This window comes from Mesorhizobium sp. M0954, from assembly GCF_040319155.1.
GTDB lineage: Bacteria > Pseudomonadota > Alphaproteobacteria > Rhizobiales > Rhizobiaceae > Mesorhizobium.
In genome coordinates, this window is record NZ_JAMYNR010000007.1 from 112,132 (window position 1) to 222,250 (window position 110,119).

A 110,119-nucleotide genomic window follows, 5' to 3' on the forward strand; every position below is an offset into this window, starting at 1 on the left:
TTACACCGAAGATGTCGGCGGTTCGAGCCCGTCATCGCCCACCATTTTCCTCGATGTGTTCAGTTTGGGCTACACCGCTCAAGCTGATCGCCAGGTGAGACGCATCCGATCACTGTGCTACTCGGACTTTGGTCTGATTCAAACTGTCTTTCCGCAGGGACTTAAGTCTGATCTGCTTGCCTCTCATGAGGGAAACGATTGCCGAAAGCTACAACTTGCAGTATCTCAATTGCGTATGGGCATGGGCGGGAGCGAAAATATTCCTGGATGGCTTGCGAGTCATCTTCCGGAGGATCCCGTGATCGCAGGAGATCTCGCGGATAAGATATCGAAGGAAGCTGAAAAAAACCGGCTTCCAGGCGATCGGGTTGTGAAGACAACCCGTAACGAAGAAGACACCTTCAAGAAAGAACAAGTCGAAGCTTATCCCGACGCCGCGGTTGCAGGAGTCTTTGCCAGCGGTTCATTCCTCGCCCTGTTGGTATTAGCCATTTATCTGCTTTATGTGCTCTCGATTGTGGCCGGGGGAACGGTCGCGGATGTTCCCCTGCCGCCCATACTGCACTAGTAGACGCTCCGCCAACACTCTGATTAGCCCGCACCGTGTTGGCCTGGCGCCTTCCAGAAGGTTCGGTTGGTGCGGCAAAGGTGTTCACGCGGAGGCACATGGTTGCTGCAGCACCGCAGCATTGTACTTCCATAATCCTCCCGGTCAGTGTCCATGCAGGTTGTGCGATTGCTTGCCGCGGCTCAGCGTGCAGCTTCTGCCCGATGAGCAAGCCGTTTTCCGATGTAAACGCAATGCATCGGCAGGTCCGGGTGCTGCAGCACCCGAAATCCGATCGTCCTATAAAACCTTAGCGCACCATCGTTCTCCGGCATGACTTCGAGGTGGATGCCGGTCGAGCCGCTCGCGGCAAGGCGCTGCTCGAGGAAGGCCATCGCGCGCCTGCCGATGCCTTTCCCGCGCGCTTGCGGCAACAGGTCGATATGGCCATGCGACGGGTAGGCCGCCAGCGCAGGCGGAACAGCGAAATCGGGGTGGTGGATCCGGTACCGCGCCCAGTCGCTGCCGCGCCAGCGCGAGTTGTCGGGTCCCGGGTCTACCACGCGCCGCTGCAGGTCCGGATACCAGTCTGATGCCAGGCTGGCATTGAAAGCGCCCGTATCGGCTGCGCCAAGCAGATAGCCGGCCGCACCTGTGGGGCTATCGATAATAAAGGCCAGATCGGGTTCGAGCACCTGGTAGGGAATAGTGTAGAGGAGGCCGAGCAGGTCCGGGTCGTCCTCGCGGCCGCTGGCATCCTTGCCGGCATCGCCGGTCTTGAGACAGATCATCGCAAGCGCTGCATGATCGGCGGTGGTCGCCCGGCGCAGGAAGAAACCGCCGCCGAAATCGAGGATCATGGCGGCAGCAGCCGGAAATCCTTGCCCTCGGGCAAAAGCTGCCCGCCGTCGACGATGATGGTCGTGCCCGTGATGTAGCTGGCGTCGTCCGAGGCCAGGAACAGGAAGGCGTTGGCCACGTCGCGCGGGCTGCCGAGCCGGCCGAGCGGAATGGCGTCTTCCATGTTCTTGATGAAGGCCGCACCGCGATGCTGCTCTATGCCTTCGGTGAGGATGTTGCCGGGCTCGACGCCGTTGACCGTAACGCCGTAGCCCGAGAATTCGAGCGCAGCCGAACGGATCAGCCCATTGATGCCGGCCTTGGTCGCTGAATAATGGCCGTGGCCGGGGCTGGTGACATGCGGGCCGGTGATCGAGGAGGTGAACAGCATGCGGCCAAAATGCTGTGCCTTCATTGGCACCAGTGCGGCGCGAGCAGCGATGAAGCTGCCGCGCAAGTTCACCGCCATGACCCGGTCCCAGTCGTCGGGACTGGTGTTTTCCAGCAATTGCCAGGGATAGATGCCGGCATTCTGCACCATGATGTCGAGTCGGCCGTGACGGTCGAGGGCCAGCGCCACGGCGGCTTGCGCATCGGCCATCTGCGAGATGTCGGTGCGGATGAAGGCGGCGCCGAGTTCGTTCGCGGTCGCTTGCCCCGCCTCGGCCTCGGTGTCGGCCAGGACCAGCTTCGCGCCCTCTTCGGCAAAACGCTGTGCGATGCCCTTGCCGATGCCACGTGCGCTGCCGACGATCAGCGCGACTTTGTCTTCCAGACGGCCGGTCATGCCAGCCTCTGGCGGATTGTCTGCCTGAATGCGTCGAGCAGCACGGCGGCAAGCACCAGCAGGCCGTGTATCACCAGGGTGAAATTGGCTGGCAGGCCCATCAAATTGATCGCCGTGTTGATCGCCGAGAGTAGCAGCACGCCGGCATAGACGCCGGGCAGGGTGCCGACACCGCCTTTCAGGCTGACGCCGCCGATGACGACGGCGGCAAAGGCGTTGAACAAGAATCCCGCACCGAGATTGGCGCTGGCTCCGGAGGTGCGGATCGCCAGCAGCCAGCCGGCAAGGCCGGCGATGGCGCCGGCGAGAACGAAGGCTATGACGAGGTTGCGGTTGACGCGGATGCCGGCGCGGAAGGTCGCCGTCTCGTTGCCACCGATCATGACCAGATGGCGGCCGAAGGGCGTCTTGGCCATGACCAGCGAAGAGATGACGAAACAGGCAATCGCGATCCAGGCGGTGAGCGGCAGGCCGAGCAGGCGCTGGATGGCGAACCAGCGGATCGCCGGCGCAAGGTCCTGCGCCGAGCGGCCGCCGGAAATGACCAGCACCAGGCCGCGCACCCAGATGTAAGAAGCCAGCGTGATTATGAAGGCGCTCATCTTGACCCTGACCACCAGATAGCCGTTGAAGGCGCCAATGAGGCCGCCGATGGCAAGCGCGATGAGCAGCGAAACCGGAACCATGAGCCATTGCGGCTGCAACTGGATGCCAAGGCCGATGCCGGACGAGCAGAACAGGATGCCGACCGCCATGGCGCTGAGCGCCGCGACCGATTCGACCGACAGGTCCATGTGACCGGCGATGATGACCAGCGCCAGGCCGATCGACATCACGCCGAGCACGCTCGACGCCTCGATGATGTTGGCGAAGATACCGAGTTGGAAGTAGTTCGGGATAAGGATGGAAAAGACCACCAGCACGAAGACCAGCATGAACCAGACAAGATTGTCGAGGATGAGCTCGAGGGTTTGGCGCGTGCGGGGGTTCATCTCAGGATCCGGTTGGCGCCGACCCCGAAAAACCACTCGGTTTTCGGACTATCAGGCGTGGTTGAAAATTGCTGCAGCATTCCCGCGCGCGTCCGTTCGAACGCACCCGGGCTGCAGGGCTGGGCTCCGGGCCGGCATGGCCCGGAGCTTCTGGCGAGTTCGCTATTCGACCGGCTTTATGGTTTCGGTCGGCGGCTTCATGTTGCCCCAGAAGGCCGGGTTATCGACATTTTCCTTGGTGATCGCAGCGCCGGGGATCTTGATGTTCGGTCCCCACGCTTCCTTGGTCAGGGTTGATTTCAGGCCAAGCACATCATATTCGCCGGGCTTGATCTCCTGCTTGTTGACCACCTTGTCCATGAACATCGCGACCGCCGCGGCCTGCGCGTAGAGCGGCTGCTCGACTTCGACGTTGAGCCAGCCCTTGCGGATCAGGTCGAGGCCGACCGGAGCGCCGTTCGAGCTCATCAGCATGACGTCGCCCGGCTTCTTGCCGGCGGCCTCGAGCGAGGCGACGGCAGCGACCGAAAGATGCGCGGCATGGCTGAAGATCAGGTCGATGTCGGGGTTGGCGAGCATCTGGTCGGCAACGATGGTGCCGGCGTTGCTGGCCTCCCATTGCATGGCCGGCAGCGAGATGATCTTGACGTCCGGGAACGCCTTCATTTTCTCCTCGAAACCCTTCTGGATGTCGAGCGTGTAGGGATCGCCCGGATCGCCGAGCACCTGCAGGATCTTGCCCTTCACCGAGCCGTTCTTCGCGGTCAGGAGCTTTTGTGCCTGGTCGGCGGCGACGTAGCCGATCTCGACGGTTCCGGCCACCGAGGTGAAGTCGGACGGGGTCGAGGTGATCTGGCGGTCGAACTCGACGACCGGGATGCCGGCGGCACGGGCCGCCTCGATCGACGGTTTCAGCGCATTGAAATCGACGGCGGCAAGGATGATCGCCGCCGGCTTCAGCGCGATGACGTCGTTCATCTGCGATTGCTGAGCGTCGGTCTTGTTGTCGGCGTTCAACGTCTTCATCTCGTAGCCGACCTGCTTCAGGAACAGTTCCAGCGCGCTCACCGAGCCGGTCTGGAACTCATCGAGCAATGTCGGCACCATGTAGTAGACGGTGCCCTTGGACTGGGCGAATGCCGGCGTGAGCGTGGCAAAGGCCAGTGCCAGGATACCGAAGACGGAAAGAAGTATTTTCTTCATGTCGTTCGCTCCTCTTGCGCCGGACCCCTCATTTGTCCCTCAGCTCGCCGGTCCGGCACCGGCGAGCGTCTCTCCGGTGATCATGTTGATCACCGCGTCGGGACTTGTTTTGTTGCGTGCGACGTCGCCCGCCACGACGCCTTGCCGGATCACCACGATCCGGTCGGCGACCTGGAAGGCCTGTTGCATGATATGGGTGATGATGACGACGCCGATGCCCTGGCTCGCCACCTGGCGGATCATGTCGAGGCCGCGCCGCGTCTGCTCGACGCCGAGCGCTGCGAACGGCTCGTCGAGAAGCACCAGCTTGCCGCCAAAATGCACGAACCGGTTGAGCTCGATGGCCTGCCGCTGGCCGCCGGAAAGATGCTCGACATTGGTGCGAAGCGAGGGAATGCGGGTGCCGGCGCTGGCCAGCGCCTTTTGCACCACCTGCTCCATGGCGCGCTCGTCGAGCACCGGAATGCCGAGAACCTTCCTGGTGATCTCGCGGCCCATGAAGAAATTGGCGACCACGTCGACATTGGTGCAAAGCGACAGGTCCTGGTAGACCGTCTCGATCCCCGCGGCCTTGGCCTCGGCGGGAGATTTGGCCAGGAATTCCTTGCCTTCGAACAGCATGCGGCCGGAGGTCGGCTCGAGGCCGCCGGCAATGATCTTGACCAGCGTCGATTTGCCGGCGCCGTTGTCGCCCAGAAGCGCCACCACTTCGCCCTTGTCGATCGAAAAGCTGATGCCTTTCAGCGCTTCGATGGCGCCGTAATTCTTGGCTACGTTGTCGAGCACCAGCAGCGGTTCGCTCATGCTGCGATCCCCTTGTTATGCAAGAGATCTCGTCCGCGTTCGCGCTCGGCGGTGAAGATCTGGCCGAAGCGTGGCGAAAGCACTCCTGAGACGGCAAGCGCGGCGGCGCCGCGCAACACCGCATGCTGGCCGCCGCGCGCGACGCTGACGCGGGGCGTCGTGCGATCGCTTCGCGCCGACACCGAATTGGGCAGGTGCACGGCCGCGCCGGCAAGCCTTTCGAGCAGCTCGGTGGACGCCAGCCCGCCGAGGATGATGGTTTCGGGATCGAACAGGTTTTCGATGATGGTGACGGCGTTGCGGAAGATCGGCGCAATCTCGCTCACCCACTCGGCGTCGGCGATGTTGCGGCGCCGCAGCGCCTCGAGCGAGAGATACCGTTCGAGGCAGCCGCGATTGCCGCACGGGCAGGGCTCCCCGCCCGGCACTGCGGGAATGTGGCCGATTTCACCGGCGTTTCCCCAGGCGCCGCGCAATGCCGCCCCGTCATGCACCATGACGCCGCCGAGACCGACGCCGAAATAAAGATAGTAATACTCGGAATACGCCGTTCCGAGGCCGTAGAGGCGCTCGCCGATAGCAGCCGCCGCCATATCGGTTTCGAAAAAGGCCGGCAGTCCGGTCGAGGCGGCCAGCCGCTCGCGCAGCGCCACATCCTTCCAGCCGGTCATGGTGGTCGGCCCGACAAAGCTCATGGACTCCACGCCGAACGGTCCGGGCAGCGCCATGCCAATGCCGAGAACGCGGCCCCCGGGCCGCAATGCCGTCAATTCGAGCACCATGGCGCCGATCAGCTCGAAAGCGTGGTCGGGCGTTGCATTTGGGGCTTCGCGGTAGGTGCTCTCGATAACATCGCCGCTTAGGTTGATCAGGGCGGCATTGATGCCCAGCGGGGTGACGTGGATGCCGACGGCATAGCCGCCTTCGGGATTGATGCGCAGCGTTGCCGGTGGCAGGCCGCGCCCCTTGGGCTCTTCGCGCAGCGACAACACGTAACCGTGCTCTTCCAGCTCGCGAACGATGGTAGACACCGTCTGCACGGTGAGTCCGACCCGCCTGGCAATGTCGCCGCGGGCGATCGGTCCGTGAAGGCGGATGGATTCGAGCACGATACGCCGGTTATACGGCCGCCCGAACTCCTGATTGGTCCCGCGCAATGCCATGTCTGGCGCCCTCTCGAGAGAGCAGAGGTTCGCACCGAATATTTATTCAGTCAAATGGAATTCAAAAATAATTCGCCTGCGGCCAAGGCCTTCTAACGCCGGCGGATTCGCGCCCGCCGACGAATGGGCCAACTCTGGCAATTTTCCAGTATGAAGCGCCACCGGCTGGACGGGACGCCAGGCATGACCTTTGACCGGCATTCCGATCAGTGCCCTGAAGCCCATTTCGGAACCCGGCTGTGAGCCGGCCAGGGATCGGAGTTCGTTGCGCCTTTCCGTTGCAGGGAGCATACTTGCTCTCGTCGGTCTGCGGGAGGAGATGCGATGCCGAAGCTGACCCTCGACGGGATTGATCTCGGCTATGAGGTGCGGGGCGACGGGCCGCCGGTTCTGTTCGTCCACGGCAGCGTCACGAACGGCATGATGACATGGTCCGCCCAGCTACCGCTTGCGGAGCGCTGGAAGCTGGTTGTGGTCGACCGGCCCGGATACGGATCAAGTTCCCCTGCCGAACGCGAGGATTTCGCCGTCGACGCCGGACTGGTTGCCGGATTCCTCGATCGGACGCATGACCTCTGGGACGAAAACCGCGTCCATCTGGTCGGGCATTCCTATGGCGGCGTCATCTCTCTTCTTGCAGCAGCGATGCGCCCGCGAGCAATCCGTTCGCTCACGGTGATCGAGCCGCCGGCCTTTGACCTTGCGCGCGGGGATGTTGCCGTCAATGAACTCGTGACGCGCCTGAAGGCCCACTGGCAAAGCGGACCCCGCGACGATCCCGCGCTTTTCTTGCGCCAGTTCCTCCATCTGGTCGGCTCGGCGACACAATTGCCAGACCCGCTGCCGCCCCCGCTCGCGCAAGGCGCGGCCATGCTCGTCGTCGAACGCGGGCCATGGGAGGCCGAAATTCCGCTTCGGCAACTTGCCGATGCGCCGTTCCCGAAACTGGTGGTATCCGGCGGGCACAGCGCAGCATTCGACGCCGTCTGCGACGTGCTCGAAAACGTGCTTGGTGCCGATCGTGCCGTGATCGCCGGCGCGGGGCACAGCGTTCAGCAGACCGGTGAGCCGTTCAACCGGCGGCTCGGCGCGTTCATGGCCGCTGCTGAGGGCTGAATGCGATCTATCTCTGATATTGCCTGGCGGGCGGTTGGCCGCGCGCCGGCTTCACGCCGAATGAATCGCCGGCTCTACAGATACCGCTCGACCTTCTTGCCGACGGTCAAAAACCGCAGCGGATCGATCGCCTCGCCATTGTGGCGGACCTCGTAGTGCAGGTGCGGGCCGGTCGAGCGGCCGCTGTTGCCGGTCTTGCCGATGACGTCTCCGGCATCGAGCTTCTGGCCGACGGCGACGTCGATTTCGCTGAGATGCCCGTAACGCGTTACAAAACCGTTGCCGTGGTCGACCTCGATCATGCGGCCGTAGCCGCCGTTCCAGCCGGCCTTGACGACGACACCGCCTGCCGTGACCTTGGCCGGCATACCGACCGGCGCCCTGAAATCCATGCCGGAATGCAAGGCGGCCGTGCCGAGGATGGGGTCGGTGCGCACGCCGAACGGGCTGGTAACGCTGCGGCCGGGGGCGGGGTTGGCGAGCGGCAGCCGGCGCGCTTCCTTTTTAAGATGATCCAGCGCGTCAAGAGCCTCGTCCAACTCCTTGACCTTGCTGTCGAAGACCAACGAGCTGTCGAGTGGTATCAGCGGGCCACCAACGTCGCTCTTTTCGAATTCGCTATCAACGGGCAGGCCGGCGGCCTCGAGCGCCTGCGAGATCGCGTCGGCGCTTTTGTAGGCATTGTCGGCAAGTGTGGCGATGCGGGTGAGCTGCTGGCTCTCGATGGCCTTCAGCGAGTTGTTGATCGAAACGAAGAGCTTGTCTGCCCGGTCGGCCGCGCTTTCGCTCGGCAGCGGATCGGCGCGGGTCGACCACAGCGAGAACGGCCTGGTGTCGTCAACGCCCACAGCAGCGGCAAGGGGGGCGGCAAGGCTGGCGACGGAATAGGCCGTCGGCTGGATGCTGCCGGTCGCGTCGGCATGTTCGTCCGGCTTTGCCGCCGGCGCCGGCGGCGTTGCGACCTCGTTTTCGGCTCGTTCGAGGATCGGGCCGAGACGGCCGTGACGCAGGCTGAGCTGGCTCTGCCGTTCCAGCAGCTCGCTGACCTTGGTTTCCATCAGCTGCTGATCGAGTAGCTGGCGGCTGGTGATGCGGTCGACCTGGCTGCGCAGTGCCGAGATACGGTCTTCGTAGGCCTGCTGCATGCGCGCCTGCCGCGCCGTCGTGGCGCCGATCAGATCGTCGCGCAGCACCAGATAGGAGGTCGCCAGCAGGTAGCCGATGACGACCGCCGCCAGCGCCGAGCCGCAAAATGCAGCCAGCCACGGGCGTATGGTGAAATGCCTTATCTGGTCGCCCCGGGCGATGATGACCGTGTGGGGCTCTCTGCGTCTGCCGAAGACCGCTGACTGACTGGCTACGTTCACGGGACCAAGCTTTCGTTACGACACCAACGACGAGCCTGATTACACATTATTAGGGTTAACAAAGTTTTGCCGGATCGAAGGACAGGCAAAGGTCTTCGCGCAAAACGGGTATCGAATTGCAGCGGCGTGGCGCAGCTCTCAAAGGGCGCGAACCGCCTCCAGCACTTCTTCGGCGTGCCCCTTGACGCGGACGTTGCGCCAGATCCTGGCGATGCGTCCGTCCCGGCCAATCAGGAACGTCCCCCGCTCGACGCCCATATAGGTGCGACCGTAGAGCTTCTTTTCCACCCACAAACGGTAAGCTTCGATCACTTTGCGCTCTTCGTCGGCGACAAGGTCGACGCTCAGATTGTATTTCGCCTTGAATTTGTCGTGTTTCTTGACGCTGTCCGGCGAGAGCCCGATGACGACGGCGCCGGCCTTTTCGAACTCGGGCTTCAACTGCGAAAAGCCGATCGCCTCGTTGGTGCAGCTTGTGGTGTCGTCCTGTGGGTAGAAATAGAGTATGATGGGCTTTCCCAGCAATGCGGCGAGGCTGAGTGAACCGCCGCCGTCGCGCGGAAGATCGAACTGCGGCGCAACATCGCCCACGTCGAGGTCAGCCATACCGATGCCCTTGTTTGAAGTTACGCGCCAGGCTGCATCGATATAATGTCGAGCGGGGATTCGTCCACGATCGAATTCGTTTCAACGGAAGATTGCGTGGATCAGGAGCTACCGCAGCACGAGAAGATCAGGTTCAGGCGTGACGAGATCACCGACCTGGGAACCTTTCCGTCCGCGTGCCGCGTCCCGCCGCTCGGCCAGGCGTCGATCGGTCGCGGCGTCCGTTTGATGGCGCGGCTGTTTGCCGGCCTTGTCGCCCTTGTGCTGCTGGCTGGCGCCGGCGTCTACGCGATCGGCGTGTCCGGCTTCGGCTCGGAGCGGCTTCGCGCGGAAGCCGAAACGGCAATCGAGAGATTGGCCGGCTTCGATGTCGACGTTGCCGTCGGGCCGGCCCGGCTGACGCTTGACGGGTCGAGCTTCATTGCGCTGCAGGTCAGCGACGTCAGCCTCAAGACCGCCGACGGAAAACCGATGGCCGATGCCGGCCGGGTCCGCTTCGGCATCCGGCTGATCCCGTTGCTTTCGGGCGAGGTACGGCTGACCAGCGCCCGGATTTCCGACGCGCACATCGTCATGGCGGCAATGCCGTCCGGCGGCGACTGGACGGCCGAGCTGCGCAACCAGGACGGCCTCATCGATCCGGAAAAACTTTCCGCCGCCGTCTTCGCCAACCTCAACCGCGCGCTCGATGCGGTGCGCGAGGATTCGATGCGCCAGATCGATCTGCGCAACGTCGAGCTGGCACTGCCCGAGACCGGATCGGTCAAGTCGGTCACCATCGCCGACGCCTCCGTCTCGCAGTCGGGACCGGGAAGCATGGAGTTTTCATCCGACGCGGATGTCGACGGCAGGGCGCTTACCATCGCCGCTTCCGCCACCCGCGATCCGGCGACGCGACGCATCACCACGCTGGACGCCAGCATCCAGGCAGCGGACGCCGACACTGCGGCAGGCGGCAAATTGGGTGCGATCGCCTTGAAGCTGGCGGGGTCGGAAGGGACCGGCGACAACGGTTCGCGGCTGACCGCTGCCCTGTCGCTGACCGGATCGGTGCTCGATCTCGGTTCGCGCGGCCTGCTTCCGTCCGACATCGATCTCGATGCAACACTCGTCGCCGGGTCGAACAAAATCCAGGTCGACAGTTTGCTGGTGAAAACCGGCCGCTCGACCTTCGATTTCGCCGGTTCGATCGGGCCGAAGCCGGCTACCGGCGCAGCGGGCGAGGAGCCATCCTATCGTTACGACCTGACCAGCGACGGTTCGACCCTGGCGCCGTCGGATTCGCCGGAGCCGGCACTCAGCTTCATTGCCCGTATCGCCGGCGTCTACCAGCCGACGAGCCAAAAGCTGGTCGCCGAGCAGATCGGCGTCCGGTCCGGACCGGGCAGCGAAGTGCTGGGCACGGCTTCGGTTTCATTCGTCGCCAACCAGGCGCCGGGCATATCGGTGGCGCTCAATGTCCACGACATGCCGGTCTCGCACGTCAAGCAATTATGGCCATGGTTTTCGGCGCGCAATGCCAGGCTGTGGGTGCTTAAGAACCTGTTCGGCGGCCGCGTCGTCGATGGCAGCCTGCAGTTCCAGGTCGTGCCCGGACGGCTCGGCAACGGCGTGCCGCTTTCCGCCGATGAAGTGTTCGGCCGATTCCAGGTCGAAGGATCGCGCTTCGACACGGCCGGCCGGATTCCGCCGATCCGCGATGCCGTTGGCGTCGTCGGCTTCCACGGCAATGACGTCGACGTCGCGCTGTCGTCGGGCAGCGTCTATATGCCGAGCGGCCGCACGGTGGCGGCGAGCAACGGCACGCTCACCGTCAAGGCGGCGAACCATCCGCCGGTGATCGGCGCGCTCGACATCGATGTCGCCGGCGAGGCGCCGGCAATCGCCGAGCTGGCATCCTTTGACCCGATCAATGCCATGCGCCATGTCGGCCTGCTGCCGGACGACCTGTCCGGCACGGTGACCGGCCACGTCAAGGCCGATATTCCGCTGCAGTCCGGTGTCGACTCTTCCAAACTCGATTGGCTGGTGGCGCTCGACTACAAGGACCTGTCGCTGGGCAAGCCGTTCGAGGGCCAGACGGTCAGCCATGCCGACGGCTCGATCACGGTCGCGCCCGACCGGGCGGTGATCTCGGCGAAGGCGCTGCTCAACGGCATTCCGGCCGAGCTCGACCTGATCGAGCCGCTCAGGGATGGCGGCCCGCCGCGCAGTCGTAAAGTGGCGCTGGTGCTCGACGACAAGACGCGCGCCACCGCCATGCCTGGCCTGTCGACGCTGCTTTCCGGAACCATCAAGGTGGCGATCGACAAGAGTGGCACCGGCAACCAGAACGTGTCGGCCGACCTGACCAATGCCAGGCTGGACATCCCCTGGGCCGGCTGGAGCAAGGGGCCTGGCATTCCCGCCAAGGTCGTCTTCGGCATGGCGAAGACCGGCGACACCACGACGCTCTCCAATTTCGAACTCGATGGCAAGACCTTTTCCATCGACGGCAGCGCGGTGCTGGTCAAGGGCGCCTTGTCCTCGGCCCAGTTCAGCAAGGTCACCTTGAACAGGGGCGACGACGTCGCCGTCTCGGTGAAGCGGTCGGGCAAGGCCTATGCTGTCGAGGTCAGCGGCAGCGCGCTGGACGCACGCTCGCTGATCAAGCAATTCACGTCCGATGTCGACACCGCCACCAAGACCACCGGCGTCGATGCGATCTCGGTCAGCGCCGACGTCAGCTCCCTGACCGGCTTCCACGACGAGGTGCTGTCGAATCTGAAGCTCGACTACAGCGCCGCAGGCTCCCGGGTGAACGGGCTCAAGGTGAGCGCCACGGCAAGTTCGGGAGCCGCCATCACCATCAGCAACACGGCCGGCGGCGGCCTGCGCACGCTCAACATGAAGTCGGCCGACGCCGGCGCCATACTGCGCTTCCTCAACATCTACGAGCATATGGAAGGCGGCTCCATCACGCTGGCGCTCACCGGGGCCGGCGACGGTCCGATGAAAGGCCAGGTCGACGCCAAGGACTTCTTTGTCGTCAACGAGCCGAAGCTCGCCTCGATCGTGTCGACGACGCCGGCCGGCGACAACCGCAGCCTCAACGAGGCGGTCAAAGGCAATCTCGACACGTCGAGGGTGAAGTTCGAGCGCGGTTTCAGCGAGATCGATAAGGGCAGCGGCTATCTCAAGCTGCGCAACGGCGTGCTGCGCGGCTCGCGCATCGGCACCACCTTCCAGGGCACGCTCTACGACCAGAACAACAATATGGACATGACCGGCACGTTCATGCCGGCCTACGGCGTAAACCGCATCTTCGGCGAACTGCCGCTGATCGGCGCGCTGCTCGGCAACGGCCGCGACCGCGGCCTGATCGGCGTCACCTACAGGCTCAAGGGCAACGCCAACAAGCCGAACCTGGAGGTCAATCCGCTATCGGTGATAGCGCCCGGGATTTTCAGGTCGATCTTCGAGTATCGGTGAGGTCAAAACCCAATTACCTCGAGCGACCGAGTTTTGATCTTAAGCGGCCGCTCGTCCGCCCCGCGAATTCACGCCCATGATCCAAAGGCGACTGACGTCCGCCCGGGCCTAAATGGCCGCTTTGCGCCTAATGTCGGCCGTTAAAGTTAGTTGTGCCACCGCCTTACAGCGGACATCACCGGCGATCGCGCTTGAGGACGTAGTTGCGCCAGGAGCGGTCATTCGATGTTCTGCCGTTGAACGGCTTCATTCGCCAGTTTAGCGGAAATTGGGCGACAGCATGGTCGCCTCAACAGGGAAGTTCGAAACCCTCTTGGTCCGCGGATCCCGCTGATTGCACGCTGCCGTGCGATATTCTGCAAGATAGCCACCCAACCAACGCCGATAGCCGCATTGCTCTCGACAAGAGCACTCCTGCCGCAGACCACCTAGCTGGCAGACACTTGGCTGATCCCGGCATCGACCCAGGCGCGCGTCTGCTCAAGCACTTCATCCGACAGCGCGGGATCGTCGATCGCCCGGGCGAGGATTACTGCCCCCACCATCGCTGCCCAGCTTCCGATCGCCGTGCGGCGTCTGTCTGCCGGATCCAACTCCGGGAGCGCCTTGCCGATACGGTCGATCTGCGATCGTAGGCCTTCCGTCATGGCCGAGCGTGCAGCCGGGGTCTGATGGCGGATGGCTGCGGCAAGGCCCGCCGTCGGGCAACCGCCGGCGCAGTTGTCGCGATGCCGGGGCGAAAGATAGGAACCTACATAAGCGCGAAGATCGCCCCCTCCGCCTGAGTCCGCGGCGAGGACGTGGGCAAGGGTCTGCGCGATCAGGTCGTCCTTCGAACTGAAATGGCCATAGAAGCCGCCATGGGTGAGCCCGGCGCCCTTCATCACTTCCGCCACGCTGACCGCGTCGAACCCCTTCTCGCGAAACAGCCGGCTGGCCGCATCCAATATCCGGTGACGGTTCTCCGCCATCTGCTCTCGACTGACCTTCATTTCAAAATTCTCCGTCGGCCCCGTTGACATTTACATGATGCCCATCATATTTAGCCGCAATCATGATGATTGTCATGAATATAGGTTCCATCAGGGAAAAGAGCAATGCCATGACCACCATTCCATCAGTCCTCATCACCGGCGCCTCCACGGGCATCGGAGCTTCCTATGCCGAACGGTTCGCCCGCCGCGGACACGACCTCGTGCTGGTTGCCCGTGACGTGGCACGAATGGAGGCACTGGGAGCCCGGCTCCGTCAGGAAACTGGCGTTGCGATCGATATCATCCAGGCTGATCTTACGCAGCCTGCCGAGCTTGCAACGGTAGAGACGAGGCTGCGCGATGACGCCCGCATCGGGATTCTCGTCAACAATGCCGGAACAGCCATCGGCGGAAGCTTCATCGAGCAGAGTACCAATGACGTCGCCCGGCTCGTTGCGCTCAACACGACCGCGCTTCTGCGACTTGCCAGCGCCATCGCCCCGCGTCTTGCGAAAGCTGGCGAAGGGTCGATCGTCAACATCGGCTCCGTGGTCGGGCTGGCGCCGGAGTTCGGGATGACGGTTTACGGCGCAACCAAAGCCTTCGTGCTGTTTCTGTCGCAGGGGCTCAGCCTCGAGCTCGCGCCGAAGGGTGTCTACGTCCAGGCCGTGCTGCCCGCCACGACGCGTACGGAGATCTGGGGCCACGTCGGCGCCGACATCAACACGCTTTCCAACGTGATGGAGGTGGACGATCTGGTTGATGCGGCGCTGGTCGGCTTCGACCGCCGCGAACCGGTGACCATCCCGCCGCTTCCCGATGCCGGGCAGTGGGATGCGCTTCAGGCCGCGCGCCAGGCCATGCTTCCGAACTATCGGAACGAACATCCCGCCGAGCGGTACCGCAAGGTCGCCTGAACACCAACGAAACCATTTGATAACGACCTCGTCGCGGCGGGACAAACAAGGTGACCTATGACCAACAAAGCACTTTTTGAGCCTTATTCTCTCGGCTCGCTGACGCTCTCCAATCGTATCGTCATGGCGCCCCTCACGCGCAATCGCGCTGGCCCGGGCTTCGTTCCGGGCGATCTTGCCGCCGAGTATTACGGCCAGCGGGCCTCCGCCGGCCTGCTGATCTCCGAGGCCACGCAGATCTCGCGGCAGGGACAAGGTTACCAGGACACGCCCGGCATCTATTCTCAGGCTCAGATCGACGGCTGGCGAAAGGTCACGACCGCGGTGCACGCCAAGGACGCGCGGATTTTCCTGCAGCTCTGGCACGTCGGCCGCGTCTCGCACGTCGATCTGCAGGAGAACGGCGCCGCGCCCGTCGCGCCCTCGGCAATCCGGGCCGCGACCAAGACGTTCGTGAACAACGGCTTTGTCGAGGTTTCGGAGCCCCGCGCGCTGGCGCTCGACGAGCTCGCGGGGATCGTCAACGATTTCCGGCAAGCAGCCGCGAACGCCATTGAGGCCGGCTTCGATGGCGTCGAGATTCATGGCGCCAACGGCTATCTGCTGGACCAGTTCGCCAAGGACGGTGCCAATGTCCGCACGGATGCTTATGGCGGATCGGTCGAGAACCGCGCCCGGCTGATGCTGGAGGTTGCGACTGCGGTGGTCGAGGAGATCGGCGCAGAGCGCACCGGCATCCGGATTTCGCCCGTCTCGCCCGCCAACGGCGTCTCGAGCAGCGCCCCCCAGGCGCAGTTCGACTATATCGTCGATCAACTCGATGCTTTGGGCATCGTCTATATCCATGTCGTCGAGGGCGCCACGGGCGGATCGCGCGATGTCGCGCCGTTCGACTTCGGATCGCTCCGCCGCCGCTTCAACAATACCTATATCGCCAATAACGGCTATGACCTCAACCTCGCGGCGTCGCGGCTCGCCGAGGGCAAGGCGGATCTGTTCGCCTTCGGGCGCCCGTTCATCGCCAATCCCGACCTTGTGGAACGGCTGAAGACGCGCACGCCGCTGACGGAGTTCAACTCGGCGACGCTCTATGGCGGCGGCTCCGCTGGCTATACCGACTATCCCGCGATCGCCGCCTCAAGCCGCCCATGAGCTATCGGAGGGCGGCGCCTGCGAGGCAGCCATCCCACGTGACAGCAGCGCCTCAGGGCATCTCTCTGGCGTTCCGCTCGAACTGGTGTCCCAAACCCAGGGATTCAGGAGGGCCATGGAGGGCTATAGCATAGACGTTAGCTCCTCTGGTCCGCCCAGGACCAGCCAGGCGAGATTCGTAGCACGTCGTACGTTCGCTTTACCGGCGCAAGCGGACCCGTTCACCGTGATTTCGACTGTCGTGAATGGGTCAGATCGCGTCGATGCATGGGGGCGCCTGAACGTCCGCTTCTCACATTCCAAGCCTCCAAGCCTCCAAGCCTCCAAGCCGCAAGTCCGCTTCCGTGCCTCGAACAAGACGTTCATCGAAGCGCCGCAGAACGTCCGCTATTTGCGCTACCTGCTCGATCCGATCGATGAGACGAATGGCACCTCGGCCATTCTCGGGAGCTAGCTGATTAACCTCGGCGGTGATTCCGAACCGAAGGTAAGCGCCGCAAGATGAAACCGGTTTCGGAAAAGATCTAACAGGAAGTACCGGGCCCTGGTCAGACCGGCCGCACCAGAATGTGTTTCTTCTTGCCGAGCGACAGCTTCGCGACGTTTTCCGGGCCAAGGTCCTGCAGCGTCACCATCCTGCGATCGTCGGCCACGAGCTGGTCGTTGAGGCGCACGGCGCCGCCCTGGATATGCCGCCGTGCCTCGCCGTTGGACCCGGCCAGCCCGGCGGTGACGAACAGCGACAATATGCCGACGCCGGCTTCAAGATCGGTCCTGCCCACCTCGACGGTTGGCAGTGTTTCGGCGAGCGCCCCTTCTTCGAACGTCTTACGCGCCGTTTCGCTGGCCTCCTCCGCCGCCTCGCGGCCATGCAGCATGGCGGTGATTTCGGTGGCGAGGATCTTCTTGGCTTCGTTGATCTCCGAGCCGCCGAGCCGTTCGAGGCGTGCGACCTCGGCGAGTGGCAGGGTCGTGTAGAGCTTCAGGAAACGGCCGACATCGGCATCCTCGGTGTTGCGCCAGTATTGCCAGAACTCGTACGGGCTCAGCATCTCCGCATCGAGCCAGACCGCGCCCGAGGCCGACTTGCCCATCTTGGCGCCGGACGAGGTGGTGAGCAGCGGCGTCGTCAGCGCATAGAGCTGCGCGCCTTCCATACGATGGCCGAGATCGATGCCGTTGACGATGTTGCCCCACTGGTCGGAGCCGCCCATCTGCAGCCGGCAGCCGAGGCGCTTGTAGAGCTCGACGAAGTCGTAGGCCTGCAGGATCATGTAGTTGAATTCGAGGAACGACAGCGACTGCTCGCGCTCCAGCCGGAGCTTGACCGAATCAAAGGCCAGCATGCGGTTGACCGAAAAATGCCGGCCGACATCGCGCAGGAAATTGACGTAGTTGATGTCCATCAGCCAGTCGGCATTGTTGATCATGACGGCGTCGTTGGGGCCGCCGCCAAATTTGAGGTAGGGCGTGAAGTTGCGGCGGATGCCGGCGAGATTGTCCTCGATGTCCTGCGGCGTCAAAAGCTTGCGCGCCTCGTCCTTGAACGACGGATCGCCGATCATCGAGGTGCCGCCGCCCATCAGCGCGATCGGCCGGTGGCCGGTCTGCTGCAGCCAGTAAAGCATCATGATCTGGATCAGCGACCCGGCATGCAGGCTCCTGGCGGTGGCGTCGAAGCCGATATAGGCGCTCACCGTTTCCGTGGCGAAAAGCTGGTCGAGGCCGGCATCGTCCGAGGTCTGGTGGATGAAACCGCGCTCGCTCATCGTGCGCAGGAAATCGGATTTGAAGGCGGACATTTTCTTTCCCGAAAAGCTTCCGGCCGAACGCGGCTCGGCTATGCATGAAGGCGGGCGTTTAGCACTCAAGCGCGATCAGCAAAAGTGGAATCCGGTTTTGCGACACCCTCTTGCCTTCTCCCCTTGTGGGAGAAGGTGGATTGGCGCGCAGCGCCAAGACGGTTGAGGGGTGTTGGACGGAGTGCCGTCGTTGCCAAGCTGGAACACCCCTCATCCGACCGCGCTTCGCGCGGCCACCTTCTCCCACAAGGGGAGAAGGGAGAACCCCAAGCGTGCGGCCTGCTTGCGTCATTGTTTCGGCTGGCGTAATGAGGCGCCGCGCCAGCGGGGCTCTTCCACTGGACCGCGCGGCATCGATCGAATGCCATATCCTGTGACAGAGTCGAGATGCCGGAGATATCCATCGTCATTCCTTGCCGGAACGAGGCGGCGAACCTGCCGCTTCTGCTCGACGAGATCGGCACTGCCATGGCCGGGCGGGACTTCGAGGTCATTGTCGTCGACGACGGCTCGACAGACGATACACCTTCGGTGCTTGCCGCAGAGGCAGCGCTTCGCCGGTTTCCGCTGCGCCATCTCAGGCATGAAAAATCCGCCGGCCAGTCGCTCTCGGTGCGCTCAGGCGCCTGGGCGGCGCGCGGCGATATCGTCGCCACCATCGATGGCGACGGCCAGAACGACCCCGGCTACATCCCGGTGTTGATCGACGCGCTGCGGCAGGCTGGTCCCGAAGTCGGGGCCGCGCAGGGACAGCGTCTGAAGCGCCGCGACAGCAAGATCAAGCAACTGGCGTCGCGTTTCGCCAACGGGCTGAGAAAAGCCATCCTGCACGACGAGACGCGGGATACCGGCTGCGGCCTCAAGGCGATCTACACCGACATTTTGCGGAAATTGCCGTTCTTCGACGGCACCCACCGCTTTGTTCCGGCGCTGGTCATCCAGGAGGGCTACCGCGTCGTCCATTGCGATGTCGTCGACCGCCCCCGCCGTCACGGCAAATCGAATTACGGCATCTTTGATCGCGGCCTGCAGGGCGTGCTCGATCTTGCCGGCGTCTGGTGGCTGCGCCGCAGGCGCCGCAGAATGCCCAAAGTAGAGGAAATCAGGCATGGGTAACGTGCTTCAGGAATTGGCGACCTGGCTTCACGATGTTTTCGTCAAGCAATTCGATGCCTGGGTTCTGCTCGGCTTCGTCGCCCAGTTCTTCTTCACCATGCGCTTTCTGGTGCAGTGGGTGGCGTCGGAAAAGGCCAAGCGCAGCGTCGTGCCGATCGCCTTCTGGTTCTTTTCGCTGTTCGGCGGCGGCCTGCTGCTGATCTACGCCATCCAGCGTCAGGATCCGGTGTTCATCGCCGGCCAGGCCATGGGCCTGTTGATCTACATCCGCAATCTCTGGCTGATCGCCAACGAGCGCAAGGCGGCGATGACCAAGGTCGATTGAGCCCGCCACCGCGGCCTGAACCGGTCGAGCAAGCAATCCGGATTACTTGCCGTCCAGCCCGCCGTAAGACCTTACCAGCCGGACCATGTCGGCCGAATCGGCAGTCTCGCTCTCGAGCCCCTCGGCGACACCGACGCGGTCGGCGGCCGGGCGGTTCTGGCTGACTTTCCATTTGCCGCTGATTTCGGTGATTTCGATCTCCAGGCCGACGATGCCCTTGATCTGCGACTGGATGAAGGGCGCCGGCGCGTCGGTCACCGCCCACGGCGCCGAGCGGCTGCCCTCCTGCGACATCGTCAGATCGGAAATCTGCTCGGCCAGCCAATCCTGGTCTTCGATCACCGTGACGCTGCCGCGCACCTGGACGATGGCGTAGTTCCAGGTCGGTACCACCTTGCCGGTTTCACGCTTGGTCTCGTACCAGGACGGCGTCACATAGGCATCGGCGCCCTGGAAGACGACCAGCACCGGCGCCGGGGGATTGTCGGCCAAAAGCCGCCATTGCGGATTGGCTTTGGCCAAATGGGCGCGCAGCCTGCCGTTCGGTGGCACATCCGCGTCAAGAAGAAAGGGAATCGCGTTGGCGACCGGCCCCTCGACGCCGTTCGACACCAGCAGGCCAAGCGGATGCGCCCGGATCAGCCCGTGCAGGACGTCCGGCCGTGTTTCCTGGAAGTGAGGCGGTTGGTACATCGCCGATTATCTCAGCCGCTTCGGCCGTGGGTCGGACAGTTCCCCGGCCAGCCGGCGATCGAGGTAGTCCGCGCATTCCTCGATCAGAAGCTCAGCATGGTTGGCAAAGAAATGGTTGGCGCCGGGCAGGGTCTTCTGGGTGATGGTAATGCCCTTTTGCGTGTGCAGCTTGTCGACCAGGCCCTGCACGTCCTTGGGCGGCGCGACCTTGTCGGCGTCGCCGTGGATGATCAGGCCGGACGACGGGCATGGCGCCAGGAACGAGAAATCATAGGTATTGGGCTGCGGCGCGACCGAGATGAAGCCCTCGATCTCCGGCCGGCGCATCAGAAGCTGCATGCCGATCCACGAGCCGAACGAATAGCCGGCAACCCAGCAGCTCTTGGAATCCGGATGCAGCGACTGCACCCAGTCGAGCGCCGCGGCGGCGTCGGACAATTCGCCGGTGCCGTGGTCGAACTCGCCCTGGCTGCGGCCGATGCCGCGGAAATTGAAGCGCAGCGTGGTGAAATTGCGCTTCTGGAACATGTAGAAGAGGTCATAGACGATCTTGTTGTTCATCGTCCCGCCGAACTGGGGGTGCGGGTGCAGGACGATGGCAATCGGCGCGCTCTTTTCCTTCGAGGGCTGATAGCGACCCTCCAGACGGCCGGCCGGACCGGTGAAAATGACCTCAGGCATGAAATACTCCACTTGGCATAAATTGCGCGGCGCCCGGAACAACTTTTCCTCTGGCCCCAGTCTTCCCTAGGCCTTGACGCAGGGCGAGCGTCTTTCTAGAAGCTAGTTTAGAATTGTTCAAAACTGGGCGGCCAAAAATTGTGGCTCGGCCACCCGCGCCGCAAGCCGCGTAAATAGGACGTCTTGCCTTGCAATTTCAAGGAAATAACGCGCTATCTTCGCGGAACGGCTTTTGAAGGGACCAGTTGGACGGAAATGGCCGGAGCACGCGCCTATCTCGACTACAACGCCAGCGCGCCGCTGCTTGCCTCGGCGCGCGCGGCGGTGGTGGCTGCGCTCGACGTTGCCGCCAACCCGTCCTCGGTTCATGCCGAGGGCCGCGCTGCACGGCGGCTGATCGAGGACGCCAGGCGCGACGTGGCGCGACTGGTCAACGCCAAAGCCGAGCATGTCGTATTCACCTCCGGCGCGACGGAAGCGGCCTCGACGCTGCTGACGCCGGACTGGCAGATGGGGCGCGGCGCTGTCCGTATGAGCCGGCTCTATGTGTCCGAGGCCGATCATCCTTGCCTGCTGAACGGTGGGCGTTTCCCAGCGGCGCAGGTGACACGGATCGGCGTCGACACCGACGGCGTCGCCAGGCTCGACGTTTTGGCCGAGGCTCTCGCCCAGCATGACAAGGCCGAAGGCTTGCCGCTGGTGGCGATACACGCCGCCAACAACGAGACCGGCGTCATCCAGCCGGTTGGCCGCATTGCCGAAATCGTCAAGGCGGCGGGTGGCATCCTGGTTGTCGATGCCGTGCAGGCGGCGGGCCGCATTCCGCTCGATATGTCAGCGGGTTACGCAGACTATCTGATTCTCTCCTCGCACAAGATCGGCGGCTCAAAGGGCGTCGGCGCCATTGTCGCGGCGTCGGACCTGATGATGCCAAAGCCGCTGGTCAGCGGCGGTGGCCAGGAAAAAGGCCATCGCGGCGGCACCGAAAACCTGGCGGCGATTGCCGGGTTTGGCGCGGCGGCGCGAGAGGCGTCTGCCGGCTTGCAAACGATCGAAACGGTGCGGCAGCGTCGCGACGAAATCGAGGCGATCGTGAAAACGCTTGTTTCGGACGCCGAAATCTTCGGGACCGGCGCGCCAAGGCTTGCCAATACGACATTCTTCGCTATTGCCGGCATCAAGGCCGAGACGGCGCAGATTGCCTTCGACCTGGCCGGTGTGGCGCTGTCGGCCGGATCGGCCTGTTCGTCGGGCAAAGTCGGGCCGAGTCACGTGCTGAAAGCCATGGGTTACGGTGACGGCCTCGGCGCGTTGCGCGTGTCCATCGGCCACGCGACCAGCGCTGAAGACATTGAGCTGTTTCGTTCGGCGCTGGCGACGATCGTCGCGCGCCAAGCCGGTAAGGAAAAGGCAAGCAGGGAACGAGCCGCCTGAGCGCGGCAGACGAAATGTAGGGCTTGCGGCCTGGTAGAAGCCGTGCGTTCGAATTTGGCCGGGTGAATTTCCGGCATGAACGCACTATATGAAACGTACGCCGCCTCGGGTGCCTGATGGGTGCTCGTTTGCGGTGCCATAGTTTGAAAACTGCCGGGCCTTGACCCCGGCGTGGATGGAGAACGCTTATGCCTGCTGTGCAGGAGACGATCGATCGAGTTCGAAAGATCGATGTCGACCAGTATAAATACGGATTCCAGACCGAAATCGCGATGGACAAGGCCCCCAAGGGCCTGAGCGAAGACATTATCCGTTTCATTTCGGCGAAGAAGGACGAGCCGTCCTGGATGCTGGAATGGCGCCTGGAAGCCTATCGCCGCTGGCTGACGCTGGACGAGCCGAAATGGGCGCGCGTCCACTATCCCAAAATCGATTTCCAGGACCTCCATTATTACGCGGCGCCCAAGAGCACGCCGGGGCCGACTTCGCTCAGCGAGGTCGATCCCGAACTGCTGAAGGTCTATGAGAAGCTCGGCATTCCGCTCAGGGAACAGGAAATCCTCGCCGGCGTGCAGAAGACCGATGCGTCGGAGCTCGAGGAAGCCAGCGACAACGTCTACAAGTCGGGCCGCGTCGCCGTCGATGCGGTGTTCGATTCCGTCTCCGTCGTCACCACGTTCAAGAAGGAGCTGGCGCAGGCCGGCGTCATCTTCTGCTCGATCTCGGAAGCGATCCGCGAGCATCCGGAGCTGGTGAAGAAGTATCTTGGCTCGGTCGTGCCGACCTCCGACAATTTCTACGCGACGCTGAATTCGGCCGTGTTTACCGACGGCTCCTTCGTCTTCGTGCCCAAGGGCGTGCGCTGCCCGATGGAACTGTCGACTTATTTCCGCATGAACGAGAAGAATACCGGCCAGTTCGAGCGCACGCTGATCATCGCCGAGGAGGGGGCTTACGTCTCTTACCTCGAAGGCTGCACGGCGCCGCAACGCGACGAGAACCAGCTTCATGCCGCGGTGGTCGAGCTGATCGCGCTCGACGATGCCGAAATCAAATATTCGACGGTGCAGAACTGGTATCCCGGCGACGCCGAAGGCAAGGGCGGCATCTATAATTTCGTCACCAAGCGCGGCGACTGCCGCGGCCATCGCTCGAAGATTTCGTGGACGCAGGTCGAGACCGGCTCGGCGATCACCTGGAAATATCCGAGCTGCATCCTGCGCGGCGACGATTCCAGCGGCGAGTTCTATTCGATCGCCGTGTCGAACGGCTACCAGCAGGTCGACAGCGGCACCAAGATGATCCATCTCGGCAAGAACACGTCGAGCCGCATCATCTCCAAGGGCATCGCCGCCGGCTACTCGCAGAACACCTATCGCGGCCAGGTCTCGGCCCACCGCAAGGCGACCAACGCCCGCAACTTCACCAATTGCGACTCCCTGCTGATCGGCGACCAGTGCGGCGCGCATACCGTCCCCTACATGGAAGCCAAGAACTCGACGGCGCAGTTCGAGCATGAGGCGACAACCTCGAAAATTTCCGAGGACCAGAAGTTCTACGTCATGCAGCGCGGCATCCCGGAGGAAGAGGCGATTGCGCTGATCGTCAACGGCTTCGTCAAGGACGTCATCCAGCAACTGCCGATGGAATTCGCGGTCGAAGCGCAGAAGCTGATCGGGATCTCGCTCGAGGGCAGCGTGGGCTGATGATGATGAAGAGTAGCCGAAAGGTAATGGCTGTTGGACTCGTGTGCTGGGTGGCTACCGCCATATTGGCCGTGTACTTTGTCTGGCAAAAGCCAGACGCTCTGACTGTCGATGATGTAGGGCCGATTCATCAGTTCTCGATTAGGACGAATTGAAGGGTCGAACGGCCAATGGCCAGATCGACTGCCTTGCGATGTAGTAGAAAGAAGAAAAATGCTTGAAATCAGAAACCTCCATGCCCGTATCGTCGACGACGGCACCGAGATCATTCGCGGCCTGAACCTGACGGTCAGAGCCGGCGAGGTCGCCGCGATCATGGGGCCGAACGGCTCGGGGAAATCGACGCTGTCCTATATCCTCGCCGGGCGCGAGGACTATGAGGTCACCGAGGGCGACATCCTCTACAACGGCCAGTCGATCCTCGAAATGGATCCAGCCGAGCGCGCAACCGCCGGCATCTTTCTCGCTTTCCAGTATCCGATGGAGATACCGGGGGTGGCGACGATGGAATTCCTGAAAGTGGCGATGAACGAGCAGCGCAAGGCGCGTGGCGAGGAACCGCTGAAGATCCCGGAATTTCTCAAGCGCGTAAAGGAAGCTGCCGCCTCGCTCAACATGGACATGGCGATGCTGAAGCGGCCGCTCAATGTCGGCTTTTCCGGCGGCGAGAAGAAGCGCGCCGAGATCCTGCAGATGAAGCTGCTCGAGCCGAAGCTGTGTGTCCTCGACGAGACCGATTCCGGACTCGATATCGATGCGCTGAAGATCGTCGCGGACGGCGTCAACACGCTGCGCTCGCCGGATAGGGCCATTGTCGTCATAACCCACTACCAGCGCCTGCTCCAATACATCGTCCCGGATACGGTGCACGTGCTCTACAGGGGCCAGGTGATCAAGTCGGGCGACAAGTCGCTGGCGCTCGACCTCGAGGCCAATGGCTATGCCGGCGTGATCGGGCAAGCCGCGTGAGATGCAAGCGGGCCCGGAAGGCAAGCCAAACAAGGCGATACTGATGAATATGCACACGACACCCCAGCGGACATTAGCCGAAACGGCGCTGATCGACGCCTTTGGCGAGCGGCTGTCGCTGCTGCCCGGCGACGGCGCGGTGATGCTAAAGCGCGACGACGCCATCGAGGCGATCAAGAGCGGCCTGCCGACGCGGCGCATCGAATCCTGGCACTATACGGACCTGCGCCGGCTGCTGACCTCGGTGCCGGACTTCGATCCGGCAGCGGTCGCGAAAGCCATTGCGCCGATCGTCGAAGGCTCCAGCGTTTTGCCGGTGCTGAACGGCGTGTCGACTACGAAACTGCCCGGTATCGAAGGCGTTGCCGTGCAGCGCCTGTCGGAGAAGCTGACCGACGGCAGCATCGCTCCGGGGCTGGATTCCTATGGCAGCGACGATGCCATCGGCGCGCTCAACACCGCCTTTGTCGCCGACGGCTATTTCGTCGACATCGCCGACGGTGCCCAACTGGAAAAGCCGATCGAATTGCAGAATTTGCAGGCCGGTGGACAGACGCATGTACGGCTGGCCGTCCGTGTCGGCGCCGGCGCCAAGGCTGTCGTCGTCGAGCGCCAGGCAGGCGAGGGGGCGGCATTGGTCAGTTCGGTCAGCCAGCTTGTGCTTGGCGAGGGCGCCGAAGTGACATGGCTGGTCGTGCAGGAGCAGCCGGATACGGCGACGCATCTCGCCCAGTTCAAGGCGCATCTCGGCAAGAATTCGAAACTGACGCTGTTCGTCATGAATGCCGGCGGCAAGCTTGTCCGCCAGGAGGTCGTTGTGAAGACGACCGGCGAGGGCGCCGAATTCACCTTGCGCGGCATCAATCTGCTCGCCGGCGACACCCATACCGACGTCACCATGGTGCTCGACCACGCCGTACCGCACACAGCCTCGACCGAAGTCATCCGCAATGTGGTGACCGGCAAGGCGCGCGGCGTCTTCCAGGGCCGCATCAACGTCCACCAATATGCGCAGAAGACCAACGCCAAGATGGCCTGCAACACGCTGCTTCTGTCGGACGACGGCGAGTTCTCGACCAAGCCGGAGCTCGAAATCTTCGCCGACGACGTCGTCTGCGGCCATGGCGCGACCGTCACCGAGATCGACCACAGCCATCTGTTCTACCTGATGGCGCGCGGCGTCGACGAGAAGACCGCGCGCGGCTTGCTGGTCAAGGCCTTCGTCGCCGAGGTGATCGAGGAACTGGACGACGAGGCCATCGTCGAGGCGCTGGAAGCGAGACTCGACAACTGGTTCGTGGCGCACGGGTAAAGTGGATGAGGGCCGGCGCTTCGGCCAGCACCCCTCATCCGACCGAGCTTCGCTCGGCCACCTTCTCCCACAAGGGGAGAAGGAAATGCGCCTCTCCTTCTCCCCTTGTGGGAGAAGGTGGATTGGCGCGAAGCGCCAAGACGGATGAGGGGTGTTGGAAGGAACGCGGCAGCGCGGCAAGGACTTCGAGATGGACCAGAAAGTCGAAAACATCCCCTACGACGTCGAGGCGATCCGCCGCGACTTCCCGATCCTGTCGCGGCAAGTCTACGGCAAACCGCTGGTCTATCTCGACAATGGCGCCTCGGCGCAGAAACCGCAGGCGGTGCTCGACGCCATCCAGCACGCCTATTCCCAGGAATATGCCAACGTCCATCGCGGCCTGCATTTCCTGTCGAATGCCGCGACCGACGCCTATGAGAACGCGCGCAAGATAGTGCAGAGATTTCTGAATGCGCCGAGCACCGACAATATCGTCTTCACCTCCAACACCACGGCGGCGATCAACACGGTTGCTTATGGTTTCGGCATGCCGAACATCGGCGAGGGCGACGAGATCGTGCTGTCGATCATGGAGCACCATTCCAACATCGTGCCGTGGCATTTCATCCGCGAGCGGCAGGGCGCCAAGCTGGTCTGGGTGCCGGTCGACGATCTCGGCGCCTTTCACATCGAGGAGTTCGAGAAGCGGCTGACCAACCGCACCAGGCTGGTTGCCATCACCCATATGTCGAACGCGCTGGGCACGGTGACGCCGATGAAGGAGATCGTGCGCATCGCGCACGCGCGCGGCATTCCGGTGCTGGTCGACGGCAGCCAGAGCGCCGTGCATATGCCGATCGACGTGCAGGATCTCGACTGCGATTTCTTCGTCTTCACCGGCCACAAGGTCTATGGCCCGTCGGGCATCGGCGTGCTCTACGGCAAGAAGGATATTCTGGAGCGCATGCGCCCGTTCATGGGCGGCGGCGAGATGATCGAGGAGGTGACGCAAGACATCGTCACCTACAACGACCCGCCGCACCGTTTCGAGGCCGGCACGCCGCCGATCGTGCAGGCAATCGGGCTTGGTGCCGCGCTCGAATACATGGAAAAGATCGGCCGCGAGCGCATCGCCGCGCACGAGGCCAATCTGAAGGACTATGCGCATCAGCGGTTGCGCGCCATCAACTCGCTGCGCATCTTCGGCGATGCGCCCGGCAAGGGCGCCATCATCTCGTTCGAGCTGCAGGGCATCCACGCCCATGACGTGTCGATGGTCATCGACCGGCAGGGAGTGGCGGTCCGCGCCGGCACGCATTGCGCCCAGCCGCTGTTGAAACGCTTCGGCGTAACATCCACATGCAGGGCGTCGTTCGGCATGTATAATACCAGGGCCGAAGTCGATGCTTTGGCCGATGCGCTGGAAAAAGCGCGAAAATTCTTCGGGTGACGATCATGGATGATGCCAGCCACACCGCCGAGACCAATTCGGAAGCGACGACCAATGCGGCGGTTTCCGGATCGACAATCCCCGCCGACGAATTGGCGCGGCTGACCGACGACATCGTTTCGGCGCTGAAGACGGTCTACGACCCGGAAATCCCGGCCGACATCTATGAGCTCGGCCTGGTCTACAAGATCGACATCGAAGACGACCGCTCGGTCAAGATCGATATGACGCTGACCGCGCCGGGCTGCCCGGTGGCCGGCGAAATGCCGGGCTGGGTCGAAAACGCCGTCGGCGCCGTCGAAGGCGTTTCCGGCGTCGAGGTCAACATGACCTTCGATCCGCCCTGGTCGCCCGACCGCATGTCGGAAGAGGCGCAGGTGGCGGTTGGGTGGTACTAGCATCCGACCAGCCGGAGGCTGGCGCACTTGCGCCGGGTACAAAACTTCACCATTTTAGGTGAGGATCATTCGGCAGGCCTTGAACCTGCAAAGAATGGAGAAGGAAAGACATGAGACGCTTCGCCGTCATCACGATGACCGAAAAGGCTGCCGACCGGGTGCGCGAGATCGTCGCGACCCGTGAGAACGCGCATGGCATTCGCCTTGGCATCAAGAAGGGCGGCTGCGCCGGCATGGAATATACGGTCGATCTGGTGACCGAGCCGAACACCAAGGACGACCATATCGAGCGCGATGGCGCCCATGTCTATGTCGCGCCGGAGGCGGCACTTTTCCTGTTCGGCACCGAGATGGATTTCGAGCAGACGACACTGCGAACCGGTTTCATCTTCCGCAATCCGAACCAGAGTTCGGCCTGCGGCTGCGGCGAATCGGTCGAATTGAAGCCGGCCGATCTGAAGGCACTGGCCGAGGCGCGCGAAGCAAGCGCGGCTTAGCGTCTCTGGTGATGAGTGCCGAGGCATATCGCTGGCGGTGTGCCTGTTGCGGTCAGGAATATACCGGGCTTCCAACAGATATGGCGTTCGGTGCGCCCGTGGACACGGACACGCTTGACGATGCCGCTCGAGCGACCTTTCGCAAGAATGAAGATTTCTGCGAGGTGCGCCGTGCGTCGGGGGTAACAGATCGGTTTGTTCGTTGCTTGCTGCCTCTGCCAGTGCCTCAGCTATCCAGCGAGTTCTGTTTCGGCGTATGGATGTCGGTCTCGGAAAAAAGCTGGAATCTATACCGAGATGGATACGACAGTGGCCAGTATGAAGAAGAACTCTGTTTTGGATATCTGATGCACAACATTCCTGAGTATCCCGGCTCGTTGCATCTGCATGCCAATGTTGTATTTCAGCCCGGTGATCAGCGTCCGAAGGTGTTTCTGCATGATGCAGATCATCCCTTGGTTGCGGCCCAACGCAGTGGGGCGGATGTGGCGCAGATAGAGCGCTGGGTGGCTCTCACGCACCGACCTAAGGCCGGGAGCAACTAATCCACCCACATCCCTGTTCGCTTGTGCCAGTCTGCGATCGACTCCTCCGGGTAGACATCGAAAACCTTGTCGCCCTTGCCGATATCCGGCTCGACCCAGTTCGCTTTGTATTTCAGCATCAGATGCACCTTCTCCGGTGGCTTTGGCAGGTCTGTGTCGATCGCTGAGGCAAACGGATGCACCAGCTCCGGCCAGGTCGGATCGTAGAGCCAGAGTGCCGTCCCGCATTTCGTGCAGAAGTTCCGCTCGCCCGTCGAGGTCTCGCGTTGCGGGTGCTCGTCGTCCTCGATCTCGGCGCGGTAGACGCCGAGATGGCGCTTGCCCTGGATTTTCAGCGTCTCGTAATCGGCGCCGAGATTGATGGCAAAACCGCCGCCGCCCTGCTGCTTGCGGCAGATCGAGCAGTAGCACAGCATGAACGGCACCGGCGTGTGGCTTTCCACCTCGAAACGCACGGCATTGCACCGGCAGGACCCTTTGAGCAGAAGCGGCATGAGAAACTCCGACGAAAGTGATTTGCACTTTGTCAGGATGGCGCCGGTTGCGGCGATGACAAGGGGAAATCCGGGTGACATGATCGCCGCATGGACAACGAGCGCATAGAAGAGCTTTTCGAAGGCCTCGGCCCGGTCAGTATCCGCAAGCTGTTCGGCGGCAAGGGCATCTATTTCGACGGCGTCATCGTCGCCATCGTCATCGGTGGCGAATTGATGCTGAAGGCCGACGCCGAAAGCGCCCCGGAATTCGAAGCGGCCGGCTGCCGGCAATGGACCTATACCGGCTCGCGCCACGGCAAGCTCGTGTCGATGCCCTATTGGAGCGTTCCCGACAGCGCGCTCGACGATCCCGACGAGATGGCGATCTGGGCGCGCCGCGCCTACGAGGCAGGACGGCGCGCCGGCAAATAGGCTGCGTCATGCTTCGGCAATTCCGGGCCGCACTTCATGCCAGCTCCCGCGCGTCAGGCACGAGCGCCAGCGCTTCGGCAAAGCTGGCGCTGGTGAAGGCGGCGCGCTCGTCGGCGAGCATCGCGGCGGCAACGCCTTCGCGCAGCGCTGCGCGCAGCGTCAGGCCGCGCAGCAGGGCAGCGATCGTGGCGCCTGCCAATGCGTCGCCGGCGCCGGCAGCATCGGTCCGCTTTTGCAGCGGCGGTGGCGAGATCGAGAACGCGCTCAATTCGTCGAAACCGAGCACTGGTTCGTCGCCGGCGGTGATCACGCCGCTTTTCAGCCCGGCGCGTCTCAGGCCGTCGACGATGCCTTGATCGATTTGGACGCCGGCGAGCACGCCGGCCTCGGGCCGGTTCATGAAGGCCATCGCCAGACGGTCGAGCACCGGCGTCAGCCGCGCCGCTTTGTTGGGCGAGACCGCAAGCGCAAACACCGGCTTGCCGGCGGCGAGTGCCGCCAGCCGCTCCAGCGCGGTCGACGGCAGGTTGGCGTCGCACAGCACCGCGTCGGCCGAACCGATCGCTTCCCGCACCTTGGCGCGGCGGATCTGCTTGGGAAGCGCCAGCTCGTAGAGCACCATGTCGGCAAGGCCGGCGATCAGCCCGCCGTCGCTGTCGATCAGCATCGTATGGCTTGGCGTTGCTCGGTCGAGGAACACCGCCGACAGGTCGGTAATGCCGGCCTCGGTGACGGCGCGTAAGACCGTGTCGCCCAGGGCATCGCCGCCGCGTACCGAAAGCAGCGAGGCCGAGGCGCCGCGTCGCACCGCACAGCGCAAGGCGTTAAAGACGGCGCCGCCGACATGCTCGCGCATCGTGCCGGGATTAGACGCTGCTGGCACGAAGGCGCCGGCAACCCGGCCGCGCCGCTCGATATAGGCGCCGCCCACGGCCAGGATCGTCGAGGATTTGATCATGCCGTCAAAATGCCCTTTAGCTGTTGCCCGGAGAGACTAGGTCGCCGGGCGGAACCCCGCAATCGCGGGTCCGATTCGGTTGGTGACGGCAACGGCGCCGCATGCGAGGCGAGACACATCGGAAGCGATAATTGCGAAACAAAAATAGAACAAATAGCGATATACGTTATTTTTCAAATCCTTGGTGCTCATTGACAAATGAGAACAAATGAGGTACATTCTTTTAAGGATTGCGGGATTGTCCGGCCTCCATTGACGACCACGGGGTGATGTATCATGGCTCAGAATTCTTTGCGGCTTGTAGAGGACAAAGCGGTGGATAAATCAAAGGCTCTGGATGCGGCGCTGTCGCAAATCGAGCGTGCCTTCGGCAAGGGCTCGATCATGCGGCTCGGCGCGAACGAGCAGGTCGTCGAGATCGAAACGGTGCCGACCGGCTCGCTTGGGCTGGACATCGCGCTTGGCGTCGGCGGCCTGCCACGCGGCCGCATCGTCGAGATCTACGGGCCGGAAAGCTCGGGCAAGACGACGCTGGCGCTGCACACGGTGGCCGAAGCCCAGAAGAAGGGCGGCATCTGCGCCTTCGTCGATGCCGAGCACGCGCTCGACCCGGTCTATGCCCGCAAGCTCGGCGTCGATCTCGAAAACCTGCTGATCTCGCAGCCCGATACCGGCGAGCAGGCGCTGGAGATCTGCGACACGCTGGTGCGCTCCGGCGCCATCGACGTGCTGGTGGTCGATTCGGTGGCGGCGTTGACGCCGCGGGCGGAAATCGAAGGCGAGATGGGCGATTCGCTGCCCGGCCTGCAGGCCCGCCTGATGAGCCAGGCACTGCGCAAGCTCACCGCCTCGATCTCGCGCTCCAACACCATGGTCATCTTCATCAACCAGATCCGCATGAAGATCGGCGTCATGTTCGGTTCGCCCGAGACGACGACCGGCGGCAATGCGTTGAAATTCTATGCCTCGGTCCGCCTCGACATCCGCCGCATCGGCTCGGTCAAGGATCGCGACGAGGTCGTCGGCAACCAGACCCGCGTCAAGGTCGTCAAGAACAAGCTGGCGCCGCCCTTCAAGGTGGTCGAGTTCGACATCATGTATGGCGAGGGCGTCTCGAAGACCGGCGAGCTGGTCGATCTCGGCGTCAAGGCGGGCGTGGTCGAAAAGTCGGGCGCCTGGTTCTCCTACAATTCGCAGCGTCTTGGCCAGGGCCGCGAAAACGCAAAACTGTTCCTGCGCGACAATCCCGACACGGCGCGCGAGATCGAGCTGGCGCTACGGCAGAATGCCGGGCTGATTGCTGAGAAATTCCTTGAGAACGGCGGCTCCGAAAGCAGCGACGACGGTTTCGAGGACGACGCTGGGGTGATGTAGGGCAAGCGACGCCTCGCTGAGCCTCAGCCAGGTTTCGATTTGATGTTTTGATTTTGAGTTTGCGTAATCGATGCGTTTCGAACCGCCGGCCCATGGCCGGCGGTTCGCGTTTGACGGCGAGGCAGACGCATTTCAAGGCGCTGGTGAAAGCCGGGATTTGAGACCATTTGGTGTTTCTGGACAGGCTGCGGTGCGACCGCTAAAAGGCCATGTCTATTTTCCGCCGGCAGCCGGCGGTTCTCTCGAAAAGGCAGTATTCATGAGTGGCGTCAACGAGATCCGGTCGGCATTTCTCGACTATTTTCGCAAGGAAGGTCACGAGGTCGTCGCGTCAAGCCCGCTGGTGCCGCGCAACGACCCGACGCTGATGTTCACCAATGCCGGCATGGTGCAGTTCAAGAACGTTTTCACCGGTCTGGAGAAGCGGCCGTATTCGCGCGCCACGACTGCCCAGAAGAGTGTTCGCGCCGGCGGCAAGCACAACGACCTCGACAATGTCGGCTACACCGCGCGCCACCTGACCTTCTTCGAGATGCTCGGCAATTTCTCCTTCGGCGACTATTTCAAGGAGCGGGCCATAGAGCTTGCCTGGAACCTGATCACCAGGGAGTTCGGGCTGAAGAAGGACAAGCTGCTGGTCACCGTCTACCACACCGACGACGAGGCGGCCTCGTACTGGAAGAAGATCGCCGGCCTTTCGGACGATCGCATCATCCGCATCGCGACTTCGGACAATTTCTGGGCAATGGGCGACACTGGACCTTGCGGGCCGTGTTCGGAGATATTCATCGACCGTGGCGAGCATATCTGGGGCGGCCCTCCTGGCAGCCCCGAGGAGGATGGCGACCGTTTCCTTGAATTCTGGAACCTGGTGTTCATGCAGTACGAACAGGTGACGAAGGACGAGCGCGTCGACCTGCCGCGTCCGTCGATCGACACAGGCATGGGCCTCGAGCGCATGGCATCCATCCTGCAAGGCGTTGAAAGCGTCTTCGAAACCGACCTGTTCCGCCACCTGATCGACGCTGCGTCGTCGGCGCTTGGCAAAGGTCCGGATGCGGGCACCGTCGCATCGTTCCGCGTCATCGCCGACCATTTGCGTTCGTCCTGCTTCCTGGTCGCCGACGGCGTGCTGCCGTCCAACGAAGGACGCGGCTACGTGCTTCGTCGCATCATGCGCCGCGCCATGCGCCACGCGCAGTTGCTCGGCGCCCGCGATCCGCTGATGTGGCGCCTGGTGCCGGCACTGGTCCGCGAGATGGGCCAAGCCTACCCGGAACTGGTGCGCGGCGAACAGATGATCACCGAAACGCTGAAGCTTGAGGAAACTCGTTTCCGCAAGACGCTGGTGCGCGGCTTGGGCTTGCTTTCCGAGGCGACGGAAAAGCTGGCCTCCGGCGACATGCTGGATGGCGAGACAGCGTTCAAGCTCTACGACACCTATGGCTTTCCGCTCGATCTGACGCAGGACGCGCTGCGCCAGCGCAACATCTCGGTCAACCTTGCCGGCTTCACCGAGGCGATGGAGCGGCAGAAGGCGGAGGCGCGCAAAAGCTGGGCTGGTTCCGGTGAGGCCGCAACCGAGACGATATGGTTCGCGGTGCGTGAGGAGACCGGCGCCACCGAATTCCTGGGGTATGAGACCGAGCAGGCGGAAGGCCTCATCCAAGCGCTGGTCAAGGACGGCAAGACCGTCGACAGCGCCGGCAAGGGCGACGCCGTTGCCGTGGTTGTCAACCAGACGCCGTTCTATGGCGAATCCGGTGGCCAGATGGGCGATACCGGCGTCATTTCGGGCGACGGGTTCTCGATCGAGATATCCGATACCCAGAAGAAGGCCGATGGGCTTTTCGTCCATCTCGGCAGGGTGGCTAACGGCACGGTCAAGACGGGCGCGACCGTCGAGCTGAAGGTGGACCACGCGCGCCGCTCCAGGCTGCGCGCGAACCATTCCGCCACGCATCTGATCCATGAGGCGCTGCGCGAGGTGCTGGGTACCCATGTCGCGCAGAAGGGCTCGCTGGTTGCGCCCGAGCGTCTGCGCTTCGACATCTCCCACAACAAGCCGATCTCGCCTGACGAGCTCGAAGAGGTCGAGCGCATGGCAAACGAGATCGTCGTTCAGAACGGCCCTGTAACCACGCGGCTGATGTCTGTCGACGACGCCATTGCCGAAGGCGCCATGGCGCTGTTTGGCGAGAAATATGGCGATGAAGTGCGCGTCGTTTCGATGGGCACGGGCTTGCATGGCGCCAAGGCCAACCGGCCTTATTCGGTCGAGCTATGCGGCGGCACGCATGTCAGGGCGACCGGCGATATCGGCTTGGTGCGCATCCTGTCCGACAGCGCGGTCGCTGCCGGCGTTCGCCGCATCGAGGCGTTGACCGGCGAGGCGGCCAGAAAGCATCTCGACGAACAGGACAAGCGGCTGAAGGCGGCCGCCGCCGCGCTGAAGATTTCGCCGGCCGATGTGCCGGCCCGCGTCGAGGCGCTGCTCGACGAACGCAAGAAGCTCGAAAAGGAGCTGACAGAGGCGCGCAAGAAGCTGGCGCTGGGCGATCGCTCGCCAGCCGGTGTGCCGGCGGAAAACGAAACCATTGCCGGTGTCGGTTTTCTCGGCAAGGCGGTATCGGGCGTCTCGCCAAAGGATCTTAAGCCGTTGGCCGATGCCGGCAAGAAGTCGCTCGGCTCCGGCATCGTCGTCTTTGTCGGCGCCGGCGAGGACAACAAGGCAAGCGTCGTCGTCGCCGTCACCGATGATCTGACCGGCCGCTTCAGCGCCATCGATCTGGTGCGCGTCGCGTCCGCGGCATTGGGCGGGCAGGGCGGCGGCGGGCGACCCGATATGGCTCAGGCCGGCGGCCCGGACGCCTCGAAGGCCGAAGACGCGATCGCTGCGGTGAAGGCGGCTCTCGAAGCGGCGTGAACCTGCACCGGGGGCGGCACGGCCGAAATGGCGCGTCGCCCAGCGGATATCTTTGAGGGCCGATATGCCGACGCTGACGATGTATCAGGTCGATGCCTTTGCCGAACGGGCCTTCCAGGGTAACCCTGCCGCCGTTCTCCTTTTAGAGGAATGGCTGTCGGAGCAGGTAATGCAGGCCATTGCCAACGAAAACAATCTTGCTGAAACCGCGTTTGTGCGGCCGAATGGCAAAGGTTGGGATTTGCGCTGGTTCACGCCGGTCCATGAAGTCGACTTCTGCGGCCACGCCACTCTTGCGGCCGCCCATGTGCTGGCTACGGAATACAATGGTCAGGGCGAAATGGCCTTCGCCACCCGGGTCGGCGAGCTGCGGGTTTCCCGGTGGGAAGGGGGCTATCAGCTCGATCTGCCTTGTTTTCCGCCGCAGCCCGTCGAGGAAGAGCTGAACTCGGCGCTGCAAGCGATATTGCCTCAGCGGCCGGTTGCGAGCTTCCGCAATTTCGAGAACCTGTTTGTCGAGCTTGCCGACGAGACAACCGTGCGATCTTTCGTTCCCGATCTGCTCAGGATCGGACGTTTTCATCCTCTCGGCCTGGTTATTACCGCGCCTGGGCGAGCCCACGATTTCGTCTCCCGTTACTTCGTGCCTGGGGCGGGCATTCCCGAGGATCCGGTAACCGGCTCCATTCATGCGACGCTGGTGCCTTACTGGTCTGAAAAACTCGGCAAGACGCATCTGTCGGCATTCCAATGCTCGCAGCGCGGCGGGCATTTGCTATGCGAACTGGCCGGAGATCGCGTGCTGATCACAGGCCGTGCGAAGACCTTCATGAAGGCGGAGATCTACCTTCCCGATTGAGCGGCTTGCCTCCGGTTCCTCGCCCCCACGAAGTGGGGGAGAGGTGGCCGCGAACCGGCCGGAGAGGGGGCCCGCGCAATCAAAAGGCGCTTTAGGAATGCGCCGATTTCCCCTCTCCGTCTCGGCTTCGCCGAGCCACCTCTCCCCGCAAGCGGGGCGAGGAACCCAGGTCGTGCGAAGTTGCCGCGCCTCGCCGCGGTTTCACCCTGCCTTTTCGGTTTTCGCAAAACTCGCGCGTTGAGTGATGCGCGCATACCAATCCCGGATCTCGGCAAACTCGGCCAGCAGGGCTTGTCCCTCGGCGACCTTGACGAAATAGCCGATGATCGGTGCGGCGTGCAGGTCGGCCAGCGTCAGGTCCGTTCCCAACAGCCAAGGCCCTTCGGCTTTCAGCGAGGAGAGCGCCTGCAATGCCGTTCTTGCCTGCCGCAACCCGTTGGCGATCACCGCTTCGTCGGGCGGCGTTGTTTCCAGCCGCTCGACAGCGACATCCCAGACCATGGTCCTGTAGGCATAGGCGTCGAGCAGGCCGGTGATCTGGTTCATGCGTGCTCGAGGCCGGGCTTCGACCGGTTGCAGCGCCGGGCCGCCAAAGGCTTCGTCGACATAACGGGCAATCGCGCCGGTCTCGTAGAGGCGAAAGCCGTCATGCTCGAAGGCCGGGATGCGGCCGAACGGCTGGTGCTCGAAATACCAGCCGGGAATGCCGTCCGCGGCAAAGATGTCGACGGGCACGAGCTCGTAGCCGACGCCCTTTTCCTCCAGCACCAGCCGCACGATGCGCACATAGACGCTGTAGTCCGCGCCGTAGACGACGGGCTTGCCCATGCCGGTTGGGCTCAGGCCATCGCTTTCTGCAAATTCTCGTCGATCTTGTCGAGGAAGCCGGTGGTCGAAAGCCATGGCTGGTCGGGGCCGATCAGCAGCGACAGGTCCTTGGTCATGAAGCCGGACTCGACCGTCTGGATGCAGACCCTTTCCAGCGTCTCGGCAAAGCGCCTCAGTTCGGCATTGTCGTCGAGCTTGGCGCGGTGCGCGAGGCCGCGCGTCCAGGCAAAGATCGAGGCGATCGAATTGGTCGAGGTCTCCTCGCCCTTCTGGTGCTGGCGATAGTGGCGGGTGACGGTGCCGTGCGCGGCTTCCGCCTCGACGGTCTTGCCGTCCGGCGTCATCAGCACCGAGGTCATCAGGCCGAGCGAGCCGAAGCCTTGCGCCACCGTGTCGGACTGCACGTCGCCGTCATAATTCTTGCAGGCCCAGACATAGCCACCCGACCATTTCAGGCTCGAGGCCACCATGTCGTCGATCAGCCGGTGCTCGTACCAGAGCTTCTTAGCTTTGAATTCTGTTTCGAACTCCGCCTCGTAGACCTCCTGGAAGATGTCCTTGAAGCGGCCGTCATAGGCTTTGAGGATGGTGTTCTTGGTCGAGAGGTAGACGGGGTAATTACGCAGCAGGCCGTAGTTCAGGGAGGCGCGGGCGAATTCGCGGATCGATTCGTCGAGATTGTACATGGCCATGGCGACGCCGGCGCCGGGTGCGTCGAAGACGTCGTGCTCGATCACCTGGCCGTCCTCGCCGACGAATTTGATCGTCAGCTTGCCCTTGCCGGGGAAGCGGAAGTCGGTGGCGCGGTACTGGTCGCCGAAGGCGTGGCGGCCGACGATGATCGGCTTGGTCCAGCCGGGCACCAGCCGCGGCACGTTCTTCATGATGATCGGCTCGCGAAAGATGGTGCCGCCGAGGATGTTGCGGATGGTGCCGTTCGGCGACTTCCACATCTTCTTCAGCTTGAATTCCTCGACGCGCTGCTCGTCGGGCGTGATCGTCGCGCATTTCACGCCGACGCCGTATTTCTTGATGGCATTGGCCGAATCGATGGTCACCTGGTCGTTGGTGGCGTCGCGGTGCTCGATGCCGAGGTCGTAATATTCGAGCTTGAGGTCGAGATAAGGGTGGATCAGCTTGTCCTTGATGAACTGCCAGATGATGCGGGTCATCTCGTCGCCGTCGAGTTCGACGACCGGGTTCGCCACCTTGATCTTCGCCATGGAAAGAATGCCTCGCTTTTGGGGAACGGAACGGCCTTGCCCGCACGGCTGCCGGCCCTGGGATGCGGCCCGTATATCAAAGGCTTTTTGGCCGCGCAAACGGCGAACCGCGCCGTAGTGCCGGCATTCCTTGCGAAAGCTTCATTTTCGCCGCCAAATGTGGCAGGGGACTGCGAAATGCCGCAAACAGCAGTTCACTGACAGCCATGGCCGCTACCCAGGATCCCGCCACCCCTCTTGCCTCCGGAACTCCAGCGTCCGGACCGGCGATCATCCTGGTCGAGCCGCAGCTCGGCGAGAATATCGGCATGGTTGCGCGCGCCATGGCCAATTTCGGTCTTACCGAGCTGCGGCTCGTCAATCCGCGCGACGGCTGGCCGAGCGAGAAGGCGCGTGCCGCCGCAAGCCGCGCCGACCACGTCATCGATGCCGTCACGGTGTTCGATGACCTGGCCTCGGCGATTGCCGATCTGAACTTCGTCTTCGCCACCACGGCGCGCGCGCGCGACAATTTCAAGCCGGTGCGCGGTCCGGTCGAGGCGGGCAGGGCGCTGCGCGCGCGGCAGCGGGCCGGCCAGCGCACCGGCATCCTGTTCGGCCGCGAGCGCTTCGGCCTCTATAATGACGAGGTCGGCCTTGCCGACGAGATCGTCACTTTCCCCGTCGATCCAGCCTTCTCCTCGCTCAACATCGCCCAGGCGGCCCTGCTGATGTCCTATGAATGGATGAAGTCCGGCCTTGAAGACGAGACCAGGACCAACTTCTCCGGCCCCGAAATGCCGCCGGCTGCCAAGGAAGAATTGCACGGCCTGTTGGCGTATCTGGAAGGTGCACTGGAGGCGCGCGGCTATTTCCGCCCGGCAGCGAAGAAGCCGAAGATGGTCGACAATTTGCGTGCAGTGCTGACCCGCCCCGGCTTTGCCGAGCCGGAGCTCAAGGTGCTGCGCGGCATCATATCATCGCTGGACAGGTTCTCGCCGGCCATGCCGCGCGGCGACGGATCGCCCGGCGACGATCCAAGGCGGCTTCCGGCGGCCGCGGCACGCGCTGCGAGGGCGAAAGACAAAGACTAGCCTCGGAACGACCCATACCTCACCAGTAACCGAATGTTATTTGGTGTGATCCATTGTCTGGAAAACGATGGGTTCTTTCGATGTTCAATTCAAATATCGGCCGTCTTCGCTTTTTCTTGTACTCAGGGGCACTGGTCTTTGCGGAAATCGTGACATTCGTGCTGTGCGTCGTGGGGACCGTCGGCTTCGAGGGTTTGGCCAATTCGAAACCCGGTCCTTCCAGGGAAGGGCTGGCCGCGGCTGTTCTCGTTACCTCGCTGGTGATCGTTCTGTTCCGCGCGAATTTCGCCTGGCGTCGAAGCCGCGACGCGCAAGGGTCGGGTTGGATCCTTTGGTCGTATATCGTGTTCTCGACGCTGTTCGCGATCCTGCAGGCCGGCACTGTTCTTGTCGTAAAATTCGACGGCGAAGATTCGCATTCCGGCCTTAACCTGCTGGGATTAGCTCTTGTCGGGCTGTGGGCCGTCATCTTGGCGGGCAAGCAGGCGGGCGGTGGCTCTGCGGATATGGCGTCATCCCTGAGTTTCGACGATTTCGACCCGCCCGGGCCGCTGCGCGGCACCGCCGCGCTCCATTCAGCGTCAGCCACCGGCGCGACGGCCCTGGCTGCAGCCTACGCCACGCGGGCCGCGCCGGTGCCGTCGAACCACCCTGCATCTCAACCTGCATCTCCGGCGAACGGCCGGCCGCGGCCCGGCGGCTTCGGCAAGCGCGGCCTTGTGTGACCGGCTCGCCGCATCAAGGCCATGATGGTTCCACATAGAAGCGGCCGGGATAAAGCATCATTGGCCGAAGCAGAAAGCATGGGCCGGGCCTTCCCCCGTGATCTCGTTTGTGATTCCCAGCCCTTAGTGATTCCCAGCCCTTAGTGACTCAATGACAATGACCGATCCATCGAGCGCCCGTCCGATCCTGATGTTCGATTCCGGCATTGGCGGCCTCACCGTGCTGCGTGAGGCGCGCGTGCTGATGCCTGACCGCCGCTTCATCTATGTCGCCGACGACGCGGCGTTCCCCTTCGGCGGCTGGGAGGAGCCGGCGCTGAGAACACATATCCTGGAGTTGTTCGCCAGGCTGCTCGAACGGTTTTCGCCGGCCATTTCGGTCATCGCCTGCAACACCGCCTCGACGCTGGTCATCGATGCGTTGCGCGAGAGGTTTCCCGGCCACCCTTTCGTCGGCACTGTGCCGGCCATCAAGCCGGCGGCGGAACGCACGCGCTCAGGTCTGGTTTCGGTGCTGGCTACGCCCGGCACCGTCAAGCGCCAGTACACGCGCGACCTGATCAGCAAATGGGCGCAGAAATGCCACGTCCGCCTGGTCGGCAGCGACAGGCTGGCTGGATTGGCCGAAGCCTATATGCGCGACGGTTTTGTCGACGAGGACGCCGTGCGCGCCGAGATCGCGCCGTGCTTCGTCGAGCATGACGGCCTGCGCACCGACATCGTCGTGCTTGCCTGCACCCATTATCCGTTTTTGGCCAACCGCATGCGCAAGACAGCACCGTGGCCGGTCGACTGGCTCGATCCGGCCGAGGCGATCGCACGCCGGGCGCTGTCGCTGCTTGCCGATACCGAGGCCCGCTATCGCAGAGAGGCACTGCCGGAAGGCGCCGACCTTGCATTCTTCACCTCGAACAGCGCCGATTTTCCGACGCGCCGGCTGATGCAGGGATTTGGCCTGGCGATATCCTGATCGCAGGCAATTTTCGCTTTGGGAACATCACACCGGACAATGCGTTTTCCTCTCATTGGAAACGGGAGAAACCATCATGCCAGCCACCTCAAAAGCCCAGCAGAAAGCGGCCGGCGCGGCATTGTCAGCCAAGCGCGGCGAGACCAAGAAGGGCGCGCTCAAAGGCGCGTCGAAGGGAATGTATAAATCCATGAGCGAAAAACAGCTCGAGGAATTCGCCGAGACCAAGCGCAAGGGCCTGCCGGAAAAGAAGTCGAAACACTGATCGACTGGCCATTCTGACGGCGGATGCCGGTCAATAAAAGGCCCGCGGCTGAGCCGCGGGCCATGAAGTCTCAACGGGCGAGGACGAAAATTACCAGTTCCAGCCCCACCCGCAGCGCCGCACTTTGTAGCGGATCACCTTGCGATGACCGTGGCGCCACACCACCTTCTTCTTGACCACGATGCGGCAGACCTGGTGATGCCTGTGCCCATGCCAATGCCGGGCCTGCGCCGGCTCGGGCGCGACCGCCATCGTGCCGGCCATCACCGCGGCGCCTACCAACGTAAGGAAGAACTTCTTCATGCGAATTCCAGCTCCTCTGACTTCAGTCCCTTCCTGATGCCGCTGGCGCAACCTCCCGCCACATCCGGCACGTTCTACAACCGTAACACTATCCGGTTCGGCGATTCGCGCCAGCCAGAAGCTTGACAGCGGTTAAATCTCCGTTTAACCAGCCCACCAACACCGGGCCGCAATGCCCGGTGGTTTTCCTTATGTGTGCAAGACGTTTGGGAAGCCGGTTTTACTTTCCTTATGTCTTGTTTGAAATGACGTGTCCCGTGGGTTTTCCGTCGCGTTGCGTGGAAAACCCTGTCAGGTCTCGAAAACGGAGGCCAGAGGAGGGCGCGTTTCCTTCACCCGGACCATAAGGTTCCGGGTGCATTGTTTTGAAAGGGAATGCGATGAGCAAGCGCGAATCCGCGAAGTACAAGATCGACCGCCGTCTTGGCGAAAACATCTGGGGCCGCCCGAAGTCCCCGGTCAACAAGCGTGAATACGGCCCCGGCCAGCATGGCCAGCGTCGCAAAGGCAAGCTTTCCGATTTCGGCCTGCAGCTGCGCGCCAAGCAGAAGCTGAAGGGCCACTATGGCGACGTTTCGGAAAAGCAGTTCCGCAAGGTCTATGAAGAGGCGGACCGCCGCAAGGGCGACACCTCGGAGAACCTGATCGGCCTGCTCGAATCGCGCCTCGACGCGGTCGTCTACCGCGCCAAGTTCGTGCCGACCATCTTTGCGGCGCGCCAGTTCGTCAATCACGGCCACGTCAACGTCAACGGCAAGCGCGTCAACATCGGCTCGTACCGCTGCAAGCCGGGCGATGTCATCGAAGTGCGCGAGAAGTCGAAGCAGCTGGTCATCGTGCTGGAATCGGTGGGCCTGGCCGAGCGCGACGTGCCCGATTATATCGAGGCCGATCACAACAAGATGACCGCGGCTTTCACGCGCATCCCCGGCCTGGCGGACGTTCCGTTTGCCGTGCAGATGGAACCGAACCTGGTCGTCGAGTTCTATTCGCGCTGATCGGCGCGTTCGTCGCGATACAATCGAAGGCCGCCCGTCGAGGCGGCCTTTTCTTTTTCGTTCCTTTTCCACGGCGTGATTCCGAAATCGATTTCGGTTTCCGGTCCGATGCGCTACTGCGGGCGGCAACAGGATCTTGGGGCCGACGCGCCATGAATATGCTGCCAGACGCCGAAACACTCGAACCGGTCGCCGATACCGAAGGCGGCTTTCATCCGCTGTTTGCCGATGTGCCGTCCTCCGTCGAGTTCAACAAGCTGCGCAAGCGGCTGTTGCGGCTTGCCCGCCAGGCGATCGACGATTTCGCCATGGTGAGACCCGGCGACCGTTGGCTGATCGCTCTGTCGGGCGGCAAGGATTCCTACGGCCTGCTTGCCGTGCTGCTCGATCTCAAATGGCGCGGGCTGCTGCCGGTCGAGCTGTTGGCCTGCAATCTCGACCAGGGCCAGCCGAACTTTCCCAAGCACATATTGCCCGATTATCTCGATAGCCATGCCATTCCGCATCGCATCGAATATCAGGACACCTATTCGGTGGTCACCGACAAGCTGGCCGAGGGCAGCACCTATTGCTCGCTGTGCTCGCGGCTGCGGCGCGGCCATCTCTATCGCATTGCCCGCGAGGAGGGCTGCTCGGCGCTGGTGCTCGGTCATCACCGCGAGGACATACTGGAAACCTTCTTCATGAACCTGTTCCATGGCGGACGCCTCGCCGCCATGCCGCCGAAGCTGCTCAACGACGAAGGCGATGTCATGGTGCTGCGGCCGCTCGCCTATTGTGCGGAAGCCGATCTCGAGAAATTCGCCGGCGCCATGAAGTTCCCGATCATTCCGTGCGATCTGTGCGGTAGCCAGGAAGGCCTGCAGCGCAACGCCATGAAGGCGATGCTCGACGACATCGAGAAGCGCATGCCCGGCCGCAAGGACACGATGATCCGCGCCATGACCAATGTGCGGCGTTCGCATCTGCTCGACAGGAAGCTGTTCGATTTCGCCGCCCTCAACGAAACCCTCACCACCAGGCGTCCCGATGACATTTGACGATAGCGCGATCGACTGGCTTGCCGACCTTCTGTCGGAAGCCGCCGTCGCCGAGATCATGCCGCGCTTTCGCCGGTTGAGCGAGGGCGACGTCCGTCGCAAGACCTCGGCCGCCGATCTCGTCACCGAGGCCGACATCAATGCCGAACGGCGCATCACCGCCAGGCTGCGCCAGCGTTATCCCCACGCAATGATCGTCGGCGAGGAGGCCTGCTCCGACGACCCGACGCTGCTCGACGGTCTCGGCGATGCCGAACTCGCCTTCGTCATCGACCCGGTCGACGGCACCTTCAACTTCGCCTCCGGCGTGCCGCTTTTCGGCGTCATGCTTGGCGTCGTGATCAAGGGCGAGACGGTCGCCGGCATCATTCACGATCCCGTCGGCAAGGATTGGCTGATCGGCGTTAGTGGCGCCGGCAGCCATATCCGCCATGCCTATGGCGATCTGGAAAAGGTCCATGTCGCCAAACCGGCGCCGATGTCGGAAATGACCGGTGCGGTCTCATGGCACTATGTGCCCGAGCCGGACCGCTCACGTTTGGCGCGCAACCAGACCAAGTCGCTATCGCAGTTCAATTATCGCTGCGCCGCCCACGAATACCGCCTGCTGGCCAGCGGCCACGGCCATTTCGTCGTTTACAACAAGCTGATGCCTTGGGACCACCTGGCCGGCGTGCTGATCCATGCGGAGGCCGGCGGCCATGCCGCGCGCTTCGACGGCAGCGCCTATCTGCCGTCGCATGTCGGGGGTGGCCTGCTGGTCGCGCCGGACCGCGAGAGCTGGCGGGAGCTGCGCCGCGAGCTCTGGGCAGAATAGCTCTTCGCTGCCAAAGTTGTCCAATCTTGTGCGAAACCGGAGATCTCGAATGAAACCTCGGTCCGCAATTGTTGCAACGGCCTTTGCCCTTGCCTTGGTTGCCGGTGTCAATGAAGCAAGCGCTGGGGAACGCGCATGTCGCAGTCCCGACTCCGTCGACACCATAGACGAGATGTTCTCCGCGATCTTCGCCTGTTGGAAGCCGCCGCGCGGAACCGCGGGCATGACCCTGACACTGCAGTTCTCAATTCGCCGAAACGGCACGCTTATCGGCAAGCCGCGCGCCACCTACTCCCATCTAGGGGACGATGGTCCGCTCAACCGAGCCTTCGTGGCTTCCGTCCTCGAGGCGCTCGACAAGGCTCTTCCACTGCCCGTTTCGGACAGTATGGGTGGAGCAATCGCAGGACGTACGCTGTTCCCTCGCTTCACCGCGGTCAGTGAGGGTGCATCCTAGGCGCACGCGCAATGTGCATTAAACCGGCGGGTTATGCGGCTGGAACAGTCTGCCGCGCTCGGCCAGCAGGATCATCAGCAGCGCCGCCACCGACACGCTGCAGAACCCGGCGGCCAGCGGCGTCACCGTGCCGTTGAAGGCTTGGCCGATCAGCGTGCCGAGAATGCCGCCAAGAAATGTCTGCATGAACCCAAGGATCGACGATGCAGTGCCGGCCAGGTGCCCCAGCGGCTCCATGGCAAGCGCGTTGAAGTTCGCGCCAAGCGCGCCGAACGGGACCATGGCGCAGGCAAAGAAGGTAATGAAGAGCCAGAGCGGCATCTTTATTTCGATGGAAACGACCAGCCAGGCAAGGCTGATGGCCAGAAACAGCAGCAGCGCGCTTTGCGACAGACGGCGCATGCCGATGCGGCCGACGAGGCGCGAGTTGAGGTAGTTCGAAAAAGCAAGTACGCCGGCAACCCCCGCGAAGATGACGGGGAACATCTCGCCGACATTGAATACGCTGACATAGATCTGCTGGGCCGAGGCGATGAAGCCGAACATGGCGCCGAAGATGAAGGTGCTGGCGAAGGCATAGCAGAGCGCGATGCGGTTGGTGAGAACGATGCGGAAGCCGCCGATGATGGAGGACAGCGTCAGCGGCCGGCGATATTCGGGGTGTAGTGTCTCGGGCAGGCGCAGCAGCGACCAGGCGGACACGATCAGCGCGCCGGCTGCCATGGTGACGAAGATCACATGCCAGGTCGCAAACAGCATGATGAACTGGCCGATACCGGGCGCCACCACCGGAATGGCCATGAACACCATGAAGATCAAGGACATGACTTCGGCCATGCGCCTTCCGTCGAACGTATCGCGCACGATCGAGACGGCAATGACGCGCGTCGCCGCCGCGCCGATGCCTTGCACCGCCCGGCATAGCAGAAGCGTGGCGAATGACGGGGCGATTGCCGCAGCGCCGGCCGCCAGGACGTAGATCACCAGCCCTGCGACAAGCGGCGCGCGGCGCCCGAAGCGGTCCGAGATCGGCCCGAAGAACAGCTGTCCGCCGCCAAAGCCAAGGATATAGGCGGTGACAACATATTGCCGGTGGTTTTCATTTTCGATGCCAAGCGAAGCGCCGATCTGCTGCAGCGCCGGCAAAATAATGTCGATTGCCAGCGAATTGAGCGCCATCAGCGCCGCGCACAGCGCAATGAATTCCCAGCGCGGAATGGGCAAGGTGCTTGCCTTTTGCTGCGCTTGTGCTTGCTGATCCAAGGCCAGTCCGATCCTCAAACGAAAATGCGCCGGCTGGCCGACGCATCCATTCGTTGATTGCCCGATAGCGGGCAGAACTTTTTGCCAAGGTGGGGGCTGCCCCGGCGCTTAGCGCATGACCCCCGAAAATCGCAGGCGGAAGGTCATACGCAGAAACAGAAGTCAGGCGGCGCCTTTGACGCTGACGCCCTTTTCGACGAGGAAGGTCTGCAATTCGCCCGCCTGGAACATCTCGCGGATGATGTCGCAGCCGCCGACGAACTCGCCCTTGACGTAGAGCTGCGGGATGGTCGGCCAGTTGGAATAGTCCTTGATGCCTTGCCGCAGTTCGGCCGACGTCAGCACGTCGACGCCCTTATAGTCGGCGCCGATATAGTCGAGGATCTGCACGACCTGGCCGGAAAATCCGCATTGCGGGAAGCCGGGCGTGCCCTTCATGAAGAGAACGACGTCGTTGCCCTTCACTTCATTGTCGATGTAGTCGTTGATGCCGCTCATGGAATACCCTTTCATGCCTGTGGGAGTCAGGCTCGAACATTACCCTTCAAATAAACCCATGGGTTGCGCGAAACAAGATGTTTGCCGCCTTGCCATGCAAATGGCGCAAAGGAACGTCTGATCTTGGGCCAAGAGCGTTGGCCACCATCTTTCCCGAGGCGCGATGAGAAGACGATATCTCGCCGGGTTCCTCCTCGCCGTTCTGTTCGCCGCACTGTCCTTGATCTGGTGGGCCAGGTCGCCGAGACAGCCATCTCTCGTCGTCGGCGGTGAATTACCGGCGCCGTGCCGCGACGCGAGCTTCGAGGCGGTCGCCTATGTCGTCTGCGAAATCGATCTGCGCCACTATGACATCGGTGTGTTCCACGCAGGCCTTGACGGCAAGGCTTTCGGTTCACTGGACAAATTCGACAAGGCGATGGCGGATCATGGCCGGCCGGTGCTGCTCGCCATGAACGCCGGCATGTATCACCAAGACCTGACTCCGGTCGGCCTTCTCGTCGAAGACGGCCGGGAGAAGGCGCCGATCAACGTCGCCGACAGCGAAGGGAATTTCTTCCTGAAACCGAATGGCGTCTTCCTGGTCCGGAAGGACGGCAAGGCGGCGGTCATGGAGACAAGCGCCTATGCTGCGACCAGACTGGACGTGATGTTTGCCACGCAATCCGGCCCGATGCTGGTGATCGACGGCCGGCTTCATCCCCGCTTCGAGCAAAACGGCACATCGCGCTATATCCGCAATGGCATCGGCGTGCGTGACGAAAACACTGTCGTGCTGGCGATCTCGCGCTCTGAGGTCAGCCTCGGCAGCTTCGCGCGACTGTTTCGAGATGCGCTCAATTGTCCCAACGCGCTTTTCTTCGACGGGGTCGTTTCGGCGCTGTCGAACGGCGAGCGGATGATTGTGGGTGGAAGCTATCCGGTCGGGCCGATCATCGCCGTGACCGGTAAGAAGCTTGCGAGCCGGTAACTGCAAGAGAGCTCAGTCCGGCACGCTGGTCTGCAGGGCAAGCGCGTGCAACACGCCGCCCATATTGCCCTTCAGCGCGTCATAGACCATCTGGTGCTGCTGGACCCGGCTTTTCCCGCGAAAGCTTTCGGCCACAACCTCAGCCGCATAATGGTCGCCGTCGCCGGCCAGGTCGCGAATCGTCACCTTGGCGTCGGGAATGCCTTCCTTGATCAGCCGTTCGATGTCGTGGGCGTCCATTGCCATATGAGGATTCCTTGTTCAGGTCGTGATCTCATAGATATGGTCGAAATGGCGGATGAACCACAGGGAAAGGGGCCCACTCGATCACTTCACGGGTCCACGACCTCATTTGCCATGAAGCGGGGGAACCAGGATTCGTGGGCGGCGGTCAATTCGCTGACCGGTATCGCACGCGCCTCGCCCAGCTTCAGGTCGCTGCCGCCGGTCGAGCCGATCCACGGCGCAAAAACGCCGAGGTTGTTTTGTTGTTCGCGAATGGCGTCCCATTGCTCGCTCTGCGGGTCGATCGACAGCGTCAGCAGATAACGGCCCTGGTCCTCGCCGAACCAGACGGGGATTGGATCCGTACCGATCAGGCCGGGGATGGTCGCGCCGATGCCGGAGGCCATCGCCATCTCGGCCAGCGCCACCGCGATGCCGCCATCGGAAACGTCATGCGCCGCGGTAACGACACCGGAGGCGATCAGTGCCCGCACATGGTCGCCGACCCGCTTCTCGTGGCCGAGATCGACCGGCGGCGGCGGGCCGTCGGCGCGGCCAAAGATGTCGCGCATATAGACCGACTGGCCAAGATGCGAGCCCCATATCGTCGGCGCGCCGACCAGCACGATCATCTGGCCTTCGGCGGCAAAGCCGATGCGCACCATTTTCGACCAGTCGGCAATCAGACCGACGCCGCCGATGGTCGGTGTCGGCAGGATGCCCTGTCCGTTGGTCTCATTATAGAGGGAGACGTTGCCGGAGACGATCGGAAAGCCAAGCGCCCGGCAGGCATCGCCGATGCCTTTCACAGCACCAACCAGCTGGCCCATGATCTCCGGCCGTTCCGGATTGCCGAAATTGAGGTTGTCGGTGGCCGCGAGCGGCAGAGCGCCGGTGGCGGTAAGATTGCGCCAGCATTCGGCAACCGCCTGCTTGCCGCCCTCGTAAGGGTCGGCCTCGCAATAGCGCGGCGTCACGTCGGAGGAGAAGGCGAGCGCCTTGGTCGGGTGGCCATCGACGCGCACGACACCGGCGTCGCCGCCGGGAAGCTGCAGGGAATTACCCTGGATCAGCGTGTCGTACTGCTCCCAGACCCAGCGGCGCGAGGAAAGGTCCGGTCCGCTCAGCAGCTTGAGCAGTGCGTCGGCCACATCGGCTTGCGGTGCATCGCCGGCCAGCGGCGCCGGCTTCTTCGGCTCGACCCAGGGACGGTCATATTCCGGCGCTTGATCGCCGAGATCCTTGATCGGCAGGTTGGCGACCTCGTCGCCCTGGTGCAGCACGCGAAAGCGCAGATCGTCGGTAGTCTTGCCGACGATGGCAAAGTCGAGGCCCCATTTGTGGAAGATCGCCTCGGCCTGTTTTTCCTTTTCGGGGCGCAGCACCATCAGCATGCGCTCCTGGCTCTCCGAAAGCATCATCTCATAGGCGCTCATGCGCTCTTCACGCACCGGCACCTTGTCGAGATCGAGCTCGATGCCGAGGTCGCCCTTGGCGCCCATCTCGACCGCCGAGCAGGTGAGGCCGGCGGCACCCATGTCCTGGATGGCGATAACGGCGCCGGACGCCATCAGTTCGAGGCAGGCTTCGAGCAGGCATTTTTCGGTGAACGGATCGCCAACCTGCACGGTGGGCCGCTTCTCGTCGATCTTGTCGTCGAACTCGGCCGAGGCCATGGTGGCGCCGCCGACACCGTCGCGCCCGGTCTTGGCGCCGAGATAGACCACCGGCAGGCCAACACCCTTGGCTTCCGACAGGAAGATCGCATCAGTCTTGGCAAGCCCCGCCGCAAAGGCATTGACCAGGATGTTGCCATTGTAGCGGGCGTCGAAATTGACCTCGCCGCCGACTGTCGGCACGCCGAAGGAATTGCCATAGCCGCCGACGCCGGAAACGACACCGGCAACGAGGTGCCTGGTTTTGGGGTGGTCCGGCGCGCCGAAGCGCAGCGCGTTCATCGCCGCGATCGGCCGCGCGCCCATGGTGAAGACATCGCGCAGGATGCCGCCGACGCCGGTCGCAGCTCCCTGATAGGGCTCGATATAGGAGGGGTGGTTATGGCTCTCCATCTTGAAGACGACGCAGTCGCCGTCGCCGATGTCGACCACGCCGGCATTCTCGCCCGGGCCCTGGATGACTTGCGGCCCGGTGGTCGGCAGCGTGCGCAGCCACTTCTTCGAGGATTTGTAGGAACAATGCTCGTTCCACATCGCCGAAAAAATACCAAGTTCGGTAAAGCTCGGTTCGCGCCCGACGAGGTCGAGGATGCGCTGGTACTCGTCGGGCTTCAGCCCGTGCGCGGCAATGAGTTCAGGAGTGATCGGCACGGAATTGGAAATGGTCATGATCGGCAATTGTGTCCTTGGGATCGAGTCCCGTCTTATCGCAAGCTTTGCAGCCGATACACCCCGTTAGATGACTAAAACGATGGAAAGCAACAGCTGACGGTAAGTAGCGAAAGATCGCCACTTGACCCGCCGGTTTCAAGCCGGTTCAGGAAAAGCTGTCGTAGCCGGCGCGGCCCTCGTCCAGAAGCCGCCGGATCACCGCGACGCCGTGCGCGATATCGTCCCGCTGTCGCGGCTGCGAGATGCCAAACCGCACGCCGTGAAAGGCCTGTTCGGAACGCCCTGCCTTGAACTCATCCTCGTCGTCGATGAGCACGCCATGTTCGAGGCAGGCCTGTTTGAAAGTGCCGGAAAGCCACGGGTCGGGCAAAGTGAGCCAGACGAACGGCACATTATCCAGCGCCTTGAACTCGAAGCCGTCGAGTGTCTCGCGCACGATCGCGATGCGCGCACCGATCTCGGCAATGCTGCGCTTGCGCACCTCAGCGGCCTGACCGGACAGCACCAGCCGGCTGCCCACCTCCGCCGGCAGAAAGGGCAGGCCGCCCGTCATCATCTTGTGGGCAACCCGGATGCGGTGACGATAGGCCGGCGGGCAAGCGAGCCAGCCGCCGCGAACACCCGCCGCAACCGATTTCGACAGGCCGCCGGCAACGATGGTCCGTTCGGGAGCATATTCGGCCATTAAAGGCGTTGGGTCATCGGTCAGTCCGCCATAGAGATCGTCCTCGATCAGGACGACGTTATATTGACGGGCGACATGCGCGATTGCCTCGCGGCGCGATGCCGACAGCGTTGTCAGCGTCGGGTTCTTGGCCGTCGGCATCAAAAACATCATCTTCGGGTGCTTTTGTGCGCAGACGCGCTCGAAATCCTGGGGATCGATGCCCTCGTCGTCAGTCGCCACCAGTGCGGTCCGGCGACCGATCAGGCCGGCACTGCGCGAGATCTGCGAATAGGTGAGGTGCTCGAAGACGACATAGTCGCCGGGGGCGGTGAGCCCCGCAATGGTTGCCATCACCGCGGCGTGGGTGCCGAGCGTGGGAACGATTGCATCCGCCGCCGGGCGATAGGAATTGCGCGACAGCCAGCGCCTGCCCGCTTCGAACCAGCGGTCCGGGAAATCACGAGTATAGCTTGAAATCTCATGCGGATGGTCTTGCGCCGTGCGTGTCAACACGTCGGCGACGATGGCACCCTGGCCGACATCCGGTGCGGCGGTGCTATCGAAGCGCAGCTTGTCGCCGGGCGCATCCATATAGCGCGTGCCTTGTTCGACCGGCCCCAGGAAATCCGCCTTTGCGCTCTCCGACCGTTGAGCGAGAACATAGGTTCCGCGGCCGACCTCGCCGCTGACCAGTCCCCGCTCGCGCAGCAATTGATAGGCCCTGCCGACCGTGCCGACGGTCGTGCCGATGTCGTATGCCAGATCGCGCTGCGGCGGCAGCTTTGCCCCTGCACCGATCAAGCCGCGGTCGATGTCCGTCTCGATGGAAGCGGCAAGCCGCTGATAGAGCGGGCCAGTGCCGCCGGTAAGGTCTGGAAGCCAAGTTGTCATGGTGACAATTTTCTACATTGCACCGAAGTGAGAGTCAATACATATGAAACGGGCAATACAAAAGGGCACAATTGCAATCTTGGCAGAAAGAAAATGGGTACAATAGAGACAATCCGCTACGCCGCAGTTGAATTGCAGGTGCAGGTGGCGCGCCCGCCGGGCAGGCCAACCTATGTCAGTCGGCTGGTGCGTACGCTCAGATCCTTCGCGAGGTGGATTGACGGGTTAATGGATCGCCGGCGCAGCCGGCTGGTCCTGCTCGAGATGACCGACGCCCAGCTCAAGGACATCGGCATTTCGCGCTGCGATGCCCATCGTGAAGGTCTGAGGCCGTTCTGGGACTGATGCGTTCGAGCGCTTTAGCGGACGCCCGCCGCCCTGATCCGCGTGACACCGTGGTCCACAAGCACCGCCACAATGCATAGCATCAGAAAGAGCCCGGTGATGGCCAGAGCCGAGACGGCGACGCTGGTCGCGCCGTTCTTGGCGAGATCGAGGAACGGGTAGGGCACTTCACCGGCAATCGGCGCCCGCAGCAGCGCGTAGGCCAGATAGGCGATCGGATAGATCATCCACCAGGAGATGTCGCGCCACCGCGTCGAGCCGTCGGCGCCGGCAACAAGCCACCACAGCACGAACAGCACCGGCGTCACATAGTGCAGGAGCACGTCGCAGAGCAGGAACAAGCCTTGCGGGTGCCAAAGCTGCGCCAGAACCGTGGCATAGACGATGAGGACCAGGGTTATGGCGACGGCGATGCCCGCTCGCACTCGCGGCGCGGCAAAGGCCGGGAACCAGGCATGACCGCTGGACGACAGCAGCGACGCATGGACGAGCACCGCGCCGATATTGGTCAGGATGGTGAAGAAGCTGAAATAGCGGACGAGCGAGCCGAGCAGGCTGCGACCGGCTTCCATCGATGCCGGAATGGTGATGCAGGTTTGCAGGACGAGCGCGGCCAGACCTATGACCAGACCTGATATCTGCAGCACGCGACCCATTGGGCTAGGCAGCAGCGCCGCAGGCCGGATTGCCCGCCTGCCAGCGGGCAATGTCCGAGCCGATGCGCGCGCCGAGCGGTTCCGCCATCAATGGGCCGAACACGTCGACGCGGCTCGAATTGCCTTGCGCTTGCACGACCAGCAACGGCTTTCCACCATAATGTTTGGCCGGCACCAGCAGGAAACGCGGCGTGCCGCTAAACGAATTCAGTTCGTTGGCCATCTGGTAAGATTTGAAGGCAGGGTCCTTGCTGGCGATCCAGCATTTGTGGGCAGCGATTGCCACCTGTTCCATGGCAAGCAGTGACGCGCTCTTGCCCGCCGGCGCCGGCGTGCTCTTCGGGCCTGACTGGCATGAGGCGAGTACAAGCCCGGCGGCAGTAGCGACGGCGAGGCGCGTGGTCGTCGGTGTCATGTTCAAGCGGCGCCCATCTCGAGTTCGGACAGAAAGATCTTCAGACCGTCTGTCATCTCACCCCAGACGCGCGACAGCGCCGGATGCTGCAAGGCGATTTGCTCGTAGGCATCGAATTTCGGATAGGCGTCAAGCAAATCGGGGCGGCCGATCGTTGTCCTGAAATTGTTGAAGACGAACCGGGTCGGCGTCAACCACGCATCGGCAAAGGAGATGTCGTCGCCGAGCGCGAACGGGCCATGCGCCATGCGGGCCTCGATTGCCGCAAGCCCGTGATGCAATCGGGCGAACTGTGCCTTGATCTCCGCCTCGTTGCGCTGCGGCACGAAATGGAGCTCGAACAGCTTCATGGTCGGGGCGAGCACGTCGAGGTCGGTAATGCGGGCGAACATGCGCACCAACGCCCGGTCTTTCGTATCCTTGGGCAGCAGCGCCGGCTCGGGGAAACGCTCCTCCAGATATTCGGCAATGACTACCGATTCGACGATCGTTTCGCCGGAACCGGTGATCAGCACCGGAATCCTGTTGAGCGGCGAGATGGCACGAAATGCCTCGGGGATGGGAAACCCCGGCGGCGGTGCAATGAGCTTGAGCGGCACGTTCTTGATGTAGGCCAACGCCCGCACGATCGACGAATAGGGCGACAACGGCCGCGAATAGAGTTTCATGACCGTCGCTCCAGGAGGAAAATTGAAGGCATCAAGCGGCGATGCCCAGCGCGCTTTCGAACAGCGCCCGGCCGTCGCTGCCGCCATGCGCCGCTTCGATCAGGTTCTCGGGATGCGGCATCAGGCCGAGCACATTGCCGCGGCCGTTGACGATACCGGCAATGTCGTTGATCGAGCCGTTGGGATTGGTGCCTACGGCATAGCGGAACACCACCTGGCCTTCGCCTTCGAGGCGGGCCAGCGTTTCGGCATCGGCAAAATAATTGCCGTCATGGTGCGCCACCGGCGCGCGGATGATCTGGCCCGGCTGATAGCGGCGGGTAAACATCGTGTTGGCGTTGGCGATCTGCAGCTTCACCTGACGGCAGACGAATTTCAGCGAGGTATTGCGCATCAATGCGCCCGGCAGCAGGCCGGCCTCGACCAGGATCTGGAAGCCGTTGCAGACGCCGATGACCATGACGCCCATGGCCGCCTTTTCGGCCACCGCCCGCATTACTGGCATGCGCGCGGCAATCGCGCCGCAGCGCAGATAATCGCCGAAGGAAAAGCCGCCGGGAATGGCGATCAGGTCGACATCGGGAATTTCGGTGTCGGTCTGCCAGACGGTGACCGGCAGCGTGCCGGAAATCTTGGTCAGCGCCGCGATCATGTCGCGGTCGCGATTGAGGCCGGGGAGCAGGACGACGGCTGATTTCATGGCGTGTCCAATTGAATCAAGAGGCATATCCAAGTTTGGCGTATCGGCGGCGTATTCACGGGTCAAGCGGCAGTTAAGGCTTTTGGGCTATTTAACGACGGCAAACCGGGCGAACGCATTTGAAGAGCGGCTGGGAACTGAAATTCGAAGACCGACACTGGGCCGCCGGGGTCTCCGGTGCGATTGTCCTGCTTGTTTCCGCATTTATCTATGCGTTCTTTTCTCAAGCTGACGCAACCTTTGCGACGGCGTTTTCGAAAGCGCTTTCTCTGAAAGTCGATCTCGGGCGGTGCTCCTCGTCTTTTGCCAATCTGATCATGGCGCAGATTTCCTATGCATTGACGATCTGCCTGGTGCTTCTGGGCCTCATGGCGTGCCTTGCCGTGGTTTGTGTTCGAGACGCTGCGAACAGGGCCGGATATCTCAAGCTTCTGCTTGGGACATCTGCGTTCATTCTCATCTTGCTGGCAATGGCGATGAACGACGACGGGTTTTGGCTAAGTTCAACAGGCCGCAGATTTTTCGGGCGGCGATTGAGCATAGCTGACGCATGCCTACAGAGTCACAATACTAATTTTATTCGCATTTACGTGATGAGCATCTGGCTTGGTTTTGGGTCTTGGATGCTTATTATGATGGATATTCTGTGCTTTCGAGCGATAGCTCTCCGTCGAAACCATAACGATTTGCCAACTGACTCGGGGCTGCATGCCGAAATACTGGACATTCATGCTAAATACGGCGGTGTGAGGCGGCCAACCCAGGCTCGACGATGGAAGTTATCGGCAGTGGTAGTGGCGGGCCTCTTTTTGGCCGCAGGAATTCACGGGCTGTACAAACTGGCTCTCGTTTTAGGCGCGCTCTAAGCGGCGTTCGCTATGCCCAAGGCGATCGTCCTGCCGCGCCAGCACACCGTAAATGTTCTTCACATCGCCCTCGGTGGCGATGAGATGACCACGGATCGAACCCAACTCGGACTTTACTTCGCCAAGTGTCAAATCCATCCTGTCCAGCCGCGACTGAATGGATTTGAGGACTTCAAAAATCAGGCTTCCATCGATCTCGGTCATCTACCCTCCGGGACAACCTCAGGTAATGGCCACACTATAATTCTCAATCACCGTATTCGCCAGAAGCTTGTCGCACATGGCTTTCAGATCCGCCTCGGCCTTGGCCTTATCGCCCTCGGCAAGCTCGATATCAAAAACCTTGCCTTGCCGCACCTGGCCGACGCCGCCGAAACCCATTCCGGACAGCGCATGCTCGATTGCCTTGCCTTGTGGGTCGAGCACGCCGTTCTTGAGGGTTACGGTAATGCGGGCCTTGATCACGCTGGACATGCTCCTGTTCACCTGTTGAGCTGGCAAGCCATCAATGTGGCTTGCCTTTGACGCCGTCGGTCGATGCGACGAGCACCGGTCCGGCCGGGCGCGGCGGCTCGTTCTCGTTCATGATGCCGAGGCGGCGGGCAACTTCCTGATAGGCTTCGACCAGCCCACCCATGTCACGGCGGAAACGATCCTTGTCGAGCTTATCCTGTGTCGCCACGTCCCACAGCCGGCAGGAATCCGGCGAGATCTCATCGGCAACGACGATGCGCATCATATCGCCTTCGAATAGGCGGCCGCATTCGATTTTGAAATCGACGAGCTGGATGCCGACGCCCATGAACAGGCCGGAAAGGAAGTCGTTGACGCGAATGGCCAGTGCCATGACATCGTCGATCTCCTGTGGGCTCGCCCAGCCGAAGGCGGTGATGTGCTCTTCCGAGACCATCGGATCGTCGAGCGCATCGGCCTTGTAATAGAATTCGATGATCGAGCGCGGCAGCACGGTGCCTTCCTCGATGCCCAGGCGCTTGGCCAGCGAGCCGGCGGCGACGTTGCGCACCACCACTTCGAGCGGGATGATCTCGACTTCCTTGATCAACTGCTCGCGCATGTTGAGCCGGCGGATGAAGTGGGTCGGAATGCCCATCCGGTTGAGATGGTTGAAGATGTGCTCGGAAATGCGGTTGTTGAGCACGCCTTTGCCATCGACGATTTCATGCTTCTTCTTGTTGAAAGCGGTAGCGTCGTCCTTGAAGAACTGGATCAGCGTGCCAGGCTCCGGTCCCTCATAAAGGATCTTGGCCTTGCCTTCATAAATGCGGCGGCGATTTTTCATCTGATTTTTCTCTGGATTTGCGGGCAGGCGGCAAGCGACCAGTTCCTGTCCGTCTGCCTAAAATAAGACGGCGACGGTGGGGTTCAATGCCGGTGTCTATCCCAATCGCACTGTTTGCTCAATCGGCAAATCCTTTCAATCAACCGCTTTCGGGCACCGAAATGCCGCAGCGCAGCAAGCAATGTAGCATATTGACCGGCCTGCGCCCTTTTGGTTTGTGCTCCGGCAACACATATTGGCACAACGAATCGGATTTCACGGAGGGATGCCATGAGCAGCATGAAAGACCGCGAAGAGGGCTTTGAGCGCAAATTCGCATTCGACGAGGAACTTCGGTTCAAGGCTGCGGCACGCCGCAACAGAGCGCTCGGCCTGTGGGCTGCCGAAAAGCTCGGCAAATCCGGCACCGATGCCGACGCTTATGCCAGGGAAGTGGTCGTCAGCGACATCGAGGAAGCCGGCGATCACGACGTTTTCCGCAAGATACGCAAGGATTTCGATGCGGCGGGCATCGACCAGTCGGACCATCAGATCCGCCGCACCATGGATGAATTGATGGCGCAGGCGATCGAGCAGATCAAGAACACCTGATTTTTCAGCCGGTACCGATCGAATGCTGGACCAATCGACCGCCCGGCCTAACCGCGCGGTTTTTCTTTGCCTTTGCGGTCATTTCCGGCTGAATTGCTGCAAGCAAAGAGGAAATCGCCAATGTCCCTGAAGTCACGCCTTGCGGTCGACGAGACGCTGTTCACCGCATGGTCCGGCGTGCCGGATGCCTTGACGGTCGAGATACTGGCCAGGCAAGGGTTCGACGCGGTTACGCTCGACATGCAGCATGGGGGCCATCACGAGGACAGCGTGCTGCGCGGGCTTGTGCCGGTGCTGGCCGCCAACAAGCCGGCTTTGGTGCGCATCCCGGTCGGCCGCTTCGACATGGCCAGCCGCGCGCTCGACTTCGGCGCCGAAGCTGTGATCGCGCCGATGGTGAATTCAGTGGCGGACGCAAAGCTGTTTGCCGCCGCCATGAAATACCCGCCGCTCGGCGAGCGCTCCTGGGGGCCGACCTATGCTTTTCCGCGCCATGGCAAGGGCGACTATGCCGACTGGCTGCGCGACAGCAACCAGCGCACCATGGCGTTCGCCATGGTCGAAACGCGCGCCGCGCTTGATTCACTCGACGGCATCCTCGACACGCCGGGCATCGACGGGATATTCCTTGGCCCGTCGGATTTCTCGATCGCCTGGTCGAAGGGCACCACCGTCAGTTCGACGCTGGAGAGCATGATGGAGACCGTCGCCTCGATCGCCGAGCGCACCCGCAAGGCCGGCAAGCATGCGGCGATCTATGTGATGGAACCGGCCGTTGCCGGTCGCGTGGTGTCGATGGGCTACCGGCTGCTGGCGTTGGGTTCCGAGCATTCGCTGATTTCGCTTGGGGCAAAGACCCTGCTGAGCAGCGTCAGGGATTCGATCGCTTCCTAGAGCAATTCCAGGAAAAGTGTGAAACGGTTTTCCGTCCGGAATTGCGTCAAAACAAAGAGATAGAGCGGTTCGCCGTTTCCGTGAAACGATGAACCGCTCTAGAGATCCGTGAGGAATTTCGCGAACGTCATCGAGCCTTCAGGCCAGGGGCCGAAGCCGGAATCCGTGTTGAGATGACCGGCATCCCCGGCGTCGATGAACAGCGAGCCCCACGCCGCGGCAATGTCCTCGGCGACGCCGAAGGCGCAGAACGGGTCGTTGCGGCTGGCGATCACCACCGACGGAAACGGCAGCGGGTCGCGCGGATAGGGGCCGAAGGTCATCAGGTGCCTCGGCTTTATCTCTGGATTGGCGACATCGGGCGGCGCCACGAAGAAAGCGCCGGCGACCGGCCTCTCGAACCGAGGCAATGCTTGAATGACCGCCGCGACGCCAAGCGAATGGGCGACGATGACGACCGGCCGCTCGGCCTCGTTAACCGCCTTGGCGACACCGGCCGTCCAATCCTCGCGCACCGGCTTCGACCATTCCGCCTGTTCGACGCGGCGCGCTGTCGATAGTTTCGACTGCCAGCGGCTCTGCCAATGATCAGGGCCGGAATTGGTGTAGCCCGGCACGATGAGAATATCTGCTTCCCTGACTTTCATGGCGCGCATGTAGCGAGAGGCGCTGTCGGGTGCAACCGGATATGAACTAAACAGCGACACGCAAACGGCCGCTCATGAGCCCGGTTCTGCTCGCTATTGTGAACACCCTGTTCGCTTCTTGCGCTCTTGTGTGAACGATCGCGATCAACGATCTGTCGCCAGGAAAGAAGAATGGCTGTTCCGAGATTTTGGCACGGACATGGCGTAGAATGATTGATGGCGCCGGATTGCTGTGTTGGAAGCTTGTCGAGCGCCGCCTGAACGGAGCACTTTGATGAGCGAACTGCCTTTTGCCGCGACGACCCCGGTCAGCGTTGCCCGCGTCGGCTTGCGGGCGCGCGATGCAGACAATCTCGCTGCCTACTATCGCAAAGTCGTCGGTTTGCAGGAACTGAGCCGCGCCGGCGGCACGATTACGCTCGGCGCAGTCCATCGCCCTTTGCTCGACATCGAAGCGGATCCGGCCGCGAAACCCGATGACCCGCGCAGCGCCGGTCTTTTCCACACCGCCTTCCTGCTACCCAGCCGGGCCGATCTCGGCCGCTGGATCAATCACGCCATCGCCGGCAAGATCGGCATCGAGGGCGCATCCGATCATCTGGTCAGCGAGGCTCTTTACCTAACCGATCCGGAAGGCAACGGCATCGAGATCTATGCCGACCGCCGTCCGCAGGACTGGAAATGGAACGGTGACAAGATAGCGATGGCGACGGAGCGGCTGAACATTCCGTCGGTTGTTGCCGAGGTGCCGGCCGGCGACACCGGCTGGCAGGGCGCGCCGGAAAACAGCATTATCGGCCACGTCCATTTGCGGGTCGGCAGGCCGGAAGAAGCCGAAGCATGGTGGCATCAGGAGTTCGGTTTCGACACAGTGGCAAAGTACGGTGGCGCGGCGGTGTTCCTGTCGTCCGGCGGCTATCATCACCACATTGGCGCAAATGCGTGGCAGAGCGCGGGCGCCGGTCGCCGCGATCCCGCCCGCTCCGGCTTGGCCTGGGTCGAGATGCGCTCGGACAATGCCGCAAGCGAGACCACCCGCGAGGATCCGTGGGGCACGGTAATAAGGACGGTTCCCGGTAAGGCGTAGGTTAGAGGTTCGCTTTTTCGAGCAAGCGGCCAAGCATGAGCAGGCCCGCTGGCCATACGCCCAGGCGCGCCTCGTTTCCCATATGGCCGAGATCGCCGGCATCGGCGATATCCGCGCCCCAGGCTGCGGCAAAAGCGGTCGCCTTGTCGAAGGTGACGCGTGGGTCGCTGCGGCTCGCCACCACCAATGTCGGGAAGGGCAGGCGCTTCAGCGGCATCGGCGCGAACGGGCGCACCGCGTCGAATGAGGGATCGGTATCCTCGACATTGGTCGCGGCAACCAGGAATGCCGCCGCGACCTTGTCGAGTTGGCTTTGACTGGCGCCGGCAGCCCACTTCACCGCCGTCGCCACCGCCAGCGAATGCGCAAGCAGCACGACGCGGCGCGGTGCGGCGGCCACCGCGGCATCCACCTGGCCGATCCAGTCTTCAGGCTTTGGCCGGTCCCACTCGGCCTGCAGCACGCGGCTCGAATTGGGGAACACCCGGCACCAATGCGACATCCAATGATCCGGCCCGGAATTGCCGCGCCCGGGCAGGGCGAGGAAATCGAAATCTCCGGCCGACGAAATCATCAGGCTTCTCCAAACACTCGGCTAAAGATCGTATCGACGTGCTTGGTATGATAGCCCAAGTCGAATTTCTCGCGGATCTCGGCCTCGGGCAAGGCTGCGACAACGTCCTTGTCGGCCAAAAGTTCCTCAAGAAAATCAGCGCCTTGCTCCCACACCTTCATGGCGTTGCGCTGCACCAGCCGGTAGGCGTCCTCGCGCGAAACACCGGCTTGCGTCAGCGCCAGCAGCACGCGCTGCGAATGCACAAGGCCACGGAATTTGTTCATGTTCTTCAGCATGTTGTCGGGGTAGACGAGCAGTTTGTCGACAACGCTGGTCAGGCGTGAGAGCGCGAAATCGAGCGTCACCGTCGCGTCGGGCCCGATCATGCGCTCGACCGAGGAATGCGAGATGTCGCGTTCGTGCCAGAGCGCCACATTCTCCATTGCCGGCAATGCGAAGGAGCGCACCATGCGGGCAAGGCCGGTGAGGTTCTCGGTCAGCACCGGGTTGCGCTTGTGCGGCATCGCCGACGAGCCCTTCTGGCCGGGTGAAAAGTACTCTTCTGCTTCGAGTACCTCGGTGCGCTGCAGATGGCGCACCTCGATCGCCAGCCGCTCGATCGACGAGGCGATGACGCCGAGCGTGGCGAAGAACATCGCATGGCGGTCGCGCGGAATCACCTGCGTCGACACCGGCTCGGGCTTCAGTCCGAGTTTCTTGGCCACGTATTCTTCGACGTAGGGGTCGATATTGGCGAAGGTGCCGACCGCACCCGAGATGGCGCAGGTGGCGATGTCCTCGCGTGCGTGCACCAGCCGCTCGCGGCAACGCGAGAATTCGGCATAGGCCTGCGCCAGCTTGACGCCGAAGGTGGTCGGCTCGGCATGGATGCCGTGGCTGCGGCCGATGGTGATGGTGTCCTTGTGCTCGAAGGCGCGGCGCTTGAGCGCCGCAAGCAGCCCGTCAATGCCGGCCAGCAGGATGTCGCTGGCGCGGGTGAGCTGCACGGCAAAACAGGTGTCGAGAACGTCGGAGGATGTCATGCCCTGGTGGATGAAGCGGGCATCCGGCCCGACGAATTCAGCAAGATGGGTGAGAAAGGCGATGACGTCATGCTTGGTGACGCGCTCGATCTCGTCGATGGCGTCGACGTCGAACTTCGCCGCTCCGCCTTTCTCCCAGATGGTCTTGGCGGCCTCCTTCGGGATGACGCCGAGCTCGGCCAATGCGTCGCAGGCGTAGGCCTCGATCTCGAACCAGATACGGAACCGGGTTTCGGGTGACCAGATGGCCACCATTTCCGGCCGGGAGTAGCGAGGGATCATCAGTCGGTCCTGACTTGTGAGAGCATTTGCCCGCGTCCTAACAGAGGCAGGCAAAATGCTCAACGTTGCTGGCGCGCAAACCAGACACTGGCGACAGCGAGTGCAACGAAACCGAGCGGAAAATACAGCCGGATGCCGAGGACGACGAACTGGTAAAGCGCCGTCAACATCGTGAACACGAACTGGAAAACCCAGGTGATGGTGAGCGCGGGTGCATGCCATTGGACATAGTAGGAGCGGTATTGCAGCCCAAAGAGGCCGCCGGTGAAGGTAATTGTCGCGGCGAGAAGGCAGACGAAGGCGGCGGCGAGGGCGATTTCCCAGTGGCGTCCGAGCGAGACGAGCCGCGCCAGAAACAGCCCAACCGGGAAGGCCAGCGCGCCGCCGGCAGCATAAAGCAGCGAGACGAAGCGGACCTTTGCCGGGGTCTCCCAATCGTACTGCAGCAGATTGAGCAGCGCGCTGGCGCCCATCGCTGCCGCCCACAGCAAGGCACCGGCAAATGCGGTGCGCAGCGACGGCAGAGCACGGCGGAGACGGCGCAGAGCGCGATAGCGCATGGCGGGGAACGTCACAGGCGACCGGTTACCGCGATCCAGCGATAGTCCGGCCCTTCGAAGCCGTATTGGCGCACCGCGATCAGCACGGCATAAGCGCTGAGGCTATCCAGCGAAAATGTCTGAACCGCGCCGATCTGGTAGCCATTCGGACAGCCTCTGCTTTGCGGGATCGATTTGTCCTCGTGAATGATCCTCGTCTGGCCGCCATCCTTCGCCTCGATGCGCAGCAGGCGAAAGCCATTGATCTCGCCCTGGCTCTGGCAGCGTTCGGTGTCATTCATGCCGATCTGGTCGAGCCGGAACTCGAGCGGATCGTCGACCGGCGAGAAGATCGGGCGCGGATTGACCACCATGCGGAAGGGATCGGCAGAAAGCTCGGTCACCGGGTTGAAGCCGGCGGTGATGCCGCGATTTGCCGTGAGTTCCGCCTGACTGACGATCGCTTCGCCCCTTTGCCGGGCCTGCAGCCGCGCTGCGGCCACCGTGGCATTCTCGTCGTCGAGCCGGACACGTATCGGCGAGCCCTTCAGGAAACTGTCGTCGGCCGTGTCGATATAATAGCGTGTCGCATAGGGAAATCCCGATCCGTCCTGGACGCCGTATTCCTCGAAGGCAAAGACCCCGCCATCACTGCTGAAGCCGAGGATCTCAAGCTCGGCGACATCGCCTGCGAAGGCGGCGGCCAAAGTTGCAAGCGGGGCAAGCAGGCAGACTGCAAACAGGGCAAGATTTCGCATGGGGCTTTCCATTCCGACGGTCGACGCCCTCAAATTCCTATTACGATGCCGTCAAAAGATCGTGCTGACTGAAACACAAAGTCGATGCATCCAATCCGGCCGTCGTTTGTTATTGTCGGCAACTTCACCGCATCGTGCCTTCCGAAAATCAGGATCGATTTTCGGAAGGCGCGATGCATTGATTCAAAAATGTTTAGAGCGTCCTTTGCGCGTTCAAAGGGACGCGCGGCGCTCTAAGGGAGACCCCCAATGATTGATGCAGCCAAGATTCGCGAACGTATGGAAGTGATCGGCGCCGACGGCGTCCATGTCGGTACCGTCGACAAGGTTGACGGAGATCGCATAAAGCTGACCAAGCGCGACAGCGGCGAGGGCGCTCACAGGGGCCATCACCACTTCATTCCTCTCAGCCTTGTCGCCGAGGTCGAGGGCCAGAAGGTGCGGCTGTCGGCAAACTCGGATGTTGCGGTCACGTTCGAGGAAGAAAAATCCGAACCCACCTGATCATAATCCAGTCTGACTACGGCTCACCCGAATGAGCGTTGCGCGTTCAGCGCGACGACCAGACCGGGAACAGATCGCCCTCGGCCGGCGTCGCGGCAAAGACGCCGCGGCTGATGGCGCGTGCCATCGTGGCGCCGGCCGCGGCGTAGAGATCGACGGCATCGTTGGGTGTGAGCTCAATGCCGCTCTTGCCCGTTGCCAGCGCGAAGACCAGATCGCCGTCTGCGGGCGTGTGTGTCGGCCAAATGGCACGGACAAAGCCGTCATGCGCCGATATCGCCAGACGTTTGGCGGCGGCCTTCGTGAGTACCGCATCGGTGGCGATCACGGCGATGGTCGTGTTGGCGCCGGTTTCCGCCTGTTCTGCCGCATGCTTGTCACGGAACTTCAGCAGGACCTTTCTGGCATCGTCAGGCATCGGGTGGGGATAGCCTAACCCGCCGAACTCGTCGCCGATCTCGAACGGCGCCGCCCAGAAATGGCGGGTCCCTGCGACCGTCACCGAGCCGGTCGGGTTGACGGCGGCGAGCGCGCCGATGGTGACGCCGCTGTCCAGCACTGTCGAGGCCGAGCCGAGCCCGCCCTTCAGGCCGGAACTCAAAGCCCCGCTACCTGCGCCGGCAGTGCCGAGCGCAAAGTCTATCGCAGCGGCTTGCGCGGCTTCGTAGCCAAGGTCACGGTAAGGCGGATACCGGCCCCAATCCTTGTCGCCGCCATTGCGCAGGTCGAACAGGATCGCCGCCGGCACGATCGGCACGCGAAAGCCGCCGACCTCGACGCCGATGCCCCTTTCACGCAGTGCCGCCTGCACCCCCGACGCGGCGTCGAGGCCAAAAGCAGACCCGCCCGAAAGCACCAGGGCATGGATGGCGTGGATCGAATTGTGCGGCTCGAGCAGGTCGGTTTCGCGGGTGCCCGGCGCACCGCCCAGGATTTGCACGCCGGCCACGGCCGGTTCGTCGCAGATGACGGTGGTCACACCGGATTTCAGCTTGGCATTCGCCGCATTGCCGACACGCAGGCCGGCGACGTCGGTGATGAGATTGCGCGGACCCGTATGGAACATCCCTGTGCTGGACATCATTGGCTCTCCGCCGGCACGAAACGGCCGCCGTCGAAACGGAAGGCTCGATAAGAATTTTGCGTCAGGTCACCTTTTTCGTCAAAGCGGATCGGTCCGATCGCCGTGGTGAAGTCATGCGCGGTCAGCACGTTGGCCAGCCTCTCGCCGGAGCTTTGCGTCAATGCTGAAGCCGACTTGGCGATCTCGACCGCGGCATAGGCGGGCAGCGTGTAACCTTCCGGCACGATGTTTTGTCCGGCAAAGCTCTGCAGCACCTTGGGGTCGGCGACATCGGCCCATTCGGGCGGCGCGATCATCAGCGTGCCGACGGCATAAGGCATGTCGCCGAGCGGCGCGCGCAACGCTTCGCCGCCGGCAAACACCATGCCGGTATTTAGCTGGCCAGCATCCCGGCCCATAATGGCGACATCATCGCCGTCGCCGCCGGCAAAGACATGCGTTGCGCCGGCTTTCCTAAGTCGGCCGATCAGGCCAATCTGGTTATCGAGCTGCGGCCGGAACGTGTCGACGAAAACCGGCTTCAGCGCCGCTTGCTCGGCGGCTGCCCGAAACGTCTCGGCCATTTCGCGGCCATAGATCGTGCCGTCGTCGACTATGGCGAACAGCTCGGTCTGCCATAGGCGGGTGAGGATGGCAGCGACGGCATTGCGCTCGTCGTCGCCGCGCGGCCCGAGACGATAGATCGGCCATCCGGTCTTGGCGCGCCGGTCGGTCAGGCTTTCCGTGCGAACGCCGACTGTGATCACCGGTATGCCGGCATCCTTGAGGATCGGCAGAGCCGCCTCGATTGCGTCGGTGCACAAAAACCCGACGACGACGTTGACCTTGGCCGCGGTGAATTCCCGCGCGGCGGCGGCGCCACCGTCGGCCGTGCAGGCGTCATCGATCGTCCTGATCTCGGTACCGTCAGCTTCAGCCGCCATTGTCGCGCCGGCCTCGATCTGTTTGCCGAGGATCGCCGACGGCCCCGACAAAGGAGCCGCGACGCCGACCAGCAGCGTCTCGGCGCTCGCACCACCGGCGACCGAGAGCCAGGCCAGCACCGCTATTGTGGTTGTCGAACGTCGCATGCGAGCGAAGAATTCCTCCACGCCGGTCGCGTGGTTGCCGGCGCCAATGCCGTCAAGACCTAAAGGCTGGCCAGCTTTGGCGCAACACGCGAATTCGGGATATGGGTCAAGCACTTCGCTTGTGGCCTGCAATATCCCCCCATATATAACGGTTGGTTCTGACTAGTGGAAAATCATCGGTGCTGAAGAAGAATGACATCGGGCCGCAGGCCTACCGCGACGCGATGGCCCATTTTGCTGGCCATGTGCATGTAGTCACCACCGATGGCCCTGCCGGCAGGCGCGGCGCGACGGTGATCGCGGCCTGCTCGGTGTCGGACACGCCGCCAACCATCCTGGTTTGCCTCAATCGTGAAAATCCCAAGAACGAGCCGTTCGTGGAAAACGGCAAATTTGCCCTGAACACGCTGGCTTCGGATCAGGAGCCGCTGTCGATCGGCTTTTCCGGCATTACCGGCCTGCCGGTCGAGGAGCGTTTCGCGTTGGCCGAATGGGATGTGATCTCGACCGGTGCGCCGACGCTGAAGGGCGCGCTCGCCGTCTTCGACTGCGAACTGATCGACTCCAAGGATCTGGCCACCCACCGTGTGCTTTTTGGCCAAGTTACAGGTTTGCGCATCGGCGATAATTTGCGGCCGCTGATCTATCACAACCGCGGCTACCACGCTTTGTAGAGGCTTTCAGATGGCCGCGCCCGCGAAAACAGAATGACCGAGTTGAAAACCGCGTCCGACGCCGCGGACGGTCGACGAGACGCTCGATCTGTTAACCCGTGCGGATTATGTGCGGACCGGTCGCTGGCAACCGTGCTGTTTTTATGCGTTCGGTCGACGCGCGCCCGTGGATCGAGGCTGGCGTGAAGCGCGTCGCATAACCACATGTCTGCCAGGGAGAAAATCATGGAACGCAGTATCTATCTCGATGAGGCCCGCGACCCGCTGATCATCGCGGAGGGCTGGATGAAGGACGGCAAGGATGTCGCCATTGCCACTGTGGTCGAGACCTGGGGCTCGGCGCCGCGCCCGGTCGGCAGCCACCTGGTCATCGACGCCGAAGGCAATTTCCACGGCTCAGTCTCTGGCGGCTGCGTCGAAGGCGCGGTGGTCACCGAGGCGGTCGATGTTATCGATAGCGGCAAGGCCAAAATGCTCGAATTCGGCGTCGCAGACGAGACCGCCTGGCAAGTCGGCCTGTCATGCGGCGGCCGCATCAAGGTCTATGTAGAAAGATTGGGTTGATCTCGAATGGATCCCTATGCGCTGAAGACACTCAACGCCGAACGCCGCGCCCGCCGCGCGGCAATCCTGGTCACCGATCTCGACGACGGCCGCGACCGTGTCGTGCGCGAGGGCGACCGGGTAGCCGGCGAACTCGGGGCGGCCATCGCCAAGGCATTTCGCACGGGCAATTCCGGTTCGGTCGAAGCTGAGGGACGGACCTTCTTCCTCAACGCACATCTGCCGCAGCCGCGCCTCGTGGTGATCGGCGCCGTCCACATCAGCCAGGCGCTGGCACCGATGGCCAGGATCGCCGGCTATCCTGTCGAGATCATCGATCCGCGCACGGCCTTTGCCACGCCCGATCGTTTTCCCGATATCGCGCTGCATGCCGAATGGCCAGAGGATGTGCTGACGCGTCAGCCGCTCGATAGCTATACGGCGCTGGCTGCTCTCACCCACGATCCGAAGATCGACGATTCCGCGCTGAAGGCGGCGCTCGACGCCGGCTGCTTTTATGTCGGCGCGCTCGGCAGCCGCAAGACCCACGCCAAACGTGTGGAACGCCTGCTGGCTTCGGGAGCGACCGCCGACCAGATCGCCCGCATTCATGCCCCGATCGGCCTCGACATCGGCGCCGCCAGCCCCGCCGAGATCGCCGTCGCGGTGTTGGCGCAAGCGATCCACGCCTTTCGCTCCCGCGGCCTCGAATCCAAAGGCGCGGTCGCGTGAAATTTGGTCCCGTTGCGATCGATGCGGCCGAAGGGGCAGTGCTGGCGCACGCCACCACAGCCGGAGAGCGCCGCTTCCGCAAGGCGCACAGGCTAAGCGCCGGGGATGTGTCCCTGTTGAAGGCCGCTGGCATTTCCGAGGTCGTAGCGGCGGTGTTGGCGCCCGATGATCTCAGCGAGGACGTCGCTGCCGAAAAGATCGCCGCATCCATGATCCATCGCAACATCGAGGCGAAGCCCGCCGCGACCGGCAGGGTCAACCTCCACGCGCAGGCTGCCGGCATGTTCACCGTCGACGCGGCGATGATCAACGCCATCAACGCCGTCGATCCGACGATCACCATCGCCACGCTCGCGCAGCATGCGCCGGTCGAAAAAGGTCAGATGGTAGCAACGGTGAAGATCATCCCATTTGCGGTCGCCTCCGCTTTGGTCGATGCCGTGGCAAGGATCTGCGCCGGCGGCGAGATATTTGCGGTCAACGCCTATCAGCCGGTGCGCGTCGGCGTCATCCAGACGGTGCTGCCCGGCATCAAACCCAGCGTGCTCGACAAGACGCTGCGCGTCACCGAAGCGCGCCTGGCGCGTTCGGGCGGCAGGCTGACGGCGGAGCGTCGAACCCTGCATGAAATTATCCCCGTCGCCGAGGCTGCGGCCTCGCTGATCCGCGACAACGATATGGTGGTTATCTTCGGCGCCTCGGCGATGGCCGATTTCGGCGACGTCGTTCCCGCTGCCATCGAAAAGGCAGGCGGCACTGTCATCCGCGCCGGCATGCCGGTCGATCCCGGCAATCTGCTGGTGCTAGGCACTCTAGGCGGCAAGCGCATCATCGGTGCGCCGGGCTGCGCCCGCAGTCCCAAGGAGAACGGCTTCGACTGGGTGCTTGACCGGCTGATCGCCGGTCTCGACGTGACCGCCAGGGATATTGCCGGCATGGGTGTCGGCGGGCTGTTGATGGAAATTCCGACGCGGCCGCAGCCGCGCGAGCCATTGCCGGCCAAAGCCGAACCAAAGGTCGAGATCGTGCTTCTGGCCGCCGGCCGCTCCAGCCGCATGGGCGGGCCGAACAAGCTCTTGGCGCTCTTCGATGGCAAGCCGCTGGTCCGTCGCACTGCCGAACGCGCGGTCGGTTCGAAAGCCGGGGCCACTATCGTCGTCACTGGCCACCAGCGCGAGCGCGTGCGCGATGCACTGTCTGGCCTCGATGTGACCTTCGCCGACAATCCGGATTTCGGCGAGGGTCTGTCTTCGTCGCTGAAGGCCGGCATCGCCAAGATTTCCGGCGACGCCGCCGGCGCCATGATTGTCCTCGGCGATATGCCCGGCGTCGCCTCGGCCGACCTCGACAGGCTGATTGAGGCGTTCCGCAGGTCCGAAGGCCGATCGGTGGTGCGGGCCTCGCATGACGGGCGGCGCGGCAATCCGGTGCTGCTGCCGCGTTCGCTGTTTGCCGCGATCGCTCACCTCGAAGGCGATACCGGCGCCCGCCATCTGGTCGAGGCCGAAGGGCTAGACGTCATCGATGTCGAGATCGGCGAAGGGGCAGCCGTCGACGTCGACACGCGCGAGGCGCTGGAAGGCGCCGGCGGCGTGCTGCAGGATTGACAAACCGAAGCCGAAAAACGCATGGCTGAGGGATGGCCTTTCGTTCCTGCTTCCGGTTCCGCTTGCCTCCCTTCGGCCTCCCGGCCCTGCTGATGGCGATTCTTTTGTCGCTCTCTTGTGCCGCCTACGCCAACGCTCTCGAACTCAAACCCTTCAAGGACGATCTGTTCGCCTACCCGGGCACGCTCTCGTCCGAGAGCAACGGCGCCTATACGGTTGTCGATTATCGTGAGCTGCGCGACATCAACGCTCGTGACGAAGTGCCTGAGCGTCGTGTACACGCGCAATACTCCGACACCGGCGTGCGTAAGGTGCAGCACGATCTCTTGCTGCCGACCGATGCAGGCGATGTCCGCCATATTGCCGTCGGCAAGACCGGGGGCGCCAGCATCATCGTGCTTTATCTGCACGGGCAGGGCGGCAGCCGCAAGCAGGGCATTGACGACTTCACCTTCGGCGGCAATTTCAACCGCATCAAGAACCTGATGGCCGGCAATGGCGGCCTCTATCTGTCGCCGGATTTTTCCGATTTCGGCGACACCGGTGCGACCCAGATCGCCGCGCTGATCAACCACTATGCCGAACAATCGCCGAGCGCAAAAATCTTCGTCGCCTGCGGCTCGATGGGCGGCTCAATATGCTGGAAGCTGGCCGCCCGCCATGACACCGGCGGGCGCATCGACGGGCTGCTGCTGCTCGGCTCGCTATGGGACGAGAGTTTCTTCTCAAGCCCCGCCTTCAAGCGTCGTGTGCCGGTCTTCTTCGGCCAGGGCAGCAAGGACCCGGTGTTTCCAATCGAGAAACAGGAAGCCTTCTTCCGATCGATTCTGGCCAAATCGAAAGCCTATCCGACCCGCTTCGTCCGCTTCGAGACCGGCACGCATGGCACCCCTATCCGCATGACCGACTGGCGCGGCACGCTCAATTGGATGTTGTCGAAGGCTCCCTAAGGCGCGGTATTGTAGTCGACGACCGTCTGCGGATTTTCCTCGCCGTCATAAGACGCGTCGACATCGTACTGGACCAGGGAAAAATCGCCGTTGCGAAACAGATAGGTCCCTGATGAAGAGGCATCGCCGATGCCACGCCATTTGTTGAAGCTGGTGATCGTCTTGGTCTCTTCGTCGTAATCGGAATTAGTTGCCCAGCCGGAGGTCTGGAAGCCAACTATGGTCATGCCCAGCAATTTGCCGTCGCTGTCATTGTTCTCGTAGCGGATGTCCATCTCAGGTTCGGCGAACTGCAATTGTCTCACGCCAAGCACGTCGTCGCTCATGTAATAGATCGAGTTTTCGTTGTAGGCCGCGGCCGAGCAGGCGAAATGGAAAAGCCGCGTTTCGCTTTCGGGATCACTGGCAGACGCATCCTTGCCCTTATAGTGGATCGAGAAAATGTCCGGCTCCTGCGCCAAAAGATCCTTGTCACACTGGTCGCCATAAGTCGCGGCAAACGCCTTTTTGGCTTGCTCAAGCGCTGCGTCCTTCTTCGGCGGCGGCGGTCCTTCGCCGCAGCTTGCCGGCACCGCATCCTCGAAATCGGCCTTTGAGGGTTTCAGCGCACCCTTATCGATGAAGATCGAGCGAAATGGCGGTTCCTGGATCGAGGCGTTGATCTGGCGCAGCGTATAGCAGCCGGCAAAGACATTTTCGCTGCCGTCCTTGGCCGTCGCCCGGATGGCGACCGGAACGCTATAGTAGATGCTGCCGGCAGCCCCGTCTTCGGATACGCCACCGGTTTTGACTTCGACCGTGTCCGTGCTGTCATAGCCTTTGACGAAGGAATTGAAATCCTTGGCCGGCTTGGTGTCGCCGAAATAATCCCAGGCGCGCGCGAATTCGTGCCGGCTGATGGCACTATAAAGTGACCGGATGACCGCTTCGGCATTCGACCTGTCATCGATATAAGGCGCGTCTGCGGCGAGCGCCGATTGGCCGGCAATGGCAAGAGACACAAAAGCGGTCGCTGCAAAAAGGGCGCGTCTCATCGGGAACCTCCACTCGATGAAAAATCCTATCATATCGATTGCGGCGACGTGGTGACGCTTGAACAATCGCCTGCGAAGGCGCTACCTCTCGCCCTCGGCAGTCGGGCCGCGTGGAGATTTCTTGTGACCATATCAATGTATGAAGCATCCGTGCCGGTATTTTCGGCGAGGCTGAAGGCACTAGCCAATGTGCTGAACATTGCCGAGCAAAATGCGGCTGATCGCAAGATTGATCCGCAGGTGTATCTGACGGCGAGGCTGGCGCCGGACATGTTTGCCCTGACCAGGCAGGTACAGATTGCCACCGATCACGCCAAAGGCGCCCCGTCACGGCTTGCGGGACGCGAGGTGCCAAAATACGAGGACAATGAGGCGAACTTCGCTGATCTGCAGGCCCGCCTTACCAAGACGCTCGATTATCTCGCGACATTTTCGGCGGCCGAATTCGATGGTTCAGATGACAGGATAGTCGAACTGCGGCTTGCGGGACGCGAGGTTTCGATGCCGGGGATGCAGTATCTACTGCATGCCGCCATGCCCAATTTCTATTTCCACCTGACCACCGCCTACGACATCCTGCGCCACAACGGCGTGCCATTGGGCAAGTCGATCTTCCTCGGATCGCGTTGAGATCCGCTCGGGAGATATCCGCCACGGCGGATATCTCACAGTTGTTTAGCGCAGGGACATTTCCCGGGCGATGCGCGGGAAATCGGCCGGCTTGACGCCGATATCGGCGCGATCGGCATTGCTCATCGAATGGAGCAGCGCCAGCGCCGCTCGATAGCGCAGCTGTTCCCGCGGACGCGGACGAGCGAACATTTCAGTGAAGAATCCCATGATTCAAGCCCCTTATTGAACCTCCAAGGCGGTCAATATAAGCAGATCATGACGATTGTGCAGTGCAGCATTCGCATGGCAGCCATGCTGCCCTGATCTTTTTTGACATAATTCGGCTGGTCCGGCGAAACTTCTGCGGCGCTTTGACCGTAGGCGTCTATGCCGGCACTTGGCCGGTTTTTTCCTCGCCATTCCTGGCGAACTTCCGGACTGCATGAAAATGCAGTCCGGCTTTTTATTAGCCGCAGGGATAAACCCTGTCCGCCGGCGTCCCGGGAAAGTCGTCTGACCTTCCATCCGTGGGCTTGGAAGCGGGCGACGCTTTCCTGTATGCTATTGCTTCCTCCTCGCGCAGCCGCGCAAAATTCCCGCCGGAGAAACTCCATGCACAAACGCCGTCTCGGCCAGACCGATCTTTTCGTGTCGCAAATCTGCCTCGGATCGATGACCTGGGGCCAGCAGAACACCGAGGCGGACGGTCACGCCCAGATGGATCTGGCGTTTGCTCGCGGCGTCAATTTCATCGACACCGCCGAACTCTATCCGATCCCGCCCAAGGCGGAGACACAAGGCCGTACCGAGACATTCATCGGCAATTGGATGAAGGAGAAGCGCAATCGCGACCAGGTGATCATCGCCTCGAAGGTAGTTGGTCGCACCGCCAACACTTGGTTTCGGGGCGACCGCCCGTCTAAGCTGGTGCGCGCCGATATCTTCGACGCTATCGATAAGTCACTCGCCAGGCTCAACACCGATTACATCGACCTCTATCAGATCCATTGGCCGGAACGCGACGTGCCGTGGGGCGCCAATCCGAACCGCATCGGCGCCGTGCCGCGACGCTCCGATGCCGCCGGCGTGCCGGAGGGCGAGACGCCGATCGCCGAGACGCTTGCCGTGTTCGATGAACTGGTGAAGGCCGGCAAGATCCGCCATTTCGGCCTGTCGAACGAGAATTCCTGGGGCGTCATGCGTTTCATTGGCGAAGCCGACAAGGGCCTCGGTCCGCGCGTCGCCTCCGTGCAGAACGCCTATAATTTCGTCAACCGCACCTTCGAGGTGAACCTAGCCGAAGTCTGCGAGCGCGAGCAGGTGTCGCTGCTTGCCTATTCGCCGCTGGCGCAAGGCTATTTGACCGGCAAATACGATCATGGCGCGCGGCCGCAGGGCTCGCGCTCGCAGTTGTTCAACCGCGGCCAGCGCTACGAGACTCCGAATGCTGCCGACGTGCAGCTCGAATACAACCGGTTGGCGCGCACCTTCGGCATGGAGCCGGCGCTGTTTGCCAATGCCTATGTCTCGAACCGGCCCTTGGTCACCTCGAACATCATCGGCGCCACCACCATTTCGCAACTCGAAATGGCGCTCTCTTCCGCCGACGTGGTCTGGACCGAGGACATGCAGAAAGCCGTTGATGCGATCCACCAGCGCGTCGGCAATCCGTGCCCTTGATGCGTCGGGACGTGGTTGTCCGATCGTCATAAGGAGAGGGGAACAGCCGTGGACTTCCGGATCGACGCGGTGCGCGCGAAATTTCCGGCTTTGTCGCTGACCGACAAGGGCCGCCGGCGCATCTATCTCGACAATCCTGCCGGCACGCAGGTCCCGCAGGCGGTGGGGGACGCAGTATCGCGTTGCTTGCTGACCACGAATGCCAACCTCGGCGGCTTCTTCGACACCACCGTTGCAGCACAAGGCATCGGGGACGAGGCCCATCTGGCGATGGCGGATTTTCTCGGCGCTGCGAGCCCGCAGGAAATTATCATCGGTGCCAACATGACGACATTGACCTACCACATGTCGCGAACGCTCGGCCGCACGATGAAGCCCGGGGACGAGATCATCCTCACCCGCATGGACCATGAGGGCAACGTCTCGCCCTGGCTGCAACTGGCAGAAGACCTTGGCCTTGTCGTGCGCTGGCTGCCCTTCGACCAGCAGAGCTGGCAGATCGAAGAGGCGGCGCTCGCCGCGCTGCTTTCCGAGAGGACGCGGCTCGTCGCGCTCAACTACGCCAGCAATCTCACCGGGTCGATCAACCGGGTGAAGGCGTTGACCGGCATCGCCAGGCGGGCTGGTGCGTTGGTCTACGTCGATGCCGTCCAGTTCGCGCCGCATGGCCTGATCGACGTCCAAAACCTCGGCTGCGATTTCCTGATCTGCTCGGCTTACAAGTTCTTCGGCCCGCACATGGGGATTTTGTGGGGCAGGCTGGACGTTATCGATGCGCTTAAGCCGTATAAATGCCGTTGCTCGTCCAATGCCTTGCCGGAGCGCTTCGAGCTCGGCACGCCGCAGATTGAATTGATGGCCGGCCTGTCGGCAGCTGTCGATTATTTTGCCGAGTTGGGCGCGGCAGCCGGCGCGCAAGGATCGCGTCGGCTGAAAATCGCCAAGGCCTTCGAAGTTTCAATCGCTTACGAGAACCCGCTGACGCGACAACTGATCGATGGCTTGTCGGATATTGCCGGCCTGACCATCCACGGCATCACCGATCCGAAGCGGATCAATGAGCGCGTGCCGACGGTGTCGTTCACCGTCGAGGGCATCGTGCCGGAGACGATCGTGCGGCAGATGAATGCGGAAAACATCTTCCTGTGGTCCGGCCACAACTACGCCTGGGAGATCGTCCACCAGCTCGGCATTCCGGCCGAGCAGGGCGTGGTGCGCATCGGCATCGCTCATTACAACACTGCAGCCGAGATCGACGAGACGCTGGAGAGCGTGCACCGCGTTGTCGCCATGCTGCGGCAGGAACGATCCTGAGCGGCCCTCGCGGGCGGATCATCGCTTGTGGGTGCCGCCAAAACCGGTGAGGAAGGCGGTGAGATTGTCGCCGAGCTCGTCGCAGAGATAGCCGCCTTCCTGGACGATGACCGTTGGCAGGCCGAGCCCGGCGATCACCTCGCCAATGCGCGAAAAACCAGGCGTGCTCACCGACAGCCCGCCGAACGGATCACCTTCGAAGGCGTCTAGCCCCAGCGCCACCACAAGCGCATCGGGCGAGAAGGCCTTGATGCGCTGGAACGATGCCTCCAGCGCTTCGAGGAACGTTGTATCGCCGGATTTGCGCGGCAGCGGCAGGTTGAGATTGTAGCCGAGGCCGCGCCCTTCGCCGCGCTCGTCGCCATGGCCCCAGAAAAACGGGTAGAAGCGCACCGGGTCCGCATGCAGCGACACGGTGAGCACGTCCGGCCGGGCATAGAAGATGCCTTGCGTGCCGTTGCCGTGGTGGAGGTCGACATCGAGGATCGCCACCCGCGCCGCCTGTTTGCGCAGAACCTGTGCAGCGACGGCCGAATTGTTGACGAAGCAGAAGCCGCCGGCGACATCGGCAAAGGCGTGATGGCCGGGCGGCCGGCACAGCGCATAGGCGGCCGGCGCTCCAGACATCACCGCCTCGGCGGTTTCAACCGCGCTCCAGGCGCTCCAAAGCGCGCTCTGCCACGTCTCGCCGGAGATCGGGCAGGCGGTGTCGGCCATGTGATAGCCGGCCTGGCCGACCGCCGAGGCCGGATAGGAGCCGTTCCGCGCGATCGGATGGATATTGGGGATGACCTCGGCCGAGGCGCCCTCGATGCGCTGCCAGCGCGCGAAGATGTGCTGGAGAAAATCGAGATATTCCGGCGTATGCACCGCCGCAATCGGGCTGAGTCCGTGATCCCGCGGCCGTTCGATCGTGCAGCCGGCAGCCTTTGCGCCGGCCAACAATCGCTCGACCCGTTCCGGCCTTTCCGGATTGGGCTGCGGCGCGCCGCTCGAGAGGAACGCCTTCGGGTCATGGCGCTTCTGTTCTTCGGCATAGAAGGCTTTCATGTTGGCTCCTCCGGTGCATCGGCAAAGGCGAAAAAGGCGTCGCCGACGATCTTCTGCACCTGCTCGTAGCTGGACCAGGCAATGCCCAATCGTTCGTAAAAAGCCTTGGCGGTCTCGTTGTCGGTATCGACGGACAGCCTGAGATAGGCGCCGCCGCTCTTCCGGCATTGCGCCGCGACTCGGCGCAGCAGGCGTTCACCGATCCTGCGGCCACGAAAACGGTCCTCGACATAGAGGTCCTGCACATAGACGCCGGGCCGTCCCATCCATGTCGAGAAGATCGGGAAATACAGGCAAAGCCCGGCAAATTCGCCACCGATTTCGGCAATCAGGGTCGAGAAGGCAGGCTTTTCGCCAAAGCCATAGGTGCGGAGATCCTGAGCTGTCGAGGTGATCTCCTGATGTGCGCCGACATGCGCGCCGAGCCGCAGGAGCGCGGCGTGGATGGTTTCGACGTCCTCGACGGTCCCGGGCCGGATGACAATGTCTCTTGACGGTGGGTTGGTCACGGTCGCATCTCAGAACGCCACGCGGTCGCCGCCCTTGAGCGCCAGCATCTGCCGCGCCTCGGCCGGCGTCGCGACGTCCAGCGACAATCCGTCGAGCACGCCGCGGATGCGGCGCACCTGGTCGGCATTGGACTTGGCGAGCTGGCGCCCTTCGTAGAGGCTATCCTCCAGCCCGACGCGGACATTGCCGCCCATCGCCGCCGCAATCGAGATCATCGGCATCTGGTGGCGTCCGGCGGCCAGCACCGAAAACCGGTAGCTGTCGCCGAACAGTTTGTCGGCGATGCGCTTCATATGGATCAGGTTTTCTGGATCGGCGCCGATGCCGCCAAGAATGCCCAAAACAAACTGGATGAATAAAGGTCCGGACACCAGTCCACGATCGCGAAAATGCGCCAGCGAATAGAGATGGCCGACATCGTAGCACTCGAATTCGAAGCGCGTGCCGCAACCACGCCCGAGCTTCTCGAGCACCGTCTCCATGTCGGCAAAGGTGTTCTTGAAGATCGTGTCACGGGTAGCCTCGAGCAGCTTCGGCTCCCATTCGTGCTGCCATTCTCGCGGCCGCTCGAGCATCGGGAACAGCGCGAAATTCATCGAACCCATATTGAGCGAACACATTTCCGGCTCGGCCCTGAGCGGCGCGGCCAGCCGCTGGTCGAGCGTCATCAGCGACGATCCGCCGGTGGTGATGTTGATCACCGCATCGGTCGCCTGCTTGATGCGCGGCAGGAACTGCATGAACACCTCGGGGTCGGCGGTCGGCCGCCCATCCTTGGGGTCGCGGGCATGAAGATGCAGGATCGAAGCGCCGGCCTCGGCGGCGGCGATCGCGTCTGCGGCGATCTGGTCCGGCGTCACTGGCAGATGCGGCGACATCGACGGGGTGTGTACCGACCCAGTAACGGCGCAAGTGATGATGACTTTGCGCGGTGCCATGGTCGCCTCAACCTTCGACCGGCAGGTCGAGCTCGCTGGCCAGCACCTCGAGCGAGTCGCCGATGATGGATACGATCTCGCCGATCTGCGCGGCGGTGACGATCATCGGCGGCGCGACCATGAAATTGTCGCCGTCGACACCGCCCTTGACCTTGCGTCCGTAGATGATCAGGCCGCGCTCGTAGGCGAGGTCGAGCAGCCGCTGGGTGGCCTTCTTTGCCGGCTCGATCGGCCTCAGAGTGTCGGGATCCGCAAGCATCTCGGCACCGGTGAGCAGGCCCTTGCCGCGGACGTCGGCGATGAACGGAAACCGCTTCGCCAATCCCTTCAGCTCGTCCATCAATAGCTCGCCCATGACAGCCGCGTTGGCGATCAGGCCGAGACGGTCCATCTCGCCGAGCACGGCGAGCCCGGCGGCGCAGGCGAGCGGATTGCCGGCATAGGTATGGCCGTGCTGGAAGCCGCCCGACGCGAGCAATGGCTGCACCAGCCGCATCGGTGCCGCCAGCGCGCCGAGCGGCGCGTAGCCAGAGCCCAGCCCCTTCGACAGCGCGACGATGTCGGGCTTGCAGTTCCAGTGGTCGCCGCCGAGGAATTTTCCGGTGCGGCCGGCACCGCTCATCACTTCGTCATGGATGAGCAGGATGCCGTAGCGATCGCAGATCTCGCGGATGCGCGGATAGTAGCTGTCCGGCGCCACCAGTGCTGCCGTGGCAGCGCCGCCGACTGGCTCCATGATGAAGGCGAGCACGCTCTGCGGTCCCTCGGCGAGAATCTTTTCCTCCAGCATGTCGGCGTAGCGGATGCCGCGCTGTTCCATCGAAAGATTGTCGCGGTCGCGCCAGGCGATGGGCGCCGGCACGGTCGGCATCATCTGCATCATCGGCACAAATGTTTCGGACAGCGCATCGTCGCCGGTAACGGCGAGCGCGCCGAGCGTGCCGCCATGATAGGAGGGAAAGCGCGAGATCACCTTCCGACGGCTGGGCTGGCCGGTGGCGACCGCCCATTGCCGCGCCAGCTTGATGCAGGATTCGGTCGCTTCCGAGCCGCCGGAGACAAAGAAGATGCGGTCCATGCCCTCGGGGAGTTTGGCCGCCAGCTGCCGCGCGAGCTCCTCTGCCGGTTCGTTCTCGAAATGCAGACGGTAAGCGAAGGTGGCGCGGTCCATCTGCCTTTTCATCGCGTCGAGCACGTTGCGATTGGAGTGGCCGATATTGGCGACCATCGGGCCGCTCGATCCGTCGATGAAGCGGCGGCCATCCTGCGTCCACATGTAGATGCCTTCGGCGCGGTCGATCAGCGGCCGGCGCACGCTGGATAGATAAAACAGATGCGAGGCTTCGCGAGTTTCCGGGGCAGGAGACTTCAACATGTCATGGCTTTCCAAGATAGCGGTCGAGGACATTTCTGGTGACGCGCTCGACAATCGCATCCTGCCTTAGCAGGCCGGCAACCCATTCGCAGCTTCCGGCGTGAAACACCTCGCCTTTGCCGCGCGGGAAATTGACGATCATGCCGTTGCCGCGTTTGATCTTGTCGAGGTTGGCATCGCTTGCCTCGCCGAACAGCGTCTCGGCGGTGAAGCGTCCGTCCTCGTCGCCGAGAAACTGGTCCTCGAACGCAATGTCGGCGCTTTCCTCGACCTGGCTCGCCATGCCGACGGCCAGCACTTGCAGCCCGTCCGGTGCACCGCTGTCGGGCTTGGGGCAGGGCAGGCCGCCGCGGATCTCGAAATCGAGCCCGTCGACCTCGTAGCCATAGACATGGCTGTCGGCGCCGAGCAGATCGCCATAGTAGATGCCGGTGCCGGCAAACGCCCAATGCTCCGGCCGGTAGACCGGAAAGCCGCGTACGCCGCGCGGCGCGCAGCCGCCCCAGCCGGCATAGACGCCTCTTGTTGCGTTGAGACCGAAGGTCGCTGCACCCGGCCGGCCGATTTCCGGCGCTTCCCAGGAATTGGTGGCGCGCCTTATATCACCGCCGCGATAGGCCGGGTCCTCGGCGCGAGCGCGATATTTGTAGCAGACCTGCCGGCGGCCTTCGTCCTCCAGCCTGGTCTGCCACATGAAATTGCCGGCAAAGCGCGCCGCATGACCGCCGCGCTCGACATAGGTGTCGACCGCATCGCGCATTTCCCAGGTCCAATATTCGTCGTGGCCGACCAGGACGACGCAGTCATAGCCGTCGAGAATGTCGGGCGAAAAATGCAGATCGTGCTGGCTGGCGAGATCGACGGCGTAGCCGGCACGCTCGGCGAAGCGGAAGAAATGGCTGTCGTAGCTTGCCCAGCCGGCTGAGGCGTATTTCTTCGAATGGCCGGTGGCAAAGGCCCATTCCATATGCGGATAGCGCGGCACGGTTTTCGGCGGCACGGCGACTTCGAGCGGCACGCGCGGCGCGTCCCTGGGCAGCACGACGAAGCCGCGGCACCACGGCCGTTGGGTCGACACCATTCGTGCATATTGGTCCCGGTCTGGCCCGGTGATGCCTTCGTAATGGTTGGAACCGCCCCATGTATTGTAGGCGAGCCAGGTGCCGGTGGCCGCCACCTGCAGCACACGGCCAGGCTTTTTGCCGGGCTGCGGCGCGACGATAAAAAGATGGTGGCAGCGGATCGGCTTGCCGTCCCGGCCATCTGCCGTCAGCGTCACGCGATAGGCGCCGGACGGCCAGTCGTCGCCGATGCGAAACTCGAACGACGCTTGCCAGCCGCAGCCTTCGACCGAACATTGGTCCGGCGTATCTTGCCAGCGCGCCGCGATTCCGGTCCCTTCGAACATTGTCGTTTCCGCGCCGCCGTCGCGGACGATCGCGATGCCGAAACTGGCGGCCGTCGAACTGACATGCAGTGCCACCATGTCGCCAGGACGGTAGGAAAAACGGTCGCTGTAGCACCAGATTTCGCCGCGCCTGCCATCCATACCGGGCCATTCCCAGTAATGGCTGCGCACCGCCTGGCGTCGCTGCTCCGGCGTCAGTCCGAAATCGGGAAACTCGGTCGGCAGATGGTTCATGGACACCGCTAAGGTCGAAGGCCGCCATTTCGGCCATCCGCCGGCCAAGCGTCAATTGGAAACGATCGGGCCAGCCATTGCCGGCTGCTCCTTGGCCTTGCCGGCCAAACAGACTATCTCACAAAGGGCGGCCTTGTCCGCCACGGGAGCCGATATGCTGAGAGTGCAAAAGGTCAGGGTCAACGATATCTACGTGCCGACGGCGCGCAAGAAGACGCTGCATCCCGAGACCGTCCGCCATCTGGCCGAGGACATTCTGGAAAACGGCATGAAGATGCCGATCCAGGTGCGCCATGACGGCAAGCGCCACATCCTGGTCGAAGGGTTGCATCGGCTGGAAGCGGCCAAGTGGCTCGGCGAGACCGAGATCGACGCCTATCTGGTGCAAGCCAAGCGCCACTGAAGCCACTTATTTCCGTCGTTCGAATCTCCTGTCCCGCGGATTTTTTCGCGGACCGTGTCGGCTTGCGTCTTGTCGGTTCGTCCTAGACACGGAAGCCAAAACCGACGTGTGAGGAAACTTCATGACCACCAAGCTCGACATCGCCCCCAACTCCGATCGCGAGCTGGTTCTCGCCCGCATCATCGATGCGCCGCACGAGAACGTCTATCGCTGCTGGACCGAGCCAAGGCTGTTGACGCAATGGTTCTCGCCGAAGCCGTGGATGACCCCGCGCGCCGAAATGGATGTGCGGACCGGTGGCTCCACCCTTGTCGTCATGGCCGATCCCGACGGCAAGGAGTTCCCGAATCCAGGCATCTTCCTCGAAGTCGTACCGGGCAAAACGCTCGTCTTCACCGATGCCTATACGAAGGCGTGGGAGCCGTCCGAAAAGCCGTTCATGACGGTCGTGCTGACCTTCGAGGACGAGGGCGAGGGTAAGACCCGCTACATTGCCCGCGTCGCGCATTGGTCGGTCGCCGACCGTGAACAGCACGAGAAAATGGGTTTTCACGAGGGCTGGGGCCAGTGCGCCGAACAGCTTGAGGAGGTCGCAAAGCGACTTTGATGCAAACGGGAGAGGGAGACTGACGTGTCCAGATCGGTATTTTTCGCCATATTCGCCTCGGCCCCCGCGCTATTTGCCGCGCCGGGCACCATCAACGCAGAGGAGGCCAAGCCCGCCATGACGACCGCAACCGCAACACTGCCGACACCGGAAAAATCCGGCCTGCTGCCGATCAACGGCCTGAACTATTATTACGCCGTCTATGGCAAGGGCGAGCCGCTGCTTCTGCTGCATGGCGGTCTCGGCACGATCGACATGTTCGCGCCGATCCTGCCGAAGCTTACCGACAACCGCACCGTGATCGGGGTCGACCTGCAGGGCCATGGCCGCACCGCGCTCGGCGACCGGCCGCTCAGCCTGGAGGCGATGGGCGACGACATGGCGGCGATCGTCAAGGCACTCGGCTACGACAAGGTCGACGTCATGGGTTATTCGCTGGGTGGCGGCGTCGCCTTCCGCATGGCCGTGCAGCATCCCGAAACGGTGCGCCGCCTGGTGCTGGTCTCGACCGGCTACGCCGCGGACGGCTTCTACGCCGAAATGCGTGGCCAGCAGGCACAAGTCGGCGCGGCGATGGCCGACATGATGAAGGACACGCCGATGTACAAATCCTATGTCGCGGTCGCGCCGCATCCGGAGGATTTTCCGAAACTGCTCGACCAGCTCGGCGCCTATATGCGCAAGGACTTCGATTATTCCGCCGACGTGCCGAAGCTGAAAATGCCGGTCATGCTGGTGTTCGGCGACGGCGACATGTACCGGCCCGAGCACGAGATCAAGTTCTACCAGATGCTTGGCGGCGGGTTGAAGGACGCCGGCTGGATGCGCGAGAACCTGTCGCAAAACCGCCTGGCGATCGTGCCGAACCGCACCCACTACGACGTGTTCTTCGCGCCGGAACTGACAGCTGCCACGCTGCCGTTCCTCAATGGCGAGACCAAGGTCAAGACCTGGAATGAGGTCGTCAACGAAACGAACTGACGCCCAGTCAATTGTCTGCCGGCCGTCTTCCGCGAGATGGCCGGCATTTCGCCCATGGGGCCTTGGCCGACGCATCGGGCCAATCGTGGATCGGCCGGGTCACAGCTTTAGATGGCGCCATCAAAGCTTTTCAATTGACGCTGCCACGCCTATCGATAGGTATTCGCCTATCCTCGCAGGGAAGGGACACGGGCGATGGCAAGATATCAGGGCGGGTGTTTGTGCGGTGCGGTGCGCTACCGCGCCGAGGCGGCACCGATCAATGAGCGCGTCTGCCATTGCCGGTTGTGCCAGAAGGCGCTGGGTGCCGCCTTCAACGCGCGCGTGCTGTTCCGCATCGATGATGTGACGGTCGACGGACCGCTGGCGACGGTGAATTCCTCGCCCGATCTCAAGCGCGGCTTTTGCCCGCATTGCGGCACGACGATGTTTTCCCGGCGCGATTCCGCCGGCATTATCGGTATCACCACCGGCTCGCTCGATGATTCCTCGTTGTTCAGGCCTGAGATGCATATCTGGACCGCCTCGAAGCAGCCCTGGGTGCAGATCGACGACGGCCTGCCGCAGTTTGAAGGCGCGCCACCTCCGGCTTGAGGTGGAATCTGGACAAAATTTAATCCGAAGCGACACGAGATAGCCGGCAAAGCGTCATTGGCGGGCCATCATTGCTGCCTATCTATTGGCGTGCGGGCAGGCAGTCGAGGAGGCGACGGATGAACGACAGCATCAACACCCTGGATGAACTCTTGAGCGATCCGATGATCAAGCTGGTAATGGAGCGCGACCGCGTGCAACCGGCACAACTTCGCACGTTGCTCGAAGAAAAGGTCCGCCGGGTAGACGATGATGCGCCGGTCAACGATCGCTTTGTACCGCCGGCCCACCTCATGGCCACGACCTGTCACAAGCTGTGGTTGTGCAGCTAGGGTCTTGAAGCGGTCAGCCGGAATTTGCCGGCAAATAGCTGTAATGGCTGCGGAAATAGGCAAGCTTGAAGCCGAGGCGTGCATAGTTGCGGTAGGCTGGCCCGTCACGTTCGGCGCGCGGCGCCTCGATGTCGGCCACGAACAGTTTTGCACCGGCCGCAAGTCCGTCGCGCACCATCGCTTCGCCGAGCATTGCATCGAGGTCGAAGCTCGGCGCCATGATGCCGGGAACCGGCGCGTCGATGCCGCTCCAGGCCATGCCGTCGGCGCCGATGAACATCGAGCGCACCGCCGCCACCGCGCCCTCCCGCCGCAGCATGTAATGATGCCAGCCGCGTCGGCCGGCCAGCGCCAGCAACCACGGTGAGGTCGGCAACCGGTATTGGCTGTCGATGAACCCAGCCCATTCCCTTGCCGTTGCCGGTGTCACCCGCTCGACCGAGGCATCTTCCGTCGGGAAAAGCGGCTCCGCTGGCAATGGCGCGGCGCCGCGAAAGATGCGTTCCCAGCCGCCCTGACGCTGCAGGCCGCGCGCCTCGAGCCAGCAGCTGAGCGTCGCCGGCTCGGTATGTGGATTGGTGTAGAACCAGGGCCTCAGAATACCGGCCTCGCGATAATGCGCCAGAAGCGCGTCAAGCCGGCTCTCGGTGGCTGCGCTATCGACACCGAAATTCTTGACGCAGTTGAAATGGATGAACGGGATCGTCGTGCAGGTGGTCCAGACGAGATCGCCATCTTCGGCGACGGCAAGGCCTTGCCTTGCGGCAAAGTCTGCTGGCGCGGCGCGATAGAGGTCGAGCCACGCATTGACCTCGGCGCGTTCGATGGCGCGACTGAGGTTGCGAGGTATCTCGTCGACCCCGATGGCGGGCGAGCATGGCTCCGGCGGGACTACGGGCTGCAATTCTGACAGGGCGGCGGGCTGCATGACGTCCTCCACGTGGTGCCTTACACCGTAAGATTAGTAGAGACTAATCTCATGCCGTGAGTTGTCAAGCCGAGGCAGCGACGTGGCCGAACATTGGAGGGATAGCACACCTCCGCCCGGCCAACGTCCCGCTGCAAAGCCCTAACAATTCGATTCAAACTTTGTTGGTAGTTTCTTGTTAGGAATCCAGCTTGGTTTGTCCGGCGGCGTTGTCCTGCCTTCGGTCTGTTGTGTTTTGCGTACAGGTCCAGATGCGGTTATCAGGCGTCGTCATCTTTTCGATCGCAGCGCTTTGCCTTGCCGGCTGCACGTCGACCTCCGGCGTCGATGCGCTGCAAGTGCCGTCCAGCGAGACCACCAGCTCGGTTGTGCGGCCACCCGCGCCGGTGGCATCTGCTGCGAAAACTGATGCTGCGCCCGCCTTCGCGGAACAGGAGCAGGACGAACAGCCGGTCGCTACATTGGAGCCCGACCAAAGCATCGATCCGCCGGCCGAGGTCATCGCGCTGATGTCGCCGCCGAAGCGGCTGACACGCGCAGCACCGGCGATGCTTGCCGAGCCGGTCACGCGCTATGGTTTTCGCGATGCCAAGCCGATCAATTTCGGCAAGGCATCCTCGCCGAGGCGTCTCGCCGTCCACGGCGTCGACGTTTCGCGCTGGCAGGGCAATGTGAACTGGGGAAAGCTGCGTGCCCAGGGCGCCAATTTCGCCTACATCAAGGCGACTGACGGGGGCGATCATCTCGACCCGATGTTTACCAGGAACTGGCGCAGTGCCGATGCCGCTGGCCTGAAGCGCGGCGCCTACCACTTCTTCTACTGGTGCCGCACCGCGGGCGAGCAGGCCGACTGGTTCATCCGCAACGTGCCGAGGGTCGAGGGTGCGCTGCCGCCGGTGATCGACGTCGAGTGGAACGGCGACTCCAGCTGCAAGCGCCGCCCATCGCGGCAAAAGGTGCTGGAGAAGATGCAGGTGTTCATGGACAAGCTCGAGCGCTACTACGGCCAGCGCCCGATCATCTACACCGCGCCTGACTTCTACCGTGACAACCTGCGCGGCGCATTTTTGGATTACCCGTTATGGCTGCGCGCCGTGGCCGCCCACCCGTCAAAGGTCTATCCCGGGCGCAAATGGCTGTTCTGGCAATATTCCGGCTCCGGCCTGTCGCACGGGGTGAGGGGCCGCATCGACCTCAACGTGTTCCATGGTGATGAGAGGGCGTGGCGCGACTGGGTTGGCGGCCGGCAGATGGTGGCCGAGGCCGAGTAGCGGCAGCTCTTGCCTTCTCTCCTCGTGGGAGAAGGTGGATCGGCGCGCAGCGCCGAGCCGGATGAGGGGTTGAACGGATCGCCGTCGGTGCCAAGCTGGAGCACCCCTCATCCGACCTCGCTTCGCGAGGCCACCTTCTCCCACAAGGGGAGAAGGGATAGCGCTCGGTTTTCCACACTTGGTCTCAAATTCCTTGGACGTCATGCCCAGATTGGATACCCTCGTCCCATGCCGCACCAGCCCGTCGCGCCGACCAAGCGTCGTTTCGCCCGCTCTATGCGACGCGAGCCGACCGAGGCGGAAGACCGCCTGTGGCATGAGCTGCGCGGACGCAAGCTCGACAGCATCAAATTCCGGCGTCAGGTCCCGGTCGGCCGGTTCATCGCCGATTTTGTTTGCGCCGAGGGCAGGCTGATTGTCGAGATCGACGGCAGCCAGCACGCGGATTCGGGCTATGATCGGGAGCGGAATGCCGAATTGAAGGCGAGGGGCTTTCGCGTGCTGCGCTTCTGGAACGATGACGTGCTGCGGGATCTGAACGCCGTCTGCGATACCATCATCGCCTACGTACGGGACGAGAGTTTGCAGCCTTGGCGGTAGCGCGCTCTTCCCTTCTCCCCCTGTGGGAGAAGGTGGCTCGGCGCGGAGCGCCGAGACGGTTGAGGGGTGTTGGACGTAGCGCCGCCGGTGCCAAGCTGGAGCACCCCTCATCCGACCTCGCTTCGCGAGGCCACCTTCTCCCACAAGGGGAGAAGGGGAGATCGCACCTTCTACGCCTCTACATATTCCGCCAGGTTGACAGCTTTGGGCACATCCAGCCCATCGGCCCGCAGGCCTTCGATATGAAAGCGTATTGCGTCACGAATTTCGGCTTCAACCTCAGGCACCGTCGCAGCGGTGGCGATGCAGCCGGGCAGATCCGGAACATAAGCGGAAAAATTGTTTCCGGCTTTTTCAATCACCACCGCGTATCGCATGTCGTCACTCCTTCAGACCGGACTGCTTGAGGATGCTGTTTCTGGTCTAACCCGGCCACAAATTGCTGTTCTGGCAATACTTCGGCTCCGGCCTGTCGCACGGGGTGCGGGGCCGCATCGACCTCAACGTCTTCCATGGTGATGAGAATGCCTGGCCGGACTGGGTTGGCGGACGGCAGGACGTGGCCGACGCGGAGTAGTTTACTCGCTGCGATCGTTAATGGAAGAGTTTCTCTTGAAGGATTGAAGCAAATTGCCTGCCCTTTCCATCTTCTATCGGGTGGGCAAGAGGGGAAACGGTAATGAGGAAACTATTCCTATCGTTTAGACTAGCCCAATTTACAAGTTCGATGCCCTGATGAGCTGCTGCATCAAGCGAGGGCCGGGCAAGCTTTTCCAATGCGGCAGACGTCGAATAGATCAAGCGCGCTTTTGTTGACTTTTCTCCAAACCGCATTTTTGCCCGTTCGATCACCAGCGCCGAGATGGCGATTTCTGACACAGCTTTTCGAAAAGACGCTTCATCACCAGAGGCGTCCACTGTTTCAAAGACATGGAAGGCGCCGTTCCGCAAAACAAGATCAGCGACAAGGCCATCGTCGAGCTCGTATCCAGCGACAAAACGATGGGAATCAAGACCCTCTTCCTTTCGAGCGAGGATTCTCTGGTCCTTCAAAACTCTCTTCACTTGACTATACAGCCGTGTACGCTTCTCCCTCACCTTTCGAGGAGCCGGCTCTGGTTCGATCAATCGTTCTAAAACGGTTGATATCCGGCTCTCATAAGCCTGTTGTGAATCAGCCATAAACTGTCCAGCCTTAACGACTGAAAGTGGTCCCAATCGCGCGAGGCGACCAAACCTTTCTTCTTCAGTAATTGGGCCTTCACGCCTAGCGCGATCGTCAATATCCCTGAAGTTTGAAAATAGATCGACTAACACTTGCTTATCGAGTGCAGCCGACAATACGCGTGCTCGGTCCAGACTTCGCGTCACACGCACGTCTAGGCTATCATTCCGCAACACAACTATGCCGAGGTTCAGCCGTTCTCCTCGACCGTCGTTGGGTTCAAGCCGCACAATGGCGAACTTATATGAGTGAGGCATCAGATAAGCCCTTGCGAAGCGCATCTATGCGCCTTTGCCTCTCGCCGTTCTCCCACCAACTAGTAAACTCCACTCTTGCAGCTTGCTCAAGCCATGAATCCGGCATCGACGAAAACGCAGCTGATATTTTGTCTGAGCCGATTTCAGCAAGTCGATCAAGCATCGCGTTCGCAGCAGCCGGATCGTAGCCATGTCTTTGTACGATCTTCTTAAATGTGATCCTCGTCAGCTGGGTCGCTGTCGGAAAATTATCGAGCTTGCCATGCCAGAAGAGTGAACGTCCAAAGTCAATGGCGTAGAAGCGCCGCGTGCCTCTGTCTTCTATCGAAAGGTAGTTTTCATCGTGGCGGTCCACGTTGTTCGTGAACATGTCGAACGCATACAAGGCGCTCAAGAGTGCTTGCAGCCCAAGAATGGGTGTTACGCCAGTCCCGACCGTGACGGAAGTCAGTATCTGCGATGTCTTCGCTACGTCCGCAATTCCGGAAATTATCCGAGACCCGAAACACAATCGGCCATCCGAAAGCTGTATGATCTTCGGTGTGGGGCAAGGCATATTGAGTTCTTCAGCCAAGCGCGTTCCAACCCACTCGGATGCTCGAATTGCTTTCCCACCGCGTTCGTCTGTCTTGACCAAATAAAGATGCGAGTCTGACGCTTCAACACGTCCCCATGCGTCGGCAGTACCAGTCGTATCTGGCATCTCAATCAGGGTGGTTAGGGGGAAAAGTTCAACCTGTCTCTCTACCGGCATAAACGGGAGAAGGCCAGGTCGAATAACAGCGACGGAGACAGGCTTAGCGGATGAGCCTCTGGACATGTAATCCTCGGAACAGGTGACCCAAGCCATCAGGTTTGGGTCGGTTGTATGTACACATCATCGTGGAGATCCCCCTCCTTGAAATCAGACTGCTACAGCCCCTCAGCTACACCCGCTCGTAGCCCCACAAGTATCGCACTTCTCGCAAGTCCCGTTCCGCACCATCGTGAAGTTATGGCATTCCGAGCATTCGTTGCCGGTGTAGCCCTGCATCAGTGATTGCTGGCGCCGGTTGGCGGCAAGTGCTTTGGCTTCGGCTGCTTCTTTCGCCGCCTCGTCGGTGAACAGCTCCGTCGGGTCGGAGGCTTCCGCGTAGACGATGTCCTCGACCAGTTCCCTGGCGCGCTCCTCGTAGTCGCGCTTGTAGGCGATGGCTTCGTCGCTGGCCGGCTTCAGCGTCAGCACGTTGGAGCCGGAGAAGGCGGTCGGGGCGGTACGGGCCGGAGTTCCGGAGCCGGAACCCGCAAAGCCTTTCGGCTCGGCGCCCATGCCCGACACCAGCTTGACCGGCGAGGCACCGCGGGTCAGGCCCTTGGAGAAGGGCGTTGCCTTGCCTTCGTTGATGCCGCGCCCGAGCGCAGTCTTGTCGAAGTCCGACTGATCGACATGGGCGAGGTCATGACGGCCGAGATAGGAGACGGCGAGTTCGCGGAAGACATAATCGAGGATCGACGTGGCGTTCTTGATGGCGTCGTTGCCTTGCACCATGCCGGCCGGCTCGAATTTGGTGAAGGTGAAGGCCTCGACGAATTCCTCGAGCGGCACGCCATATTGCAGGCCGAGCGAGATGGCGATGGCGAAGTTGTTCATCATCGCCCGGAAGGCGGCACCTTCCTTGTGCATATCGATGAAGATCTCGCCGAGGCGGCCGTCATCGAATTCGCCGGTCCTGAGATAGACCTTGTGGCCGCCGACGACCGCCTTCTGGGTATAGCCCTTGCGGCGGTTCGGCAGTTTCTCGCGGTCGCGGTAGAGACGCTCGACGACGCGCTCGACGATCTTCTCGGTCACCTGCACGGCGCGCTGCGCGGCCGGCGCCGCGATCAGCTGCTCGATGGCTTCGTCCTCGTCGTCTTCGACGTCGGCAAGCAACGAGGCGTTGAGCGGCTGCGACAGCTTTGAGCCGTCGCGATAGAGCGCGTTGGCCTTGAGCGCCAGCTTCCACGACAGCATGTAGGCGCCCTTGGCATCTTCCACCGTTGCGTCGTTCGGCATGTTGATGGTCTTGGAAATGGCGCCGGAAATGAAGGGCTGTGCCGCCGCCATCATCATGATGTGGCTGTTGATCGACAGCGAGCGCTTGCCGATCTTGCCGCACGGGCTGGCGCAGTCGAACACCGGCAGGTGTTCGGCCTTCAGGAACGGCGCGCCTTCCAGCGTCATCGCCCCGCAGACATGGATGTTGGCGGCCTCGATGTCTTTCTTCGAGAACCCCAGCGCCGGCAGCATCTCGAACGAGAAATCGTTGAGCTGCTCATCGGTGAAGCCGAACGTCTCCTTCACCCAGTCGGCACCCAGCGTCCACTGGTTGAAGACGAACTTGATATCGAAGGCCGACTTCAGCGCCGCATTGAGCGCTGCGATCTTTTCGTCGGTAAAGCCTTTTGCCTTGAGCGAGCCGGGGTTGATGCCCGGCGCCTGGTTGAGATTGCCGTGGCCAACCGCATAGGCCTCGATCTCGGCGATCTGGGCCTCGGAATAGCCGAGCGTACGCAGCGCTTCGGGCACCGCGCGGTTGATGATCTTGAAATAACCGCCGCCGGCCAGCTTCTTGAATTTTACCAGCGCGAAGTCGGGCTCGATGCCGGTGGTATCGCAATCCATCACCAGGCCGATCGTGCCGGTCGGCGCGATCACCGTTGCCTGCGCGTTGCGGTAGCCATGCTCCTCGCCGAGCTCGATGGCGCGGTCCCAGGCGGCCTTGGCATGTTCGGCAAGCTCCTGCTGCTTGAGATCCGAGGCGACCAGTGGCACCGGGTTGACGGCAAGCTTCTCATAGCCGTCTCTTTCGCCATAGGCCGCGCGGCGGTGGTTGCGCATGACGCGCAGCATGTTCTGCGCGTTGCGGTCGTAGTCGGGGAAGGCGCCGAGCTCGGCGGCCATTTCGGCCGAAGTGGCATAGGCCGTGCCGGTCATGATCGCGGTGAGGGCGGCGCAGATGGCGCGGCCCTCGTCGGAATCATAGGGAATGCCGGAGGTCATCAGCAGGCCGCCAATATTGGCGTAGCCGAGGCCGAGCGTGCGGTACTCGTAGGAAAGCTTGGCGATCTCCTTCGAGGGGAACTGCGCCATCATGACGGAGATTTCCAGCACCATGGTCCACAGCCGCACCGTGTGCTCGTAGGCTGATATGTCGATGGTGCCGTCGGTGTTGCGATAGGGCAGAAGGTTGATCGAGGCCAGGTTGCAGGCGGTGTCGTCGAGGAACATGTATTCCGAGCACGGGTTGGACGCCCGGATCGCACCGGCCGAGGCGCAGGTGTGCCAGTCGTTCATCGTCGTGTTGAAATGCAGGCCCGGATCGGCCGATGCCCAGGCGGCATAGCCGATCTTTTCCCAGAGATCGCGCGCCTTCAGTGTCTTCAGCACCTTGCCGTCCTTGCGGGCGGTGAGATGCCAGTCGCCGTCCTGCTCGACGGCGCGCAGGAAATCGTCCTTCAGCGACACCGAATTGTTGGAATTCTGGCCGGAAACGGTGAGATAGGCGTCCGAATCCCAGTCGGTGTCGTAGGTCTTGAACGACATCGAGGTGTAGCCCTGCCTGGCGAACTGGATGACGCGGTAGATGTAGTTCTCCGGCACCGCGTCCTTCTTGGCCGCCTTGATCTCGCGCTTCAGCGCGGTGTTGACCGCCGGGTCGAAGCAATCGTCGCCATTGCCTTCGCAGTTGATGCAGGCCTTCATGATCGCTTCGAGATGCTTCTTGACGATCTTCGAGCCGGTGACCAGCGAGGCGACCTTCTGCTCCTCATTGACCTTCCAGTCGATGAATTCCTCGATATCGGGATGATCGGCGTCGACGATGACCATTTTCGCGGCGCGGCGTGTCGTGCCGCCCGACTTGATGGCGCCCGCGGCGCGGTCGCCGATCTTGAGGAAGCTCATCAGCCCCGACGAACGACCGCCGCCCGACAGCTTTTCGCCTTCACCGCGCAGGAACGAGAAGTTGGAGCCGGTGCCGGAGCCATATTTGAACAGGCGCGCCTCACGCACCCACAAATCCATGATGCCGCCTTCATTGACGAGGTCGTCCTGCACGCCCTGGATGAAGCAGGCATGCGGCTGCGGATGCTCGTAGGAAGACTTCGACTTGGTCAGCTTGCCGGTGAACGGGTCGACATAGAAATGGCCCTGGCTCGGGCCGTCGATGCCATAGGCCCAGTGCAGGCCGGTGTTGAACCATTGCGGCGAGTTCGGCGCGACGCGCTGGGTGGCCAGCATATAGGCGAGCTCGTCGCGGAAGGCGCGCGCGTCTTCCTCCGACTTGAAGTAGCCGCCCTTCCAGCCCCAATAGGTCCAGGTACCGGCAAGCCGGTCGAAGACCTGGCGGGCGTCGGTCTCGGAACCGTAGCGCTCGGCTTCCGGCAGCTTGGCCAGTTCAGCCTCGTCGGCGACGGAGCGCCACAGGAAGGAGGGGACTTGCGTCTCTTCGACCTTCTTCAGCCGTGCCGGGACGCCAGCCTTGCGGAAATATTTCTGCGCCAGGATATCGGCGGCAACCTGGGAGAACTGAGCCGGCACGTCGATGTTGTCCAAGCGGAACACCACCGAACCATCCGGATTCTTGATCTCCGAAAGCGCCTTGCGGAATTCGATCTCCGAATAGGCAGATTGTCCTGGCTTGGTGAAACGACGCTCGATGCGCATTGGTCCGGTCCCTTTTGTCTACATATAGCGCTTTTCCCAGAGGATTTCTGCCCTCCTGACGAAACGCGCATGTCCGCCATCTGCCGGCGTTCGAAAACCGCCGGCTCTCATCGTCACAGTCTCCGCCGCCCTGCCGGTCGAACCTCTTGCGAGGCCGCTGTCCAACGCGCTCACGGACCCTGTGGGTCCCTCAAAACTGAAAACTTTTTGTAACGCCCTCGATCGAGGGAAATTCACATTATCTAGCGTCGAACCTACCTGCAAACACTAAATATAGTATTAACAGACAATTTATTCAAGTCCGACAATCCTCCCCTTTCGCCCCCCAAGGCTTCAAAATCCCACGCCTTCGCCGGCCTCGTAAACAGGCGGGAATGCGGCTCAAAACGCACATATTCCGGGAAAAAGACCGGCCTCGAAACTTTTCCGGTCGCACTCTCAACAGGAGCGCATGGCCTATAAAAGGCGACTCGTTTTGCGCCGTCAAGGATTCGTTTGCGTAGCTTTTATGACCCCAACATCTTGTGTGTCACATATGTGGATAACGGGGATAGAAGCGGAGCGCAGCGAAGAAGGTTCGGCTCTGGGTGGAGGCGCTTCGGCAACGACGTTCACAGCACCTGAGCGATAGGCTATGCTCGACTGAGACTCAGGAGAACCGATGCGGATCCGCGCAGAAATGGGCGATGATCTGGCTGAGGTCGGGTTCGTTGACCATGCGCACAGCCTCGGCGGCGCTGACCCACTTGCGGATGCGTGCCCGCTTTTCCTTCCAGCGGTCGGCGACCTTGTCGACCTGCAGCGGGAACACCAGCACCTCGCACGGCACTTCCTCGCCGGAATCCAGCACCTTGGCATAGAAATAGCGGCCGGCCTCGTGATGCGAGATCGTGCCGCGCAGCCCGGCCTCCTCGCCGGCTTCGCGCGCCGCCGCCTCGCAAAGCGGCTCCTTTGCTTCCGGCCAGCCCTTGGGAAGCACCCAGCGGCCGGTATCGCGGCTGGTGATCAGCATGATTTCGACGCCGTCGCCGCCATCGCGCCAGGGCAGCGCTGCAACCTGCAGGCGGGACGGCACCGTGCCGAAGAGTCGCCGGACCCGTTCGGCCAGATGGTTGTGCGTGGTTGGCCTCGTCAACATCGGAGAAGCTTGCCCCAGCTTCCAGAATCGTTTGCCGTCTTACGAATCTTACGGCTAATTATAAGCAATGAAAGTAAAAAATGTTTCACGGATGGGCCAGATTCCGTCAATCTGCGCCGATCTCAGCCTAATTGCGCGACTGCAGCAGCGTCGCGCCACGCCTTTATCGGTGTGCGGAGGTCCCCTGGGCGGACTCGGTGCATCAAGCGGCGTTGCCGCGAATCAGCCGGCGTGGTCGTCGGCGATCGGCTTCTGGTAGGTGAAGCCCATGTCCCAGGGGAAATAGATCCAGGTGTCCTGGCTGACCTCGGTAACGAAAGTGTCGACCATCGGCCTGCCTTTCGGCTTGGCATAGACGGTGGCGAAATGCGCCTTGGGCATCATCGCGCGCACGATGCCCGCCGTCTTGCCGGTGTCGGTGAGGTCGTCGATGATCAGCACGCCGGCCCCGTCATCGGCGAGCAGCGCCGGCGTGACCTCCTTCAGCACCTGCAATTGCCCCTGGCTGGTATAATCGTGGTAGGAGGCGACGCAGACCGTCTCGATGATGCGGATGCCAAGTTCGCGCGAAATGATAGCCGCCGGAACCAGGCCGCCGCGCGTGATGCAGACGATCGCCTTCCATTGCCCCTTGTTGGCGCCGGCAAGCCGCCAGGCGAGCGCGCGCGCATCGCGGTGGAACTGGTCCCAGGAGACCGGGAAGGCTTTTTCGGGCAGGGACATCTTTCGCGCACTCTGCAAAGCGCGCATCGCGCGCAGACACCATGGAATGCGCGCGGAATTAACTGGAAAGGCTTGGCCTTGGCAAGGGGCGTGGAAAGCTATCCCTGTGAACCTACCGCGACAGAAAGGCCGCCACGGGTGCGGTGCGTAGCACCGTTCGCGTCACCCCGCCGAACAGCAACTGGCGCAGCCAGGAATGGCTGTAGGCGCCGAGCACGAGCAGGTCCGCACCCGACTCGGCGACCCTGGTCTGGATGATGTCGTCGACCGAGGCGCCGCCGGACCTCAGCACCGAGACACTGACGGTCGCGCCATGCCTGGACAGCGAGGCGGCGATCTCGGCGCCGGCTGTTTCCGGCGCCTCGTCGAGCGTATCGGGCGGATCGATGACGACGATGTCCGTCTTTTCGGCCTCGATAATGAAGGGCAGGGCATCGAAGGCCGCGCGCGCGGCTTCCTTGCTGCCGTTCCAGGCGAGCAGCACGTGCTTGAAGCTGGTCACCAACGGACCCGAATGCGGCACCACCAGCACCGGCCGGCCGGCATCGTAGACCAGCGTGTCGACGTCGGCGCTCGGGTCGCTGCCCGATTCGCGCTGCGCGGCGATGATCAGGTCCGCGGTGCGAACGGTCGAGATGCCGGTCAGCGCACTGTCGCCGGAAAAACTTTCGAGGCTGCGCCACTCGAACGACAGGCCGGAATTCTCGATGCGCTTGTGAAAGGCGGCCTGCAACTTCTCGGCGCGCTCCCGGTTCATATCGGCGGAAACCTGCAGGAACTCGGTGTCCGGAAAGCCGGTGGCAGAGGTGTAGGGCACGGGCAGCGCCTCGGCATGGATGCCGATCAGATGGCTCTGGAATCGGCTGGCCAGCGGGATCGCGCAATCGAGGACGCGCTCGGCATCCGGTTCATTCTGCAATATGGCGACGATGGTCTTGAAGCGCATGGCAGTCCCTCACTTCATACGGCGATCCCACACGTGACAAACGTCACTGCGCGATGCTGGTTCCGTCAGGCCGGCCGATCAGCCCACTCGGCTTTCCTTGATCAAGCCAGCCACCATAGCCTCTACGTCGGCGCGTGCGGAGTCCAGCGCCTGCTGGCTGCGGGCGCGCACCACCAGTTCCGTCCAGAACTTGCCGTCGCCATATTTCGGGTAGGAGCCGATGATCGTGTCCGGATGCGCCTTCTGGATGTCGCCCAGCGGCCCGCCGATCAGGCCTTCGCCGAACGGGCATTCCACGGTTGCCGACAGCATTTTGGTGCCGGCCCGCAATGTCGGCACGACATTGTCGAGCATCGCCTGGAAAATCGCCGGCACGCCGGCCATGACATGGACGTTGCCAATGCGAAAGCCCGGCGCAACCGACACTGGATTATCGATGTGGTCTGCCCCGCGCGGCATCCGCGCCATGCGCTTGCGCGCTTCGGTGTATTCGATGCCGCGGGCGGCGTAGCTTGCCTCCAGCAGGGCGTAGGCCTTGGCGTCGTATTCGCATGGCACGCCAAAGGCCTTGGCAACCGAATCGGCGGTGATGTCGTCATGCGTCGGGCCGATTCCGCCGGTGGTGAAGACATAAGCATAGCGGGTGCGCAGCGCATTCACCGCAGCGACGATCTCGTCTTCTTCGTCCGCAACGATGCGCACTTCCTTCAGGTCGATGCCGATCGCCGTCATGATGTCGGCGAGGTGGCCGATGTTCTTGTCCTTGGTTCGGCCGGACAGAATCTCGTCGCCGATGACGAGCATGGCGGCGGTGACGATTTCGGTCATGGCAGGCTCCGGCAAACGGGTCGCCTGAGATAGCGCGGCAAACGGCCGGCGGCAATGCCGCCAAACGACGGATCCAACCTGTGCCACCTCCCTTGCAGTGGAGCCGTCGGCGGGTGATGCTGCGCCGGTTTGGGCGCTGAGGGAAAGATGCCGGTATCAATTCTGCTATGGCTACCCGGCGCGCTGTTTCTGCTGGCGCTCGTCGTGGCAGCCTATCCGCTGCTGGCGACGCTGCGGATCGCGGCGAAGGCCGAAAGGCTGGTGCCGGCCAGTGGCAAATTCATCGAGATCGACGGCAACCGCATCCATTATGTCGAGACGGGCGAGGGGCGGCCGATCGTCTTCCTGCACGGCCTCGGCGCGCAGCTTCATCAATTCGGCCACACGCTGTTCGGACGGTTCGGCCCGGACTATCGGCTGATCGCGCTCGACCGTCCGGGCTCCGGCTATTCGGTGCGGGCCAGGGCCGCCAGCGGACGGCTGTCCGAGCAGGCCGAGGTCGTGCGGCATTTTATCGACGCGCTTGGGCTGGAAAAGCCGCTGGTCGTCGGTCATTCGCTGGGTGGCGCCATCGCGCTGACGCTGGCGGTCGAGCATCCAGAGGCGATTTCCGGCATCGCCTTGCTGGCACCGCTGACCCATCTGGAGCCGGACGCGCGCGAGAAGTTCGGCCCGCTGTACATTAAGTCGCCGCTGCGGCGCCGGATCATGGCTTGTACGGTGGCGATCCCGGCGGCTCTCAAATATGCCGAAGCGACGCTTGCCTTCATTGTCGCGCCGCAGACGGCGCCGGCCGACTATATGGTCGAGGGCGGCGGCTGGTGCGGGCTCAGGCCAAGCCATTTCTACGCGACATCGACCGATGTCGTGGCGATCGCGCACGACCTTGGCCGCATCGAGCAACGCTATGGCGAGATCACCTTGCCGGCCGGCATTCTGTTTGGTGCTTCCGATCGCGTGCTGGGCATCGATATCCACGGCTGGCCGCTGATGGAAAAGATCAGCGGGCTCGATTTCGAACCTGTCGAGGGGCTTGGCCACATGCCGCAATTCGTCGAGCCGGAACGGGTCGTCGCTTTCATCGAACGCATTGCCGACCGCGCATTTGCGCCGAAGTCCGACACCAGCAGCTGACACCCTCCCGGAACGCGGTCTCGGCCGGCAGGGTGCCCGCCCCGGGCATCCCGGCCGCCGGGAATACCTCCGAACTTAATCACGTCGGCTATTCCTTCACGGCTCCGGTCATCGAGGAAACATAATGCTCGACAAAGAACGAATAGAGCACCACCACCGGCAGCGAGCCGATCAGCGCTCCCGCCATCAGCGCCCCCCATTCATAGACGTCCGAGCGCACCAGCTCGGTGAGCACGCCGACCGGCACAGTCTTGTTTTCGGACGACTGGATGAAGGTCAAGGCGTAGATGAACTCGTTCCATGACAGCGTGAATGCGAAGATGCCGGCGGAAATCAGCCCCGGTACCGACAGCGGCAGCACGATCTTGGTGAGGATCTGCCAGCGGCTCGCCCCGTCGATCAGCGCGCATTCTTCCAGCTCGAACGGGATCGAGCGGAAATAGCCCATCAGCAGCCATGTGCAGAACGGGATCAGGAAGGTCGGATAGGTGAGGATGAGCGCGAACGGCGTGTCGTAAAGCCCAAGGTTGAACACCATCACCGACAGCGGAATGAACAGGATCGAGGGCGGCACGAGATAGGCGAGGAACACCGCGAGGCCGACCTGCCGCGCCCCGGAGAACCTCAAGCGTTCGATCGCATAGGCAGCGAACACCGCAGCCAGCAGCGACAGGAACGTGGCGGCGGTCGAGATGATGATCGTGTTGAGCAGCCAGCCCGGATAAGACGTCTCGAAGAGCAGGTAGCGGATATGCTCGAGCGTCGGATGCACCACCCAGAACGGATTGAAATTGGCGTAGTCGGTCATCTCGAGGTTGGGCTTAACCGCTGTGATCGTCATCCAGTAGAACGGAAACAACAGCACGATGACGAAGATCAGCAGCGGCAGGTAGACCGTCACCACGCGGCGCGGCAAACTCTGCAGGTAGCCCATGCCGCCTTCGTCGAGTTCCGGGCGTTTGCTCGTTTCGATCGCGGTCATGTCAATCTCCGCCGCCCTGCTGCCATTTGCGGCGCTGCAGGCCAAAATAGCTGAACAGGATCGCCGCCAGCAGGAACGGGATCATGGCGACCGCGATTGCGGCGCCTTCGCCAAGCTGGCCTCCGGAAATGCCGCGCTGGAACGACAGCGTCGCCATCAGATGCGTGGCGTTCACCGGCCCGCCGCGTGTCAGCACATAGATCAGCTGGAAGTCGGTGAAGGTGAACAGCACCGAAAACGTCATGGTGATGGCGATGATCGGCGTCAGCAGCGGCAGCGTCACATAGCGGAACAATTGCCAGCGGCTGGCGCCGTCGAGCGTGGCGGCCTCGTAGAGCGACTGCGGAATCGTCTGCAGGCCGGCAAGCAGCGTGATCGCCACGAAAGGAATGCCGCGCCAGACGTTGGCGGCGATAACCGAAGCCCGCGCATTCTCCGGATCGCCGAGGAAGTTGATGCGATGGTCGATCAGGCCCATTTCCATAAGCGCCCAGGACAGGATCGAGAATTGCGAATCGTAGATCCACCAGAAGGCGATCGCCGACAGCACCGTCGGCACCACCCAGGGCAGCAGGACGATCGCGCGGAAGAACGACTTGAACGGCAGGTTCTGGTTGAGGATAAGCGCCAGCCACAGGCCGAGCGCAAACTTCAGGACCGAGGCGCTGATCGTGTAGAGCAAGGTGTTGAAGACCGAGAGCCAGAAGACGGCGTCATCCCACAGATATTCGTAGTTCTCGATACCGATGAAGATGCCGGGGCGGCCGATGCGGGCATCGGTGAAGCCGAGCCAGACGCCGAGCCCGAGCGGATAGGTCAGGAAGACCAGTAGCAGCGCCGCCGCCGGCAGCATGAAGCCGAAGCCAAGCGCGTTATGACTTTCGGACACGAACGTCAGAATGCGCGACAGCGCCGACCGGCGTGGCTGAGCGGCAGCGGAGGTCACGGCCATGGGTCGGCTCCTCTAAGGTCTCATTGAACGGCCGGGCGGCCATGCGCGATTCGAAGCCGGGCAGCATGGCTGCCCGGCTGAACCTCAAACGCGATAGTAGCGGTTTGCGCGCTTCTCGGCTTCTTCCATCGCTTCTTGTGGCGTCGCCTGGCCTGTCACCGCCTTGGCGAACATGTCGACCAGCACATAATCGGCCATGGTCGCTGCCGAGGCATAGCCAAGCGGGCCGGCATAGCCGTTGGGCCGCAGCGTCGCCGAGGCCTTGGAGTAGGCGGCATTGTTCGGATCGGCCGTCCACACCGGGTTGTTGTCGAAGGCCTTGAGCGTCTGGCAGCAATAGCCTGCCGACGACGTGATCCACTGCGACATTTGCGGATCCTCGAACATGAACTGCAGGTAGGCCTTGGCGGCGTTGGGGTAGGGCGTGTAGTCGAAGATCACGGCCGTGGTCACCTGGAACAGCTCGACGGATTTTCCGACCGGGCCGATCGGCAGGTTGGTGGTGCGGATGTCCTTGGCCATCTCGGCCAGTTTCGGATCCTTGTCCTTGTTGATCTTGGCGGTGTTGTAGGCCGAAATGCCGTTGGCGATGACGCTCAATTCGCCGGCCAGGAAGGCGCGGTTGTTGTTGACGTCGAGCCAGCTTTCGGTACCGGGAATGAAGGTCTTGTAGAGCTGCTGCGCGTATTCGATCGCCTTCAGCGTCTCGGGGCTGTTGATCGTCACCTTGCTGCTCTCGTCGACCATCTGGCCGCCATGGCTCCACAGCAGCCAGTGGGCGTAGTTGTTGCCGTCGCCGACGCCGTGGCCATGCGTGAAGCCGGCCGGGTGCCCCTTCGCCTGCAATGCCTTGCAAAGCTCGAGCAGGCCTGCCGTGTCCTTCGGAAATTCGGAGAAGCCGGCCTCTTTCACCCAGCTTTCGCGATAGACGATGGCATTGCCGATGGTCGCCAGCGGCAGGCCGAGGAACTTGCCCTGCCGTGTCGCATATTGGTGCGGTCCATCGTGCCAGCCGCCATATTTCGAGCCGAGATATTCCCCCAGCTCCGTCACGTCGTGCAGCTTGTCGGGATATTGGTGCGGGTCGTCGAACCAGACGAACATCAGGTCCGGGCCGGAGCCGACATTGGCGGCGACCGCCGCTTTCGGGCGGATGTCCTCCCAGCTTTCCTTGTCGACGCGGACCTCGACGCCGGTCGCTTCGGTAAAGCGCTTGGTGTTGGCCAGCCATTGATCCTCGTCGCCCTGCACGAAAGGCGACCAGCGCAGCAGCCTGAGCTTGGCGCCGTCCTCGGGCTTGTATTTCAACCCCTCCTGGGCAAAGGCGGGAGAGCCGATGAGCCGGCTTCCCAAGGCTCCCGCCGCAACGCCGGCGGTGGTGCGGATCACGTCACGTCTGGTGAATTTCATGCTCGCTTCCTCCTGCTTATTGTCCTTGCCGTCCTACTGCCCGATGGGCGTTTCGAACCGCTGTCCGGTTTCGCCGTGAAAGAGGTGGATGAGGCCAGGCTCGGCCGTAAGCCGGATGGTTTCGCCCGGCGTGAAGGAATGGCGTTCGCGGAAATTTGCGACGATCTCCTCGCCGCCGGCGGTGCGGCCGATGAGCTGCACTTCGGACCCTGTCGGCTCGACCACCACGACGGTGACCGGAATGCCCTGATTGTCGGACAGCCGTAAATGCTCGGGCCGTATCCCCAGCACGACCGGCTCACCATTGCCGATGGAAAGTGCCGAGGCCAACGGGACCGAAATCCCTCCGGCGCTGCGAAATGACGGCGAGCCGTCGCTTACGATCTCGCCCCTGAGCATGTTCATGGCGGGCGAGCCGATGAAGCTGGCGACAAAAAGATTGTTCGGCCGGTCGTACAGCTCGAGCGGCGGCCCGATCTGCTCGACGATGCCGTCATGCATGACGACGATCTTGTCGGCCATGGTCATCGCCTCGATCTGGTCGTGGGTGACGTAGACCGTCGTCGTCTTCAGGCGCTGGTGCAGTTCCTTGATCTCGGCGCGCATCTGCACCCTAAGCTTGGCATCGAGATTGGACAGCGGCTCGTCGAACAGGAAAACCTGCGGATCGCGCACGATCGCCCGGCCCATGGCAACGCGCTGGCGCTGGCCGCCGGAAAGCTGGCGCGGATAACGGTCGAGCAGCGGCACCAGTCCCAGGATTTCGGCCGCGCGCCGCACGCCGGCATCGCTCTCCGTCTTGGGAACGCCCTTGAGCATCAGCGAGAACGCCATGTTCTCGGCGACCGTCATATGCGGGTAGAGCGCATAGTTCTGGAAGACCATGGCGACGTCGCGCTCCTTTGGCGCAACGTTGTTGACGACACGTTTGCCGATCGCGATCTGGCCGCGCGAGATCTTTTCCAGGCCGGCGATCATCCTGAGCAGGGTCGACTTTCCGCAACCCGAAGGACCGACCAGCGTGACGAACTCGCCGTCGTCTATATCGACGCTGACCCCGTGCAGGACCTCGACGGTCCCAAATGATTTGTAGACATCGCCGATTGCGACAGACGCCATCGATCTCCTCCCGATTGATTCCTGCAACGACTTCGAAGGAAACCGCTTTCCTGCCTGGCCCGCGACGGCGCCCAGGCTCCTCCCCGGTCACGCGCGATGTGAAACGGTAGCGCTACCAAACCGACCTGTAAAGCACGCCGGCATCACCTGAATATCGACACACCGCTAATCCGAAACCTCCGTCTGCGGCCGGTCGCGGCCGTCGGCTAGCTCGTCGTGCCATTTGCCGTCGGCGTCCTCGTACTGGATGCCGTCGGTGTTGCCGGCGACCTGCTGTTCGGCCGAAGCGATCTCGGCGGCGCGCAACGCGTCCTGATGGGTGGGGAACGTTTCGGAGAATGTCGAGCCGACCTTGTAGGCCCAGCCTCCGTCATGCTCGACGATCTTGTAGGTCAGTTTCGCCATGAAACCCTCCGGTTGAAAGCCCGTTGCCTCAATGCAGCCTGTCGTCGGCCAGTCTGTCGTCTGGCAGCCTGTCGTCTGCGACCAGCACGTCCGATTCCCTGGCGGCTTCGATCAGTGCCCGGCGCGCATCCGCCGTCGAACGATAACCTTCCAGCACTTTTAGGCAAGTGTCGAGGGCATCACGATGACGCGGCCCGCGGTTGAGTGGCCAGATCGTCATCAGGCACTCCGCCGCCTCCTGGGCGCTGCGGATCTGCCGATATTTGCCGACATGGCCGAGTTCGACCACGACCGGCTTTTCAAATGGCTTGCTGTCCATCATCGCCGCCAACGCGGAGCGGCCGATTTGGTTGCAACTGCTTTTTAGCTCAGGCGAAAATAGCTCAATAGCCGCAGTCGTTGCGCAGCCAGCGTGCGTTCGCCCAGCCGGTGCGGCCGCCGATATCGACCTGGTACCAGTTTCCGCGGCGGTCGAAGATCTCGGTTTGATCGCCGTTGAACAATTGCCCGACCATGCGCGACGACGAGTTCGGCCGGACCCGAACGGCGAGAAAGCCGCTTCCCGTCGCCAGATTGTAGTGCCTGGAAAGGCCGTGCACCGTGCCTTCGCAATATTGCGCCCCGGCCGGCGTCGATGAGGCGAACGACAGCCCGGCCACAACCGCGGCGGCAGCCGCAATGGAAATCCCCCTGAACGACATGTCTCTGCTCCCCCAACCCGCCGCGCCCAGCCGCGGCCCCCGGCCACTCTACACCGGCAGAGGAACAATGCGAAGCTGTGCTGGCCGGTCCAGCGAGACGAACCCGCCGTCAGTTCGCCGCCTTCATCCAGTGCTGCATCGTCGTCACCGAGCGGGCAAGCTGCGGCGCCGGGTGGATTTCTTCGCCGAAGGTGGCCGCGGCGCGCCAGCCCCAGCGCGGATCGGCAAGAAAGGCGCGCGCCAGCGCCACCATGTCGGCGCGCCCGTCGGCGACGATCGCCTCGGCCTGTTTCGGATCGTCGATCAGGCCGACGGCCCGCGTCGGGATGCCGACGGCCTTGCGCACCGCTTCGGCCAGATGCACCTGGTAGCCGGGCCCGGAGGGCAGCTTCTGCAACGGTGAATTGCCGCCGCTCGAGCAGCAGAGATAGGCGACGCCGGCTTCCTTCAGCGCTTTTGCCACTTCGATCGCATCCTCGACCTCGAAGCCGCCATCGACCCATTCCTTGATCGACAGACGCGCCCCGAGCATCAGCCTCGGCACCGCCTTCTTCACCGCCTTGGCGATCTCGACGGCGAAACGCATGCGGTTTTCCAGCGAGCCGCCCCAGCGGTCGGTGCGCCGGTTGGAGAGCGGCGACAGGAACTGGAAGATCAGATAGCCATGCGCGGCATGCAGCTCGATGAAGTCGAAGCCGGCGCGCTCGGCCCGCCGTGCCGCTTCTGCGAAGCGTTCGATGATTTGCAGGATCTCGTCGTCCTCCAGCGCCCGCGGCACCTGCCAGCCGGTGTCGTAGGCGATCGCCGAGGCCGACACGATCGGCCACGGATCCTGATCGGCATGCAGCGGGCCGCCGCCCTCCCAGGGTTTCCGGTTGGAGGCCTTGCGCCCGGCATGGGCAAGCTGCGTACCGAATTTCGTGCCCGGTGCGGCGACACGCTTGGCTGCATCCAGCGTGCGTCGCGCCGCCGCCTCGTTGTCCTCGGAATAGAGGCCGAGACAGCCATGCGAGATGCGGCCGCGCCGTTCGACATCGGTCATCTCGACGGTGACCATGCCGGCGCCGGACATCGCCAGGTTCATCCAGTGATAGAGGTGCCAATCGCTGGCCGAGCCGTCCTCGGCCGAATACTGGCACATCGGCGCGACCGCGATGCGGTTGGGGAAGGTCAGGCCGTCGAGGGTGATCGGCTGGAAAAGCGATGAGGTCATAAAAAACTCCGGAAAGTGTTGCCGCTATTTAGGCAGCCGATTGTGCCAGCGCCAGACACGAGACGGTGAACCGGCGCTCTGGACCAATTGGTGGCCCGATTGCACGAACCGCCGTTCGCGGCTACGCCTTGCCGCGGCAGCAGGGAGTCCACCATGGAAGATCGCATTCGCATCCGCTCCGAGGAAGTCCTTTCCGACGAGTGGGCGGTTTTGAAAAAGACCGTCTTCGACTACCGCCGGCGCGACGGCAAATGGGAAACGCACACCCGCCAGACCTACGATCGCGGCGACGGCGCGGTGATCCTGCCTTTCGATCCGGAGCGCTCGACGGTGCTTCTGGTGCGGCAGTTCCGCTACCCGGCCTACGTAACCGGCCACAAGGAGCCGCTGATCGAGGCCTGTGCCGGGCTGCTCGACGAAGACGATCCCGAAACCTGCATCCGCAAGGAGGCCGAGGAGGAACTCGGCTACCGCTTGAAGGACGTGCAGCGGCTGTTTTCGCCCTATATGAGCCCCGGCAGCGTGACTGAGCGGCTCTGGTTCTTCGTCGCCCGCTACTCGCCTGCCGACCGCATTTCCGACGGCGGCGGTGCGCATGACGAAGGCGAAGACATCGAGGTTTTGGAAATGCCGATCGACGAGGCACTGGCCGGCATCCACGACGGTCGCATCATCGACGCCAAGACGATTATTTTGATCCAGCACCTGAAGCTGAACCCGGTCGGGAAGTGAAGGGTGGCGGATGTCAGGCGGGCACTGGAATCCTGCCGTTGCAATTTGAGATCGTTAGCGCAGCGTCAGTGCGCGCTCCATATCGGCGTCTTTTGAGCGATTTATGCTGTCGACAAAATCGCGATACGCTTGCTCGGTATCTTTCGAAAAACGGTCTGTAGCGACTTGCTCGAGAATTCTTTTCGCGCCTTCGCTTCTCTTGTCCTTCATGCTCTGTCCAGTGTCCTTTGCCTTCATGTCTGCGCACTCCCGTCGGAATCACCGTTAGGTCGCTTGCTGGCGAGCCATGTAACGCGAATTTATGGCAGGATCAAAGTAATGCTTGCGCTTGATCCACACCAGACCCTCTGACCTCGTAATCACGGCCACATCAACAGGACCGCCGACAGATGCCGAGGGCTTCGTCACCTTTTCCTTCAACGATTGAAGATTGATTAAGGTTTCAGCCAATTCTGCGAGTTCGTCGACCGGCAATGCCCCAAGGATCCGACGCATCGGAATAGCGTGCTCCTTTCGAGCGCGGTCCATGACAGCATCACTGATCGCTTTCCGTGCTTGGCCTATAAGATCGCCGAGGTTTGCAATTTTGGCCGGATCGAAGCCAACCGCCTTTCCAAGTTCATCAATAAATGACGCAAGCCCTTCAACTACAGCACCCATTGTGGACGAGTAGACGTCTCTACTGACGCCCGCCGAGAAAGTGTCAGCCATGTTTCGTTGCGCAAACGGCTCCATCCAGGCGGGCAACTCGTGGTCAATGTTGATGCTTTCACCGGCCAGGTGGACGTGGTGACCGGCGAGCATTCCGAATGACGTGTATGGCGCCATCGACGGAAATACGTTGCGATCGCCGAAACCAGCGAAGACCAAGCCAGCAGTGCTCATGTGATCCTGAGGCTGTTTGAAGACATCTGTCACCGCAACGGTAATAAGCTTCTCAAGGTCATCAACTTCCGGCAATTTGAATGTAGAAATCAAATCTCTTACGTACGCTATCATCTCGTCGTGAACAGAAATTATGGCCTCTTCGAGATTTTTCTCGTCGATGCATGGCAATATGTTGACGCCCGCAAGCTCCTTTTCTTTCGTGGCAACCGCGTCTTGAACCGCTTTCTTTTGATCTTCCGGAATTTTTGAATTATGCGAGGGCACGACTAGCATCGTGAAAATGGCCGAGCGAACTGCTTCGAGAAATGCCTCGTGCTGCACAGAAGCAGGGAACATTGTATTGTTCCCATCGATATATGAAAAGAACTCAGTTGCATATTCAGCGACCGAGTTGAACGATTTATCACCTAGATACCGCCGAAAATCCTTGATAACAACTTCCCACGGCACTTTGAGAAGATCGGCAGAATCAAAGATCATCACTCCGACAGGGTGACTGTTTGACAGCTGGAATATTTTGTTGGCGCCCTTGAAGTAACGTTCTTCGCGGCCGTTTTCGCCCCAATATGTCACAGTGGTCGCGCTATCAGCTGCTAGAACGACCGCCAATCTATTCATTACGCAAATTTCTGCGGTCACGACTCTCCCCCCGAAGATTGCCCGCTAAACTGCTCTCATCCAGTACCTTTGTCTACTATGGAGGGTATCCTCTGTTAGCAAAAATGCAGTCACGTTTAGGGTTGGTTTGGTGCGGACGACGGACTCGAACCCGTACGATCAGAGATCGAGGCATTTTAAGTCCCTTGCGAGGCTTGGTGTGGGCGACGGGATTTGAACCCGTAAGTGCTTGAAACACCGGCAGATTTTAAGTCTGCTGCGTATACCAGTTCCGCCACGCCCACTTCCCACATTGTGGGGAAATCCCACCGGTCTCCCACATGGCTTTCCCACACGGTCGGCTTAGGATTTGCCGTTCACTACCACGAGCCTCGGAGCCGCGCCACCTTCGAGGCGGTCAGGTTGTCGAGCAAGTGATTGGGTGCGAGGTGGGCGTAGTTCAGGGTGGTCTGGATCGACTTTTGACCCATCCAGATTTGGACGCGCCGGATGTCGATGCCACGGATGATCTGCCACGAGCAGCACGTATGCCGCGTTGTGTAGACCACGGTGTCGGACAGTCCTGGGATGTGTTCGCGGATGCTGCGCCACACCTCTATGACCTCCCACTTGCCGATGTCGCAGAGGTCGCTGTGCTGCATCAGACGATGGATGCCCTTGCGGTTCTGAGCCATCAGGCGACTGCCGGGAGATCGTGGTCGTGATGCGTTAATGGGTTGGCTGGACTAGCTTTGAAGGCGATGTCCTAAACACCGTCCTCTCCTACTCCAATGCGAGCGCCTAGTTTCCCGCAAGTTGAGATCAGCAAGGCGCCTCGCAGCGCCCTTGAACGTGGTGTCCATGATGCTTTTCTGTGTTTTTGTGGGGGGCAGGCTTTTCTTGGCCACGACTTATGAATAGTAGAAGGTAACGAGCGCTATATTTCGGCGATCTCTAATTTAGGAGTATATGATTTGTGGTGGTCAAGGTTCAAAAGAGGTTTTGCAGGAACATGGGAGGATAGACTGGACGGGATATTCTCATTGGAGATCGACTATGCTGGGAAATCCATTCTCGATGTTGGCTGCAATATGGGTGTTGTCGCCTATGAGATATCCAAGCTGAAACCCAGTTCGATCCACGGGATCGGCCAAGCCGCACATCGAGACCGCAAAGATGTTGTTGAGTGGCTCCCCGGTACATGCCAGGTTCGATCGCCTAAACCTCGGCAGCCGGCGCCTCGGCAATATCCTTCTACCGAAATACGATATCGTCCTGCTGCTGGCCGTCTATCAGCACATGCAGCGCAACATCGGCCCGGACAAGGCACGAAGGGTGCTTTCCAATATTGTGAGGCGCACCTCGAACGTCGTTGCCCGCGTTCCGCCTGGAACGGATGGCGAATTTATCGAAACGCTTTCTGACGAGGGGTTCAAGGTTAAGAGCACTCACACATCACCTCTTGGCAGTCATGTGCTGGTGCTTGAGAAACCGCCTCACGCACCTCTAAGATTGTGCTGATTTAATTCGATTTCCTCTTCTGGAGCCACCCTTGGCGTAGTTGTCTAACTCGTCGTCACCTGGAAATGTTTTTAGCGGCAGCTTCCGCGGCTACCGCGAATGCGCGTCCCCCGTTCGCAGGATGCGTTCGGGCGCTCTGCCCTGATAGACTCCAATTGGCAAGTGGATCGGCGCGCCGATACTCGACGCCGTCCTCTACAGACACTGGGAGATTGTCATGCTCAAGCTTGCCTCTGCCCTGGCACTGCTGCTTGTTGGGACGGCGCCTCTGTTTGCCGATGAGATGCCGATGAACGCCAAAGACATCAAATGGGGCCCTGCTCCTGCTGTCATTCCCGCTGGCGCGGAAATGGCTGTTGTCGCTGGAGATCCCTCAAAGGACGGCGCTTTTGTGCTGCGGTTGAAGACACCTGCGGGCTACAAAATTGCCGCACATAATCATCCCACCACGGAATACGTAACGGTGCTTTCCGGCAACTTCCATATTGGAATGGGCGATAAGTTCGACGAGGCGAAAGGCGTCGAACTGACTGCTGGCGGTTTCGGCGTCGCGCCGGCCGGAATGAATCACTTCGCCTGGACGACAAGCGATACGATCATCCAGGTTCATGGCGAGGGGCCATTCAAGATCACCTACGTCAACCCGGCAGACGATCCGAGCAAGAAATGACAGTTCGGGATCGAATTGATTTCGGCTGAAGGCTCGAACGAGTGCGTCGAACGCCGCGACCGTCGATTCAGAAGGATCCTCTAACCAGACGAAAGCTGCTTGGCCGCAACGGAATCGTATTCCGCTTGGGCCATTTTGCCGTGAATGGCGCCATAACAGAAAAACCCGCCTCGGGAGGCGGGTCGTTGGAGCCAATTGGCACCATACCCAAATTAGTAGCATAGCTGCCGGCACAAAGCAAGAACAAAGTTGCTGCGGCCGGCACAAAATGCCCTTGGCGATTGGCGAAGGCCATGGCGCATCGATCTCCCTCCTAGAGGGGGAGATGGCCGGCAGGCCAGAGGGGGTCGTCGCGCGTGGATAGGCGACCCCTCTGTCGCTTTCGGCGACATCTCCCCCTCGAGGGCAGGGCTATCGCAGATGGAACGCCGAGGCTTTCGCTCTACGACGTACCCCCACCCCTAACCCCTCCCCACAAGGGGGAGGGAGACTTCCGTTGGCGCTGACCTCGGCAAATTTGCCTGCCTTTCGGCGCCAAAAGGGGAAGTAAGGGCGCGCGGCAGCATTCCCTCCCCCTTGTGGGGAGGGTTAGGGTGGGGGTCCATCTTCGTAAGAATCCAAATGCGACAGCCCTGCCTCGAGGGGGGAGATCTGCAACTTCGCCGTCCGCGCTTACTTCCTCGCTGGTCAAAATCCTCGCGGCTTGGCACAGTCGGGCAAAGAGGAGCCTGTTGATGCCGAAGACCGCCAATGCGACGAAACCAAAACCCTGGCCCGAGATGGCGACGCATCTGGTCGATGTCGCCATGGGCCGCAAGCCCGCCGATCTCGTCATCCGCAACGGGCGCTGGGTCAACGTCCATTCGGGCGAGATCATCGCCGGCACCGACATCGCCATTGCCGGCGGCCGCTTTGCCTATTGCGGGCCGAACGCCGGCCATGCCATCGGCCAGGGCACCAAGGTGGTCGATGCCGGCGGCCGCTATCTGGTGCCGGGGCTTTGCGACGCGCATATGCATGTCGAGAGCGGCATGGTGACGGTGACGGAATTCTGCCGCGCGGTGATCCCGCATGGCACAACTTCGATGTTCATCGATCCGCATGAGATCGCCAACGTGCTCGGCCTGCCGGGCGTGCGGCTGATGCATGACGAGGCCGTCGCCATGCCGGTCAATGTACTCGTGCAGATGCCGTCCTGCGTGCCTTCGGCACCGGGGCTGGAGCATGCCGGCGCCGAACTGACCGTCGCCGACGTTGCCGAAGCGATGAGCTGGGAAAACATCATCGGGCTCGGCGAGGTGATGAATTTTCCCGGCGTCGCCGCCAACGATCCGGTGATGTCGGGCGAGATCGCCGCGACGGTGAGGGCCGGCAAGACGGTCGGCGGGCATTATGCCTCGCGCGATCTCGGCCTGCCGTTCCACGGCTATGTCGCCGGCGGCCCCGAGGACGATCACGAAGGCACGCGCGCCGAGGACGCCATCGCGCGCGTCCGCCAGGGCATGAAGGCGATGCTGCGGCTGGGCTCGGCCTGGTACGACGTGGCCTCGCAGATCAAGGCGGTGACCGAGAGCGGCCTCGACCCGCGCAACTTCATCCTGTGCACCGACGACAGCCACTCCGGCACGCTGGTGCACGAAGGCCATATGGACCGGGTCGTGCGCCACGCCATCAGCCAGGGCTTGAAGCCGGTGACGGCGATCCAGATGGCGACGCTCAACACCGCCCAGCATTTCCGGCTGGAGCGCGAGATCGGCTCGATCGCGCCGGGACGGCTCGCCGATCTGCTGATCGTCTCCGACCTCGCCGAAATGACCATCGACGAGGTCTATGGCCGCGGCGTCAGGCTGGCCAAGGGCGGCAAGCTCGAAATCGACATTCCGGCCTACGACTATCCGAAGACGGCGAAGAACACCGTCAAGCTCGGCAGGAAGCTCAAGCCCGGCGACTTCGACATCGCCGCACCCATGGGCGCCAACGAGGTGCGGGTGCGCGTCATCGGCGTGATCGAGAATCAGGCGCCGACGCGGGCGCTGGAGGCCGATCTTGCCGTCGAGGACGGGCTGGTCGCCATGGACCGCCGCAACGATGTCTGCCAGATCGCGCTGGTCGAGCGCCACAAGGGCACCGGCGGCGTCACCAACGCCTTCGTCTCCGGCTTCGGCTATATCGGC

At 62.3% G+C, this 110,119-nt stretch carries 118 protein-coding genes, 2 tRNA genes and 2 pseudogenes (2 of these 122 running past the window's edge); 57 read left to right on the forward strand and 65 right to left on the reverse strand.

The window, feature by feature from the left end; genetic code table 11:
* Positions 1-44, forward strand: a tRNA-Val gene (locus tag NKH93_RS11780); it begins 32 nt to the left of the window's first position.
* 20 nt (positions 45-64) lie between these two features.
* Positions 65-568 carry a hypothetical protein gene (locus NKH93_RS11785; protein ID WP_352820086.1) on the forward strand — a complete coding sequence of 168 codons (504 nt, stop codon included), beginning with the start codon at positions 65-67 and terminating at the stop codon, positions 566-568.
* 182 nt (positions 569-750) lie between these two features.
* Here the strand turns inward: NKH93_RS11785 and NKH93_RS11790 are convergent, their stop codons facing one another.
* From NKH93_RS11790 to NKH93_RS11820, 7 genes are all read right to left on the reverse strand, one after another.
* A complete protein-coding gene (locus NKH93_RS11790) occupies positions 751-1,407 on the reverse strand; it encodes a GNAT family N-acetyltransferase (protein ID WP_352471954.1) in 657 nt (218 codons plus the stop codon).
* The gene (locus NKH93_RS11795) at positions 1,404-2,174 is read right to left on the reverse strand and encodes an SDR family oxidoreductase (protein ID WP_352817597.1); all 771 of its coding nucleotides are present in this window, start codon (positions 2,172-2,174) and stop codon (positions 1,404-1,406) included. Before NKH93_RS11795 ends, NKH93_RS11790 begins: the two co-directional genes overlap by 4 nt.
* Entirely contained in the window at positions 2,171-3,166 is a 996-nt protein-coding gene (locus NKH93_RS11800; protein WP_352542603.1) for an ABC transporter permease, read from the reverse strand. The genes NKH93_RS11795 and NKH93_RS11800 overlap by 4 nt, the downstream gene beginning before the upstream one ends.
* 162 nt (positions 3,167-3,328) lie before the next feature.
* Entirely contained in the window at positions 3,329-4,369 is a 1,041-nt protein-coding gene (locus NKH93_RS11805) for a sugar ABC transporter substrate-binding protein (protein ID WP_352471951.1), read from the reverse strand.
* Positions 4,370-4,408: 39 nt separating this feature from the next.
* A complete protein-coding gene (locus tag NKH93_RS11810; RefSeq protein WP_292663106.1) occupies positions 4,409-5,173 on the reverse strand; it encodes an ATP-binding cassette domain-containing protein in 765 nt (254 codons plus the stop codon).
* Positions 5,170-6,336 carry an ROK family transcriptional regulator gene (locus NKH93_RS11815; protein ID WP_352833266.1) on the reverse strand — a complete coding sequence of 389 codons (1,167 nt, stop codon included), beginning with the start codon at positions 6,334-6,336 and terminating at the stop codon, positions 5,170-5,172. Before NKH93_RS11815 ends, NKH93_RS11810 begins: the two co-directional genes overlap by 4 nt.
* Positions 6,337-6,378: 42 nt before the next feature.
* Entirely contained in the window at positions 6,379-6,627 is a 249-nt protein-coding gene (locus NKH93_RS11820; protein ID WP_352970422.1) for a hypothetical protein, read from the reverse strand.
* Positions 6,628-6,660: 33 nt separating this feature from the next.
* On the opposite strand from NKH93_RS11820, the gene NKH93_RS11825 reads away from it, so the two are divergent.
* A complete protein-coding gene (locus NKH93_RS11825) occupies positions 6,661-7,452 on the forward strand; it encodes an alpha/beta fold hydrolase (protein ID WP_352542601.1) in 792 nt (263 codons plus the stop codon).
* Between the two features lie 74 nt (positions 7,453-7,526).
* Here the strand turns inward: NKH93_RS11825 and NKH93_RS11830 are convergent, their stop codons facing one another.
* Both NKH93_RS11830 and NKH93_RS11835 read right to left on the reverse strand, forming a co-directional pair.
* Positions 7,527-8,819: a M23 family metallopeptidase gene (locus NKH93_RS11830; protein ID WP_352970425.1), complete on the reverse strand. Its 1,293-nt coding sequence runs from the start codon at positions 8,817-8,819 to the stop codon at positions 7,527-7,529.
* 138 nt (positions 8,820-8,957) lie between these two features.
* Positions 8,958-9,425: a peroxiredoxin gene (locus NKH93_RS11835; RefSeq protein ID WP_352970427.1), complete on the reverse strand. Its 468-nt coding sequence runs from the start codon at positions 9,423-9,425 to the stop codon at positions 8,958-8,960.
* Between the two features lie 96 nt (positions 9,426-9,521).
* Between NKH93_RS11835 and NKH93_RS11840 the strand changes: the two genes are divergently transcribed.
* Positions 9,522-12,896 carry a hypothetical protein gene (locus NKH93_RS11840; RefSeq protein WP_352970429.1) on the forward strand — a complete coding sequence of 1,125 codons (3,375 nt, stop codon included), beginning with the start codon at positions 9,522-9,524 and terminating at the stop codon, positions 12,894-12,896.
* 428 nt (positions 12,897-13,324) lie between these two features.
* Here the strand turns inward: NKH93_RS11840 and NKH93_RS11845 are convergent, their stop codons facing one another.
* Positions 13,325-13,888: a TetR/AcrR family transcriptional regulator gene (locus tag NKH93_RS11845; protein ID WP_352772813.1), complete on the reverse strand. Its 564-nt coding sequence runs from the start codon at positions 13,886-13,888 to the stop codon at positions 13,325-13,327.
* A 110-nt stretch (positions 13,889-13,998) separates the two neighbouring features.
* Here NKH93_RS11845 and NKH93_RS11850 point away from each other — a divergent pair, with 110 nt between their 5' ends.
* Together NKH93_RS11850 and NKH93_RS11855 are read left to right on the forward strand one after the other, a co-directional pair.
* A complete protein-coding gene (locus NKH93_RS11850; RefSeq protein WP_352501562.1) occupies positions 13,999-14,787 on the forward strand; it encodes an SDR family NAD(P)-dependent oxidoreductase in 789 nt (262 codons plus the stop codon).
* A 57-nt stretch (positions 14,788-14,844) separates the two neighbouring features.
* On the forward strand, positions 14,845-15,939 hold the full coding sequence (locus NKH93_RS11855) for an alkene reductase (RefSeq protein ID WP_352501563.1): 1,095 nt from the start codon (positions 14,845-14,847) through the stop codon (positions 15,937-15,939).
* A 548-nt stretch (positions 15,940-16,487) separates the two neighbouring features.
* Here NKH93_RS11855 and tyrS read toward each other — a convergent pair.
* The gene (tyrS, locus tag NKH93_RS11860) at positions 16,488-17,741 is read right to left on the reverse strand and encodes a tyrosine--tRNA ligase (RefSeq protein ID WP_352970433.1); all 1,254 of its coding nucleotides are present in this window, start codon (positions 17,739-17,741) and stop codon (positions 16,488-16,490) included.
* Positions 17,742-18,128: 387 nt separating this feature from the next.
* Between tyrS and NKH93_RS11865 the strand changes: the two genes are divergently transcribed.
* Together NKH93_RS11865 and NKH93_RS11870 are read left to right on the forward strand one after the other, a co-directional pair.
* Positions 18,129-18,857 (forward strand): glycosyltransferase family 2 protein, encoded by a 729-nt coding sequence (locus NKH93_RS11865; RefSeq protein WP_352970435.1) that lies wholly within the window; start codon positions 18,129-18,131, stop codon positions 18,855-18,857.
* Positions 18,850-19,182, forward strand: coding sequence for a lipid-A-disaccharide synthase N-terminal domain-containing protein (locus tag NKH93_RS11870; RefSeq protein ID WP_023674681.1), 333 nt, complete (start codon positions 18,850-18,852; stop codon positions 19,180-19,182). Before NKH93_RS11865 ends, NKH93_RS11870 begins: the two co-directional genes overlap by 8 nt.
* A 42-nt stretch (positions 19,183-19,224) precedes the next feature.
* Here the strand turns inward: NKH93_RS11870 and NKH93_RS11875 are convergent, their stop codons facing one another.
* A complete protein-coding gene (locus NKH93_RS11875) occupies positions 19,225-19,875 on the reverse strand; it encodes an FMN-binding negative transcriptional regulator (protein WP_352501565.1) in 651 nt (216 codons plus the stop codon).
* A 6-nt stretch (positions 19,876-19,881) separates the two neighbouring features.
* Positions 19,882-20,556 carry an alpha/beta hydrolase gene (locus NKH93_RS11880; RefSeq protein ID WP_023674683.1) on the reverse strand — a complete coding sequence of 225 codons (675 nt, stop codon included), beginning with the start codon at positions 20,554-20,556 and terminating at the stop codon, positions 19,882-19,884.
* Between the two features lie 255 nt (positions 20,557-20,811).
* Here NKH93_RS11880 and NKH93_RS11885 point away from each other — a divergent pair, with 255 nt between their 5' ends.
* From NKH93_RS11885 to NKH93_RS11920, 8 genes are all read left to right on the forward strand, one after another.
* On the forward strand, positions 20,812-21,990 hold the full coding sequence (locus NKH93_RS11885; protein ID WP_352541450.1) for a cysteine desulfurase family protein: 1,179 nt from the start codon (positions 20,812-20,814) through the stop codon (positions 21,988-21,990).
* A 188-nt stretch (positions 21,991-22,178) separates the two neighbouring features.
* A complete protein-coding gene (gene sufB / locus NKH93_RS11890; RefSeq protein WP_352745715.1) occupies positions 22,179-23,696 on the forward strand; it encodes a Fe-S cluster assembly protein SufB in 1,518 nt (505 codons plus the stop codon).
* Between the two features lie 213 nt (positions 23,697-23,909).
* Complete coding sequence (gene sufC / locus NKH93_RS11895; protein ID WP_352474716.1) at positions 23,910-24,665, forward strand: Fe-S cluster assembly ATPase SufC; 756 nt, start codon at positions 23,910-23,912, stop codon at positions 24,663-24,665.
* Between the two features lie 43 nt (positions 24,666-24,708).
* Positions 24,709-25,977 (forward strand): Fe-S cluster assembly protein SufD, encoded by a 1,269-nt coding sequence (gene sufD / locus NKH93_RS11900; protein WP_352970438.1) that lies wholly within the window; start codon positions 24,709-24,711, stop codon positions 25,975-25,977.
* A 190-nt stretch (positions 25,978-26,167) separates the two neighbouring features.
* Positions 26,168-27,409: a cysteine desulfurase gene (locus NKH93_RS11905; RefSeq protein ID WP_352970440.1), complete on the forward strand. Its 1,242-nt coding sequence runs from the start codon at positions 26,168-26,170 to the stop codon at positions 27,407-27,409.
* A 5-nt stretch (positions 27,410-27,414) separates the two neighbouring features.
* The gene (locus NKH93_RS11910) at positions 27,415-27,807 is read left to right on the forward strand and encodes an SUF system Fe-S cluster assembly protein (RefSeq protein WP_352474719.1); all 393 of its coding nucleotides are present in this window, start codon (positions 27,415-27,417) and stop codon (positions 27,805-27,807) included.
* A 110-nt stretch (positions 27,808-27,917) separates the two neighbouring features.
* Positions 27,918-28,304 (forward strand): Fe-S cluster assembly scaffold SufA, encoded by a 387-nt coding sequence (sufA, locus tag NKH93_RS11915; protein ID WP_352970442.1) that lies wholly within the window; start codon positions 27,918-27,920, stop codon positions 28,302-28,304.
* 11 nt (positions 28,305-28,315) lie between these two features.
* Positions 28,316-28,849, forward strand: a complete 534-nt coding sequence (locus NKH93_RS11920) for a DUF2199 domain-containing protein (protein ID WP_352970445.1) — start codon at positions 28,316-28,318, stop codon at positions 28,847-28,849.
* Here the strand turns inward: NKH93_RS11920 and NKH93_RS11925 are convergent.
* Positions 28,846-29,343, reverse strand: a complete 498-nt coding sequence (locus NKH93_RS11925) for a GFA family protein (protein WP_352458423.1) — start codon at positions 29,341-29,343, stop codon at positions 28,846-28,848. The genes NKH93_RS11920 and NKH93_RS11925 overlap by 4 nt on opposite strands.
* Before the next feature lie 90 nt (positions 29,344-29,433).
* On the opposite strand from NKH93_RS11925, the gene NKH93_RS11930 reads away from it, so the two are divergent.
* A complete protein-coding gene (locus tag NKH93_RS11930; RefSeq protein ID WP_352681953.1) occupies positions 29,434-29,757 on the forward strand; it encodes a TfoX/Sxy family protein in 324 nt (107 codons plus the stop codon).
* 34 nt (positions 29,758-29,791) lie between these two features.
* On the opposite strand, the gene NKH93_RS11935 is transcribed toward NKH93_RS11930, so the two are convergent.
* Positions 29,792-30,715, reverse strand: a complete 924-nt coding sequence (locus tag NKH93_RS11935; protein ID WP_352681951.1) for a PfkB family carbohydrate kinase — start codon at positions 30,713-30,715, stop codon at positions 29,792-29,794.
* A gap of 276 nt (positions 30,716-30,991) precedes the next feature.
* Here NKH93_RS11935 and recA point away from each other — a divergent pair, with 276 nt between their 5' ends.
* From recA to NKH93_RS11950, 3 genes are all read left to right on the forward strand, one after another.
* Positions 30,992-32,089 (forward strand): recombinase RecA, encoded by a 1,098-nt coding sequence (recA, locus tag NKH93_RS11940; RefSeq protein WP_023674696.1) that lies wholly within the window; start codon positions 30,992-30,994, stop codon positions 32,087-32,089.
* 259 nt (positions 32,090-32,348) lie between these two features.
* Positions 32,349-35,015 carry an alanine--tRNA ligase gene (alaS, locus tag NKH93_RS11945; protein WP_352970560.1) on the forward strand — a complete coding sequence of 889 codons (2,667 nt, stop codon included), beginning with the start codon at positions 32,349-32,351 and terminating at the stop codon, positions 35,013-35,015.
* Positions 35,016-35,079: 64 nt separating this feature from the next.
* Positions 35,080-35,874, forward strand: a complete 795-nt coding sequence (locus NKH93_RS11950) for a PhzF family phenazine biosynthesis protein (protein ID WP_352772780.1) — start codon at positions 35,080-35,082, stop codon at positions 35,872-35,874.
* 201 nt (positions 35,875-36,075) lie between these two features.
* Here NKH93_RS11950 and NKH93_RS11955 read toward each other — a convergent pair whose 3' ends face one another.
* On the reverse strand, positions 36,076-36,702 hold the full coding sequence (locus tag NKH93_RS11955) for a glutathione S-transferase family protein (protein WP_352970448.1): 627 nt from the start codon (positions 36,700-36,702) through the stop codon (positions 36,076-36,078).
* Positions 36,703-36,713: 11 nt separating this feature from the next.
* A complete protein-coding gene (locus NKH93_RS11960) occupies positions 36,714-37,925 on the reverse strand; it encodes an NADP-dependent isocitrate dehydrogenase (protein ID WP_352449387.1) in 1,212 nt (403 codons plus the stop codon).
* Positions 37,926-38,131: 206 nt separating this feature from the next.
* Here NKH93_RS11960 and NKH93_RS11965 point away from each other — a divergent pair, with 206 nt between their 5' ends.
* From NKH93_RS11965 to NKH93_RS11980, 4 genes are all read left to right on the forward strand, one after another.
* Positions 38,132-38,998 carry an RNA methyltransferase gene (locus NKH93_RS11965; protein WP_352449388.1) on the forward strand — a complete coding sequence of 289 codons (867 nt, stop codon included), beginning with the start codon at positions 38,132-38,134 and terminating at the stop codon, positions 38,996-38,998.
* Between the two features lie 80 nt (positions 38,999-39,078).
* Positions 39,079-39,723: a DUF805 domain-containing protein gene (locus tag NKH93_RS11970; RefSeq protein ID WP_502896446.1), complete on the forward strand. Its 645-nt coding sequence runs from the start codon at positions 39,079-39,081 to the stop codon at positions 39,721-39,723.
* 157 nt (positions 39,724-39,880) lie between these two features.
* Complete coding sequence (gene murI / locus NKH93_RS11975; protein ID WP_352449390.1) at positions 39,881-40,693, forward strand: glutamate racemase; 813 nt, start codon at positions 39,881-39,883, stop codon at positions 40,691-40,693.
* A gap of 76 nt (positions 40,694-40,769) precedes the next feature.
* Complete coding sequence (locus NKH93_RS11980; RefSeq protein WP_023674705.1) at positions 40,770-40,958, forward strand: DUF3008 family protein; 189 nt, start codon at positions 40,770-40,772, stop codon at positions 40,956-40,958.
* Between the two features lie 90 nt (positions 40,959-41,048).
* Here the strand turns inward: NKH93_RS11980 and NKH93_RS11985 are convergent, their stop codons facing one another.
* On the reverse strand, positions 41,049-41,261 hold the full coding sequence (locus NKH93_RS11985; RefSeq protein ID WP_023674706.1) for a hypothetical protein: 213 nt from the start codon (positions 41,259-41,261) through the stop codon (positions 41,049-41,051).
* A gap of 380 nt (positions 41,262-41,641) precedes the next feature.
* On the opposite strand from NKH93_RS11985, the gene rpsD reads away from it, so the two are divergent.
* The 4 genes from rpsD (at position 41,642) to NKH93_RS12005 (ending at position 44,573) form a co-directional block, all read left to right on the forward strand.
* Positions 41,642-42,259: a 30S ribosomal protein S4 gene (rpsD, locus tag NKH93_RS11990; RefSeq protein WP_023717376.1), complete on the forward strand. Its 618-nt coding sequence runs from the start codon at positions 41,642-41,644 to the stop codon at positions 42,257-42,259.
* Positions 42,260-42,411: 152 nt separating this feature from the next.
* Positions 42,412-43,299 (forward strand): tRNA 2-thiocytidine(32) synthetase TtcA, encoded by an 888-nt coding sequence (gene ttcA / locus NKH93_RS11995; RefSeq protein ID WP_352738028.1) that lies wholly within the window; start codon positions 42,412-42,414, stop codon positions 43,297-43,299.
* On the forward strand, positions 43,289-44,116 hold the full coding sequence (locus tag NKH93_RS12000; protein ID WP_352474639.1) for an inositol monophosphatase family protein: 828 nt from the start codon (positions 43,289-43,291) through the stop codon (positions 44,114-44,116). The genes ttcA and NKH93_RS12000 overlap by 11 nt, the downstream gene beginning before the upstream one ends.
* Positions 44,117-44,165: 49 nt before the next feature.
* Entirely contained in the window at positions 44,166-44,573 is a 408-nt protein-coding gene (locus tag NKH93_RS12005) for a UCP034077 family protein (RefSeq protein WP_352474640.1), read from the forward strand.
* An 18-nt stretch (positions 44,574-44,591) separates the two neighbouring features.
* On the opposite strand, the gene NKH93_RS12010 is transcribed toward NKH93_RS12005, so the two are convergent.
* Both NKH93_RS12010 and grxD read right to left on the reverse strand, forming a co-directional pair.
* A complete protein-coding gene (locus NKH93_RS12010; RefSeq protein ID WP_502893744.1) occupies positions 44,592-45,791 on the reverse strand; it encodes a multidrug effflux MFS transporter in 1,200 nt (399 codons plus the stop codon).
* 207 nt (positions 45,792-45,998) lie between these two features.
* Positions 45,999-46,334 (reverse strand): Grx4 family monothiol glutaredoxin, encoded by a 336-nt coding sequence (gene grxD / locus NKH93_RS12015; protein ID WP_023674712.1) that lies wholly within the window; start codon positions 46,332-46,334, stop codon positions 45,999-46,001.
* 163 nt (positions 46,335-46,497) lie between these two features.
* Between grxD and NKH93_RS12020 the strand changes: the two genes are divergently transcribed.
* Entirely contained in the window at positions 46,498-47,304 is an 807-nt protein-coding gene (locus NKH93_RS12020) for a phosphodiester glycosidase family protein (RefSeq protein ID WP_352874205.1), read from the forward strand.
* A gap of 12 nt (positions 47,305-47,316) precedes the next feature.
* Here the strand turns inward: NKH93_RS12020 and NKH93_RS12025 are convergent, their stop codons facing one another.
* The 3 genes from NKH93_RS12025 to NKH93_RS12035 form a co-directional block, all read right to left on the reverse strand.
* A complete protein-coding gene (locus tag NKH93_RS12025) occupies positions 47,317-47,550 on the reverse strand; it encodes a BolA/IbaG family iron-sulfur metabolism protein (protein ID WP_023674714.1) in 234 nt (77 codons plus the stop codon).
* A gap of 86 nt (positions 47,551-47,636) precedes the next feature.
* On the reverse strand, positions 47,637-49,874 hold the full coding sequence (gene purL / locus NKH93_RS12030; protein ID WP_352970452.1) for a phosphoribosylformylglycinamidine synthase subunit PurL: 2,238 nt from the start codon (positions 49,872-49,874) through the stop codon (positions 47,637-47,639).
* A 148-nt stretch (positions 49,875-50,022) separates the two neighbouring features.
* Entirely contained in the window at positions 50,023-51,435 is a 1,413-nt protein-coding gene (locus NKH93_RS12035) for an aminotransferase-like domain-containing protein (protein ID WP_352970454.1), read from the reverse strand.
* 93 nt (positions 51,436-51,528) lie between these two features.
* Here NKH93_RS12035 and NKH93_RS12040 point away from each other — a divergent pair, with 93 nt between their 5' ends.
* Positions 51,529-51,780 carry a DUF1127 domain-containing protein gene (locus NKH93_RS12040; RefSeq protein WP_352637823.1) on the forward strand — a complete coding sequence of 84 codons (252 nt, stop codon included), beginning with the start codon at positions 51,529-51,531 and terminating at the stop codon, positions 51,778-51,780.
* Between the two features lie 14 nt (positions 51,781-51,794).
* On the opposite strand, the gene NKH93_RS12045 is transcribed toward NKH93_RS12040, so the two are convergent.
* The 4 genes from NKH93_RS12045 to purQ are packed head-to-tail and all read right to left on the reverse strand — an operon-like array spanning position 51,795 to position 54,219.
* Positions 51,795-52,436 carry a Pr6Pr family membrane protein gene (locus tag NKH93_RS12045; protein ID WP_352970456.1) on the reverse strand — a complete coding sequence of 214 codons (642 nt, stop codon included), beginning with the start codon at positions 52,434-52,436 and terminating at the stop codon, positions 51,795-51,797.
* A gap of 4 nt (positions 52,437-52,440) precedes the next feature.
* A complete protein-coding gene (locus NKH93_RS12050; RefSeq protein ID WP_352449400.1) occupies positions 52,441-52,851 on the reverse strand; it encodes a hypothetical protein in 411 nt (136 codons plus the stop codon).
* A gap of 2 nt (positions 52,852-52,853) precedes the next feature.
* On the reverse strand, positions 52,854-53,519 hold the full coding sequence (locus tag NKH93_RS12055; protein ID WP_352970459.1) for a glutathione S-transferase family protein: 666 nt from the start codon (positions 53,517-53,519) through the stop codon (positions 52,854-52,856).
* 31 nt (positions 53,520-53,550) lie between these two features.
* Complete coding sequence (purQ, locus tag NKH93_RS12060) at positions 53,551-54,219, reverse strand: phosphoribosylformylglycinamidine synthase subunit PurQ (protein ID WP_352970461.1); 669 nt, start codon at positions 54,217-54,219, stop codon at positions 53,551-53,553.
* A 119-nt stretch (positions 54,220-54,338) separates the two neighbouring features.
* Here purQ and NKH93_RS12065 point away from each other — a divergent pair, with 119 nt between their 5' ends.
* Positions 54,339-55,085, forward strand: coding sequence for a hypothetical protein (locus NKH93_RS12065; RefSeq protein ID WP_352766805.1), 747 nt, complete (start codon positions 54,339-54,341; stop codon positions 55,083-55,085).
* Here NKH93_RS12065 and NKH93_RS12070 read toward each other — a convergent pair.
* The 3 genes from NKH93_RS12070 to purC are packed head-to-tail and all read right to left on the reverse strand — an operon-like array spanning position 55,071 to position 56,385.
* Entirely contained in the window at positions 55,071-55,289 is a 219-nt protein-coding gene (locus NKH93_RS12070) for a hypothetical protein (protein WP_352766803.1), read from the reverse strand. The genes NKH93_RS12065 and NKH93_RS12070 overlap by 15 nt on opposite strands.
* A gap of 18 nt (positions 55,290-55,307) precedes the next feature.
* Complete coding sequence (gene purS, locus NKH93_RS12075) at positions 55,308-55,550, reverse strand: phosphoribosylformylglycinamidine synthase subunit PurS (RefSeq protein ID WP_352766801.1); 243 nt, start codon at positions 55,548-55,550, stop codon at positions 55,308-55,310.
* Positions 55,551-55,590: 40 nt separating this feature from the next.
* Positions 55,591-56,385, reverse strand: a complete 795-nt coding sequence (gene purC / locus NKH93_RS12080; RefSeq protein WP_023674725.1) for a phosphoribosylaminoimidazolesuccinocarboxamide synthase — start codon at positions 56,383-56,385, stop codon at positions 55,591-55,593.
* Between the two features lie 270 nt (positions 56,386-56,655).
* On the opposite strand from purC, the gene NKH93_RS12085 reads away from it, so the two are divergent.
* Together NKH93_RS12085 and NKH93_RS12090 are read left to right on the forward strand one after the other, a co-directional pair.
* Entirely contained in the window at positions 56,656-56,976 is a 321-nt protein-coding gene (locus NKH93_RS12085; RefSeq protein ID WP_254817651.1) for a DUF1476 domain-containing protein, read from the forward strand.
* 120 nt (positions 56,977-57,096) lie between these two features.
* Positions 57,097-57,870, forward strand: a complete 774-nt coding sequence (locus NKH93_RS12090; protein WP_352819666.1) for an HpcH/HpaI aldolase family protein — start codon at positions 57,097-57,099, stop codon at positions 57,868-57,870.
* 98 nt (positions 57,871-57,968) lie between these two features.
* Here NKH93_RS12090 and NKH93_RS12095 read toward each other — a convergent pair whose 3' ends face one another.
* Positions 57,969-58,517, reverse strand: coding sequence for an RBBP9/YdeN family alpha/beta hydrolase (locus tag NKH93_RS12095; RefSeq protein ID WP_352766961.1), 549 nt, complete (start codon positions 58,515-58,517; stop codon positions 57,969-57,971).
* A gap of 274 nt (positions 58,518-58,791) precedes the next feature.
* Between NKH93_RS12095 and NKH93_RS12100 the strand changes: the two genes are divergently transcribed.
* Entirely contained in the window at positions 58,792-59,604 is an 813-nt protein-coding gene (locus NKH93_RS12100) for a VOC family protein (protein ID WP_352766797.1), read from the forward strand.
* Between the two features lies 1 nt (position 59,605).
* Here the strand turns inward: NKH93_RS12100 and NKH93_RS12105 are convergent, their stop codons facing one another.
* The 4 genes from NKH93_RS12105 to NKH93_RS12120 are packed head-to-tail and all read right to left on the reverse strand — an operon-like array spanning position 59,606 to position 62,782.
* Positions 59,606-60,178 (reverse strand): alpha/beta hydrolase, encoded by a 573-nt coding sequence (locus NKH93_RS12105; RefSeq protein WP_352637835.1) that lies wholly within the window; start codon positions 60,176-60,178, stop codon positions 59,606-59,608.
* On the reverse strand, positions 60,178-61,485 hold the full coding sequence (gene purB / locus NKH93_RS12110) for an adenylosuccinate lyase (protein ID WP_352819670.1): 1,308 nt from the start codon (positions 61,483-61,485) through the stop codon (positions 60,178-60,180). Before purB ends, NKH93_RS12105 begins: the two co-directional genes overlap by 1 nt.
* Before the next feature lie 59 nt (positions 61,486-61,544).
* On the reverse strand, positions 61,545-62,045 hold the full coding sequence (locus NKH93_RS12115) for a hypothetical protein (protein ID WP_352614092.1): 501 nt from the start codon (positions 62,043-62,045) through the stop codon (positions 61,545-61,547).
* Positions 62,046-62,056: 11 nt separating this feature from the next.
* Positions 62,057-62,782: a DUF2259 domain-containing protein gene (locus NKH93_RS12120; RefSeq protein ID WP_352501595.1), complete on the reverse strand. Its 726-nt coding sequence runs from the start codon at positions 62,780-62,782 to the stop codon at positions 62,057-62,059.
* A 249-nt stretch (positions 62,783-63,031) separates the two neighbouring features.
* Here NKH93_RS12120 and NKH93_RS12125 point away from each other — a divergent pair, with 249 nt between their 5' ends.
* On the forward strand, positions 63,032-63,286 hold the full coding sequence (locus NKH93_RS12125) for a DUF2171 domain-containing protein (protein WP_352474015.1): 255 nt from the start codon (positions 63,032-63,034) through the stop codon (positions 63,284-63,286).
* A gap of 46 nt (positions 63,287-63,332) precedes the next feature.
* Here the strand turns inward: NKH93_RS12125 and NKH93_RS12130 are convergent, their stop codons facing one another.
* Both NKH93_RS12130 and NKH93_RS12135 read right to left on the reverse strand, forming a co-directional pair.
* A complete protein-coding gene (locus NKH93_RS12130; protein ID WP_352819764.1) occupies positions 63,333-64,352 on the reverse strand; it encodes a P1 family peptidase in 1,020 nt (339 codons plus the stop codon).
* Positions 64,353-64,366: 14 nt separating this feature from the next.
* On the reverse strand, positions 64,367-65,440 hold the full coding sequence (locus tag NKH93_RS12135; protein ID WP_352819672.1) for a branched-chain amino acid ABC transporter substrate-binding protein: 1,074 nt from the start codon (positions 65,438-65,440) through the stop codon (positions 64,367-64,369).
* A gap of 179 nt (positions 65,441-65,619) precedes the next feature.
* Between NKH93_RS12135 and NKH93_RS12140 the strand changes: the two genes are divergently transcribed.
* From NKH93_RS12140 to NKH93_RS12160, 6 genes and pseudogenes are all read left to right on the forward strand, one after another.
* Positions 65,620-66,114 carry a flavin reductase gene (locus NKH93_RS12140; RefSeq protein ID WP_352449411.1) on the forward strand — a complete coding sequence of 165 codons (495 nt, stop codon included), beginning with the start codon at positions 65,620-65,622 and terminating at the stop codon, positions 66,112-66,114.
* A 33-nt stretch (positions 66,115-66,147) separates the two neighbouring features.
* A pseudogene (locus NKH93_RS34320) lies at positions 66,148-66,276 on the forward strand (AAA family ATPase); the annotation flags it as partial.
* 63 nt (positions 66,277-66,339) lie between these two features.
* Positions 66,340-66,678 carry an XdhC family protein gene (locus tag NKH93_RS12145; protein WP_352662504.1) on the forward strand — a complete coding sequence of 113 codons (339 nt, stop codon included), beginning with the start codon at positions 66,340-66,342 and terminating at the stop codon, positions 66,676-66,678.
* A gap of 6 nt (positions 66,679-66,684) precedes the next feature.
* Positions 66,685-67,389 carry an XdhC family protein gene (locus NKH93_RS12150; protein ID WP_352449412.1) on the forward strand — a complete coding sequence of 235 codons (705 nt, stop codon included), beginning with the start codon at positions 66,685-66,687 and terminating at the stop codon, positions 67,387-67,389.
* Positions 67,386-68,996, forward strand: coding sequence for an NTP transferase domain-containing protein (locus tag NKH93_RS12155; protein ID WP_352541422.1), 1,611 nt, complete (start codon positions 67,386-67,388; stop codon positions 68,994-68,996). Before NKH93_RS12150 ends, NKH93_RS12155 begins: the two co-directional genes overlap by 4 nt.
* A 92-nt stretch (positions 68,997-69,088) precedes the next feature.
* A complete protein-coding gene (locus tag NKH93_RS12160; protein WP_352501599.1) occupies positions 69,089-69,946 on the forward strand; it encodes an alpha/beta hydrolase in 858 nt (285 codons plus the stop codon).
* Here the strand turns inward: NKH93_RS12160 and NKH93_RS12165 are convergent.
* Complete coding sequence (locus NKH93_RS12165) at positions 69,943-70,980, reverse strand: DUF1176 domain-containing protein (protein WP_352818137.1); 1,038 nt, start codon at positions 70,978-70,980, stop codon at positions 69,943-69,945. The genes NKH93_RS12160 and NKH93_RS12165 overlap by 4 nt on opposite strands.
* Positions 70,981-71,103: 123 nt before the next feature.
* Here NKH93_RS12165 and NKH93_RS12170 point away from each other — a divergent pair, with 123 nt between their 5' ends.
* Positions 71,104-71,610 carry a DUF1993 domain-containing protein gene (locus NKH93_RS12170; protein ID WP_352766959.1) on the forward strand — a complete coding sequence of 169 codons (507 nt, stop codon included), beginning with the start codon at positions 71,104-71,106 and terminating at the stop codon, positions 71,608-71,610.
* Positions 71,611-71,655: 45 nt separating this feature from the next.
* Here the strand turns inward: NKH93_RS12170 and NKH93_RS12175 are convergent, their stop codons facing one another.
* Positions 71,656-71,820, reverse strand: a complete 165-nt coding sequence (locus NKH93_RS12175) for a hypothetical protein (protein ID WP_023674744.1) — start codon at positions 71,818-71,820, stop codon at positions 71,656-71,658.
* Positions 71,821-72,204: 384 nt separating this feature from the next.
* Here NKH93_RS12175 and NKH93_RS12180 point away from each other — a divergent pair, with 384 nt between their 5' ends.
* Positions 72,205-73,272: an aldo/keto reductase gene (locus NKH93_RS12180; RefSeq protein ID WP_352970465.1), complete on the forward strand. Its 1,068-nt coding sequence runs from the start codon at positions 72,205-72,207 to the stop codon at positions 73,270-73,272.
* Between the two features lie 48 nt (positions 73,273-73,320).
* Entirely contained in the window at positions 73,321-74,586 is a 1,266-nt protein-coding gene (locus tag NKH93_RS12185; RefSeq protein WP_352818143.1) for a cysteine desulfurase-like protein, read from the forward strand.
* 18 nt (positions 74,587-74,604) lie between these two features.
* Here the strand turns inward: NKH93_RS12185 and NKH93_RS12190 are convergent, their stop codons facing one another.
* Genes NKH93_RS12190 through NKH93_RS12210 form a run of 5 tightly spaced genes read right to left on the reverse strand, consistent with a single transcriptional unit; the run spans position 74,605 to position 80,101 of the window.
* Positions 74,605-75,636: a histone deacetylase family protein gene (locus tag NKH93_RS12190; protein ID WP_352474026.1), complete on the reverse strand. Its 1,032-nt coding sequence runs from the start codon at positions 75,634-75,636 to the stop codon at positions 74,605-74,607.
* Entirely contained in the window at positions 75,633-76,145 is a 513-nt protein-coding gene (locus NKH93_RS12195) for a GNAT family N-acetyltransferase (protein ID WP_352766785.1), read from the reverse strand. The genes NKH93_RS12190 and NKH93_RS12195 overlap by 4 nt, the downstream gene beginning before the upstream one ends.
* 9 nt (positions 76,146-76,154) lie before the next feature.
* On the reverse strand, positions 76,155-77,084 hold the full coding sequence (gene kce, locus NKH93_RS12200) for a 3,5-dioxohexanoate:acetyl-CoA acetone transferase (RefSeq protein ID WP_352970467.1): 930 nt from the start codon (positions 77,082-77,084) through the stop codon (positions 76,155-76,157).
* Positions 77,085-77,091: 7 nt separating this feature from the next.
* A complete protein-coding gene (locus NKH93_RS12205) occupies positions 77,092-78,459 on the reverse strand; it encodes an aminotransferase family protein (RefSeq protein ID WP_352970469.1) in 1,368 nt (455 codons plus the stop codon).
* A gap of 1 nt (position 78,460) precedes the next feature.
* Positions 78,461-80,101: a N,N-dimethylformamidase beta subunit family domain-containing protein gene (locus NKH93_RS12210; RefSeq protein ID WP_352970471.1), complete on the reverse strand. Its 1,641-nt coding sequence runs from the start codon at positions 80,099-80,101 to the stop codon at positions 78,461-78,463.
* Positions 80,102-80,255: 154 nt separating this feature from the next.
* On the opposite strand from NKH93_RS12210, the gene NKH93_RS12215 reads away from it, so the two are divergent.
* The 5 genes from NKH93_RS12215 (at position 80,256) to NKH93_RS12235 (ending at position 83,018) form a co-directional block, all read left to right on the forward strand.
* Positions 80,256-80,504: a ParB N-terminal domain-containing protein gene (locus NKH93_RS12215; RefSeq protein ID WP_023674751.1), complete on the forward strand. Its 249-nt coding sequence runs from the start codon at positions 80,256-80,258 to the stop codon at positions 80,502-80,504.
* Between the two features lie 121 nt (positions 80,505-80,625).
* The gene (locus tag NKH93_RS12220; RefSeq protein WP_352970473.1) at positions 80,626-81,111 is read left to right on the forward strand and encodes an SRPBCC family protein; all 486 of its coding nucleotides are present in this window, start codon (positions 80,626-80,628) and stop codon (positions 81,109-81,111) included.
* Between the two features lie 24 nt (positions 81,112-81,135).
* The gene (locus NKH93_RS12225) at positions 81,136-82,092 is read left to right on the forward strand and encodes an alpha/beta fold hydrolase (protein ID WP_352970475.1); all 957 of its coding nucleotides are present in this window, start codon (positions 81,136-81,138) and stop codon (positions 82,090-82,092) included.
* Between the two features lie 195 nt (positions 82,093-82,287).
* Positions 82,288-82,686, forward strand: coding sequence for a GFA family protein (locus NKH93_RS12230; protein WP_352970478.1), 399 nt, complete (start codon positions 82,288-82,290; stop codon positions 82,684-82,686).
* 119 nt (positions 82,687-82,805) lie between these two features.
* Positions 82,806-83,018 carry a hypothetical protein gene (locus tag NKH93_RS12235; protein WP_023674755.1) on the forward strand — a complete coding sequence of 71 codons (213 nt, stop codon included), beginning with the start codon at positions 82,806-82,808 and terminating at the stop codon, positions 83,016-83,018.
* A 13-nt stretch (positions 83,019-83,031) separates the two neighbouring features.
* On the opposite strand, the gene NKH93_RS12240 is transcribed toward NKH93_RS12235, so the two are convergent.
* Positions 83,032-83,946, reverse strand: coding sequence for a hypothetical protein (locus NKH93_RS12240; RefSeq protein ID WP_352970480.1), 915 nt, complete (start codon positions 83,944-83,946; stop codon positions 83,032-83,034).
* Positions 83,947-84,197: 251 nt separating this feature from the next.
* On the opposite strand from NKH93_RS12240, the gene NKH93_RS12245 reads away from it, so the two are divergent.
* Both NKH93_RS12245 and NKH93_RS12250 read left to right on the forward strand, forming a co-directional pair.
* On the forward strand, positions 84,198-85,217 hold the full coding sequence (locus NKH93_RS12245) for a GH25 family lysozyme (RefSeq protein ID WP_352970482.1): 1,020 nt from the start codon (positions 84,198-84,200) through the stop codon (positions 85,215-85,217).
* Between the two features lie 69 nt (positions 85,218-85,286).
* Positions 85,287-85,817, forward strand: a complete 531-nt coding sequence (locus NKH93_RS12250) for an endonuclease domain-containing protein (RefSeq protein WP_502896447.1) — start codon at positions 85,287-85,289, stop codon at positions 85,815-85,817.
* Positions 85,818-85,987: 170 nt separating this feature from the next.
* Here the strand turns inward: NKH93_RS12250 and NKH93_RS12255 are convergent, their stop codons facing one another.
* The gene (locus tag NKH93_RS12255; protein WP_352926486.1) at positions 85,988-86,194 is read right to left on the reverse strand and encodes a type II toxin-antitoxin system HicB family antitoxin; all 207 of its coding nucleotides are present in this window, start codon (positions 86,192-86,194) and stop codon (positions 85,988-85,990) included.
* Between the two features lie 50 nt (positions 86,195-86,244).
* Here NKH93_RS12255 and NKH93_RS12260 point away from each other — a divergent pair.
* A pseudogene (locus NKH93_RS12260) lies at positions 86,245-86,394 on the forward strand (glycoside hydrolase family 25 protein); the annotation flags it as partial.
* Between the two features lie 17 nt (positions 86,395-86,411).
* Here the strand turns inward: NKH93_RS12260 and NKH93_RS12265 are convergent.
* From NKH93_RS12265 to NKH93_RS12295, 7 genes are all read right to left on the reverse strand, one after another.
* Complete coding sequence (locus tag NKH93_RS12265; RefSeq protein ID WP_352819689.1) at positions 86,412-87,323, reverse strand: DUF3037 domain-containing protein; 912 nt, start codon at positions 87,321-87,323, stop codon at positions 86,412-86,414.
* Positions 87,283-88,149, reverse strand: coding sequence for a HipA family kinase (locus tag NKH93_RS12270; protein ID WP_352819691.1), 867 nt, complete (start codon positions 88,147-88,149; stop codon positions 87,283-87,285). The genes NKH93_RS12265 and NKH93_RS12270 overlap by 41 nt, the downstream gene beginning before the upstream one ends.
* A gap of 72 nt (positions 88,150-88,221) precedes the next feature.
* Positions 88,222-91,986, reverse strand: a complete 3,765-nt coding sequence (locus NKH93_RS12275; RefSeq protein ID WP_352970485.1) for a vitamin B12-dependent ribonucleotide reductase — start codon at positions 91,984-91,986, stop codon at positions 88,222-88,224.
* A 649-nt stretch (positions 91,987-92,635) separates the two neighbouring features.
* On the reverse strand, positions 92,636-93,124 hold the full coding sequence (locus NKH93_RS12280) for an NUDIX hydrolase (protein WP_352766771.1): 489 nt from the start codon (positions 93,122-93,124) through the stop codon (positions 92,636-92,638).
* A 222-nt stretch (positions 93,125-93,346) separates the two neighbouring features.
* A complete protein-coding gene (gpt, locus tag NKH93_RS12285) occupies positions 93,347-93,847 on the reverse strand; it encodes a xanthine phosphoribosyltransferase (protein ID WP_023674762.1) in 501 nt (166 codons plus the stop codon).
* A gap of 112 nt (positions 93,848-93,959) precedes the next feature.
* Positions 93,960-94,793 (reverse strand): universal stress protein, encoded by an 834-nt coding sequence (locus NKH93_RS12290; protein ID WP_352614077.1) that lies wholly within the window; start codon positions 94,791-94,793, stop codon positions 93,960-93,962.
* Between the two features lie 78 nt (positions 94,794-94,871).
* Positions 94,872-95,621, reverse strand: a complete 750-nt coding sequence (locus tag NKH93_RS12295) for a competence/damage-inducible protein A (RefSeq protein ID WP_352474047.1) — start codon at positions 95,619-95,621, stop codon at positions 94,872-94,874.
* A 147-nt stretch (positions 95,622-95,768) separates the two neighbouring features.
* Here NKH93_RS12295 and NKH93_RS12300 point away from each other — a divergent pair, with 147 nt between their 5' ends.
* Complete coding sequence (locus tag NKH93_RS12300; protein WP_352970488.1) at positions 95,769-96,755, forward strand: alpha/beta fold hydrolase; 987 nt, start codon at positions 95,769-95,771, stop codon at positions 96,753-96,755.
* Between the two features lie 88 nt (positions 96,756-96,843).
* Here NKH93_RS12300 and NKH93_RS12305 read toward each other — a convergent pair whose 3' ends face one another.
* The 8 genes from NKH93_RS12305 to NKH93_RS12340 form a co-directional block, all read right to left on the reverse strand.
* On the reverse strand, positions 96,844-97,737 hold the full coding sequence (locus NKH93_RS12305; RefSeq protein ID WP_023674766.1) for a carbohydrate ABC transporter permease: 894 nt from the start codon (positions 97,735-97,737) through the stop codon (positions 96,844-96,846).
* A gap of 1 nt (position 97,738) precedes the next feature.
* Positions 97,739-98,590, reverse strand: coding sequence for a carbohydrate ABC transporter permease (locus NKH93_RS12310; protein ID WP_502894452.1), 852 nt, complete (start codon positions 98,588-98,590; stop codon positions 97,739-97,741).
* 183 nt (positions 98,591-98,773) lie between these two features.
* Positions 98,774-100,099 carry an ABC transporter substrate-binding protein gene (locus NKH93_RS12315; protein ID WP_352970491.1) on the reverse strand — a complete coding sequence of 442 codons (1,326 nt, stop codon included), beginning with the start codon at positions 100,097-100,099 and terminating at the stop codon, positions 98,774-98,776.
* A gap of 33 nt (positions 100,100-100,132) precedes the next feature.
* Complete coding sequence (locus NKH93_RS12320; RefSeq protein ID WP_352970493.1) at positions 100,133-101,218, reverse strand: ABC transporter ATP-binding protein; 1,086 nt, start codon at positions 101,216-101,218, stop codon at positions 100,133-100,135.
* A gap of 165 nt (positions 101,219-101,383) precedes the next feature.
* Positions 101,384-101,623 carry a DUF2188 domain-containing protein gene (locus tag NKH93_RS12325; protein WP_023674770.1) on the reverse strand — a complete coding sequence of 80 codons (240 nt, stop codon included), beginning with the start codon at positions 101,621-101,623 and terminating at the stop codon, positions 101,384-101,386.
* Between the two features lie 28 nt (positions 101,624-101,651).
* Entirely contained in the window at positions 101,652-101,945 is a 294-nt protein-coding gene (locus NKH93_RS12330) for a DUF982 domain-containing protein (RefSeq protein ID WP_352749379.1), read from the reverse strand.
* Positions 101,946-102,006: 61 nt separating this feature from the next.
* A complete protein-coding gene (locus NKH93_RS12335) occupies positions 102,007-102,324 on the reverse strand; it encodes an SH3 domain-containing protein (protein WP_352970495.1) in 318 nt (105 codons plus the stop codon).
* A gap of 109 nt (positions 102,325-102,433) precedes the next feature.
* On the reverse strand, positions 102,434-103,537 hold the full coding sequence (locus NKH93_RS12340) for an NADH:flavin oxidoreductase/NADH oxidase (protein WP_352970497.1): 1,104 nt from the start codon (positions 103,535-103,537) through the stop codon (positions 102,434-102,436).
* A 153-nt stretch (positions 103,538-103,690) separates the two neighbouring features.
* Between NKH93_RS12340 and NKH93_RS12345 the strand changes: the two genes are divergently transcribed.
* Positions 103,691-104,269, forward strand: coding sequence for an NUDIX domain-containing protein (locus NKH93_RS12345; RefSeq protein ID WP_352970499.1), 579 nt, complete (start codon positions 103,691-103,693; stop codon positions 104,267-104,269).
* A 54-nt stretch (positions 104,270-104,323) separates the two neighbouring features.
* On the opposite strand, the gene NKH93_RS12350 is transcribed toward NKH93_RS12345, so the two are convergent.
* The 4 genes from NKH93_RS12350 to NKH93_RS12365 form a co-directional block, all read right to left on the reverse strand.
* Entirely contained in the window at positions 104,324-104,506 is a 183-nt protein-coding gene (locus NKH93_RS12350; RefSeq protein ID WP_352474057.1) for a hypothetical protein, read from the reverse strand.
* 27 nt (positions 104,507-104,533) lie between these two features.
* The gene (locus tag NKH93_RS12355; RefSeq protein WP_352474058.1) at positions 104,534-105,796 is read right to left on the reverse strand and encodes a hypothetical protein; all 1,263 of its coding nucleotides are present in this window, start codon (positions 105,794-105,796) and stop codon (positions 104,534-104,536) included.
* Positions 105,797-105,970: 174 nt separating this feature from the next.
* Positions 105,971-106,059 (reverse strand) — tRNA-Leu (locus NKH93_RS12360).
* Positions 106,060-106,134: 75 nt separating this feature from the next.
* Positions 106,135-106,449 carry a tyrosine-type recombinase/integrase gene (locus NKH93_RS12365; RefSeq protein ID WP_352970502.1) on the reverse strand — a complete coding sequence of 105 codons (315 nt, stop codon included), beginning with the start codon at positions 106,447-106,449 and terminating at the stop codon, positions 106,135-106,137.
* A 481-nt stretch (positions 106,450-106,930) separates the two neighbouring features.
* On the opposite strand from NKH93_RS12365, the gene NKH93_RS12370 reads away from it, so the two are divergent.
* From NKH93_RS12370 to ade, 3 genes are all read left to right on the forward strand, one after another.
* Positions 106,931-107,275, forward strand: a complete 345-nt coding sequence (locus tag NKH93_RS12370; RefSeq protein WP_352970504.1) for a hypothetical protein — start codon at positions 106,931-106,933, stop codon at positions 107,273-107,275.
* 217 nt (positions 107,276-107,492) lie between these two features.
* The gene (locus NKH93_RS12375; protein WP_352474063.1) at positions 107,493-107,945 is read left to right on the forward strand and encodes a cupin domain-containing protein; all 453 of its coding nucleotides are present in this window, start codon (positions 107,493-107,495) and stop codon (positions 107,943-107,945) included.
* Between the two features lie 734 nt (positions 107,946-108,679).
* Positions 108,680-110,119 carry the 5' portion of an adenine deaminase gene (gene ade, locus NKH93_RS12380; protein WP_352970506.1) on the forward strand. Its footprint extends 372 nt past the window's final position, so the window shows 1,440 of its 1,812 coding nt (coding positions 1-1,440); it begins with the start codon at positions 108,680-108,682; its stop codon lies off the right edge, out of view.

Excerpts from the sequence above, each read along its gene's own strand:
- NKH93_RS12315 (WP_352970491.1), bottom strand. The coding sequence starts at position 100,099 with ATGAAATTCACCAGACGTGACGTGATCCGCACCACCGCCGGCGTTGCG.
- sufD (WP_352970438.1), top strand. The coding sequence starts at position 24,709 with ATGAATATGCACACGACACCCCAGCGGACATTAGCCGAAACGGCGCTG.
- NKH93_RS12220 (WP_352970473.1), top strand. The coding sequence starts at position 80,626 with ATGACCACCAAGCTCGACATCGCCCCCAACTCCGATCGCGAGCTGGTT.
- sufB (WP_352745715.1), top strand. The coding sequence starts at position 22,179 with ATGCCTGCTGTGCAGGAGACGATCGATCGAGTTCGAAAGATCGATGTC.
- NKH93_RS12350 (WP_352474057.1), bottom strand. The coding sequence starts at position 104,506 with ATGAAGGCAAAGGACACTGGACAGAGCATGAAGGACAAGAGAAGCGAA.
- purC (WP_023674725.1), bottom strand. The coding sequence starts at position 56,385 with ATGAAAAATCGCCGCCGCATTTATGAAGGCAAGGCCAAGATCCTTTAT.
- ttcA (WP_352738028.1), top strand. The coding sequence starts at position 42,412 with ATGAATATGCTGCCAGACGCCGAAACACTCGAACCGGTCGCCGATACC.
- NKH93_RS11855 (WP_352501563.1), top strand. The coding sequence starts at position 14,845 with ATGACCAACAAAGCACTTTTTGAGCCTTATTCTCTCGGCTCGCTGACG.
- NKH93_RS11800 (WP_352542603.1), bottom strand. The coding sequence starts at position 3,166 with ATGAACCCCCGCACGCGCCAAACCCTCGAGCTCATCCTCGACAATCTT.
- NKH93_RS12145 (WP_352662504.1), top strand. The coding sequence starts at position 66,340 with ATGGAACGCAGTATCTATCTCGATGAGGCCCGCGACCCGCTGATCATC.
- NKH93_RS12050 (WP_352449400.1), bottom strand. The coding sequence starts at position 52,851 with ATGACACCGACGACCACGCGCCTCGCCGTCGCTACTGCCGCCGGGCTT.
- NKH93_RS11935 (WP_352681951.1), bottom strand. The coding sequence starts at position 30,715 with ATGATCAAATCCTCGACGATCCTGGCCGTGGGCGGCGCCTATATCGAG.
- sufC (WP_352474716.1), top strand. The coding sequence starts at position 23,910 with ATGCTTGAAATCAGAAACCTCCATGCCCGTATCGTCGACGACGGCACC.
- NKH93_RS12040 (WP_352637823.1), top strand. The coding sequence starts at position 51,529 with ATGGGTACAATAGAGACAATCCGCTACGCCGCAGTTGAATTGCAGGTG.
- recA (WP_023674696.1), top strand. The coding sequence starts at position 30,992 with ATGGCTCAGAATTCTTTGCGGCTTGTAGAGGACAAAGCGGTGGATAAA.
- NKH93_RS12205 (WP_352970469.1), bottom strand. The coding sequence starts at position 78,459 with ATGTTGAAGTCTCCTGCCCCGGAAACTCGCGAAGCCTCGCATCTGTTT.
- NKH93_RS11965 (WP_352449388.1), top strand. The coding sequence starts at position 38,132 with ATGGCCGCTACCCAGGATCCCGCCACCCCTCTTGCCTCCGGAACTCCA.
- NKH93_RS11920 (WP_352970445.1), top strand. The coding sequence starts at position 28,316 with ATGAGTGCCGAGGCATATCGCTGGCGGTGTGCCTGTTGCGGTCAGGAA.
- NKH93_RS12320 (WP_352970493.1), bottom strand. The coding sequence starts at position 101,218 with ATGGCGTCTGTCGCAATCGGCGATGTCTACAAATCATTTGGGACCGTC.
- NKH93_RS12085 (WP_254817651.1), top strand. The coding sequence starts at position 56,656 with ATGAGCAGCATGAAAGACCGCGAAGAGGGCTTTGAGCGCAAATTCGCA.
- kce (WP_352970467.1), bottom strand. The coding sequence starts at position 77,084 with ATGGCACCGCGCAAAGTCATCATCACTTGCGCCGTTACTGGGTCGGTA.
- NKH93_RS12335 (WP_352970495.1), bottom strand. The coding sequence starts at position 102,324 with ATGTCGTTCAGGGGGATTTCCATTGCGGCTGCCGCCGCGGTTGTGGCC.
- NKH93_RS11820 (WP_352970422.1), bottom strand. The coding sequence starts at position 6,627 with ATGCTCCCTGCAACGGAAAGGCGCAACGAACTCCGATCCCTGGCCGGC.
- NKH93_RS12025 (WP_023674714.1), bottom strand. The coding sequence starts at position 47,550 with ATGGCAATGGACGCCCACGACATCGAACGGCTGATCAAGGAAGGCATT.
- NKH93_RS12125 (WP_352474015.1), top strand. The coding sequence starts at position 63,032 with ATGATTGATGCAGCCAAGATTCGCGAACGTATGGAAGTGATCGGCGCC.
- NKH93_RS11970 (WP_502896446.1), top strand. The coding sequence starts at position 39,079 with ATGTTCAATTCAAATATCGGCCGTCTTCGCTTTTTCTTGTACTCAGGG.
- NKH93_RS12340 (WP_352970497.1), bottom strand. The coding sequence starts at position 103,537 with ATGACCTCATCGCTTTTCCAGCCGATCACCCTCGACGGCCTGACCTTC.
- NKH93_RS12365 (WP_352970502.1), bottom strand. The coding sequence starts at position 106,449 with ATGGCTCAGAACCGCAAGGGCATCCATCGTCTGATGCAGCACAGCGAC.
- NKH93_RS12265 (WP_352819689.1), bottom strand. The coding sequence starts at position 87,323 with ATGCGCTTCGCAAGGGCTTATCTGATGCCTCACTCATATAAGTTCGCC.
- NKH93_RS11850 (WP_352501562.1), top strand. The coding sequence starts at position 13,999 with ATGACCACCATTCCATCAGTCCTCATCACCGGCGCCTCCACGGGCATC.
- rpsD (WP_023717376.1), top strand. The coding sequence starts at position 41,642 with ATGAGCAAGCGCGAATCCGCGAAGTACAAGATCGACCGCCGTCTTGGC.
- murI (WP_352449390.1), top strand. The coding sequence starts at position 39,881 with ATGACCGATCCATCGAGCGCCCGTCCGATCCTGATGTTCGATTCCGGC.
- NKH93_RS12135 (WP_352819672.1), bottom strand. The coding sequence starts at position 65,440 with ATGCGACGTTCGACAACCACAATAGCGGTGCTGGCCTGGCTCTCGGTC.
- NKH93_RS12325 (WP_023674770.1), bottom strand. The coding sequence starts at position 101,623 with ATGGCGAAACTGACCTACAAGATCGTCGAGCATGACGGAGGCTGGGCC.
- NKH93_RS12290 (WP_352614077.1), bottom strand. The coding sequence starts at position 94,793 with ATGCGCTTCAAGACCATCGTCGCCATATTGCAGAATGAACCGGATGCC.
- NKH93_RS12120 (WP_352501595.1), bottom strand. The coding sequence starts at position 62,782 with ATGCGAAATCTTGCCCTGTTTGCAGTCTGCCTGCTTGCCCCGCTTGCA.
- NKH93_RS11845 (WP_352772813.1), bottom strand. The coding sequence starts at position 13,888 with ATGAAGGTCAGTCGAGAGCAGATGGCGGAGAACCGTCACCGGATATTG.
- NKH93_RS11870 (WP_023674681.1), top strand. The coding sequence starts at position 18,850 with ATGGGTAACGTGCTTCAGGAATTGGCGACCTGGCTTCACGATGTTTTC.
- gpt (WP_023674762.1), bottom strand. The coding sequence starts at position 93,847 with ATGTCCCTGCCCGAAAAAGCCTTCCCGGTCTCCTGGGACCAGTTCCAC.
- NKH93_RS12180 (WP_352970465.1), top strand. The coding sequence starts at position 72,205 with ATGCACAAACGCCGTCTCGGCCAGACCGATCTTTTCGTGTCGCAAATC.
- NKH93_RS12070 (WP_352766803.1), bottom strand. The coding sequence starts at position 55,289 with ATGACCGAGATCGATGGAAGCCTGATTTTTGAAGTCCTCAAATCCATT.
- NKH93_RS12270 (WP_352819691.1), bottom strand. The coding sequence starts at position 88,149 with ATGGCTTGGGTCACCTGTTCCGAGGATTACATGTCCAGAGGCTCATCC.
- NKH93_RS12230 (WP_352970478.1), top strand. The coding sequence starts at position 82,288 with ATGGCAAGATATCAGGGCGGGTGTTTGTGCGGTGCGGTGCGCTACCGC.
- NKH93_RS11835 (WP_352970427.1), bottom strand. The coding sequence starts at position 9,425 with ATGGCTGACCTCGACGTGGGCGATGTTGCGCCGCAGTTCGATCTTCCG.
- NKH93_RS12375 (WP_352474063.1), top strand. The coding sequence starts at position 107,493 with ATGCTCAAGCTTGCCTCTGCCCTGGCACTGCTGCTTGTTGGGACGGCG.
- NKH93_RS12255 (WP_352926486.1), bottom strand. The coding sequence starts at position 86,194 with ATGCGATACGCGGTGGTGATTGAAAAAGCCGGAAACAATTTTTCCGCT.
- NKH93_RS11980 (WP_023674705.1), top strand. The coding sequence starts at position 40,770 with ATGCCAGCCACCTCAAAAGCCCAGCAGAAAGCGGCCGGCGCGGCATTG.
- NKH93_RS12165 (WP_352818137.1), bottom strand. The coding sequence starts at position 70,980 with ATGAGACGCGCCCTTTTTGCAGCGACCGCTTTTGTGTCTCTTGCCATT.
- NKH93_RS11825 (WP_352542601.1), top strand. The coding sequence starts at position 6,661 with ATGCCGAAGCTGACCCTCGACGGGATTGATCTCGGCTATGAGGTGCGG.
- NKH93_RS12095 (WP_352766961.1), bottom strand. The coding sequence starts at position 58,517 with ATGAAAGTCAGGGAAGCAGATATTCTCATCGTGCCGGGCTACACCAAT.
- NKH93_RS12210 (WP_352970471.1), bottom strand. The coding sequence starts at position 80,101 with ATGAACCATCTGCCGACCGAGTTTCCCGATTTCGGACTGACGCCGGAG.
- NKH93_RS11905 (WP_352970440.1), top strand. The coding sequence starts at position 26,168 with ATGGACCAGAAAGTCGAAAACATCCCCTACGACGTCGAGGCGATCCGC.
- NKH93_RS12105 (WP_352637835.1), bottom strand. The coding sequence starts at position 60,178 with ATGATTTCGTCGGCCGGAGATTTCGATTTCCTCGCCCTGCCCGGGCGC.
- NKH93_RS11795 (WP_352817597.1), bottom strand. The coding sequence starts at position 2,174 with ATGACCGGCCGTCTGGAAGACAAAGTCGCGCTGATCGTCGGCAGCGCA.
- NKH93_RS12175 (WP_023674744.1), bottom strand. The coding sequence starts at position 71,820 with ATGGGATTCTTCACTGAAATGTTCGCTCGTCCGCGTCCGCGGGAACAG.
- NKH93_RS12215 (WP_023674751.1), top strand. The coding sequence starts at position 80,256 with ATGCTGAGAGTGCAAAAGGTCAGGGTCAACGATATCTACGTGCCGACG.
- NKH93_RS12090 (WP_352819666.1), top strand. The coding sequence starts at position 57,097 with ATGTCCCTGAAGTCACGCCTTGCGGTCGACGAGACGCTGTTCACCGCA.
- NKH93_RS12245 (WP_352970482.1), top strand. The coding sequence starts at position 84,198 with ATGCGGTTATCAGGCGTCGTCATCTTTTCGATCGCAGCGCTTTGCCTT.
- purL (WP_352970452.1), bottom strand. The coding sequence starts at position 49,874 with ATGACCATTTCCAATTCCGTGCCGATCACTCCTGAACTCATTGCCGCG.
- NKH93_RS11810 (WP_292663106.1), bottom strand. The coding sequence starts at position 5,173 with ATGAGCGAACCGCTGCTGGTGCTCGACAACGTAGCCAAGAATTACGGC.
- NKH93_RS11880 (WP_023674683.1), bottom strand. The coding sequence starts at position 20,556 with ATGCCTGAGGTCATTTTCACCGGTCCGGCCGGCCGTCTGGAGGGTCGC.
- NKH93_RS12000 (WP_352474639.1), top strand. The coding sequence starts at position 43,289 with ATGACATTTGACGATAGCGCGATCGACTGGCTTGCCGACCTTCTGTCG.
- NKH93_RS12345 (WP_352970499.1), top strand. The coding sequence starts at position 103,691 with ATGGAAGATCGCATTCGCATCCGCTCCGAGGAAGTCCTTTCCGACGAG.
- NKH93_RS12305 (WP_023674766.1), bottom strand. The coding sequence starts at position 97,737 with ATGACCGCGATCGAAACGAGCAAACGCCCGGAACTCGACGAAGGCGGC.
- NKH93_RS12190 (WP_352474026.1), bottom strand. The coding sequence starts at position 75,636 with ATGAAAGCCTTCTATGCCGAAGAACAGAAGCGCCATGACCCGAAGGCG.
- NKH93_RS11950 (WP_352772780.1), top strand. The coding sequence starts at position 35,080 with ATGCCGACGCTGACGATGTATCAGGTCGATGCCTTTGCCGAACGGGCC.
- NKH93_RS12330 (WP_352749379.1), bottom strand. The coding sequence starts at position 101,945 with ATGATGGACAGCAAGCCATTTGAAAAGCCGGTCGTGGTCGAACTCGGC.
- NKH93_RS11815 (WP_352833266.1), bottom strand. The coding sequence starts at position 6,336 with ATGGCATTGCGCGGGACCAATCAGGAGTTCGGGCGGCCGTATAACCGG.
- sufA (WP_352970442.1), top strand. The coding sequence starts at position 27,918 with ATGAGACGCTTCGCCGTCATCACGATGACCGAAAAGGCTGCCGACCGG.
- purB (WP_352819670.1), bottom strand. The coding sequence starts at position 61,485 with ATGATCCCTCGCTACTCCCGGCCGGAAATGGTGGCCATCTGGTCACCC.
- NKH93_RS11790 (WP_352471954.1), bottom strand. The coding sequence starts at position 1,407 with ATGATCCTCGATTTCGGCGGCGGTTTCTTCCTGCGCCGGGCGACCACC.
- NKH93_RS12240 (WP_352970480.1), bottom strand. The coding sequence starts at position 83,946 with ATGCAGCCCGCCGCCCTGTCAGAATTGCAGCCCGTAGTCCCGCCGGAG.
- NKH93_RS12160 (WP_352501599.1), top strand. The coding sequence starts at position 69,089 with ATGGCGATTCTTTTGTCGCTCTCTTGTGCCGCCTACGCCAACGCTCTC.
- NKH93_RS11985 (WP_023674706.1), bottom strand. The coding sequence starts at position 41,261 with ATGAAGAAGTTCTTCCTTACGTTGGTAGGCGCCGCGGTGATGGCCGGC.
- NKH93_RS11875 (WP_352501565.1), bottom strand. The coding sequence starts at position 19,875 with ATGTACCAACCGCCTCACTTCCAGGAAACACGGCCGGACGTCCTGCAC.
- NKH93_RS12300 (WP_352970488.1), top strand. The coding sequence starts at position 95,769 with ATGCCGGTATCAATTCTGCTATGGCTACCCGGCGCGCTGTTTCTGCTG.
- NKH93_RS12035 (WP_352970454.1), bottom strand. The coding sequence starts at position 51,435 with ATGACAACTTGGCTTCCAGACCTTACCGGCGGCACTGGCCCGCTCTAT.
- NKH93_RS12235 (WP_023674755.1), top strand. The coding sequence starts at position 82,806 with ATGAACGACAGCATCAACACCCTGGATGAACTCTTGAGCGATCCGATG.
- NKH93_RS12055 (WP_352970459.1), bottom strand. The coding sequence starts at position 53,519 with ATGAAACTCTATTCGCGGCCGTTGTCGCCCTATTCGTCGATCGTGCGG.
- NKH93_RS12115 (WP_352614092.1), bottom strand. The coding sequence starts at position 62,045 with ATGCGCTATCGCGCTCTGCGCCGTCTCCGCCGTGCTCTGCCGTCGCTG.
- NKH93_RS12310 (WP_502894452.1), bottom strand. The coding sequence starts at position 98,590 with ATGCTGCCGGCGGCGGCGCTGCTACTGGTCTTCCTGACCTATCCGCTC.
- NKH93_RS11955 (WP_352970448.1), bottom strand. The coding sequence starts at position 36,702 with ATGGGCAAGCCCGTCGTCTACGGCGCGGACTACAGCGTCTATGTGCGC.
- NKH93_RS11910 (WP_352474719.1), top strand. The coding sequence starts at position 27,415 with ATGGATGATGCCAGCCACACCGCCGAGACCAATTCGGAAGCGACGACC.
- grxD (WP_023674712.1), bottom strand. The coding sequence starts at position 46,334 with ATGAGCGGCATCAACGACTACATCGACAATGAAGTGAAGGGCAACGAC.
- NKH93_RS12275 (WP_352970485.1), bottom strand. The coding sequence starts at position 91,986 with ATGCGCATCGAGCGTCGTTTCACCAAGCCAGGACAATCTGCCTATTCG.
- NKH93_RS12130 (WP_352819764.1), bottom strand. The coding sequence starts at position 64,352 with ATGTTCCATACGGGTCCGCGCAATCTCATCACCGACGTCGCCGGCCTG.
- NKH93_RS11960 (WP_352449387.1), bottom strand. The coding sequence starts at position 37,925 with ATGGCGAAGATCAAGGTGGCGAACCCGGTCGTCGAACTCGACGGCGAC.
- NKH93_RS11930 (WP_352681953.1), top strand. The coding sequence starts at position 29,434 with ATGGACAACGAGCGCATAGAAGAGCTTTTCGAAGGCCTCGGCCCGGTC.
- NKH93_RS12005 (WP_352474640.1), top strand. The coding sequence starts at position 44,166 with ATGAAACCTCGGTCCGCAATTGTTGCAACGGCCTTTGCCCTTGCCTTG.
- NKH93_RS11865 (WP_352970435.1), top strand. The coding sequence starts at position 18,129 with ATGCCGGAGATATCCATCGTCATTCCTTGCCGGAACGAGGCGGCGAAC.
- NKH93_RS11885 (WP_352541450.1), top strand. The coding sequence starts at position 20,812 with ATGGCCGGAGCACGCGCCTATCTCGACTACAACGCCAGCGCGCCGCTG.
- alaS (WP_352970560.1), top strand. The coding sequence starts at position 32,349 with ATGAGTGGCGTCAACGAGATCCGGTCGGCATTTCTCGACTATTTTCGC.
- tyrS (WP_352970433.1), bottom strand. The coding sequence starts at position 17,741 with ATGTCCGCCTTCAAATCCGATTTCCTGCGCACGATGAGCGAGCGCGGT.
- NKH93_RS12100 (WP_352766797.1), top strand. The coding sequence starts at position 58,792 with ATGAGCGAACTGCCTTTTGCCGCGACGACCCCGGTCAGCGTTGCCCGC.
- NKH93_RS11805 (WP_352471951.1), bottom strand. The coding sequence starts at position 4,369 with ATGAAGAAAATACTTCTTTCCGTCTTCGGTATCCTGGCACTGGCCTTT.
- NKH93_RS11925 (WP_352458423.1), bottom strand. The coding sequence starts at position 29,343 with ATGCCGCTTCTGCTCAAAGGGTCCTGCCGGTGCAATGCCGTGCGTTTC.
- NKH93_RS12020 (WP_352874205.1), top strand. The coding sequence starts at position 46,498 with ATGAGAAGACGATATCTCGCCGGGTTCCTCCTCGCCGTTCTGTTCGCC.
- NKH93_RS12150 (WP_352449412.1), top strand. The coding sequence starts at position 66,685 with ATGGATCCCTATGCGCTGAAGACACTCAACGCCGAACGCCGCGCCCGC.
- purQ (WP_352970461.1), bottom strand. The coding sequence starts at position 54,219 with ATGAAATCAGCCGTCGTCCTGCTCCCCGGCCTCAATCGCGACCGCGAC.
- NKH93_RS12280 (WP_352766771.1), bottom strand. The coding sequence starts at position 93,124 with ATGTTGACGAGGCCAACCACGCACAACCATCTGGCCGAACGGGTCCGG.
- NKH93_RS12045 (WP_352970456.1), bottom strand. The coding sequence starts at position 52,436 with ATGGGTCGCGTGCTGCAGATATCAGGTCTGGTCATAGGTCTGGCCGCG.
- NKH93_RS12370 (WP_352970504.1), top strand. The coding sequence starts at position 106,931 with ATGTTGTTGAGTGGCTCCCCGGTACATGCCAGGTTCGATCGCCTAAAC.
- NKH93_RS12295 (WP_352474047.1), bottom strand. The coding sequence starts at position 95,621 with ATGACCGAAATCGTCACCGCCGCCATGCTCGTCATCGGCGACGAGATT.